The sequence below is a fragment of the Paenibacillus sp. FSL H3-0333 genome, assembly GCF_038002805.1.
Lineage (GTDB): Bacteria > Bacillota > Bacilli > Paenibacillales > Paenibacillaceae > Paenibacillus_AQ > Paenibacillus_AQ silagei.
Window position 1 is genome coordinate 4,601,698 of record NZ_JBBODG010000001.1, and the last position, 115,343, is coordinate 4,717,040.

99 protein-coding genes and 1 pseudogene (2 of these 100 only partly in view) are annotated in these 115,343 nt (G+C 52.7%); 19 read left to right on the top strand and 81 right to left on the bottom strand.

The window, feature by feature from the left end; genetic code table 11:
* The 7 genes from MHH78_RS20575 to MHH78_RS20605 all read right to left on the bottom strand — a co-directional run.
* On the bottom strand, positions 1-482 hold the 5' end (the start) of the coding sequence (locus tag MHH78_RS20575; RefSeq protein WP_341168642.1) for a peptide ABC transporter substrate-binding protein. It extends 1,108 nt beyond the left edge of the window; only the first 482 of its 1,590 coding nucleotides appear in the window; the start codon lies at positions 480-482; the stop codon falls past the left edge of the window.
* A gap of 162 nt (positions 483-644) precedes the next feature.
* Positions 645-4,571, bottom strand: coding sequence for a discoidin domain-containing protein (locus tag MHH78_RS20580; protein ID WP_341168643.1), 3,927 nt, complete (start codon positions 4,569-4,571; stop codon positions 645-647).
* Between the two features lie 386 nt (positions 4,572-4,957).
* Positions 4,958-5,386 carry an SMI1/KNR4 family protein gene (locus MHH78_RS20585; RefSeq protein WP_341168644.1) on the bottom strand — a complete coding sequence of 143 codons (429 nt, stop codon included), beginning with the start codon at positions 5,384-5,386 and terminating at the stop codon, positions 4,958-4,960.
* A gap of 2 nt (positions 5,387-5,388) precedes the next feature.
* Positions 5,389-5,664: an HNH endonuclease gene (locus MHH78_RS20590; RefSeq protein WP_341168645.1), complete on the bottom strand. Its 276-nt coding sequence runs from the start codon at positions 5,662-5,664 to the stop codon at positions 5,389-5,391.
* Positions 5,624-6,109 (bottom strand): hypothetical protein, encoded by a 486-nt coding sequence (locus MHH78_RS20595; protein ID WP_341168646.1) that lies wholly within the window; start codon positions 6,107-6,109, stop codon positions 5,624-5,626. Before MHH78_RS20595 ends, MHH78_RS20590 begins: the two co-directional genes overlap by 41 nt.
* The gene (locus MHH78_RS20600; RefSeq protein WP_341168647.1) at positions 6,110-8,227 is read right to left on the bottom strand and encodes a hypothetical protein; all 2,118 of its coding nucleotides are present in this window, start codon (positions 8,225-8,227) and stop codon (positions 6,110-6,112) included.
* 157 nt (positions 8,228-8,384) lie between these two features.
* A complete protein-coding gene (locus tag MHH78_RS20605; protein WP_341168648.1) occupies positions 8,385-8,867 on the bottom strand; it encodes a GNAT family N-acetyltransferase in 483 nt (160 codons plus the stop codon).
* A 191-nt stretch (positions 8,868-9,058) separates the two neighbouring features.
* Here MHH78_RS20605 and MHH78_RS20610 point away from each other — a divergent pair, with 191 nt between their 5' ends.
* The gene (locus MHH78_RS20610) at positions 9,059-9,646 is read left to right on the top strand and encodes a hypothetical protein (RefSeq protein ID WP_341168649.1); all 588 of its coding nucleotides are present in this window, start codon (positions 9,059-9,061) and stop codon (positions 9,644-9,646) included.
* Position 9,647: 1 nt separating this feature from the next.
* Here MHH78_RS20610 and MHH78_RS20615 read toward each other — a convergent pair whose 3' ends face one another.
* Positions 9,648-10,565 (bottom strand): class I SAM-dependent methyltransferase, encoded by a 918-nt coding sequence (locus MHH78_RS20615; protein WP_341168650.1) that lies wholly within the window; start codon positions 10,563-10,565, stop codon positions 9,648-9,650.
* Between the two features lie 190 nt (positions 10,566-10,755).
* Positions 10,756-12,141 carry a sedoheptulokinase gene (locus tag MHH78_RS20620; RefSeq protein WP_341168651.1) on the bottom strand — a complete coding sequence of 462 codons (1,386 nt, stop codon included), beginning with the start codon at positions 12,139-12,141 and terminating at the stop codon, positions 10,756-10,758.
* 135 nt (positions 12,142-12,276) lie between these two features.
* On the opposite strand from MHH78_RS20620, the gene MHH78_RS20625 reads away from it, so the two are divergent.
* Positions 12,277-13,035, top strand: coding sequence for an SDR family oxidoreductase (locus tag MHH78_RS20625; protein WP_341168652.1), 759 nt, complete (start codon positions 12,277-12,279; stop codon positions 13,033-13,035).
* 394 nt (positions 13,036-13,429) lie between these two features.
* Here the strand turns inward: MHH78_RS20625 and MHH78_RS20630 are convergent, their stop codons facing one another.
* The 5 genes from MHH78_RS20630 to nirB form a co-directional block, all read right to left on the bottom strand.
* Positions 13,430-13,750: an iron-sulfur cluster biosynthesis family protein gene (locus MHH78_RS20630; protein WP_340753733.1), complete on the bottom strand. Its 321-nt coding sequence runs from the start codon at positions 13,748-13,750 to the stop codon at positions 13,430-13,432.
* Between the two features lie 234 nt (positions 13,751-13,984).
* Positions 13,985-14,752: a uroporphyrinogen-III C-methyltransferase gene (gene cobA / locus MHH78_RS20635; RefSeq protein WP_341168653.1), complete on the bottom strand. Its 768-nt coding sequence runs from the start codon at positions 14,750-14,752 to the stop codon at positions 13,985-13,987.
* Entirely contained in the window at positions 14,749-15,636 is an 888-nt protein-coding gene (locus MHH78_RS20640) for a formate/nitrite transporter family protein (RefSeq protein WP_341168654.1), read from the bottom strand. Before MHH78_RS20640 ends, cobA begins: the two co-directional genes overlap by 4 nt.
* Positions 15,637-15,673: 37 nt before the next feature.
* A complete protein-coding gene (gene nirD, locus MHH78_RS20645; protein ID WP_036694211.1) occupies positions 15,674-15,985 on the bottom strand; it encodes a nitrite reductase small subunit NirD in 312 nt (103 codons plus the stop codon).
* Positions 15,986-16,003: 18 nt separating this feature from the next.
* Positions 16,004-18,433 carry a nitrite reductase large subunit NirB gene (gene nirB, locus MHH78_RS20650; RefSeq protein WP_341168655.1) on the bottom strand — a complete coding sequence of 810 codons (2,430 nt, stop codon included), beginning with the start codon at positions 18,431-18,433 and terminating at the stop codon, positions 16,004-16,006.
* A gap of 339 nt (positions 18,434-18,772) precedes the next feature.
* Between nirB and MHH78_RS20655 the strand changes: the two genes are divergently transcribed.
* The 3 genes from MHH78_RS20655 to MHH78_RS20665 all read left to right on the top strand — a co-directional run bounded on the left by MHH78_RS20655 (position 18,773) and on the right by MHH78_RS20665 (position 22,337).
* Positions 18,773-19,369: an ANTAR domain-containing response regulator gene (locus MHH78_RS20655; RefSeq protein ID WP_341168656.1), complete on the top strand. Its 597-nt coding sequence runs from the start codon at positions 18,773-18,775 to the stop codon at positions 19,367-19,369.
* 12 nt (positions 19,370-19,381) lie between these two features.
* Entirely contained in the window at positions 19,382-20,437 is a 1,056-nt protein-coding gene (locus MHH78_RS20660) for an anthranilate phosphoribosyltransferase (protein ID WP_341168657.1), read from the top strand.
* A gap of 208 nt (positions 20,438-20,645) precedes the next feature.
* Positions 20,646-22,337, top strand: a complete 1,692-nt coding sequence (locus tag MHH78_RS20665; RefSeq protein WP_341168658.1) for a collagen-like triple helix repeat-containing protein — start codon at positions 20,646-20,648, stop codon at positions 22,335-22,337.
* Between the two features lie 105 nt (positions 22,338-22,442).
* On the opposite strand, the gene MHH78_RS20670 is transcribed toward MHH78_RS20665, so the two are convergent.
* The 17 genes from MHH78_RS20670 to lysS form a co-directional block, all read right to left on the bottom strand.
* Positions 22,443-22,946, bottom strand: a complete 504-nt coding sequence (locus tag MHH78_RS20670) for a DMT family transporter (protein ID WP_076078136.1) — start codon at positions 22,944-22,946, stop codon at positions 22,443-22,445.
* A gap of 18 nt (positions 22,947-22,964) precedes the next feature.
* Positions 22,965-23,390 carry a DMT family transporter gene (locus tag MHH78_RS20675; RefSeq protein ID WP_341168659.1) on the bottom strand — a complete coding sequence of 142 codons (426 nt, stop codon included), beginning with the start codon at positions 23,388-23,390 and terminating at the stop codon, positions 22,965-22,967.
* Between the two features lie 185 nt (positions 23,391-23,575).
* Positions 23,576-23,977 (bottom strand): NUDIX hydrolase, encoded by a 402-nt coding sequence (locus MHH78_RS20680; RefSeq protein ID WP_341168660.1) that lies wholly within the window; start codon positions 23,975-23,977, stop codon positions 23,576-23,578.
* Entirely contained in the window at positions 23,970-26,006 is a 2,037-nt protein-coding gene (locus MHH78_RS20685; RefSeq protein WP_341168661.1) for a translation factor GTPase family protein, read from the bottom strand. Before MHH78_RS20685 ends, MHH78_RS20680 begins: the two co-directional genes overlap by 8 nt.
* 9 nt (positions 26,007-26,015) lie before the next feature.
* Positions 26,016-26,999, bottom strand: a complete 984-nt coding sequence (locus MHH78_RS20690; protein WP_341168662.1) for an aldo/keto reductase — start codon at positions 26,997-26,999, stop codon at positions 26,016-26,018.
* 102 nt (positions 27,000-27,101) lie between these two features.
* Positions 27,102-27,392, bottom strand: a complete 291-nt coding sequence (locus tag MHH78_RS20695) for a hypothetical protein (protein WP_341168663.1) — start codon at positions 27,390-27,392, stop codon at positions 27,102-27,104.
* Between the two features lie 303 nt (positions 27,393-27,695).
* Entirely contained in the window at positions 27,696-28,529 is an 834-nt protein-coding gene (locus tag MHH78_RS20700) for a GNAT family N-acetyltransferase (RefSeq protein ID WP_341168664.1), read from the bottom strand.
* Between the two features lie 29 nt (positions 28,530-28,558).
* Complete coding sequence (locus tag MHH78_RS20705; RefSeq protein ID WP_341168665.1) at positions 28,559-29,845, bottom strand: sensor histidine kinase; 1,287 nt, start codon at positions 29,843-29,845, stop codon at positions 28,559-28,561.
* The gene (locus MHH78_RS20710) at positions 29,832-30,512 is read right to left on the bottom strand and encodes a response regulator transcription factor (RefSeq protein WP_036728619.1); all 681 of its coding nucleotides are present in this window, start codon (positions 30,510-30,512) and stop codon (positions 29,832-29,834) included. Before MHH78_RS20710 ends, MHH78_RS20705 begins: the two co-directional genes overlap by 14 nt.
* Positions 30,513-30,541: 29 nt before the next feature.
* Positions 30,542-31,324, bottom strand: coding sequence for an ABC transporter ATP-binding protein (locus tag MHH78_RS20715; RefSeq protein ID WP_341168666.1), 783 nt, complete (start codon positions 31,322-31,324; stop codon positions 30,542-30,544).
* Positions 31,325-31,358: 34 nt separating this feature from the next.
* Positions 31,359-33,710, bottom strand: coding sequence for an ABC transporter permease (locus tag MHH78_RS20720; RefSeq protein ID WP_341168667.1), 2,352 nt, complete (start codon positions 33,708-33,710; stop codon positions 31,359-31,361).
* Between the two features lie 149 nt (positions 33,711-33,859).
* Positions 33,860-35,032, bottom strand: a complete 1,173-nt coding sequence (locus MHH78_RS20725; RefSeq protein WP_341168668.1) for an alanyl-tRNA editing protein — start codon at positions 35,030-35,032, stop codon at positions 33,860-33,862.
* 3 nt (positions 35,033-35,035) lie between these two features.
* Entirely contained in the window at positions 35,036-35,470 is a 435-nt protein-coding gene (locus MHH78_RS20730; RefSeq protein ID WP_340827016.1) for a GNAT family N-acetyltransferase, read from the bottom strand.
* Between the two features lie 23 nt (positions 35,471-35,493).
* Positions 35,494-36,258: a TSUP family transporter gene (locus tag MHH78_RS20735; protein WP_341168669.1), complete on the bottom strand. Its 765-nt coding sequence runs from the start codon at positions 36,256-36,258 to the stop codon at positions 35,494-35,496.
* Positions 36,259-36,287: 29 nt separating this feature from the next.
* The gene (locus MHH78_RS20740) at positions 36,288-36,581 is read right to left on the bottom strand and encodes a hypothetical protein (protein WP_341168670.1); all 294 of its coding nucleotides are present in this window, start codon (positions 36,579-36,581) and stop codon (positions 36,288-36,290) included.
* Between the two features lie 16 nt (positions 36,582-36,597).
* Complete coding sequence (locus tag MHH78_RS20745) at positions 36,598-37,317, bottom strand: YebC/PmpR family DNA-binding transcriptional regulator (protein ID WP_076078109.1); 720 nt, start codon at positions 37,315-37,317, stop codon at positions 36,598-36,600.
* A gap of 94 nt (positions 37,318-37,411) precedes the next feature.
* The gene (gene lysS, locus MHH78_RS20750; RefSeq protein ID WP_341168671.1) at positions 37,412-38,974 is read right to left on the bottom strand and encodes a lysine--tRNA ligase; all 1,563 of its coding nucleotides are present in this window, start codon (positions 38,972-38,974) and stop codon (positions 37,412-37,414) included.
* A 618-nt stretch (positions 38,975-39,592) separates the two neighbouring features.
* On the opposite strand from lysS, the gene MHH78_RS20755 reads away from it, so the two are divergent.
* Positions 39,593-40,003, top strand: a complete 411-nt coding sequence (locus MHH78_RS20755; protein ID WP_341168672.1) for a hypothetical protein — start codon at positions 39,593-39,595, stop codon at positions 40,001-40,003.
* Positions 40,004-40,111: 108 nt separating this feature from the next.
* Here MHH78_RS20755 and MHH78_RS20760 read toward each other — a convergent pair whose 3' ends face one another.
* The 4 genes from MHH78_RS20760 to MHH78_RS20775 form a co-directional block, all read right to left on the bottom strand.
* Positions 40,112-40,570, bottom strand: coding sequence for a GNAT family N-acetyltransferase (locus MHH78_RS20760; RefSeq protein WP_340827014.1), 459 nt, complete (start codon positions 40,568-40,570; stop codon positions 40,112-40,114).
* Positions 40,571-41,002: 432 nt separating this feature from the next.
* Positions 41,003-42,121 carry a 5-methyltetrahydropteroyltriglutamate--homocysteine S-methyltransferase gene (locus MHH78_RS20765; protein ID WP_076078083.1) on the bottom strand — a complete coding sequence of 373 codons (1,119 nt, stop codon included), beginning with the start codon at positions 42,119-42,121 and terminating at the stop codon, positions 41,003-41,005.
* Between the two features lie 15 nt (positions 42,122-42,136).
* A complete protein-coding gene (locus MHH78_RS20770) occupies positions 42,137-43,069 on the bottom strand; it encodes a LysR family transcriptional regulator (protein WP_076078080.1) in 933 nt (310 codons plus the stop codon).
* A gap of 125 nt (positions 43,070-43,194) precedes the next feature.
* Positions 43,195-44,334: a phosphodiester glycosidase family protein gene (locus MHH78_RS20775; RefSeq protein ID WP_076078078.1), complete on the bottom strand. Its 1,140-nt coding sequence runs from the start codon at positions 44,332-44,334 to the stop codon at positions 43,195-43,197.
* A gap of 151 nt (positions 44,335-44,485) precedes the next feature.
* Between MHH78_RS20775 and MHH78_RS20780 the strand changes: the two genes are divergently transcribed.
* Together MHH78_RS20780 and MHH78_RS20785 are read left to right on the top strand one after the other, a co-directional pair.
* Complete coding sequence (locus MHH78_RS20780; protein WP_341168673.1) at positions 44,486-45,427, top strand: hypothetical protein; 942 nt, start codon at positions 44,486-44,488, stop codon at positions 45,425-45,427.
* Between the two features lie 82 nt (positions 45,428-45,509).
* Entirely contained in the window at positions 45,510-46,049 is a 540-nt protein-coding gene (locus MHH78_RS20785; RefSeq protein WP_076078071.1) for a DUF4303 domain-containing protein, read from the top strand.
* A 69-nt stretch (positions 46,050-46,118) separates the two neighbouring features.
* On the opposite strand, the gene MHH78_RS20790 is transcribed toward MHH78_RS20785, so the two are convergent.
* The 11 genes from MHH78_RS20790 to msrA all read right to left on the bottom strand — a co-directional run bounded on the left by MHH78_RS20790 (position 46,119) and on the right by msrA (position 62,599).
* Positions 46,119-46,628, bottom strand: coding sequence for a GNAT family N-acetyltransferase (locus tag MHH78_RS20790; protein ID WP_341168674.1), 510 nt, complete (start codon positions 46,626-46,628; stop codon positions 46,119-46,121).
* A gap of 257 nt (positions 46,629-46,885) precedes the next feature.
* Positions 46,886-48,373 (bottom strand): TPM domain-containing protein, encoded by a 1,488-nt coding sequence (locus tag MHH78_RS20795; protein WP_341168675.1) that lies wholly within the window; start codon positions 48,371-48,373, stop codon positions 46,886-46,888.
* Positions 48,374-48,499: 126 nt separating this feature from the next.
* Positions 48,500-49,330, bottom strand: a complete 831-nt coding sequence (locus MHH78_RS20800) for an aldo/keto reductase (RefSeq protein ID WP_445668058.1) — start codon at positions 49,328-49,330, stop codon at positions 48,500-48,502.
* A 39-nt stretch (positions 49,331-49,369) separates the two neighbouring features.
* A complete protein-coding gene (locus MHH78_RS20805; protein WP_341168676.1) occupies positions 49,370-53,881 on the bottom strand; it encodes a hypothetical protein in 4,512 nt (1,503 codons plus the stop codon).
* Positions 53,868-54,626: a DUF6063 family protein gene (locus tag MHH78_RS20810; protein ID WP_341168677.1), complete on the bottom strand. Its 759-nt coding sequence runs from the start codon at positions 54,624-54,626 to the stop codon at positions 53,868-53,870. Before MHH78_RS20810 ends, MHH78_RS20805 begins: the two co-directional genes overlap by 14 nt.
* A gap of 12 nt (positions 54,627-54,638) precedes the next feature.
* Positions 54,639-56,144 (bottom strand): hypothetical protein, encoded by a 1,506-nt coding sequence (locus MHH78_RS20815; protein WP_341168678.1) that lies wholly within the window; start codon positions 56,142-56,144, stop codon positions 54,639-54,641.
* A gap of 247 nt (positions 56,145-56,391) precedes the next feature.
* Positions 56,392-56,988 carry a GNAT family N-acetyltransferase gene (locus tag MHH78_RS20820; RefSeq protein WP_341168679.1) on the bottom strand — a complete coding sequence of 199 codons (597 nt, stop codon included), beginning with the start codon at positions 56,986-56,988 and terminating at the stop codon, positions 56,392-56,394.
* A 73-nt stretch (positions 56,989-57,061) separates the two neighbouring features.
* Positions 57,062-58,975, bottom strand: a complete 1,914-nt coding sequence (gene thrS / locus MHH78_RS20825; RefSeq protein WP_341168680.1) for a threonine--tRNA ligase — start codon at positions 58,973-58,975, stop codon at positions 57,062-57,064.
* Positions 58,976-59,468: 493 nt separating this feature from the next.
* Positions 59,469-60,188, bottom strand: coding sequence for an HAD family hydrolase (locus MHH78_RS20830; protein ID WP_341168681.1), 720 nt, complete (start codon positions 60,186-60,188; stop codon positions 59,469-59,471).
* Positions 60,189-60,359: 171 nt separating this feature from the next.
* Positions 60,360-61,730, bottom strand: coding sequence for a glycoside hydrolase family 64 protein (locus MHH78_RS20835; RefSeq protein ID WP_341168682.1), 1,371 nt, complete (start codon positions 61,728-61,730; stop codon positions 60,360-60,362).
* Positions 61,731-62,083: 353 nt separating this feature from the next.
* Positions 62,084-62,599 (bottom strand): peptide-methionine (S)-S-oxide reductase MsrA, encoded by a 516-nt coding sequence (gene msrA / locus MHH78_RS20840; RefSeq protein WP_076078192.1) that lies wholly within the window; start codon positions 62,597-62,599, stop codon positions 62,084-62,086.
* Positions 62,600-62,957: 358 nt separating this feature from the next.
* Between msrA and MHH78_RS20845 the strand changes: the two genes are divergently transcribed.
* Positions 62,958-63,518: a TetR/AcrR family transcriptional regulator gene (locus MHH78_RS20845; protein ID WP_341168683.1), complete on the top strand. Its 561-nt coding sequence runs from the start codon at positions 62,958-62,960 to the stop codon at positions 63,516-63,518.
* An 82-nt stretch (positions 63,519-63,600) separates the two neighbouring features.
* On the opposite strand, the gene MHH78_RS20850 is transcribed toward MHH78_RS20845, so the two are convergent.
* Genes MHH78_RS20850 through MHH78_RS20865 form a run of 4 tightly spaced genes read right to left on the bottom strand, consistent with a single transcriptional unit; the run spans position 63,601 to position 67,734 of the window.
* Positions 63,601-64,617: a Gfo/Idh/MocA family protein gene (locus MHH78_RS20850; RefSeq protein ID WP_341168684.1), complete on the bottom strand. Its 1,017-nt coding sequence runs from the start codon at positions 64,615-64,617 to the stop codon at positions 63,601-63,603.
* Positions 64,618-64,655: 38 nt separating this feature from the next.
* Complete coding sequence (locus MHH78_RS20855; protein WP_341168685.1) at positions 64,656-65,744, bottom strand: Gfo/Idh/MocA family protein; 1,089 nt, start codon at positions 65,742-65,744, stop codon at positions 64,656-64,658.
* Positions 65,741-66,517, bottom strand: coding sequence for a sugar phosphate isomerase/epimerase family protein (locus tag MHH78_RS20860; RefSeq protein WP_076078010.1), 777 nt, complete (start codon positions 66,515-66,517; stop codon positions 65,741-65,743). Before MHH78_RS20860 ends, MHH78_RS20855 begins: the two co-directional genes overlap by 4 nt.
* Positions 66,518-66,570: 53 nt before the next feature.
* Positions 66,571-67,734, bottom strand: coding sequence for a Gfo/Idh/MocA family protein (locus MHH78_RS20865; protein ID WP_076078007.1), 1,164 nt, complete (start codon positions 67,732-67,734; stop codon positions 66,571-66,573).
* Positions 67,735-67,893: 159 nt separating this feature from the next.
* On the opposite strand from MHH78_RS20865, the gene MHH78_RS20870 reads away from it, so the two are divergent.
* Positions 67,894-68,733 carry an AraC family transcriptional regulator gene (locus tag MHH78_RS20870; RefSeq protein WP_339256504.1) on the top strand — a complete coding sequence of 280 codons (840 nt, stop codon included), beginning with the start codon at positions 67,894-67,896 and terminating at the stop codon, positions 68,731-68,733.
* Between the two features lie 513 nt (positions 68,734-69,246).
* Here the strand turns inward: MHH78_RS20870 and uxaC are convergent.
* Complete coding sequence (uxaC, locus tag MHH78_RS20875) at positions 69,247-70,656, bottom strand: glucuronate isomerase (RefSeq protein ID WP_341168686.1); 1,410 nt, start codon at positions 70,654-70,656, stop codon at positions 69,247-69,249.
* Between the two features lie 155 nt (positions 70,657-70,811).
* Here uxaC and MHH78_RS20880 point away from each other — a divergent pair, with 155 nt between their 5' ends.
* Positions 70,812-71,504 (top strand): GntR family transcriptional regulator, encoded by a 693-nt coding sequence (locus MHH78_RS20880; protein WP_076078002.1) that lies wholly within the window; start codon positions 70,812-70,814, stop codon positions 71,502-71,504.
* A 48-nt stretch (positions 71,505-71,552) separates the two neighbouring features.
* Positions 71,553-72,407: an SDR family oxidoreductase gene (locus MHH78_RS20885; protein WP_341168687.1), complete on the top strand. Its 855-nt coding sequence runs from the start codon at positions 71,553-71,555 to the stop codon at positions 72,405-72,407.
* A gap of 66 nt (positions 72,408-72,473) precedes the next feature.
* On the opposite strand, the gene MHH78_RS20890 is transcribed toward MHH78_RS20885, so the two are convergent.
* The 12 genes from MHH78_RS20890 to MHH78_RS20945 all read right to left on the bottom strand — a co-directional run bounded on the left by MHH78_RS20890 (position 72,474) and on the right by MHH78_RS20945 (position 84,225).
* Positions 72,474-73,163: an ABC transporter ATP-binding protein gene (locus tag MHH78_RS20890; protein WP_036728687.1), complete on the bottom strand. Its 690-nt coding sequence runs from the start codon at positions 73,161-73,163 to the stop codon at positions 72,474-72,476.
* A complete protein-coding gene (locus tag MHH78_RS20895; RefSeq protein ID WP_341168688.1) occupies positions 73,160-74,284 on the bottom strand; it encodes an ABC transporter permease in 1,125 nt (374 codons plus the stop codon). The genes MHH78_RS20890 and MHH78_RS20895 overlap by 4 nt, the downstream gene beginning before the upstream one ends.
* Positions 74,285-74,438: 154 nt before the next feature.
* Positions 74,439-75,827 (bottom strand): sensor histidine kinase, encoded by a 1,389-nt coding sequence (locus tag MHH78_RS20900; protein ID WP_341168689.1) that lies wholly within the window; start codon positions 75,825-75,827, stop codon positions 74,439-74,441.
* Positions 75,824-76,501 carry a response regulator transcription factor gene (locus MHH78_RS20905; protein ID WP_340827002.1) on the bottom strand — a complete coding sequence of 226 codons (678 nt, stop codon included), beginning with the start codon at positions 76,499-76,501 and terminating at the stop codon, positions 75,824-75,826. The genes MHH78_RS20900 and MHH78_RS20905 overlap by 4 nt, the downstream gene beginning before the upstream one ends.
* A gap of 109 nt (positions 76,502-76,610) precedes the next feature.
* Complete coding sequence (locus tag MHH78_RS20910; RefSeq protein ID WP_341168690.1) at positions 76,611-77,429, bottom strand: SDR family oxidoreductase; 819 nt, start codon at positions 77,427-77,429, stop codon at positions 76,611-76,613.
* Between the two features lie 123 nt (positions 77,430-77,552).
* Positions 77,553-77,999: a MarR family winged helix-turn-helix transcriptional regulator gene (locus tag MHH78_RS20915; protein WP_076077986.1), complete on the bottom strand. Its 447-nt coding sequence runs from the start codon at positions 77,997-77,999 to the stop codon at positions 77,553-77,555.
* Between the two features lie 172 nt (positions 78,000-78,171).
* Positions 78,172-79,359 (bottom strand): metallophosphoesterase, encoded by a 1,188-nt coding sequence (locus MHH78_RS20920; RefSeq protein ID WP_341170354.1) that lies wholly within the window; start codon positions 79,357-79,359, stop codon positions 78,172-78,174.
* 177 nt (positions 79,360-79,536) lie between these two features.
* Positions 79,537-80,202 (bottom strand): HIT domain-containing protein, encoded by a 666-nt coding sequence (locus MHH78_RS20925; protein ID WP_341168691.1) that lies wholly within the window; start codon positions 80,200-80,202, stop codon positions 79,537-79,539.
* 350 nt (positions 80,203-80,552) lie between these two features.
* Positions 80,553-80,966, bottom strand: coding sequence for a bacteriohemerythrin (locus MHH78_RS20930; RefSeq protein WP_341168692.1), 414 nt, complete (start codon positions 80,964-80,966; stop codon positions 80,553-80,555).
* Positions 80,967-81,086: 120 nt separating this feature from the next.
* Positions 81,087-81,992, bottom strand: a complete 906-nt coding sequence (locus tag MHH78_RS20935) for an NUDIX hydrolase (RefSeq protein ID WP_341168693.1) — start codon at positions 81,990-81,992, stop codon at positions 81,087-81,089.
* A 445-nt stretch (positions 81,993-82,437) separates the two neighbouring features.
* Positions 82,438-83,301: a cation diffusion facilitator family transporter gene (locus tag MHH78_RS20940; RefSeq protein WP_341168694.1), complete on the bottom strand. Its 864-nt coding sequence runs from the start codon at positions 83,299-83,301 to the stop codon at positions 82,438-82,440.
* Positions 83,302-83,721: 420 nt separating this feature from the next.
* Complete coding sequence (locus MHH78_RS20945) at positions 83,722-84,225, bottom strand: ferritin (RefSeq protein ID WP_036728710.1); 504 nt, start codon at positions 84,223-84,225, stop codon at positions 83,722-83,724.
* A 114-nt stretch (positions 84,226-84,339) separates the two neighbouring features.
* On the opposite strand from MHH78_RS20945, the gene nagZ reads away from it, so the two are divergent.
* A complete protein-coding gene (gene nagZ, locus MHH78_RS20950) occupies positions 84,340-85,686 on the top strand; it encodes a beta-N-acetylhexosaminidase (RefSeq protein ID WP_341168695.1) in 1,347 nt (448 codons plus the stop codon).
* A 351-nt stretch (positions 85,687-86,037) separates the two neighbouring features.
* On the opposite strand, the gene MHH78_RS20955 is transcribed toward nagZ, so the two are convergent.
* From MHH78_RS20955 to MHH78_RS20975, 5 genes and pseudogenes are all read right to left on the bottom strand, one after another.
* A complete protein-coding gene (locus MHH78_RS20955) occupies positions 86,038-87,138 on the bottom strand; it encodes an efflux RND transporter periplasmic adaptor subunit (protein ID WP_209870359.1) in 1,101 nt (366 codons plus the stop codon).
* A gap of 27 nt (positions 87,139-87,165) precedes the next feature.
* Positions 87,166-88,557 carry an ABC transporter permease gene (locus MHH78_RS20960; RefSeq protein ID WP_340826997.1) on the bottom strand — a complete coding sequence of 464 codons (1,392 nt, stop codon included), beginning with the start codon at positions 88,555-88,557 and terminating at the stop codon, positions 87,166-87,168.
* Positions 88,558-88,802: 245 nt separating this feature from the next.
* Positions 88,803-89,498: pseudogene (locus tag MHH78_RS20965) on the bottom strand (ABC transporter ATP-binding protein); the annotation flags it as partial.
* Positions 89,499-89,552: 54 nt separating this feature from the next.
* Positions 89,553-92,162, bottom strand: coding sequence for a hypothetical protein (locus tag MHH78_RS20970; protein ID WP_341168696.1), 2,610 nt, complete (start codon positions 92,160-92,162; stop codon positions 89,553-89,555).
* Between the two features lie 184 nt (positions 92,163-92,346).
* A complete protein-coding gene (locus tag MHH78_RS20975) occupies positions 92,347-93,180 on the bottom strand; it encodes a helix-turn-helix transcriptional regulator (protein WP_076077967.1) in 834 nt (277 codons plus the stop codon).
* 144 nt (positions 93,181-93,324) lie between these two features.
* Between MHH78_RS20975 and MHH78_RS20980 the strand changes: the two genes are divergently transcribed.
* The 3 genes from MHH78_RS20980 (at position 93,325) to MHH78_RS20990 (ending at position 97,183) form a co-directional block, all read left to right on the top strand.
* Positions 93,325-95,388, top strand: a complete 2,064-nt coding sequence (locus MHH78_RS20980; protein WP_341168697.1) for a beta-galactosidase — start codon at positions 93,325-93,327, stop codon at positions 95,386-95,388.
* 713 nt (positions 95,389-96,101) lie between these two features.
* Positions 96,102-96,866 (top strand): AzlC family ABC transporter permease, encoded by a 765-nt coding sequence (locus MHH78_RS20985; RefSeq protein WP_341168698.1) that lies wholly within the window; start codon positions 96,102-96,104, stop codon positions 96,864-96,866.
* Positions 96,857-97,183, top strand: a complete 327-nt coding sequence (locus MHH78_RS20990) for an AzlD domain-containing protein (RefSeq protein WP_341168699.1) — start codon at positions 96,857-96,859, stop codon at positions 97,181-97,183. The genes MHH78_RS20985 and MHH78_RS20990 overlap by 10 nt, the downstream gene beginning before the upstream one ends.
* A 46-nt stretch (positions 97,184-97,229) precedes the next feature.
* Here the strand turns inward: MHH78_RS20990 and MHH78_RS20995 are convergent, their stop codons facing one another.
* The 9 genes from MHH78_RS20995 to MHH78_RS21035 all read right to left on the bottom strand — a co-directional run bounded on the left by MHH78_RS20995 (position 97,230) and on the right by MHH78_RS21035 (position 106,885).
* On the bottom strand, positions 97,230-98,195 hold the full coding sequence (locus MHH78_RS20995) for an alpha/beta hydrolase (protein WP_341168700.1): 966 nt from the start codon (positions 98,193-98,195) through the stop codon (positions 97,230-97,232).
* Between the two features lie 102 nt (positions 98,196-98,297).
* A complete protein-coding gene (locus MHH78_RS21000) occupies positions 98,298-98,705 on the bottom strand; it encodes a MerR family transcriptional regulator (protein WP_076077956.1) in 408 nt (135 codons plus the stop codon).
* A gap of 43 nt (positions 98,706-98,748) precedes the next feature.
* Positions 98,749-100,080, bottom strand: a complete 1,332-nt coding sequence (locus MHH78_RS21005) for a hypothetical protein (protein WP_341168701.1) — start codon at positions 100,078-100,080, stop codon at positions 98,749-98,751.
* Positions 100,077-101,165 (bottom strand): DUF58 domain-containing protein, encoded by a 1,089-nt coding sequence (locus MHH78_RS21010; protein WP_341168702.1) that lies wholly within the window; start codon positions 101,163-101,165, stop codon positions 100,077-100,079. The genes MHH78_RS21005 and MHH78_RS21010 overlap by 4 nt, the downstream gene beginning before the upstream one ends.
* Before the next feature lie 3 nt (positions 101,166-101,168).
* The gene (locus MHH78_RS21015; RefSeq protein ID WP_076077948.1) at positions 101,169-102,146 is read right to left on the bottom strand and encodes an AAA family ATPase; all 978 of its coding nucleotides are present in this window, start codon (positions 102,144-102,146) and stop codon (positions 101,169-101,171) included.
* A gap of 94 nt (positions 102,147-102,240) precedes the next feature.
* Entirely contained in the window at positions 102,241-103,332 is a 1,092-nt protein-coding gene (locus MHH78_RS21020) for a GerAB/ArcD/ProY family transporter (protein WP_076077945.1), read from the bottom strand.
* 18 nt (positions 103,333-103,350) lie between these two features.
* A complete protein-coding gene (locus tag MHH78_RS21025) occupies positions 103,351-104,514 on the bottom strand; it encodes a Ger(x)C family spore germination protein (protein WP_341168703.1) in 1,164 nt (387 codons plus the stop codon).
* Entirely contained in the window at positions 104,511-105,959 is a 1,449-nt protein-coding gene (locus MHH78_RS21030) for a spore germination protein (protein WP_341168704.1), read from the bottom strand. The genes MHH78_RS21025 and MHH78_RS21030 overlap by 4 nt, the downstream gene beginning before the upstream one ends.
* Before the next feature lie 65 nt (positions 105,960-106,024).
* Positions 106,025-106,885: a DUF421 domain-containing protein gene (locus tag MHH78_RS21035; protein WP_341168705.1), complete on the bottom strand. Its 861-nt coding sequence runs from the start codon at positions 106,883-106,885 to the stop codon at positions 106,025-106,027.
* Between the two features lie 219 nt (positions 106,886-107,104).
* On the opposite strand from MHH78_RS21035, the gene MHH78_RS21040 reads away from it, so the two are divergent.
* Both MHH78_RS21040 and MHH78_RS21045 read left to right on the top strand, forming a co-directional pair.
* The gene (locus tag MHH78_RS21040; RefSeq protein WP_076077934.1) at positions 107,105-107,311 is read left to right on the top strand and encodes a DUF1657 domain-containing protein; all 207 of its coding nucleotides are present in this window, start codon (positions 107,105-107,107) and stop codon (positions 107,309-107,311) included.
* Between the two features lie 237 nt (positions 107,312-107,548).
* Entirely contained in the window at positions 107,549-109,486 is a 1,938-nt protein-coding gene (locus MHH78_RS21045; RefSeq protein ID WP_341168706.1) for an AraC family transcriptional regulator, read from the top strand.
* A 90-nt stretch (positions 109,487-109,576) separates the two neighbouring features.
* Here MHH78_RS21045 and MHH78_RS21050 read toward each other — a convergent pair whose 3' ends face one another.
* Together MHH78_RS21050 and MHH78_RS21055 are read right to left on the bottom strand one after the other, a co-directional pair.
* Positions 109,577-110,647, bottom strand: coding sequence for a Gfo/Idh/MocA family protein (locus tag MHH78_RS21050; RefSeq protein WP_341168707.1), 1,071 nt, complete (start codon positions 110,645-110,647; stop codon positions 109,577-109,579).
* 15 nt (positions 110,648-110,662) lie between these two features.
* Positions 110,663-111,550, bottom strand: a complete 888-nt coding sequence (locus tag MHH78_RS21055) for a sugar phosphate isomerase/epimerase family protein (protein ID WP_341168708.1) — start codon at positions 111,548-111,550, stop codon at positions 110,663-110,665.
* A 124-nt stretch (positions 111,551-111,674) separates the two neighbouring features.
* Between MHH78_RS21055 and MHH78_RS21060 the strand changes: the two genes are divergently transcribed.
* Positions 111,675-112,568, top strand: a complete 894-nt coding sequence (locus tag MHH78_RS21060; RefSeq protein ID WP_341168709.1) for a helix-turn-helix transcriptional regulator — start codon at positions 111,675-111,677, stop codon at positions 112,566-112,568.
* A gap of 368 nt (positions 112,569-112,936) precedes the next feature.
* On the opposite strand, the gene MHH78_RS21065 is transcribed toward MHH78_RS21060, so the two are convergent.
* Together MHH78_RS21065 and MHH78_RS21070 are read right to left on the bottom strand one after the other, a co-directional pair.
* Positions 112,937-114,097 (bottom strand): Gfo/Idh/MocA family protein, encoded by a 1,161-nt coding sequence (locus MHH78_RS21065; RefSeq protein WP_341168710.1) that lies wholly within the window; start codon positions 114,095-114,097, stop codon positions 112,937-112,939.
* Between the two features lie 190 nt (positions 114,098-114,287).
* Positions 114,288-115,343, bottom strand: the 3' portion of a protein-coding gene (locus tag MHH78_RS21070; RefSeq protein ID WP_341168711.1) for an L-serine ammonia-lyase, iron-sulfur-dependent, subunit alpha. Its footprint extends 153 nt past the window's final position; 1,056 of the gene's 1,209 nt are visible here — the last part of the coding sequence; the start codon falls outside the window, past its right edge; it ends in the stop codon at positions 114,288-114,290.

Sequence of the window (115,343 nt, forward strand, 5' to 3'; positions counted from 1 at the left end):
TTATTCAATGCCTTTACGCCGATTTTGGAGGTATCCTTCAGAAGTCCCTCGTTGTAGTTCTGCGCATTATTAATCATGTACATATTAAAAGCGTAGACATTCTTGGCTTCCGGAGCCAGCGCCCGCTTCCAGGCATACTCGAAGTCCGAGGCCAGCACCTGCTGCCCGTTGCTCCATTTCGCATCCCCGCGAAGCGCAAAGGTATACGTTCTGCCATCCTTCGAGAGGGTCCATGATTTTGCTATTGCCGGAACGGCCTGACCAGCCGCATTCAACCGGACCAGTCCTTCAAATAACCCTTTGAGAACTGTCACTGTGCTGTCATCCGCAGCTGCTGCCGGATCAAGCTGATCAGGAAGACTTCCCAGACCGATACGCAATACCTTATTAGCTTGTGCAGCAGATGAAGTACCTGCCCCTCCCGTGAGCGTTACACTCATCATTAAACCTACTGCCAAAATGATATAAAGCAACCTTTTCATCAACGTTTCCCCTTTGTAAAGTCATTATGTACTTAATGAATAGAATAACATGCAGAGATGCTGTAATGCTGTCGCAAAAAATCGAAAGCAAATATGAAATTACTATGAAAAGATTACACAAAAAGAGGAGCCACTTAGGCCCCTCCCCTGTCTATCTCTAGGCTACTGAATCAACAGCCCAAACCCGCTCTGAATATAATACAAGCTTGGATACGCAATATTGCTGGTCGTCAGGTTGTTGAAGGTCGCCGAGCCGTTGCCGGTATACGTGTAGATTGCCGCTCCCTTATGGGCGCCGGAGAATCGTGAAGTGGTTACTCCATCGAGACCGGTGCCGTTAATGTTAATGTTGTTAAATACGATACCTGAGAAGCCGCCGCCGTATCCGAATTGGATCGCATCGCGCTGGGTGTTGATGATGTCGATGTTGGTGAAGGTAACGTTCTTGATCGGGTCACTCGAAGCTTCGAGATCAATCGCACCGCGTTCACCGTCATACAAGTCACGGCTGGTGCCGCTGTTAATAATCGTCGTATCCGAGAAAATCATCCCCGTATTGCTGTTGAAATGCGCCCCCGGGAAGGTCGTATTCAGCCGGATACCGGAGCCGCCCACCGTGTCGATAATGTAGTTGTGATCCGCCTTGTGACCGCTGCCCCCGAAGATACCGATAGCGCCGGCCCGCCAGTTATTCTCAATCGTATTGTACGAAAAAGTGTTATTCACCCCATCCGGCGCCCCGAACGTATTGCTCGGCCAGACGGCCAGTCCGTCGTCCCCGTTATTGCGCACATTGGTATTGCGGACAGTAGAATTGCTGGTCCCTTGGGAGAAGTTGATGCCGTCCGCCAGATTGTTGCGGATGCGGCTGTTCTCTACAAGCAGATTGTTCGCAAAAATCGCCGGCGTCCGCGCATAATCCCCCACCCACATGCCACACTCAAAATGCTCAATCCATACGTCATGGATGACCGAATTGTTGCCGAAGTTATCCATCAGGCCTTTATAGATGGCATTCTGATTGTACCGGGATCTCAGATTCGAGTTCATATAGACATTGCTGAAATCCAGCTTGCCTTGAACGCGGAAGGAGATTCCTCCCCCGGCTACATTCGGATTGGTGAATTGCAGATTGGTGTGCCAATAACCTGCACCGGTGACCGTGAAGTTGTTGATCATGTTGCTGACCGAGCCAATGACCCACATGCTGCTCAGATTAAAAGTTCCAGCCGGAATATATAGAGATTTCCCGCTGGTGACGGCGGCTGTAACCGCACTGTTGAAGGCGGCCAGGTCGTCCTGTCCGTCTCCTGCCACTGCGCCGTAATCGGTGACCGACACTGAGTTGGCCGGACGGGCAATGGCTGCCGGTACAGGTTCAATCTCCAGGAAATCCACCCCGTATTCAAGGCTGTCTCCGTTGTTCTTCTGAATACGGATCGTGTCACCGGGCTGAAGTGGTGTATCCATCTTCCAATGAACTTCATCGAACCGGAATAGCGGACGTCCAGCACTTGGAGCATCACCAGGTTGGTCGCCGGAGAAGTACTGCCAGGAGTAATAGGAGGTGAGCGGAATGGTTTTGGCCTTGGTTCCATTCACGTATACGTCAAGCGCACCGGTAAGACCCATTCCGTCTGCCGAATCCGGCATCGTGAATCTCATGGTGACTCCGGCACCGCCTTGCCCCGCTCTCACTGTCCACTGTGCATAAGCTCCGTTAGACGGCAGGGCCACATAGTTCTGACCCGAAGCCTCGGAGGCAATCAGCGTCTGATCGAAATTCGGTGCGGATCTCAGCGCGGCCGAGCCTCCGCGGGTTGCGTCCTGTGTATCGTACCGGCTGTACGGAACACTTGCGCCGCGCAAAGCATATACAACCAGGTTCACAGTGTTCACATTATTGGCCTGCTTGGATGTCACCTCATTGGCATCTGCGGCAATGGTTGTAGTGACCGTATAATTGCCGTTCACTGCACTCCAGGTGCCAGGGAGAGACACCTCAACCGAAGCCCCGGCTGCGATTACGCCGGTGTAGGAGCCCATGAAGGTCTGCACGGTAGAGCCTGCGGCATTCTTCAAGGCTACAGTTATTCCATGGGCACCGCCTGCGGAAGCAAGATTGCCCTGATTTTTGAGACTGACGGTGAAGGCTACGTTACTCCCCGCAGCCGGTGTTCCCGGTGACCAGGAGGTCGTTCCGGTCAGGTCGGAGCTGGAGACAGGAGCAATGACCAGGGAAGCAGGATTAGTGTAGCTGTTGTTGCTTTCGTTCTGCTCAATAATCTGGCCCGCCTCATCTACCTTGGCACTGAGCGGATAAGTACCAGCTGTTAGCGTCCCTGCATTGTAGGAGACGGATGCCGAAGCTCCTGCTGCCAACGCCGCTACTGGAGCCGAACCCGCCAGTTCGTTGTTCAAGTAGAAATTGACAGTGGTGGCTGCCGCTGCGGCATTGCCAATGTTCTTCACTACAGCATTCAGAGTTACGTTGCCCGTCTCCACCGGAGAAGCAGGAGTCCAGCTCATACCAGTAATCGTCAGATCCGGGTTCGCTGCCGGTGTGCCGAATACCTGGAATTCAGCGATCTGTCCGGCCGGTGCACCGGAATTGGCGGCGATAGCAAGCTGAAGCCGCTTAACGGTTGCCGTCACGGGGATGGTCACCGTGTTGCCAGATGCCGGATTGAAGGTATAGTTCTGGGCGGCAACCAGATTGCTGAAGGTTGTTAAATTCTGATTGTGTCCCATTACTTGAATATTCTGCGTCCGGGTTGCCCATTCGACAGCCGGATTCAGCTTCAGCACAATGGAAGTGATATTATGATTGGCTCCAAGGTCAAGCGTAAGGGTGCTGGGATTCCCGCTGCCTTCCCAGTAAGTAGCCGTGTTGTTATCGTTGGCATTACCGGCAATGAAATTCTGTGTGTTGGAGGATGCACTGATCGCCTTACCAATGGCGATGTTACCTCCAGGGGACACCGTTGGTGTAGGCACCGGTGTTGCTGTCGGTGCTGGTGTTGGTGCGGAAGTTGGTGCCACCGTAGCTGTAGGGGCAGGGGTAGTTACCGGCGTTGGCGTTGGTGTAGGGGCAGTTGTTGGAGCTACTGTAGATGTAGGTACAGGTGTAGCAATGATTGCAGATGCTACCGTAATTAGATCCAAATTAACGTTGCCCGTATCCCCTGCATCGTATTTGTAAGCAATGCTATTACTGCCAGCATTCAGTGGGAGGGCTTCAGCCTTCGTGCTCCAAGTGTCCCAGTTCGCCAGGTTCGGCAAGGTGGTCTGGCGCTGCTTAACTCCGTTCACGTAGATACTGATCGTCTTGTCGCTTCCGCTTGCATTGGCATACTTCAGCGTAACGTTCCGTGTACCCGCCGCAGGTACATTGACCGAGAAAGTGGTAGCCGGACCTTGGGTCAGATAGTTGTCCACAAAGCCTGTGCCGGAGTATCCGGCATGGTCCGTGTTCACTTTTGCGCCCCCGGAGAGTGTAGCGTTTTCCGCTTCATAGGTACCTTCTGGAACAGGTGATGCAGTAGGTCCCGCTGTAGGGACAGAAGTTGGGATGCTTGCTCCGTAGATTTCAAGCTCGGACAATTGGCCCGCAGGCCAAGCAGTATTCGCACTGAACAATAGACGGACATAACGCGTGCTGGCAGCGGTGAAGCTCACCGTGACACTGTTGTTCCCCACCGTAGGGTTGAAGACATATGCGGCCGAAGCAACGATATCCGTGAAGGTAGAGCCGTTCGTACTTCCCTGAACAGCCAGTGTCTGCGTCCGCGCCTCCCAGATGACTGGTAACTTCAATACAAGCTGGTCAATACTGGTGAGCGCACCCAGATCGACCTGAATCCACCCTGGAAAAGCATCATTTGCGCTCTCCCAATACGTATTCTGATTACTGTCCTTAACGTTATCCGGCGTATAATTCTGGGATTGCCCGCTGGCGGTAATGGTTTTGTTAAGTGCAAGATTCGGTCCGCCCGCTGCCGACGAACGGGTAAGCGGTCCAGCCGCCATGAAGAGCGTGGAGATGAGCAGCGTAACTACAAGTGACCATGTAACGTACTTGTTGCGCATTCTATTCCTCCTTAATCTGATGTGGAACGACACACAGTGATATTCACAGCCCTCTAATGATAGCGATTACAACGATTACAAAATTGAAGAATAACTCTGCACACCCTCCCCTCTCTGCAATACACACTCATTATAGGTTTAATGCAGAGCACTCTTTAAGAGCTATTTCTACGGAAAAGATAGGTGATTCAATGAAACTGATCATTCAGCAGGATGGACAAGAAATTAAAATTTCATTAGGCACTGGGGGTGATCTATTTCATTTACCTGATATACACATAGAGGATAAAAAAAACCACAACACGGGCGGCTAGCTCGCATTGTGGCATTGTTGGTTGTATTGTGCGATCTTGTTAGTGGAGTTGAAAACAGTGAAGAGCTAATCTTTAGTATAAATTATCAAAGAAATCGTTAAAACTATTAGATAAAAAATACATGTTGTCCATTTCTTCATCTGACTCCATATCATGCATCCAGAAATATATTTTTCCAAAGTATTCCTTACTAACCCCTATACAAATCTCATTTCCTCCTGGATCGCTGCCGATTGAAATAAATCCTTCAGGTAATTCACCATCTAAAACCTCAAACACTTTTGCCAAGTTTCCTTTCATATCACCGATTCCGTAAAATTTATTTACTACACTTTCACCCTCTTCATCAGAAATCCTAAAAGTTGATGCTTCAGGATACCCTCCATTATATTTAAGTAAAAAATCAATATACTGCTCAGGAAGACTAAGAACATATTGACCTTCAAATTCACGACTTTCATTTATAGTTATTTTTTCGTTATTTCGGCCCATATTCGCCATAATTACTCTCCTTCTCTATTTTTTCCATTTACTGCAGACTGACCTCCAATATGTCTAAATTCTCTATGTATGTCTTCATCGACAAGAATCATTGTCTTTCCATCTTCATGGTGATGCCACGTGTAACCTTCGGGAGGCTTATTAATTGCTGGCACAGGTGGATCAGAATCCTTATTAAGACCTGCTTCTAGATTTGCCTTTTTGAAATCTTCTTGAGGATTTTTTGGTACAGTAACATCAATAGTCTCTAGGATTCTTATAACACCAATCCGGGTCATACGGCAGAGATTTTAGCTTCCTCATGTCCTCCAAACTATAGACCCAATGATAACCTCCCAACCAATAATATTGTTTTGGATTTAGCTTCAAGTATTCATAAACAAAGCTAAAAAGCAGTTGCTCATTATCATCAACATCCTCAATACAACCAACCTGATACAAATTCAGTGAAGGATTCAAGCCAGAAAATTGTCCGTCATTGTAAAACGCCAGACCGTCATTCTCAACTCCATCTATGTACATTAAAAATTTATTTTCTTCAGTATCTGGATGGTACATAATACTTATAGTTGTATATTTAAAATGATTATCTTCAGTAAAGTACTTTTCATTCTTATAAAAAAGCATGGCATCAGATTTAAATGAAGCTAACATTACTGACGATAATAAATCATCTAGTGAATAAGTGTCTCTTTCAACTAAAAAAAATGATGAAGTTCCCATCTACATTAAAACTCCTTTCAATTCTTCAAGTGAGTTCACTACAATTGCACCCATATCTTTAATCTTATTTAATTTTAGTATTTGTTCAGGCGCTAAGTTAACCAACGGTTCTTCAATGTAAACAATAACTTTTTTATTCTCTGGATTCAAAAAATCTTTGTGAGTTGTCTTTGTATACTTTTCAATTTGCTCCACTTTTAAAGCGCCAGCAGATGCTTTTACTTCAATAATTTCATCTTTTGTCATCACATCAAAATCCCCAGCTGGCGTTTTATCAGCCCTCTGAACTTTTTGTCCAAAACCTGTAACTTCCTTTTGTTCCGAAACAAATTTTGCAACTTTCCCCTCTGTAGCTTTTCCTATATTAGGACTATTAAGGAACGTCTCAATATCACGACTAATATTTTTCGGATGTTGATCAGACCAAATTACTTCATTTCCCGAAGGGTTCGTATATTTTGTTTTATTCCCGTCTTTAATTACACTCCCAATACTATGCGGTTCTCCCTTCCCCTCCACCCCATCCATATACCGCTGCTGCACCGGCGTCTTCGGCAAGGCTGGAGTATCGGGGATCTCCCCTATCTTGAAAACAAACCCTTCCGGCGTCTGCACCACCAGACCCAGATTCGGAAGCTTCTGCCTAATCCCTTGCAGGGCATCCTTCGCCGCTTGGCTGACGGCGTCTTCTACCTCGCCTAGGACTTTCCCCACTTTGCCTGCTTTGGTGACCTGGAATCCGGGGACCAGAATCGACGCAACCGAGCCCAGCATTTTCGCTTTCTCTTCCGGGGTGCCCTCATCAAATTGATGATACGCCATCTTCGCCGCTTCCACCAGCACTTCGGGATGGTCAATCAGATATTGCGCTTGCTGCTTCATTTTTGTGGTGGTTTTGACCGGGTCCACAACTAGCTTGAAGGCAAAGGTTGCCGTATCCGCCACGCCCATGACGACCTCTTTCACCAATCCTTCGGTAAAAGCCAGCACCACCGTATCCGCCTGACGGACCTTGCTCTCCCATTTCGTTAGCCCGTAAGTCTCCTCTAGCCACCCCAGATAACTGGTGTACATCGGGGTGAGATATTCATTCGGCACATAGACTTTCGCTTGATAAAAGTCCCACGTAGTCTCATTTTCCTTGTTGTCTGCGGTAATTGGCGTGCCGTCCGGCAATGTGAGCGGCGGCCCGTTCAACCGCCGCTGCGCTTCGATCTGCTCTTGAACCTGCTTAAGAGCCGCTGCGATCTGAATTTCCTGCCGCTTCGCCGCAAGCTGACTCCGCGCATATGCTCCGGCGGCGGTTTTCTCCATCGCCAGCCGCAAAAGCAGTAAATATTCTTCGTTATGTAGTAAGGGGACCTTGTCCACCGTAATCGACGGATCATACTCACAGGCGGTAACTGCTGGTTGCTTGTAATGGGCGCTTAGATCCTTGCCGGATTCATAATAGATCTCGGCTACGCCTAGAGAAGCCAGCTTCTGCCGGGCTTCTTCGGCCTTCGCATGAACAGCCTCCATCTGCGCCTGATTGCCGAACGCCTGATACACCTTGAAGGCCGTCTGTGCCTTTGCGATCTGATTACGCGCTGCGAAGATATCGTTCAGTTTACTTTGTGCAGCTATACTCTCTACGGTCAAGAGGCCCGAGGTTTGAATAACATTCCTGAGCTGCTGCACCACCGGGTCCCTGCTGAGTTCATCTTTTCCCGATAAAGCGGCAATCGAAGTGATGAGATTCGTCGCACTTCGCTGCACAAATTCAGGGATGGAGATCCGTCCGGCTGCTGGTTGCAGCCCCAAGCTTCCAAAAGCCGCGAGCAGCAGATTAAATTGGCCTGTCAGCTTGTCTGCCTGCCGCTTATTCTCTTCCTGTAGCTCCGATACGCCTCTTAGGGCGACCCGGATAATATCCTCTAACTTCTCCGCTTCTACGGTTAATTCATTAATCAGGACCTGAGCACTGACAAGATGGTCGCCCATGGGAATGCCGCCCCAGCTACTGGACTGGCCCTTCAATTGAAGATATAACCGGTTGGTGTCCTGACTCACCTGGCCAATCTTCGACTGTAGGCGCCTGACTTCATCTTCGTTAAATACAAGCTTCGTGGAAGACACTATGATCCCTGCTTCCTTCTCCAGAATGGATTCCAATGTACAATATTAGGATTCAATATATATCCATTATTGATATACATATCCCTTTATTATCGGATTTATTTTCCATTAAGTTTATAGAAGTGAATTCTTCATAGTGCCCGTATTTCCACAGCAATCAGATATGTAAGTCTCGAATATACCATGCATCGCAGGCATAATGCTCTGAACCGTCCATCGGGCCGTCCATCCGGCTGAACCCGTGCTTGACATAGAAGCGGCCAGCGGCCTGCATCGTCAGCAGCGTCTCCAGGTAACACTTGCGGTAATGCTGCTTAGCGAAGGCAAGCGCCGTATCCAGCAGCTTTGCTGCAACGCCTTGGCCGCGGATGGCTGCGGACAGGTACATTTTCTGCAATTCACAGATCTGCCGTGCTTCGTCAAAAGCCGCAATTCCGCAGCCGCCCAGCACCTGCCCATCCACTTCAACAATCCAATAAGCCCGGTTTGCCGCGCTATTATAATAGGTATATAAGTCTTGCAGGCTGTCATCTGCCCAAGCCAAGCCTTCGCGGTTGCCGCCGAATTCAATCAGGCATTCCCGGATAATCCCCTCAATGGCTGCATTATCCCTGCGCTCAATGGGACGGATGGTGATCATATGGTAGTCCTCCTTTTACCCTCTATCTTCTTCGTTTCCTGCTTCAATATATAGATAATCTATCATATCATTACCTCGTGATCGCTGTCACACACTAGCAATGGCCAGGCTCCCCCTCCAGTCGGCTCCTTCCCGCTGAACGATTAGCCTGCTATACTGGGATTTGCAAGTAGGATAAGGAGTGAGAACAGATGAACAAGCTGGTATTTTTCCTCGGACCCGGAGGGGCGGGCAAAACCACACTAGCCAAGGCTGTTGCAGCCCGGCGTCCGGCGGCGGTGTTCGATATGGACATTCTGCTGCGTCCGGCAGCAACCGCGATCATGACTATGCATGGGCTTGACCCTGACGACAGGGATTCCGATGAGTATAAAAGACTATGCCGCGACCTAGGCTACCGCATTACCATGGATGCAGCGCTGGATAATATCGGTCTGTCCAGCGATATCTACGTGGTGGGTCCTTTTACCAAAGAAGCGGCCGATGCGGAGTGGATCGGCCGCGAGCTGGCGCGCATCGGGCGCACACTGGAGGAAGTCGAGGTCAAGGTAGTCCTGGTAGGACTTGCGGATGCAGCCATGTTCCGTGAACGGCTTGAAGGCAGACATTCCGCGCTCGATGCCTGGAAGTTCGCCCATTGGGAGAATTTCAGCGCTTCTCTAGGTCTCCGCACCGTAGCCTGGCCGCTCCCATCTGCACAGGTGGCGCAGATCGACAATTCCCATCCTGACCGGAATGTCGCTATAGCGGCGGTGGAGGCTTTTATTTATGGAGAGTAAGCTACCGCTTAACCGCATGAACATAATGAATCGTCTCAAAAGCGCTTAGAGCATCACTCCGGCCGCTGAAAAACCTCTCGTTGATCTCAACCGGAGACAGGTGCTCGTAGACTAGCAGCCCGGCCTCGGCCAGCAGCTCCTCTATCTCCGAATAGCTGAACCAGGATTGCATGGGCTCGCCGCTGGCAGCAGCCATTTGCACCATTTTAGCCACCCGGCCGGACACGCCCTGCTCTTCCATTAGATACTCATCTGCATAATCCAGAACGATAGAGCTTCCTGAGGGAACTTTTGCGAGCAGCTCCTTAATCAGGCGGGCATTCTCCTCCTTGGTAAGGTAGTAGGATACCCCCAGCAGGCTGAACAAGGTCTTAGCTTCGGGATCGAATCCCCGATTAAGCAGACTGGAATAAGAGAATTCGCCCGTGAAGTCCATGGGGACGAGATGAAGATTGCTGGGAACCTCAAGCTGTGCGTCCTTAAGCCTCTGCTGCTTGGATGCCTGGGTAGCAGGAGCATCTACTTCAAAAATCGTGAGCTGCTCCATAAGCGTAGGATAACGGTAGGCAAAGCTGTCCAGCCCCGCGCCAAGAATTACATACTGCTTCAGCCCGAGACTCACCTCATGCAGCACAATAGCCTCACAGTAGGCAGCACGTGCCAGCGGTGTGGGCGATAACTGGACCTGGACAATCCATCTCAAGATGGCTTCAGGATCATCCGGGTACCTCTCCGCGATCTCAGGATTGAAGAACGCAATCCCTTGCACCATATTCCTGCGGATATCCGCGAACTCCTGCGGTGATATCAGCTTCGGCGCCACATCATCATTGAAGATCTTTGGACTGTCAAATTGACTGTGATACGCACGGCCAAAAGCGGCCACTAAGGCAGTCATGCTGGACTTGTTCTGCTTCATTCGTGATTCCTCCATGCAAAAATAAGATTCCCCTGGCCAGGAGAACCTTATTATATACACAAACTATTAATATGTAAATTATAGCATAAAAAATATTTTTTGTCAATGATAGATGTTACAATATTCCTTGTTCATCCTTGGTTTAACAAGCCCATTGGTCACTTTTTGAGACAGCCCCCTTCCCGTTAACTCAGCTAGGCTCTGCTCTAAGATAAGCACCAGCTTCACTGAAGCTGGTGATCTCCCCGCTGCCGACAGCGGCACAGAGCGCCGCCCCTACCGCCGCTTCTTCAGCATGTTCACCAAGCTCAAGCGTTAGTCCGAAGGCCGCTTCGCCCTTGGCGCACAGGACCGGATTACTCCGCAGCGCATTGCCTGATCCTATAAGGCGGCTGAATGTGCCCGCGCCCTGCTGTTCCAGCTCTGCCAGGAAACCGCGCAGTTCATCTACCATCCCTTGCAGAAAAGCATGGGCCAGCCCGCCGGGAGTAAAATTCTCCAGCGTGATTCCCTCCACACTACCGCGCTTCTCCGGGTCTGTCCTTGTCCCCAGGAACTGTGTGTTCACCGTAAGCCCTGTGATGCCGCTTCCCGGCACCTCTTCATTGAGCAGCCTGGACATCAGGGAATAGACATCTGTCGGCGCTTCTCCCGTGTATGCGGTGATCAGCTGCCGGAAGAATCCCTCCAGCAGGGCATAAGACTTGCCTCCGCTCAGGGCTGCGCCAACCATCAGCACCCCGCCGCCAGGGAACGGTCGTACCTCCATCGCGGAAGGAGCTTTGGCGCAGTCAGGCAACCAGGCCGAGAGCTGGCTCCCTGTGCCAATGTTCAGCAGTAGAGATTCTCCGGGCTGCGGCACACTGCCCAGGAAGCTGGCTTGATTATCCCCAAGCGAAGTGTATACGGGAATGCCTTGTGCCGTGCTGCCGATTGCCGTCCCGGAGGGGACGACCTGCGGCAATAACGAACAATCGATGCCGGCCATACCAATCGCGTTTCTATCGAAATCCCCTGTCCCCAGACTGAAGCCCCCGATCCCCGCTGCCTGCGTTGCATCAATCAGCGGCACTTCACTGTTCACCAGCCTCATCGCAATATAGTCCGCAATTGTGCAGAAGCTGACTGCGCGTTCAGGGACAAGCTGCCCGGACACATTATAGTAATGGGTGGCGAGTCCATAGCCGGGAGCTACAATGTACCCGGTAAGATCACTGAACTGCTGCGCATAGGTAGGACTGTCCATCCCTCCGGTGAGCTGTCCCGCCCGTCCATCCTGCCAGGTATACAGCGGACCTGTTGCCCTCCCGCTTTTATCCAAATAGACAATGCCATGCATCTGCCCGGTCAGGCCAATTCCTGATACATCCGGCTGCTTCGCCAGCAGACGTTCAAGTATATGTTCCACCTGCTTCACAATCAATTCCGGGTCCTGCAGCCGCTCCCATTCCTGATTCAGGCTGAACGGCAGGCTCGCTTGTGCTTCCGTTATACTATACAGAATCGTACGTTTCTCCAGATCATAGAGCAGCCCGGAGATGGATGTAGTTCCGATATCTAGTCCAGCCGTAATCATAGGCTCCATCCTCTTCCCTGTTGTATAGCCCATATGTTAAGCCTTCGCGATGGATAGCGTCAATCGGGCGCATAAAACACTATGAAGCAAAAGATACTAGACCAGAGAAAAATAACTATACACGGAGGTACATATATGAGACTTCACAACAAAGTAGCAGTAGTGACCGGGGCGGCATCCGGGATGGGGAAGGCGATTGCCGTCCTGTATGCGAAGGAAGGGGCCAAGGTCGTAGTGGCGGATATTCATTTGGAGGCTGCGGAGACGGTGGCCGGTGACATTAAAGCTGGCGGCGGGGAAGCCCTGGCGGTACAAGCAAATGTTGCAGAGGAGTCTGATATCCAGAATCTGATCGACAGTACAGTCAACACCTACGGCACGGTAGATATTCTGGTGAATAATGCGGGGATCATGGATAACTTTGAACCGGCGGGTGATATTGAGGATGAGAGCTGGGAGCGGGTTCTCGCTGTCAATACAACTTCGGTGATGCGTGCTACGCGCAAGGTACTGCCTATTTTCCTGGAAAAACAACAGGGTGTTATCATTAACGTTGCCTCGGTAGGCGGTCTGTTCGGTGCCCGTGCCGGGGCGGCTTATACAGCCTCGAAGCATGCAGTTATCGGCTTTACCAAGAACACCGGATTCATGTATGCTGCCAAGGGAATCCGCTGCAATGCGATTGCGCCGGGCGGTGTGGAGACCAACATTGGTTCAACCATGACCCATATCAATCCTTTTGGCATGGAACGTACACAGCCGGGCATGGCGCTTAATCCACGGATGGGCCAGCCCGCAGAAATCGCACAGCTAGCCTTGTTCCTGGCTTCAGAGGAAGCAGGCTTTGTGAATGGGGCAGTCATTACCGCAGACGGCGGATGGACTGCTTATTAAGCTGAGGACCTAAAGCGAAATGAGGGGCACTATTGCGAAATAGCACCCTCATTTGCAACCTTTGGGCCGCATCAGGACTGGATGCTGCGGCGTCCCCATTTCAATTGTAATCGGTTTTTCGATTACATTTGGCCTACACGGCGTCCCCAGTCCAATTGTAATCGGTTTTTCGATTACATTTGGCCTACGCAGCGCGCCTAGTCAAATTGTAATCGGTTTTTCGATTACATTCGGCCTACACGGCGTTCCCAGTCCAATTGTAATCGGTTTTTCGATTACAATCAGCTCACGAGTCTCCGCCATGCCCGATATGCTCGGTTTTCCCTTAAATAAAGGCCATCCCCCGTCACTCTGCGGGCAGATGGCCTCCTTGCTTATGCTACCTTTATCTCCTTCAGCCCCGTGCATCCTGCACCCTGATATTGCTCCCGAACAAGGTGGAATCACTCGTCAGCTTGTAGGCCGGATACCCGGCCTCTGCTTCGAGGCGCATAACGTCATCGAACAGCAATTCCTGCTGACGGTCACAGAGGAAGGTGAACGGCTCGGTCTGAAACACAATATCGGTCGGCGAAGGCTCGCTGACTACCCGGATGACCAGCATGCCATTACAGCCGCAGTCCTCCGTATCGTAGAACATTTTGAATTGCCCGGGCTTCCCGGCCAGGCTCTGCTCCAGCCGTTCGCGGGTCATTGCATTAAGCTCAATCTGCATCTGTAATTTCTCCCTTCAGGACAACCTGTCCGGTATGCTGTATCTGTAGGCGACAAGTATAGTCCCTAATCTGCGCAGACCCGTGTGACAGCAGTCACTGTGAATGTGAAAATATAACTTTCTGCGCACATGACACATCAGCGATGAATTCTTCCCCCTGAATATAACACAGAAACAGGCGCTGCCATAACCTGGCCTACCGCCCGGAGATGTCAACGCCTGCCCTATTCTGCTTCACCCGATCTGCGAGCGTACGGCTTCTTCCAGATTCAGCAGCTCCGTTCTGACCTGGACTACCTCGCCGATTATGATCATGGCCGGATTGCTGATCTTCATCGCGGCGGCGACCTTGTCGATATTGCCAAGCGTGCCGGTCACGATCCGTTCGCGCACCGTTGTTCCGTTCTCAATTAAGGCAACCGGGGTCTGCGGATCTTTGCCGTGTACCAGCAGTTCCTTGCAGATCTCCCCCAGCTTGCTTACGCCCATATAAATCACAAGCGTATCCACACCATGGGCCAGCGCATCCCAACGCAGCGGCGAATCTTGGGTCTGGCAGCGGCTGCCAGTCACGATGGCGAAGGAGGCCGCCACACAGCGGTGAGTCAGTGGGATGCCGGCAGAAGCGGCTGCGCCCACCGCCGAGGTGATTCCCGGAATCACCTCATAGGGAATACCGGCTGCAGCTGCGGACAACGCTTCCTCCCCGCCCCTGCCGAACACGAACGGGTCGCCGCCCTTCAGCCGGACTACATGGCTTCCAGCTGCGGCATGGCGGATCATCAGCCGCTCTGTCGTCTCCTGCGGCATCGAATGCAGACCCGGCGCTTTGCCGCAGTAGATGCGCACGGCATCGCCTCGGGCATAGTCCAGCAGCTCCTCGTTCACCAGCCGGTCGTACAGAATCACATCGGCACATTGAATGCGCCGCAGCGCCTTCAATGTAATCAGCTCGGGATCACCCGGACCTGCGCCTACAATAGATATGCTGCCCTGCTTCATACGCTTTTCTCCAGGGCAGGTGTGCCCGCGAGCCCCGCCTCTCCGCGTCCCGGAAGCTCTGCTGCCGCAGTTGCTCCGGGTTTGCTGCCTTTTTGCGACCTGCTGCCTTTTTGCGATAAATAGAATAGCAGGCCCGTGAACAACAGCCCGCCCGCGAAGTTGCCGAGCAGCACCGGAATGCCGTTCCAGATCCACCAGTCCGCCATAGTCACATTCGCTCCAAGCATCATCCCCGCCGGAATGACGAAGAAATTGACAACCGTGTGCTCGAAGCCTTGTCCGAAGAAGGTCAGGATGGGGAGCCACATGGCGAGGATTTTGCCGGAGGTGGATTTCGAGGTCATCGCCATCACCGCACCCAGTGTAACCATCCAGTTGCAGAGCATCGCCTTGATGAAGGCCAGCACGAGTCCCTCTGCCCCCAGGCTCTGATAAGCCGTTGTCTTCCCTTCACTTGCTGTAATCAGTGTCTGCACCATGGGGTTCGACAGATCGGTACCCATCCTCGTAATCGTCAGCCCGTATAATGCGGCATAGACGGCACATCCGATCAAATGTCCGAGTATGACCCAGAAATAGTTCCCCAGCATGCGCCCGATGGTGGTCTTCTTCTCCAGTACGGCCAGCGGAATCAAGGCGAAGCTGCCGGTAACCAGCTCCAGCCCGAGAAGAATAATCATCACGAAGCCTACCGGAAAAAGAATCGCGCCCGCCATAGGGATCTTGGTCTGTGCCGCTGCGGTGAAGGCCAGTGTGGTAGCGCATGCCAGAATGGCACCTCCGAGACTGCCGCGTACAATGAGCTGCATGATGCCCAGTTCTGCTTTGGTTTTTCCCGCTTCAATCATGGAGCCCAGCACTTCGCCTGGTTTGACATAGTCCATTATGAATCCCCCTTATACGTGTACATGTATGAAAGAATTAGATCGTTAAGTACAAGCTGCCTGTGGCGTGATCGACTTCCACCTCATAGGTGGTCACATGGCCCGTATCGGGGGCCTGCACCTCGCCAGTATGCAGCTCGATCCGCCAGTCATGGAGCGGGCAGTGCACTTTGGAGCCGCAGACCATGCCCTCCGAGAGCTGCCCGCCCTTGTGCGGACAACGGTTCTCCACCGCCAGAACCTCTCCGCTGCTAAGCCGGAACAAGGCAATCTCGGTATCGCCTACCCGTAATTTACGTGATCCTTTGATATCTACCTCATTCAGGTTGCCGATTAGCAGTTTGGTCATTGTCATTTCGGTTCCTCCTTAGACCGTCTCGGGTAACGAGATCGCTTCAAAATTCTTGCGCAGCTCCGGGGTATTCACAATCTGCTTCCATGGATCGGTAGTCAGGCTAAGCGTCTTCTGAATTCTCTCCACCAGCGCCGCCCGTTCCTCCGGGGATTCCAGCGCCTGCTTGATGCTGTCCAGGCCCACTCGCTCAATCCACTGTGCGGTCCGCTCATTCCATCCGGCTTGCTCGCGGTAGTATTGCAGGAACGCACTTGCCCATTCCAGCACCTCATCATCGGTCTTCACTACGCAGAGCAGATCGGTCGCCCGGACATGAACGCCGCCGTTGCCGCCGACATGCAGCTCCCAGCCGCCGTCAATCGCCACCACCCCGAAGTCCTTGATTGTCGCTTCCGCACAGTTGCGCGGACACCCGGATACAGCCAGCTTCACCTTCCCCGGAGCATTCAGCCGTTCAAAAGCCTTCTCCAGCCGAATTCCCATCCCCAGCGCATCCTGGGTCCCAAAGCGGCAGAAGGTGGAGCCTACGCAGGTCTTCACAGTGCGCAGCGTCTTGCCGTAGGCATGGCCGGAAGGCATATCCAGCTCCTCCCACATCTTCGGCAGATCCTCCTTCTTCACGCCCAGCAGATCCAGACGCTGCCCGCCGGTGAATTTGACCAGCGGCACATCGTATTTCACCGCGACCTCCGCTATCTTGATCAGCTCCGCCGGAGAAGTGACCCCGCCGTAGATTCTTGGCACCACAGAATAAGTTCCGTCCTTCTGGATATTGGCATGGTAGCGCTCATTCGTATATCTGGATTCATTCTCATCCACGTATTCCTCCGGCCAGAGCATGCCCAGGTAATAGTTCAGTGAAGGGCGGCATTTCGGGCAGCCTTCCTCGTTGCTCCAGGACAATACATGCATGACTTCCTTCACCGTGGTCAGCTTCATCCGCTTGATCTCGGCGACAATCTCATCCCGGCCCAGCGTCGTGCAGCCGCAGATGCCCTCTTTGACCGTAACGGCAGCCTCTCCGGCGTAGAGCTGGAGCAGTCCCTCTACCAATGGCTTGCAGCCGCCGCAGGAGGCGGAGGCTTTGGTGCAGGCTTTGATCTGTCCGGCACTGGTACAGCCGCCGGCGGTAATCGCTTCGGCAATGGTTCCCTTCGTTACTCCGTTGCAGCCGCAGATGATCTCGTCATCAGGCATCCCTTCCAGCCGGTTGCCCTTGGGCGAAGCCAGCGCATCAGCCGGAATGCCGAGCAACAGTTCTTTCTCGCGTCCCTTAATATTCTCGCCCTTCTTGATCATCGAGAAGAGCTGCGCGCCGTCATTCGTATCGCCGAACAGGACAGCGCCGATCAGCCTATCCTCCTGGATGACCAGCTTCTTGTAGATCCCCTCCGTCTCATCCTGGAATCGGAGCGCCTTCGTTCCGGGCTGCTCGTTGTATTGTCCCGCCGAGAAGACATCTACACCAGATACCTTCAGCTTGGTCGAGGTGACTGAACCGGCGTAGCCCTCTGTGGGAGCGCCTGCCAGTCTTTTGGCCAGCACAGCGCCTTGCTCATACAGCGGGGCTACCAGGCCGTAGGCAATGCCGCGATGCTCTGCACATTCCCCGACGGCGTAAATGCCGGGCAGGCTGGTCTCCATATAATCGTTCACCACGATGCCCCGGTTCACCTCAATCCCGCTGCTGCGGGCAAGCATAACATTCGGTTTGATCCCGACCGCCATCACGATCAGATCGGCCTCCGCCATCTCGCCGTCTGCGAACAGCAGGCCTTTGACTCTCTTTTTGCCGAGAATGGCTTCCGACTGCTTCTTCAGCAGGAACTTCATCCCCTGAGCCTCCAGCTCTCCCCGCAGCATCCGGGATGCCGCCTCGTCCAGCTGACGCTCCATAATATACTCGTGAATATGAACTACCGAGACATCCATCCCCAGATGCAGCAGCCCTCTGGCCGCCTCCAGTCCGAGCAGACCGCCGCCGATGACGAGCGCCTTGCTGTATTTTTGCGAGACGTCCTGCATGATTTGAGTATCCTTGATGTCACGGAAGGCAATGACGCCCTCCTTCTCTGTTCCGGGGATCGGCAGCATGAAGGGATTGGAGCCGGTCGCCAGAATCAGCTCGTCATACACGGCGGTAACTCCTTTATCCGTATAAACTGTACGCGCAGCAGTATCAATAGAAGTCACTGTGTGTCCCGTGTATAAGGTAATATTGAAGCTGCGGTACCATTCGAGATCATTAATTACGATTTCATCCAGGCTTGCCCCGCCTGCCAGTACGGAAGACAGCATGATGCGGTTATAATTGGGATAAGGCTCTGCGCCAATAATTGTAATCTCGTACGCCTCCGGCGCCAATTTGAGCAGATGCTCTATGGCTCTGACCCCTGCCATCCCATTGCCGACTACTATCAGTTTTTTACGCTTCACTGTCATCTGTATCTCTCTCCTCTCCAGGTGCACAACAGAAATAGCCCGCTTCACTCCGCCCGGAAAAGATACATTTCCCGTAAGCGATATAAGTGAGAGCAGGCGCCATTGCCGCTTCAGCCGAATACATCGTTGTATTCGTGAATTGTTGAATTTGTTAAAACGACTATACTACAGCCGTCTACAATACGTCAATATTTATGACATATAAAATTTAATTAATTTAATTTATCGACAATAACGCTGAATTCGTGTTATATAATATAACATAGTCTATCCTGTAATTGGATTATCTGCAATCATACAAGATGTCTCTATTCTTAGGTAAAAGGAGCGTCGTCCCCCATGCATTCCCTGTTGGTTATAGAGCCTGCCGGAACAGAGAATCCCGCAGAAGCGCGCTCCTCTGATGGGCCTGATCACATCTTAAGCTCTTGCGGCTATGTAGTTGGAACCGCAGCGTCACCGGAGCAGGCCGCTCCGTTCATCGGCGATACCGACGCCTTCATCCTCCATCTTCCGGTGACGGATATCAGCCACTGGAGATCCCTGCTGGTGCGGCAAAGGATCGCGCCGGTCATCTGGTGGTGTACCCCGCATACCGCTAACCTCTCCGTCTCTGCCTGCGGCGACGAAATTATCGTGGACGGCATTCTGTCCCCTGCCATGGAGCCGCCGGAGATTCACTGGACGCTTCATTTCAGTGCCAGGCAATGCTTCGAGCGCAAGCAATGGCTGAAGGAACGGGAGCAGCTGCTCTCCCGGATCGAGGAACGCAAATGGATTGATATGGCTAAGGGCATTCTGTCCAAGGCCAAGAATATCAGCGAATCGGAAGCCTACGACCTGCTGCGCAAGCAGGCGATGAATGAACGCAAACGGATCGTCGATGTAGCAACCTCCATCGTCAAGGTCTACCAGATGCTGCAGGATCAAACTTAAGGAGAACGCCATATGATTAATATTCTCAAGGAAGTTGCCCGCGGCAAACGCGGTGCGAAGGATTTAAGCTACGGGGAAGCCGAATATGCGGCGGAAGCCATACTCACCCGGACCGCTTCACCGGTCCAGATCGGCGCATTCCTGATCGCAGAGCGCATGAAGCTGGAGAGCCTGGAGGAGCTGGAGGCTTTTGTGGCAGTCTGCCGTAAATACGCCTTCCGCGAGCCTGTTCACCAGGGAATCGACTGCGCCGGTCCGTATGACGGCAGGGTTCATTCGTTCATTGCCACCTTCCCTACGGCTTTTCTGCTGTCAGCCGCAGGTCTGCCGGTTACCCTGCATGGTTCAGCGGGCTTGCCGCCCAAATGGGGCATTACGCTACAGGATATGATCCAGGCCAGCGGAGTGGATGTAACCGGACTGAGCCGCAGCGACGCGGTTCATGCCGCCGAAGCCAGCGGGGTTCTGTTCGTGAAGTCGGAGCAGTGGTGCCCGCCGCTGGGGGAGCTTCGCGGACTCCGTGAGGACATTGGCATGCGGACGATTCTCAATACGGCGGAGAAGCTGATTGACTATTCCTGCTCACCGTTTATTGTATTCGGGATATTCCATAATACGGTATTCGACCGGATCTCCCGGCTCATTGTGAAGCTCGGCTATCAGCGGGGGCTGGTGGTGCAGGGTGTGGAAGGCTCGGAGGATCTGTACATTGACCGGCCGAACCGCGTATACCGGATTCAGGATGGAGCGGCGGAGCTGGATATCATTGACCCCGAGGCGCTTGGCCTGGAGGTGACACTGCCTGAGGAGCAGGAGTGGACATCTCTGCGGCAGCTCCGTATAGCAGAGGAGGTCCTGCAAGGCGGCGGGCACATGGCCTACTACAACCAGACGCTGCTGAACGCCGCTGCGAGACTGCATGCCGCCGGGCGTGTGAATTCTATTGAGGAAGGCGTCTATACCTGTAAGCCTCTGCTGGATAACGGGCGGGCTTGGATCGCGTATTCAGAATGGAAAAGTGCAATACTCTGCAGCACAGCGGCTTCTCTGGGGCAGGCGCAGGCTTGACGGACACTAACTCTAGCAATGAAAGCAGACTGATCATCAGTCTGCTTTTTTAGTGCGACATTCAGCTACTTTTGAAAATTCTAATCTCCTAATCTCATCTATTTGTCTATTTTATGGCATCTATGAACCTTTCACCTTTCCTTGAATATATTAAACAACCGGGATTCGAGTGCTTTACACAATTATCAGATTATTAGGAGGAATGACAATGGCTGTTCTATCCACTGGTCCCATTGAAAACAATCCAGTAAATGGGACAAGACCCACCCTATCATTAACCGTTAAGCTCGAAAATAGAGACCCTTCCAATTTTGCCTCAGTAACGATTCAAGGATATATGCTGAATGGAAGCCGAACATTGTATGTCAGTGAATCTATTTCGCTTGCACCAAATGCGGTAGCCACTAATAATTATTATGCGAATTTCAGCTTTGACTTTGTGATCACCTTCACAGGTGTAAGCTCCGCGAACTTCGCAGCTTCATCATGGGGCAAAAGCAGTACCGGGGCGCTTGTTACAGCTCATCGTTTAGTAGCTTCAGAAATGCTAGGAAGTGGAACTGGCATACCTGGGGCGACTGGAGCGACTGGATCCACAGGGGTGACCGGGGTGACTGGGGCTACGGGGGTGACTGGGGCTACCGGATTGACTGGGGCTACAGGCGTTACGGGAGCTACAGGGGTGACCGGGGTGACTGGGGTTACGGGGGTTACGGGGGTTACGGGGGTGACCGGGGCTACGGGGGTGACTGGAGCTACAGGTGCTACGGGAGCTACAGGGGTTACCGGGCTGACTGGGGCTACAGGCGTTACGGGAGTGACCGGGGCTACGGGGGTGACTGGAGCTACAGGGGTGACCGGGCTGACCGGGGTTACAGGCGTTACGGGAGCTACAGGGGTGACCGGGGCTACGGGGGTGACTGGAGCTACAGGTGCTACAGGTGCTACAGGAGTGACAGGGTTGACTGGGGCTACAGGAGAAACTGGTCCCTCTGGCAGTGCGACTGGAGCGACGGGTGCCACTGGACCGACTGGAGCGACTGGAGCTACGGGGACTGGAGTTACTGGGGCTACGGGTGTTACAGGGGCTACGGGGGCGACTGGATCTACGGGGGCTACAGGTGTTACGGGGGCTACAGGGGCTACTGGGGCTACTGGTGTTACTGGAACCACAGGGGCTACGGGAACAGTACTGCCAGATCCTTTTCAGGTATACGTCCAGGCAGGAGCCGTTGGGGGAAACGGGACACAAGCGAGCCCCTTTGGTACCATTCAACAGGGAGTAACTGCCGTATCCCCCAATGGAACGGTATATATTCTGGGCGGGACGTATCCAATAACGGCTAATATCGGAATTAGTAAAGCAGGTGTAACCATAAAAGGATTTCCAAATAGCCTGATTATTCTTCAGGCGGCGGTCATCGTCTTCACCGTTACCGGCAGCGGCGTGACGATCGATGGACTGACCATAACGAGTGATAACCCGTATGCTGTTGAGTTCATTCAAGTGGCGGGAACCAATCACACCATCATCAATAATGTGATCTATGGTCCGCCGCAGGCCGGACCTTCCTCCGGCTGGGTAGTAAACCGGGGGTTAGTGTCAGCTGCCAACAACATGACCAATTTGATCGTGCGGAACAATGTTTTTTATTCTTTGCGCCAGCCTGCCTATTTCAATCAGAATGCAACGGGTGAGATCATTAATAACATTGTTTACAATACACGCGGCTTCGTAAATGACCGGGCGGTTCTAGTCTATTCAGGCAACGCCTGGGGCAGTCCGGTGAATGCTGTGGATATCGCACTGCTCGTTGGAACGATTACAGGTCCTCCGTTTGATCCGTTGACAGATCTTAGCGCGAATAACAGCACCGCTACAATTCAGGATTCCCGTTAACCAAAGCTGCCGTTATCTGTATACAATAGAAGCGCATGTCCGTGTTAGTCACGAACAGCGCTTCTTCTCTGTTTCAGGAATCATTCATTATTGATCGCAAGTATACTATTTCAATTCCACTGCCTGCTTCGTATGATCCGCTCCAGAGTGGTCGTCTTGAGCTTGGGGCTCACGCGCTCCACCCAGCTTGAACACCAATATCCCGCCTACGATAATAAGCACGCCGATCAGCTGGTTGAACGAGAACGGAACCTTTGCCAGGCCCAGCCAGCCCAGTGAATCCCAGAGCAAGGCGAAGCCAAGCTGGGCAGTTAGTACAATCGAGATGGCATAGGTGGCGCCAAGGATTCTGGTGGCCTGGACCAGGCAGATTACGACCCCCACGCCGATCATCCCGCTTAACCAGTACCAGGGCTGCATGTGCTGCAGCGTGAACATATTCTTCCCTTCCATAATCAGCCCCATGACAAGGGAAGCGGCGAAGCCCATGCCCAGTACTAGTGTAGTGGTCGACCAAGAGCCTGTATGCTCATTGACTTTGGCGTTGAAAATATTCTGTAAACTGACCAGCGCGCCCGCGATCAGTGCAAGTACTAATCCTGTTAACATATCTCTTGCCCCCTTCGTTTAGAACTTCAGTACGACTACCCCGAGAATCATCATCCCGATGCCGATAAACTGCGGCAGCTTCATTTTCTGCCGGACGACTCCGAACCAGCCCCTGATATCAATGATAAAGGTCAGACAGAGCTGGGCAATCAGCAGCGCCGAGATCGTAAGCGTAACCCCAATGTTCTGAATGGCCGTCACCTCACTGAAAATCACGAAGGCAGCCAGACCGCCGCCGCTGATGTATAACGGATGTACCTTGCGTAAGCCGTGCTTTTTGCCGTCCCGTACCACCAGCGCTATCGCTAACGCCATAATGAATCCGGTAAGCTGGGTAATGGTGGCCGCCTGCCACGTGCCGATATCCTGGCTGATTCTGGCATTGGCTACCCCCTGAAGTGTAATGCAGGCCCCGGCCAAAAATGCGAATAGTATCCCTCTCATCTGTCTCTCTCCTCTTTTTGCTTCTCTGTACTTATTAAAAGCCAGTTCGCCGGATTCGGGAAGGACATATGTCCTATTCGGTAAAAGTGTGCTTGCTGCGCCGCCTGCATCGCCCTGCTAAAGAGACAACAAGCCCGTTTCAGGCCGGGTTTCGGCTCAAAACGGGCTTACTCTCTCTTCTATATTCAGGAGATGAGACTCATCTCCCGCAGCTTGTCCATGATGATGACGCTGACCGCCGATACCCGGTCTATGTCCTTATAGGTTAACCAGGCCAGCTCTTCAATCTCCGAAGCCGGGGCAAGCTCGCCTATGAAATCTGCGGTCAGGCAGGTCATCCGTACGAGGATACCTTCCGCTTTGCCATGTGCCGGGGCTTCGAAGCTTCCAAACTCTGCAATCGTCTCCGGCAGGATCTGCACCGACAGCTCCTCCTCAATCTCGCGGACCAGGGTCTGTGCATCCGTCTCACCGGGCTCCCGCTTGCCACCGGGGAAATAATAGGTGTCCTTGCCTTTGGAACGCGCGCCCAGTACCTTGCCATCCACAACATAGATCCAGGCTACCTTATCTATTACATTAGTCATTGTCAATCTGCACCTTTCCTTCTACTTCACGCTGAAACGGTACTGCTCTCTTAAGAACCGTGTACCCGTTCCTGCTTGCTGCTTGAATATGCATATGCTGTCCGGCCTCTTCCCAGGGTACAGCATACCCCTCACCCTTGGCGCAAAAAATAGACGCCGAGGAGTAGGCCGGATCTGCATTTTTATTATAATTCCGCTGCTCCACCACCGTCTTGGTCTGGTGGCAGCGCTCATATCCGGCCACTCTGAGCGACATCGATCCCTTGCCCTGCGTCATCGCCGCCAGTCTCACCCCGTAATTCATGAAGCTTGCCGCCGGAACTGTGCCCGTAATTACCGCTTTGGACGGTGTAATATCCGGGGGATTGAAGCGGCCGCCGGCCTGCTGGATATCACTCATAACCTTTCCCACATCGTCCGGATCTATCCGGATCTTCAGGTCGTAGACCGGCTCCAGCAGCAGATTCTCTGCCTGCTCCAGCCCTTGGCGCAAGGCGCGGTAAGCCGCTTCCCGGAAATCGCCGCCGCTCGTATGCTTATTATGCGCCCTTCCCGTAAGCAGGGTGATCTTCAGATCCGTCAGCGGGGAACCGGTCAATAGGCCGTGATGGCCGCTCTCCAGCAGATGCTGCTCAATCTGATGCTGATAGCCTGCCGCCAGATCATCCGGGTGGCAGCAGTTCATGAAGGTGATCCCGCTCCCGCGTTCCCCGCCCTCAAGCATCAGATGAACCTCGGCGTAGTGGCCCAGCGGCTCGAAATGCCCGCAGCCATAGACCGTACCGGCAATAGTCTCCTTATAGAGAATCTCCGGCGCGCCAAAAGAGATCTTAAGCTGAAACCGCTCCGCCACAATCTGCTCAAGAATTTCAAGCTGTATCCCGCCCATCACTTGAATATGCAGCTCCTGAAGATCTTCATCCCAGCTTACATTCAGTGACGGATCTTCCGCGCCGAGCTGTCCGAAGGCATGCATCAGCTCCTTCAGGTGCACGGGCGGCTTGAAGAGCACCTTGGATTTCAAGGTGGGAATAAGTCCGCTGCCCTGAGCATCCTGAAGTGCGCCCACACCCGCACCCGGAAGTGCGGAGCTTAGGCCGACAACGGCGAACAGCTCCCCGGCGGCAGCCCAGTCAGCAGCGCTATAAGCAGTACCGTTGTACTTGCGGATTCCGGTAATCCGTTCGGATATTTGTTCTGCTTCGGGTCCATACGTCAAGAACTCCCGGTTCTTCAGCACGCCTTGTAGAGCTTTGATGTAGGTGATACGTGTACCTCTGGCATCGTGGCGGATCTTGTAGACCCTCCCGGCAAAAGGCAGCCGATGATCGTACTCCGTGAAGGAGAGCGCATCCAGAACCTCCAGAAATTCACCCACGCCTTGGTCCAGCAGCGCAGAGCCGTGCATACACGGAAAAATCTCTCCGCGCTTCACCATAGATCTTAGCGCACTGCGGCAATCGCTGTCCGTCAGCATGCCTTCAAGATAAGGTTCCAGCAGCGCATCCTCGCGTTCGGCAAGGAACGATTTCATCTCCTCGGTCCACGCCGCTTCCGGCTGCTCCGGCAACAGCAAGGCATCACCGCTAAGCAGCTGCCGGATCTCTTCCAGGACTCGCTCAGGATCACTGCCTGCACGGTCGGTTTTGTTAATGAAGAACAGGGTGGGAATCCGGTGCTGGCGCAGCAGCTGCCAGAGCGTTTCGGTGTGGCTCTCTACACCCTCCACCGCGCTGAGAATTACCACTGCATAGTCCAGCACTTGCAGACAGCGCTCCATCTCCGGGGAGAAATCGACATGGCCCGGCGTATCCAGCAGGAAATAGCGGGCATCCTTATAGGTGAACTCCGCCTGATCGGCGAAGACGGTAATCCCGCGTGCTTTTTCAATCTCATGGGTATCCAGGAACGTATCCTGATGGTCCACACGCCCCCTGCTGCGGATGGCTTCGGTATGGTAGAGCAGCTGCTCGGCGAAGGTCGTCTTCCCGGCATCTACATGGGCGAGCAGTCCGACAGTTATATTCATACGGTACTGCTACACCTCTCCACGGATATATGGAACCACTTCTGACTGGTAAAAGGCAGCCAGGCGCTCCATATCCCCTGGGCTGAAGGAGGGTACATCCAGTGTGGCCAGATTATCGTTCACCTGAGCCTCATTCTTGAAGCCCGGAATCACACAGCTGACAGCCGGATGGTCCAGAATCCAGCGCATGGAGGCCCGTGCCATATTGCCGCGTCCTTCAGCGATCCACTCCAGCTTCTGCGCCAGCTCCACTCCCTTACCAAAAGGCAGCCCGGCAAAGGTCTCGCCCACATTGAACTGCTCCCCGTTCGCGTTGAACCTGCGGTGGTCGTTCTCCTGGAAGGTACTGGACGCTGTGAACTTGCCCGTCAAGAGACCGCTGGCCAGCGGCAGGCGCACCAGAATTCCCGCACCCTTGGCCGCAGCCTGCGGCAACAGCTCCTGTGCCGGCTGCTGGCGGAACAGATTGAAGATCACCTGGAGTGCCGCAACGCCAGGATGCTCCAGGCAGAGCAAACCCTCTTCGATGGTCTCTACGCTGACGCCGTAGTGGCGGATTTTACCCTCAGCCTTCAACTGGTCCAGCGCCGCGAACACACTGCCATCACGCAGAATCTCCATCGGCGGACAGTGGATCTGATACAGATCAATCGCTTCCCGCTCCAGACGCCGTAGGCTCTGCTCACAGTATTGGCTAATCCGGCGTGCGGAGTAATTCTCCGGGTCATGGATATCACCGGCGCGGCAGAACTTCGTGGCAATATGTATCTCATCCTGCTTGCCCCGGGTCGCCTTGGCGAGCAGCTCCTCCGCATGGCCTCCGCCATAGACATCTGCGGTATCGAAGAAATTCACGCCCTGCTCCATCGCCGCCTGCAAGCCTCTCAGCCCGTCCTCATCCTTGCTATTCCCCCAGTCCCCGCCAATCGCCCAAGTGCCAAAGCTGACCTCACTGACAGACAGACCCGTATTTCCCAGCTCGCGGTATTTCATCCTATGAACCTCCGTTTATGAGTTTGTGTGGAACCGTTCACAACTCTTCTTATTATGAAGGGTTTGGGCGGTCAGGTCCAGTTGGTAGGCCTGAATGAACATTCATATGGACTTCCCGCCTGCGATCTGGACGATCTTCTGAATCGCGCCGGGTACTTCATCGCTGTCGTTGATTACAAACAGATACTCCGACTCCCTCTCCGTTGGCGGCTCAGCCTGCCCCTTCTGTACATCCGCGATTTGCCGGGTCAGCACTACATCGAAGCTCTTTGATTTTCTAAGGATAGCTGTGCTCCGTTCACTACTCGCTATACGCGAATACAGCAGCTCATCGGGCAGATTGAAATATACCAGCACACTAACCAATCCCTTCTGGTGAAACCAATCCAGCATTCGCAGTCGGCCTTCCCTATTGGAGTAATTGTTACACATGATGATGTGCTGCTCCGTCTCATGAACGGCAATCCACTAACGTCCGGGTCAGAGCATCCTTGAGCGTATTCGTCCCCTGCTTGGGCAGCAGACTTTCGTACTGAGAGTTAATGAATTCAGCAACATCATCCCGGTCAATAACAACCGATTCAGGTAAGCACCGCTCTAATTCTCTGGCAAATGTGGTCTTCCCGCTATGTCGTTTTACCGACTGTAAGGATTGCTAACCTCTTCATCAATATCGCTCCTCTACGTTAATAGGTATTATCCTTCCATGACAAAAGCAAATACCGGATAACTCTCCACCGGCTCGAAGCCAAGCCTCAGCGCCAGCTTATGTGAAGCTACATTCTCATGCGTTGTTTCCCATAAGGGAAGCATTCCCTGATCGAGATAGTGGCTGATTAACGATGCAGCGGCGAGCGTAGCATAGCCCTTCCCGCGCTCCGATTCTGCATAAGTATCTACATCAATGAAGTACCTGTTATTCACGCTGAAGCCGTTATTTTTGCAAATAGAGACCACTTCATCCCTGATCTTCACTACAGCACCAGTGGCTGTCAGCCCAATGAACCTGTCCTCTCTTGCAGACCTATTATGCTCCGGTAGGGTAAGAACAGGAAATTCTTCGTAGGCGACAGATAGATCTCCCTCCAAGGGGATAGCAGCACGCCTGTTTTTTAGCTGAATGAATCGTTCGCTATTGAACTCATAGACCGACTCCATATGTCTGTCTACGCTCAGCCCGGCAATCTCAAGCGTAAGTAGTTCCGTCCATGAATCACTATCATCCGTATAGATCTCGAACCATTTCTCTTGCCTCTGCTGGCAATCAGGTACGACTACCGTCTGCAAAAAGGTCACCAGCTTCAGCCGGTTGATCTCAGTACTGATATCTCCGGCAGCATACATCCATCTCCCCGTAGCCCATACCACAGCCAGTGTCGGCGCTTCCGTATGATCAGCAAATACCCGCCCGGGATAATTCTCCAGCAGGACAGATAAGGCGGGAAGGTGATGCTTTTTACCGGCATAAAAATCATAAACTGCAGCAAAATTCTCAGGTTGCAGCTCCAAAAGCCTATTCAGCTCATTCATTACGCTTTCCTCCATGTATGTATCTCACTTCAATACCGCAGCACCAGTACAAACCGCATACCCCGCTCAAGCGGCTCCGCGAAGATATCGCCGCCCATCTTCTGCAGCAGCTGCTTGCAGATGAAGAGGCCGAGGCCGTTGCCCGGCTTGCCGTCCGCATTGGACCCGCGCCAGAAGCTGGTGAAGATATGGGGCAGCTCGCTCAGGAGCAGCGGCTCTCCCGAATTCTCGATCACAATCAGCTGGCGGTAATCCTCCTCGCGGAAGGTAATAGAGATCGACCTGCCGTCTCCATACTTAATGGCATTCTCAATGAGATTATTCAGCACCTCATGCAGCCGTTCTTCGTCCCCAAGCAGCAGCTTGTCCTGATAAGCACCTGCCGTGAGCTCCACCTTCAGCAGCTCCAGCCGTTCCTTATGGTTACGGATGACCTTGCCGACCAGCCCGCTAAGATAGAACTCTCCCGGGGCCACCTCTATATTCTGCAAAGAAGAGACGGAAGCGGTGATGATCCCGCCGATCAGCTGCTCCATATGTTCTGCTTGCTGACCAATCAGCCGGGTGGCCGATTGCCGCTTGACTTCGCTGTCATAGAGGCCGTCCGCCAGGGCGCTGGCGTAGAGCCTGATCGTGGCGACTGGGGTTTTAAGCTCATGCGAGAGGGACGCGATCAGCGTCTGGCGGTCCTTTTCCAGGCGGAGATTCGTCTCTTTCTGGGCATCCAGTGTCTGCCGCAGCAGGTCCAGCCCCCACACGAACCGGCCGAAGTACCGGCTACGGTGCTCCTTCATACCTATGCTCAGCTGCCCCCTGGATAACTCATAAGGCAACTCCTGCAGAGTATGGAACGGCCGCAGAATCTGCTTACGGATGTAGAACAGCAGCACCATCACGGCTCCAAGCGCCGCCAGCAGAAACAGATTCAGAACCAGAAGCGCATGAACATCCGGCCCGGGCATCCGGTAAGAGAACCTTAAGTATCCTGCGATTTGCTGATCCGCATACAAGGGCTTGACCGTGAATTCATTGGCATCCCCCACCCCGATACCGGCAAAAAAGCGCTGAACCTCTTCCGGCCCCGCTTCCTTCCCGATCCAGCTTAAGTCCTTCACGTAGGTATACCGGTTCTGATCCGGCAGCAGTTCCTCCAGAGGTATTCCTCGCTCCGCCTGGTCATAGATCCGGTTGATCTCTATCCGGTAAGCCTTCCCGGCCGTCCCTGTCTCCCTGTAGGATACATACCCATTAAGAGCCGCTATGAACGTCAGCCCGAGAAGTAACGCCCAGAGCATCAGCCTGTTAAATGCCTTCATATTTATATCCCACTCCCCAGATGGTAACGATGCGCCTTGGATCTTTGGGGTTATGTTCGATTTTGTCCCGCAGCTTGTTCATATGTACGGTCAACGTGGACGGCTCACTGAAGCTGTCTGCCCCCCATACCTGCTGGAACAGCCACTCCTTGCGAAGCGCTTTGCCCTTGTTGCTCATCAGCAAGACCAACAGCTCGTACTCTTTGGCTGTCATCCCGAGCGGCTGGCCGCTTCTATATACTACTCTTGCGGTCTGATTCACTGTAAGTTCGCCATCCGTCAGCAGCAGCTTGTTCTCGTTCATCTCATAACTCCGCCGCAGGTGCGCCTTGACCTTCGCCGTCAGCAGAGGAGCCGAGAAGGGCTTCTCCAGGTAATCGTCCGCACCCAGCTCAAGCCCGATAATCTTGCTCTCATCCCCGTGGCGTGCGCTCATGATCAGAATCGGCAGATTGAACTTCTCCCTGGCGATTCTGCATACGGCGAAGCCGTCCAGCCCCGGCAGCATAATATCGAGCAGCAGCAGCTTGACGGCATTCGTCTCCAAATAAGCCAAGCCCTCTTCCGCGGAGGCCATACTGCATACAGAATATCCTTCCACCTGCAAAAAATCCTTCATCACCTCCGCCAGCTCCGCATTATCCTCAATGATCAGAATGTCCGCCACGGCTCTCTCCTCCTGCTGCTTGCAGCTTCTTACCAGCCCATCTCCATCAGCCAGCCGGTCAGGCTGCGTTCACGTTCCCTCGGACCTTGCTCCGGTATATATTTGCCCAGCACATGCTCGCCCTGAATATTGCCATCCACCATATACAGCACCTTATCACTCTGCGCGGCTACCTTCACATCGTGTGTAACCACCATCAGCGTTGTTCCTTCCCGGTTGATCCGGCAGAGCTCGGACATGACCTCCTGTGCGGCTTTGGAATTGAGCGCACCTGTCGGCTCATCTGCGAACAGCATAGCCGGCTTGTTGATGAGCGCCCGGCAGATGCAGGCCCGCTGCAGCTGTCCGCCGGATACCTCTGTAATGTCATGGCCCGCTGTCTCCATAATGTTCAGCTTCCGCATCAGCTCATCAGCATATTGGTTCACCTCGCTGCGGCTGCGTCCCTGTCCGCCTCTCTTGCCGCTCAGCGACTCATAGCCTGATAGAATAATATTATCATAAACCGAGAGATTGCTCAGCATATGCATCTGCTGGAAGATGAAGCCCATTTTGTGCAGCCGCAGTTCAGCCATTCCCTTCTCAGAGAGCTGCGAGAGACTCTCCCCGTCAAAGACCACCTCGCCCGCCGTAAGCCGGTCCATCCCGCTGACGGTATAGAGCAGCGTAGACTTGCCCGAACCGGACGGCCCCATGACAGACACGAACTCCCCGGCATGAAGCGTGAAATTGATATTCCGCAGAACATTATTCTGACCTTTATTGACGATATAGGTCTTGCATAGGTTAGTTACTTCAAGTAATGCTGCCATTTCGCCACTCCTTCTTTTCTTTTAAAATATAAGCCTATTCCTTATTCATATTCCATAGCTGCACACGCTTGATCTGGCCGCAGCTGGTGTACACCGCCAGCATGACGACCGCCAGGATCAGCAGCGGATACAGCAGATAGACCTGAAACGGAAGAATATTCAGCTGGAGGCTGGTCAGTCCGAAGATCCGGAAAATGAGACCCAGCAGGCGGCTGCCAAGGGTATTCGCAGCGATTACGCCCAACACCAGCGAGACGGAGATAATAATCAGAATGCGCAGCGCCTGCCACCGCCGGATCGCGGCATTCGTGAAGCCGATGCTTTTCATGACAGCAATGCCGTGAACCTCCTTCGCAATCATCAATCGGACGAACAGGCTGGTGATGAAGAACGTAATGAGGCAGATGATAGCCGTAAGCAGCCCATTGATGCTGTGAAGCTGGCCCATGAAGCCGCCCGTGATCTCTCCCAGCAGTTCAAGCGAGGTTTTGAAGCCTTGTTCCGGGAACTGCTGCTGAATTTCTTTCATCATCCCTGCCTTCGCTTGCTCCGGGGCATGGAGTTCGCCGGAGAACAGGTAAGCGGATATTGTCTTCAGCTCATAGTCCCGTGCAATCCAGACCGCGTACCCCTCGTTGGAGATACTTTGGAACAGTCCGCTGATCATGAAGGTCCCCTGAACCCCGCCGATTTCAAAAGTAATATTATCGCCCACCCGCTTCCCGTATTTCTCGGACATGATGGTTGTAATCGCAATTTCATTCTTCAGCAGCGGGACCGTCCCCTCCAGAATCTCAACAGATCCGTTCTGATCATTCTTCTGGCCGTTGATCCGCCGGTTGGCCTGCCCGTTATCGGAGATATATTTGGTACTTACCGTATAATTCGCTGTAAGCGTAACCTCGAAGCCCCGATCCTTCAGCCGCTTGGACAGGAGCGCCTTCTCCTGTTGGATCTTCTCAACGGGTTTCTCTGCCACGACGGTTGGGCTATAAAAATCCGCACCAATCGTACCGAAATATTCCAGGAACTTAGGAGTTACAATGGTATTGGTCAGATTGACCGGGATCAGAATGATCGCTGAGCTTAAGATCAGCGTCAGAATAAGTGAAGTGTAGCTCTTGGGCCGGTTCAGCACATCGCTCAGCGCGAGGAAGAACGGAGGCGGGATGAAACGGATTTTATGTAAATGAATGCGCCGGGACGCCTTGAAGCGTTCACCGGTCTGGCCTTGCCGGATGGCATCGATGGCCGATGCCTTGTTAATCTTGCGCATGCAGAGTAAGCAGAACAGCAGAATGAATGCGATCATAACCACCGTGCTAAGCGCTGAGATCATTATATTGGTGCTGCCTCCGGGCAGAATCATATACTGCGAGCTTTTGCGGGACATCAGCGCAGTCAATGGGAGACTGATGCCGAGTCCGAGAACGCCGCCGAGACAGGCCAGCCCTGTATATTTTGTCAGGTACAGCTGCTTAATCGCCCGGTTCCTGAACCCAATGGCCTTCATAACGCCAATCTCCTTGTATTCATCCTGCAGGGTGGAGACAATGGTGAAGCGCAGGGTCAGAAAAGCAATGAAGATCAGGAACACACTAATCGCAAACATCATGGCTGAGATCATCCGGTCCGTCATATAAGTCATCTTGACCAGCGCCTTATCCACCTCGAAGCTGATGGGCAGATCACTGTTCGCAAAAGAAGATGATATCTCAGTAGACGCTACACCCGGTGCCGCCACGAAGCTCCATAGATTCATCCGTTTATCTTCGGGCACCAGCTTCTCTATTTCCTTGAAATCCTCTGCTGACAGCATGAGGCGCTTCAGTCCCAGCAGATCTGCCCCCATGAACGCATCCTTGAAGTAACCGTTCACCGTGAACGTTCTCGTAATCTCACCGAACTTAAGCTTCAGCTGCTCTCCCGGTACGATACCGCTGCTTAGCATCAGGCTGGCCGGAAGACCGATCTCCCCTGGGCGAAGTGAATATCGCTCATTGTCTTCACCGAAGACCAGGTTCACCTGCTCAGGAATAGCGGACAGCACGAAGCTTACATTTCCCGAGAAGCTCTTGCGGCCTTCTGGCATCGTAACCTGATTCAGTAAGAGGTTGAGCTGCCGTTCTGTATAAGCTGTCTCCACCTTCTTTTCCTGCTTGACCCAGTCTTCTACTGCCGAGTTATAGCCAGGGTCATTGGCCAGCGTGATATTAAGATCCGCCACCTTGCTGCCTTCGATGAAACTGCCCAAGGCGCTGGAGGTGGAATACATCAGGCTGGAGCTGCTTGCAGCTAGTGTGGAGGCCAGGATGATGAGGATCAGCAGAACGGTATTCATCACCTTTTTACGCCGCAAATCCTTTTTTAGAATAGTCAGGAACACGTTAATTTTCTCCCTTCGTCAAGCTCTGTCCTGATTATAAGACTTCAAATGTTAAATAATCCTTAAGTCGCTCCAATCCTTGCTCACCCTATGAAAACAGCAAAAAGAGCTACGGAATAAACGCTCCATAGCTCCTTAATTGCCCCACATCAGAATTGTTCTTTGGCAAAATTGTAAAATGCCAGTGCGTCTTCCCATGACGGGAATCCGGCCTGAGCCAGCTTGTCGCTGCCCCCGCCCTTGCCCTGGTATCCGCCCAGATGAGCCTTGAAGAATGCTCCGCACGAGAATTCCGCAGAGCCGCTATGCGCGAGTACAGCCTTATTCTCCGCCGCACTCAGCAGCAGCAGCGGAAGGTCGGTCAGCGCCGTCAGCTTTGCAGCCAGACTCTGCAAGTCCTTAAGCGTTCTCGTATCCGAGATAAGCCGGATCACCCGGCTGTCGGCTTCCGCAGCGGCTAACAGCTCCCGGGCAAGATAGCTGTCATTCTGCTCTCTCACCGCAGCCAGCTCCATCTGCATGAGCTTCTGCTCCTGCTCCCATTTGCCGATCCGGTCCATAATCTCTTCCTTGCCGGTATTGAACTTGACGGACAACTGGCTGATGATCTGGACATGATCGTTGAAGGCGGCAAGTGCCCGCCCCCCGCACAGGAAGGTAACCCGCACATGGCCCTTCTGCTTCTCGGAGCGCAGCAGCTTAATCAAGCCAATCGCCCCGGTCGCCGCGACATGTGTTCCCCCGCAGGCATTGTGCTCCACGCCTTCAATCTCGACAATCCGGATGTCCTCGGTTACCTTGGGCAGCTTAAGGAGCGGCAGCTTCGCCATCTCCTCTGCAGTCACGAAGTAGCTGACTATGCTCCGGTTCAGGTAAATCTGGCGGTTAACCTCCTGCTCAGCCTCCGCCAGCTCCGCCGCTGACAGCTCAGAGCGGTCCAGGTCAATCGTGGCATAATCACTCCCCAGGTGGAAGCTGACGGTCGCCGCCTGATATAACTTTAGGAATACGGCGGATAACAGGTGCTGGCCGCTATGCTGCTGCATATGGTCGAATCTCCGGGCCCAGTCAATGGCGCAGTCTACTTCAGTCTGCCCGGGAAGCTGCGCCACCTTATGCAGCACCTCCTGAGCCTCCAGCACCACATCCAGCACAGCAATCCCGCCGATGGTTCCTGTATCACAAGGCTGTCCGCCGCCGTGCGGGTAGAAGGCCGTCTTTGCAAGCGTCACATAGATCCCGTCTTCATGCTCTATCGCGGAAGTGATCACGGTACTCCATTCTTGAATAAAAGCTGAATCATAATATAGCTTCTTGGTCATCCCTTAAGCTCCCCCATTCGCATCCATTGCAGGTCCGAAAAACTTCTCCATGACCACGTAGTCCTTGCCGCCTTTGCTGAACACTTCATCCGTTCTCTGCATGCCGAATTTTTTGTAAAAGCCTGCCTTGTACGTTCTGGCATTACAGAAAATCCGTCGCACCCCCGCCTTCTCCGCTTCCGCAAGAACCGTCTTCAACAGCTTGCTGCCATAGCCCTGGCCCTGCTCCAGCTCCAGGGTAGCGAACTTGCGGAACTGCGCATCTGTGCCGTTGACGAACAGGGATAACACAGAAACCAGACGATCCCCCACATACAGCCCGTAATGCTTGCCTTGATCGTCATCTGCCAGCTTGATATAGTCCGGCTCCCGCTCGGGCCACATCACTTCATGTCTAAGCTTCCAGACTTCTTCCTTATGTATAAGCTTGATCTCCATCTCATCCACTCCATTAGTTGTGCTTAATGCATCGTATCCCATATTTGCTTGCCGATCAATATGACAGTGACTGTAATGAATAGAGGTCGAATATACGCCGCTCCTTTGCGGATCGCCATCCGGGAGCCGACAATGGCTCCGATCACCATCGGAATCCCCAGAATCAGCCCGTGGGTGTAGCTGACAGAGCCCAGGGCAATGAATGTAAGCAGGCTTGTGATGTTGCTGGCGAAATTCAGGATTTTGGCGTTGCCTGCGGCGGTGACAAATTCAAACCCCATCATCAGAAAAGCGAAAATCAGAAACGACCCCGTTCCCGGGCCGAAGAACCCGTCATAGAAGCCGATTATGAGCGCTGCCATGCTTCCCGCCAGACGTAATTTACCGTTGCTGGCAGAGAAGGTGGAGACGTCTCCCCAGGCTTTTTTGAACAAGGTGTAGATTGTAATGACCACCAGCATCACGATCACCAGCGGCTTCAGGAACTCGGAAGGCACCTGACGGACAGTCAGCGTTCCGGCCATCGCGCCAATGATCGACAGCGGGATCAGCGTCCGCACCAGCTTGAAATTGATTTTGCCGGAACGCACGAACGAGGCGGTGCTGGTCAGCGAGCACATCGATCCCGCCAATTTGCTGCTGCCCAGCAGCAGCGGAAGCGGAATCCCTACCGCCAGCAGCGCCGGAATCGCGATCAGTCCTCCGCCGCCCACTACAGAATCAATTAATCCAGCCAGAAATCCACATATCACCAATATAAGAACCATACTGAGCGTCCAGTCTTCCATTACTGTGCCATTCCCCCTGCTACTCTAATCTAATTCCACCCGTGAGCGGCATACCAGACGCCGTCCCTGAATGTATTCCAGGCCTCTTGTACGAACGGGATAATATTCTCCGGCAGCACATCCACCGGGAACCAGCATATCTCATCGCATTTGTCCGGCTCCATGTTGCAGATCTCTCCAGTCCACTGCTCCGCCCTGAAAAAGAAATCCACCCGCTCATCCCCGGAGGTCCGCAGGTGCATCGTTCCGATCAGGGTAAGATCTTCCACTCCCGCACACGAAAGAATAAGCGGACAAGCCTGGAAATCGGCTTGCCCGCTCATTCAAGTTACTGCTATTCTATTCTTCCGAATCCACGTTGTGGTAGACCTGCTGCACATCGTCCAATTCTTCAAGCGCATCGATCAGCTTCTCGAACTGTGCCTGCGCATCTTCAGGAATAGCTACATAGTTCTGCGGGAGCAGCGTCAGCTCCGCTACGGTGAATTCCGTGATTCCCGCGCTGCGGAAGGCTTCCTGTACTGCATGGAACTGGTCCGGCTCAGCATACACGATGACCGCCTCGTCCTCTTCTAGCACGTCGCGGACATCCAGGTCTGCTTCGATCAGCAGCTCCATAACCTCATCTGCCGATTTGCCTTCCACCCCGATTACCGCTGTCGGATCGAACATATACGTCACCGATCCGCTGACGCCCATGTTGCCGCCGTTCTTGCTGAACGTGGAACGGACCAGCGGAGCCGTGCGGTTGACGTTATTCGTCAGCGCATCGACTACAATCATCGAGCCGCTTGGACCGAAGCCTTCATAGCGCAGCTCAACGTAGGTCTCATCGCCGCTGCCCTTGGCTTTCTCCAGGGCACGGTCAATAATCGCCTTCGGTACATTGTAGGTCTTGGCCCGCTCCAGAACGACCTTCAGCGCCCGGTTGGATTCCGGATCAGGCTCGCCCTTCTTCGCTGCCACATAGATTTCTACCCCGAACTTGGCGTAGACCTTACTTGTATTAGCATCCTTGGATGCTTTCTTTTCCTTAATATTATTCCATTTACGACCCATATCGTTACCGCTCGCTTTCCAACATTTAATTAAAAACAGTCTTGTATATTATACCTCTCTTCAATCGATCCCGTAAAGGGCCGTCCACGCTCCTTCACAAATCCAGCAAATTCAGCATCTGCTCCGGCCCGGCTGCCTGCATTAGCCAAGGCAGACGCGGGCCTTCCTCCGCACCAAGCACTAACTGATAGACGATGGTGAACAGTCTTTTTTGCTGGCTACGCATCGTCTTTTTGTCTTCATGATGGCAAATGGCGTAGATTTCGGTCATCTGCTGCGTTTCGTCCAGCTCCCTGCTCCGCAGCAGACTGCACAAGCTCCGCAGCCATCTCAGTTCCACTCCGGTAAGGGAGTGATAATAAGTATAGTTGGGCTTGCTCTGAATCGTTACCAGCTTATGCGGCATCCAGTTCCTGATCCAGTATTCCGCCCGCTCTGCCATCCTGTGCAGCTGGAATTGATCGATCTCCTCGCTATTCCTGTTGAACATCTCCCGAAGCTTGTCCCTGTCGAAGTTGATTAAGGTTAGCAGACTTGCTACCTGGCCGAAGCTAATGTTGCTTCCAGTGCTCACCGGAGAGTCGATTCGCAGAGACAGCTCCAGCGCACCCGCAAGATCACCCGTTAATGTGCCTGCACGTGCTCCTGCAGCATACCGTTCGAACTCCGCATAATTGCGCAGCACATCCTCATCCAGCCCGATATGGAAGGCGGCATTTGGCTGGTATTTGGCGAACAGGAACAGAATGTTCTCCGGGGCGTAGACTCGGAGCAGATCATCTGGAGTGTAATTGTGCCCGGAGGAGCTGGACATTTTAGCGAAGCTGCCTTTGATGCTGATGAATTCATAAGGCTCATACATGGGCGGCGAATACCCGTAGATCTGCTCTGCGATTACCGCAGCCACATTATAGCTTCCCGTCTCTGACGAATGGTCCCGGCCGCCCGGCTCGAACACGACCTGTTCCTGCTGCCAGCGCATCGGCCAGTCGATTTTCCAGTGCAGCTTGATATTATCCGCCTGCGGAATATGTACGGTATCGCAATGACCACAGCCGCAGCGGTAAGCCACGGTCTCCGCCGTGTCGTTGTAATCAAGAATGGTAGTCGAGTCTTTGCCGCATTGCCCGCAATAGAGATGGATGGGATAGAATGCCGCCCGCTCCTCCGCCGAACTCTCACCTGTCTTGAACGACATCAGGATATCGTATATCTCTCCCCGGCGGCGCAGGGCGTGCAGGATTTGCGGATAATAACGGCCTGACTGGTATTCCCGACTCTGATAAATGAACTCCGGCTCAATCTCAAATACCTGGAGCGCCTGCTCGAATTCCGACTCGTAATGGGCCGCATACGAAGTATGACAGCCATACGGACACGGCACCTGCGAATAAGGTAGACCAATATACTGAGCGAAGCCCGGGTCCACGTGGGCCGGCACTTTGCGGAACCGGTCAAAGTCATCCCATGAGAAAATAAACCGCACCTCCTTCCCCGCCCGCCGCAGCGCCTTCGCCACAAATGCAGTCGTCACCGCCTCGCGGAAATTCCCGATATGAACTGATCCGGACGGACTGATCCCGGATGCACATACATACGTCTGCCGCTGCGGATGCTCCGCGATTAACCGGTTTGCAATTTTTTCTGCCCAATGCATCTCAATCACCTCTAAGTTTATTGTGAATTGCCTGAAAAGCAAAAAAGCTCCCGCCCTCAAGATTAATATCTTGAGGACGGGAGCTTGGATAAGCTTCGTGGTACCACCTCTGTTCACGGACAAGTTGCCTCATCCGCCTCTTCGGGTACGGCCATGACGCTTATACCCTATCTCTGTAACGGGAGAACCCGGCATACCATCCTTGGACACTTGTGACCAATTCCCTATGCAGCTCGGAGACTTTTTTCAGATCAGGCGCTTCGCTGCTCCCTTTCACCACTCTGGAGCTCTCTGTGAACGCTGCCGCCTGCTTACTCTTCTCTTCATCGCTTGTGTTGTTGTACGTTATTATTTGCAATAATACTGCGGGAGGGAGAATGTGTCAATTATTAAGTTTAAAATAACCTTTAATAGCTGTCAGGTATTTCGCTTGAGCATCTGGAACCAAAGACAGAACTCCAGAAAATTCATCACCCTAAGCCCATGCCATACTTTTCTTCGCTATTTTTGATAAAATCATAAGGAATACATGGCAAGCTCAATTTTGTTAGTAACTTCTGCATTAGGTGGGTCTCGTCTCTTCTTATCTGTGTCCTGAACAAAAAAGGAGGGTTATTCATGAAAAAAAATCTATTCTTCACCTTCATTAGCTTTTTATTTCTTATTGCTTGTTCTTCTCAACAAGAATATTCTAACGTGAATGAAGCCATAATGTCCCTTGAAAAAAACATTACAAAAATTGAATCACCTGACGACTATATTCTTGAGGGTATTCAACCTGTTAGCTATAAACTGAGTAATGAGGAAATTATAAAAGTTTACGCTTTCGGATCGGAGGAGAAACAAGAAAGTGGAATAAAGCACTTTGAAAAAAGTATTCAGCTTCTTAGTTCCCACGCACCAATTGTCTACCAATCTGGAAAATATTTAGTTCTGTATTACGCCCTCGTCGATTCAAAAACTAGAACACCCAAGCTGAACGAAACAAAGTTTGGAGTAAAAATAGAAAAAGCTCTCAACAGTATGTAACAGGAATAGCAAAAAAAATGGGATTTAGGTCTATGCGACTAATAGAATCGAATGTCCCGGCTCCTATGGCCAAACGATCAGCCCTCTTTGCAGGAGGGCTATTTGTGGTCAAATGCATTGATTAAGCTCCAGACAACGTACAACCTCACCGTCGTATAACTCTTCACTGACCTTTTGGAATCCAAGCGATTCATACAACATTCCGGCAATCCGGTTGTCGGGTCTATGCCCGATCATTAATCGGCTACACCCTTCATTTCGCATATGCTGTATTAATTTCACCATGGCTTGTCTGGCATACCCCTGTCCTTGATGATGTTCATCAATCATAAGGGCAGGTATCCAGCAGTTACCTTCCTCATCGGGAGTTGTACAAAAAACAATAAATCCTACCACCACAGCTCCTGAATAAATAGCCAGAAGTTCAAACTCCTGCACAAATTTTGCCTCAGCAATCCAATTAACCACCGGAGCAGGAAAAACGCTTTGTTGTTCTGGCTTCACCTTCAGCAATGTGCAATCATACCAGTTCTCGGCCGTTACAGGCCTTAGTTCAATAACCATCATATTCCCTCCAAAGATCTAGTTTCAGCATTCAAACTTCTCCCAACATTATACTGTGGAGGGAATCTCTACGGTTGGTATAGAATGGTTAAAGAAAAAGGCTATCACAGCAAGCACAAGAACACTTGAGCCTTCGCAGCTCCGAAACAAGTGGAATAATGTATCCTAATTTCGTGATTTCTAATCCTTTAAGGTGAACAAGTGGAAAAACAACAACTACTGCATCGGGATATGCCGCTACTGCGGAATGTGGAAGAAATTAAGTGTCCTTTATCCAACTGTTGTCCCGGCAAAGTCCATTCCTTCATCAGCAAGTGGAGGAAATCCACCTATGATCCGCCACAGCCCGCTGCCTAGCGCCCCCCGCAAAAAGGAGGATCGCCACACCGGGCAATCCTCCCCAATTCACACCAATTAATCCCGATCCATCCAACGTTACACCCAAACCTCATTCGCCGTCTCAATCACCAGCCGCAGCTTATCCCACTGCTCTTCTTCCGTTAAAATGTTGCCTTCCTCCGAGGAGGCGAAGCCGCATTGTGTGCTTAGGCACAGCTTGTTGATGTCTACGTACTGGGCAGCTTCTTCGATACGCGCAATAAGCTGCTCCTTGCTCTCCAGCCCGCCATGCTTGGTGGTCACCAGACCCAGCACGACGAACTGATCCTTGATGAAGCGCAGCGGCTCGAAGTCGCCGGAGCGTTCATTGTCGTATTCGAGGAAGAACGCGTCCACGTTCGTATTCGAGAAAAGCTCCTCGGCGACCGGCCCATACCCTCCGGCGGCGAACCAGGTGGAGCGGAGATTGCCCCTGCATACATGCAGGGCAATGGTCATGTCCGCCGGGCGGCCGGCAATGCTCTCGTTGATCAGCCGGACATAGTCTTGAGCAAGCTGATCCGGGTCAACGCCCCTGCTGCGCAGATGAGCACGATGTCTGCCGCTGCACAGCGTCCCCCAGGTGGTATCATCCAGCTGCAGATAACGGCAACCGGCATCATAGAAGGCTTGAATCGCCGTCCGGTACACCTGAATGATATCGCCGTACAGCGTTTCGGTATTGGAATAAATGTCGTTGCCGTTATACTCCTGCACGAAATGGAACAAAGAGGGTGAAGGAATCGTCATTTTGGCCAGCGTCTCTCCGGCCATCTGCTGCAAGGTACGGAATTCCTCGACCATAGAATGGTCACCGAAGGCGATTTTACCGGTAATCCTGAAGCTCTCGGCGCGGTTCGTCTGCTCCTTGGAAACGCCGGGAGTACCGCCAAGAGTGATTTTTCCAGTACCCTCAATCCCAAGGAAGAAGTCCAGATGCCACCAGGAGCGGCGGAATTCGCCATCGGTCACAGCCTTCAGCCCAAGCGACTTCTCCTGCTGAAGCAGCTTGCCAATCTCTATATTCTCAATCTCCCGCAGCTGTCCCGCGGTTAGTTCACCTTCCGCATGCAGGCTGCGTGCATTCCTGATCTCCTCTGTACGCAGGAAGCTCCCGACAATGTCGTAACGGAAGGGCGGTGCGTTTCTTGTCGATCCGATCACTGGACTGCTCATACGTCCCTCCTGCTCTTATAATAAGAAAGATTCAAGCTCGAAAGCATTACCCGACACCAGATCATTCAGAATATCGATATATGTAGACATAATCTCACTCGGTTTGCGGTCCTTGTGGGCGATCCAGCCGACAGAGAACACTTCCTTGCTGTCAAAAGGAATCGTAATCAGCCCCGCATCATCCAGCTCAGAGGCCATAATCCCAGTCCCTACGGTATACGAATCACTTCCGAGCAGCAAATGAGTCAGCGTGGCCCGGTCGGTCACCTTAATATTCTTCTCAATCTGTGTGAAGCTAAGCATCTCCTCCGAGAAATGCAGTGAATTGTTATCCCCCTGCTCAAAAGTAATGTAAGGATACGGATGAATGTCCTCCGCCGTGATCCACTCTTTTGCAGCCAATACATGCCCTGCCCGCACATAGACATGCGGATTCGTATTGAACAGCGGAGTGAACTTCAGGTTCCCGTCACTGAACAGCTTGTTCATGATCTTGTAGTTGCTCTCGTTGATATACAGAATCCCGATGTCGCTGCGCAGGGTGCGCACATCCTCGATGATCTCATAGGTCTGCGTCTCTCTCAGGCTGAAATTGTATTCCTGCACCTTGCTCTCCTTCATCAGCTTCACAAAAGCATCCGTAACAAACGCGTAATGCTGTGTAGATACCGAGAAATAGATCGGGCTGCGCTTCTTACCGGTATAGCGGTTCTCCATGAATTCAGTCTGCTCAATAATCTGCCGGGCATAGCCCAGGAATTCCATGCCTTCCGCCGAGATACTGATCCCCCGGTTATTCCGTTCGAAAATCGTGATGCCCAGCTCGTTCTCCAGCTCCTTGATAGCATTCGAGAGGCTGGGCTGCGACACAAATAGCCGTTTGGCCGCTTCATTCATAGAGCCGCTGTTCGCAATCTCAATTGCGTAGCGGAGCTGCTGCAAAGTCAAACCTTTTCCCCCTCCGATCAAGGACTTCACCTGGCAGGTTCAGCAAAATAAGAATTTACTTGTTATCCTAGCACACCTGCCACGTCTGATCTACTATAGATTATGAAGCAGGGAACCTGTGGATGCTACTGGGTGCGCTTCTTGCCTGCGTCGATCTTGGCCGGGTCCAGCCCTTCCCAGATATTCTTGATCTTCGCGTTCTCGGGGTCATCGAACACCAGGAATGCCGTAGGCAAGTAACGCTCACCATACTGCGAAGAAGGCTTGTTGACAATCTCGTTGTCCTTCACCAGCACCGTCGAAGATCCCCCGTCCAGATTGGCCGCAATGACCGCCCCATGCTTCAGCATAATCTGCTGCACATCATACAGGTTCGCCCCGATGCTGTAGCCCGGCTGCCGTCCGTCAATCACAACGAAGAGGAGCGCACCGTCCGCCCGTTGGCCCATTGCAGTTCTTGGCGCGATGCCCCAGCCTTCGGCGGCATTCTTAATCTGGCCTTTACCGTTCACAATAATCCGTGGCTGAAAAGAAACCGCCTCCTGCACCCCCATCTTGCTGAGCTGATCCAGAGTGTAGTTACCGGCAACCATTTTTCCTTCCTTATCGATGCCGACAATCTGAGTGGATTTCTTGCCGCCCAGTCCATTGTAGAACAGCTTCCCTTGCGAGATCACCAGCCCGATCGGCTTGAAGCCATTGCCCTTCCAGTTCGGATCGGCGAAGCCGCCGCCGTTCACCCCGGCGATAGCCCCCGTCCGTGCCACCATGCTGGATACCTTTTCCCCGGAGCCGATTTTGCTAGGCACACCCAGGCGAACCTTCTTGGGATCGTTCACAATCATGACATAGCCGCTATACCCGCTGCCCGTGACTTCTTCAATCTGGACGAGCGGTGTATGCTCCGCTTCCTTTACAGGCTCAGGCTTGATCTCATGGGTATCTACCTCGTCGCCCATCTCCTCGAAGCGCTTGGTATAATCGCTGACGCGGTGCTTCAGTTCCTCTTCGCCGATAATATATTTGGCCCAGTGCCGGTGTTGAGTCGTAATCAGCGTATCTGCGATCAGGAAGCGCGTATTCTGGGCCGACGGTGCAAAATAGAGCCAGCCTCCGGCCGCTATAACCAGAATGAAACAGACCATGAACACCCTGAAGAGTGTGCGGAAGAAACCTCTTTTCTTGCGCTTGCGCGCCGGTGTCTTCTTCTTGCGGACAGTAGAACGTTGTGGTAAAGAGCTCACTTCTGAAATCCTCCCTAACATACTGATAATGGTTAAGTCTATAAACTCACAACTTCCATGATAGACGAAATCTCTGATTTAAAAGTTTCAGTTTGTTTAACTCTGTCCAGAAACTGTAAACTAGTTCATATAAGCACAGGCCGGCCCGATTAAAACATAGGAGGACAGCGGCATGAAACAGCAATTCATCACAGCCTTGGAGCAGAACAATCTGGACAGCATCCAGCAAATACCTAAAGGCGATCTGCACAACCATATCACCCGGGGAGGCAACAAACGGTATATAAGTGCCTGGTGCGGTACGACTATACCGGAATGTCCAACATTTAAGGATCTTGGGGAGATGAACCGGTGGAATACCCGCTATATCAAGCCTTTGCTGCCCGGACGAATCGGGTATGAGAAGCGGATTGAGGCCGCTTTTGTCCAAGCGAAGACCGACGGTGTTCAATTGCTGCATATGAGTGTGACGATGGGAGAAGAAGAGTGGTTTGACGGCTCTATAGCAACACTGATTCAGACCATCCATGGCATTCACCAGCGGTTTGCACCAGAGATTCATTTTGTCCCGGAGCTTGCTTTTCTCACCCATACGCCGATTCAAGAAACCATTGAGATGCTCGAACAATATCTGGAACATAACTACTTTAAATCCCTCGATATCTTTGGCGATGAGTCTGCTGTTCCGGGGTTTAAGCAGGCGTTCCGCATAGCGAAGGCGAAAGGGCTGATTCTCAAAGCGCATGTAGGGGAATTTGGTACATCTGATCTGGTAAAAAAAGCGGTGGAGGAACTGGAGCTGGATCAGGTTCAGCATGGCATCGCAGCCGCGCAATCGCCAGAGACGATGAAGTGGCTTGCCGACCATCATATCCAGCTTAACATCTGCCCCACCAGCAATATTCTGCTCTCCCGGGTGGCTGATTATGGGTCACATCCCATCCGCAAGCTCTATGATTATGGCGTCACAGTCACGGTGAATACGGATGATATGATTATTTTTGACCAGAGTGTGTCGGACGAGTTCGTTAATCTGTACCGGGCCGGATTGTTCAGTGTGGAGGAGTTGAATACAATCAGGGAGAATGCGCTGACAGAGGCAAACCGGAGATAAAGGCAGCTGCTTGCATTCCTATACGTAACGCCACTATTCTATAAGTGAAGTTATACTAAATCATAATATAAGGAGGGTTATAATGAACGCTTTTCTAACTGAATTTGAACAACGGATTCGCGAGGGCTTTGTGGCTGACCTTGAAGCTATATTGGCGGAAGTAGCACAAGAGAAGGTATATGTCTGCGCAGTCGGGACGGATAGCGACTTTGTCACTCTGTTCCTTGCTGTCAATACAGAGCAATCCCTTGCCAGACATATTGCCGATATGACAAGTGAAGGCTTATGTGATGATGCTGAAACAGAGCTTTATTACAAATGGGCAATTTCCGAATTTCAATATGGTGAGCATTCGCATTTCAATCATATCAGCCGTTTTTTATATGCAGAGGATAATGTATACCAATATAAAGATGAAATGGTCAAAATCATTGCCAAGGTTGTTAATGAAACCAAGGACGATTTATTCACAAAATATAATCAAACCAAAGAGGACATTACCTTCTTTGTATCCATGACCGACGATGAGCTGGCTGAGGAATTAGAAAATGAATCGGTGTCGCTTATGACAAATCCTGAATTAGTTCCTGAATTCATGGCACGCTATGATGCTGAAATCTAAAGAAACCTAATAGCGGCAGCCCGGACATTAATATCCCTGACTGCCGCTATAGTAATGGTAATTCGTGCTCTACCTTGATTTTGTCAAGTATAGAGTAAGCTCATCATCCACCCGCACCTGACTTCCAGGAACCACAGGCTTGTTGTCATACATGAGTCCCCGGCCATCCGGAATGTAGCCGCGTTTGGTGTACAGCCTTTGGGCCGTACCGTAGCTGGCATACAGTCCAAACCCAATGCCAATCGTATCGAATGTAGCGAACACTTCTGCTTCGAGAGCTTCCATCAGCACATTCCCTATGCCGCGTTTTCGTAAGGTAGAGATCACATCGAGATTCTGAATCTCTGGAATATGATTCTCTGCAAAATAAGGATAGTGTGAGGTATACACGATATGTCCCCAGCCTGCAAACAGATTCTCATGGAAGGCTAATAGCGTAAGCCGTTTATTCTCTACGTTCTCCTGCCAACAATGTTCAATATACTCTACGGGTTTGCTGACATCATGCGGAGCCAGCCCCTCATGTATTAATGTAATGTCCTCGGACTTCATCCGGCGGACAAGTGTAGATTTACTCATAAGATCAATCATTCCTTTCCATTTGGACTGAGTCTAGACTAATATGACTCCATGATGGGGGATTACATTGCTATCCTCCGCTATTTCTACCCTCGGCTGCAGCATAAGATCAAGCTCTATGAAGAGTCTTTCGTAAAGTCGAGATGCTTACGGGGTAGGAAAAGGATATCATTATAATTACATGGGGGATAGGCAAAGAATATTTTAGAGAAACTTTACATAGTTCCGCAAAAACCTGCCCCTACTTATAGTACGGCTCACCCATGTCTCCCCACGCCGCCGCCGCTGCTTGCACTGCCGCCACCGCCGGAATTGCTATCATCGTCGTCATCGTTGGAGGAATAACGGCCGGCTCCGCCGCCGCCCGAGTATCCGCCACCGCCACGATTCCGGTCATCATCATCATCGTCACGCGAGGAATACCGCCCCGCTCCCCCTCCGCTCGAAGAACCGCCGCCCCCGGAGTTACTGCCCCAGAAGCTGCTGGAGCTGGATGAGCTGCTTCCTGAGGAGGAGTGATGGTGCGGCCGCCGGTATCTTCTTCTCTGGCTGTAGCCATAACCGGGCTGGCCGGTCCAAGCGCCATAACGCCGGATATTGCGCGGGTTATGCGGATTTATCCGTATCCCGTAACGGGCAACATAACGGTTGCGCGCGGCAGCTGCGAGACTGATTAGCGCGACAAGAACCAGGAAAATCCCGAGAATCATCATCCCCTTCGATCTGGAGACAGGCACCAGCTTCACAGGTTCTTTCGCTGTCACAGGTGCTTTGCTGACGGTGGAGGCTGTTGCGGATGCGGAGCTGCCTGCGGCTTTTCCCGAAGCAGCATCTGCCCGCGCTAGGAAGAAGCCGTAGAAGGCATTCGCTGTCCCCGTTGCTCCGCCTGCGTAATCTTTTGCCGCGAATTTAGGCTCCAGCACCGTATTCAGAATCCCGCTGATCCGCTCATTCGTCAGCACTCTGTCGATCGACTTGCCCTGTAGCACATGATAGTTATCCCCGCCGATATCCAGCACCAGCATCACATCTCTGGGACCGGCAGCAACCCCGGCGAACTTCGCATAGGTGTAATCCTGCAGGCTCTTGCCGCCAGTATTCTTAACAGTTACCACATAGATTCCGCTCCCGGTGGTAGCCGCGTAACGGTTGCTGGACTGGTTCAGATAATCCTTGGTGACTTGCGGGAGGACTCCGGCATTGTCCGAGACATAGCTTCGGGTGCCTAGTGTTTCCGAGTAGCTTCCGCCGAGCTTCTGAATGAAGGCGCCATAGGTTTTATTAGCACCTGCGCTATACTTCTTGGCTGCGAAGTCCGGCTCCAGCGATGCCGAGAGAATCTTCGAGATTACACCACTGTTCAGTTCATTCTCCAGTCCCTTGCCGGGAACCGCCCAGTAATCATCGTCCTTAATGGAGAGCAGCAGCAGCAGTCCATTATTCTTGTCCGCTGAGCCGACTCCCCATGAATTGAACAGCGAGGTCGCATATTTCTCCATAGAGACGCCGTTCGTCGAATTCACCGTAACCAGCACTACCTGCGCCCCGGTCTCCTGATAGAGCTTCACCCCATAGTTGACCATGTAATTCTCAGTCTTCTCATCAATTACGCCTGCAAAGTCATTCACATAGAATGATTCTGAATGTTTCGGAACAGCAGCCTCCGCCCGCCCGGGTGCCAGCGGCAGCAGAAGCACAATCATCAGGATGGCGGTAAGTGCTGCTTGTATACTTTTACGATTCATAGTTACCCCTCCGGCTTCTCAAATCTCTTCTATTACTATATCGGTTACGCACGGGATGGACGTATAGTTCCATCTCTCTTATGTGTATGTCCGAATCTAGTAATTATTCAAAAGAGTCTGCCGGGCTTACTCGTTATTGAACCGGTCCGGATGGGAGCCGAAGCGCTGATCGCGGTTCAGGCCGTTGATCCGGCTGATCTCCTCTTCTGACAGCTCAAAGTCAAAAATATCGGCATTCGCAATAATCCGCTCCTCCTTGACCGACTTCGGAATCGTCACGATTCCGTTCTGCAGATCCCAGCGCAGGATGACCTGCGGCAGCGTTTTGTTATGATGGGCTGCAATATCGGCCAGGACCTCATTGTCCAGCAGATGCCCTTGGGCCAGCGGGGCCCAGGCTTCAATCTGAATGCCCTGCGCCTTGCAATATTCGCGGAGCTCTTGCTGGTTAAGCAGCGGATGCAGCTCCACCTGGTTGACCATCGGCTTCACGGTGGCGTCAGCCAGCAGATCCTCCAGATGATCGATCTGGAAGTTGGATACTCCGATGGCACGGACTTTACCGTCCGCATACAGCTTCTCAAGGGCGCGCCAAGTGTCTTTGTATTTGGCCCGGATCGGCCAGTGTACCAGATACAGGTCGGCATAATCCAGTCCCAGCTTGCTTAAGCTCTGGTCAAATGCAGCCAGCGTAGAATCATAGCCTTGCTCTGTATTCCATACCTTGGTGGTGATGAACAGCTCCTCACGCGCAACTCCCGATTCACGGATAGCCTGCCCGACTCCTTCTTCATTTCCATATACGGATGCGGTATCAATACTTCTATAACCGGCCTTGATGGCTGCTTTGACCGAATCAATAACCTCCTGGCCCTCTTGTACCTTGAAGACACCCAGCCCGAACCATGGCATTTCTACACTGTTAGCTAATTTCGTTGCCGATTTTAAGTTCATCATAATCACACTACCACCTGTCTATTGGATTGGTTAGATTAACTAGAATAATGAAGCAGGGATCAGCTTGCGCCCGCCTTTGATCAGGGTCGAATCCAGGGCATCCCCTTTATCTCCGCCAAAATACAGCTGCCAGTACACGCCGAAGCGGATGCTGACATCATTCTTGACCAGCTCCGGCGGCGTGACGATCAGCCACTGGAACTTCAGCGCCTTCGAGATCTCGAAGACCGGATCGAGCACGTTATTCGAGACCATCTCACCGAACGGGTTATCGTACAGGAAGACCGTCCAGCCTTTGTTTTCCCGGTTAACGCGCTTGTGAGTCATAATCATCATCGCCACTAGCAATTGAACAGACTGGCGCTGCCCGCCGCTGCCCACTGCCTCATCTAGCGCGCCGCGGTTGATAACCTCCCAATCGGAATAATGATAGTCCTCGGGAGCGGCATACAGGAAGTAATTCTCCGTCACCGGCTTATACACCTGCAACACCGGGAAACGGTTCTGCAGCGCCGCGTATACCATGCGTCCATCGTTAATCAGCTCTCTGACAGCTGAAGCCGGAACCTGCTCCATCTTCGGATACTTCTCCAGCAGGCTGCTGATACAACGGTTGAAATAGTCGCTGACCAGCGGCTCGATGTCATCTGTCGTACGTGGAACGTTAATATTCTTGTAATTCAGCTTAACCAGCGGGAAGGCATGGCCGCTCTCATTGTGAATGATCATCCGGCGTTCCATCCGCTTCAGAATATCAACGATCTGCACCACACGCTTGGCTGCCCGGCCTACCCACAGCTTGCGGGACAGCTCCATATCCTCTTTATCGCTGCGGATGCTCTCCATCTGATCACGTGAGCTCTGAAGCATGGAATCCAGTACCTGCAAGGCGATAGCGAAATCATCCCAGTGAACATTGTTCAGGCGTTCCTGAATCTTGGTCTCAAGCTCTGCATTCCAGCCGGACTTGGCCACCTTGCCGCTTAGGTCAGTCTTCTCTTCCTTCACCTTGCGGGAGATATCTGCCCGCTGGCTGCGGCTCTCCTTGCTGCGCTGCAGCCAATCCTCCACCAGCGTCTCGCAGCTCTCCCGCACCTTCAGCTGCAATTCTTCCGGCACCTCCCGGAGGGATACACGGTGCTCGACATGGGAATCCATGATCCGGCTCTGATTGCCCAGAACGAGCAGCCATTGATCCATGGAAGCCAGCGCCTGCTTACTGGTATTCAGCAGATGCTCATTCTCCCGGCCCCGCAGACTGATCTCTTCTTCCTTCTGTTCCAGCGGCTCATTCCATAGCTCTACCGTCCGCTCATGCTTCTCCTTGATCGCCTTCTCGGACTTGCCCAGCTCTTTGCGCAGGCTGTCAAGCTCGGTCTGGCAGCGGATGAAGGAGTCACGGAGCTGCTGATAGTCCTCGTCCAGAATCATCGTGTCGCTCTTCTGTCGGACTCTGGCGGACTGAATCATATCGGGTGACTCCTGCGGCTCAGGGGCAGACGGCCATCCGGCATCTACCTGCTGCACAGCAGCTTCCAGCTCAGCCAGCTGTTCTCTGGCCGCCTTGATCTGGGCTGTTCTTGTGCGGATCTCAAGCTCGTTCTGACTTAGCGACTGCTGAAGACTCTCAACCGTACTGAGCAGCTGCAGCAGCTTGTCCTGTACCGCCTCATTCAGCAGTTCATCGGCAGCTGCTTGATCCGCCTCAGCATTTGCATCCTGAACCTTCGCACCCGCAGCTTCACCGGGGAACTCTATGTCCGGGAACCAGTTCTGCAGCCGCGGGAATACAGAATAACGGGCATCCCCGATCCATTTCTCGCGCTGCAAGGCGAAACTGTCCATCTCTGCCTTCAGCCGGGTGAGCTGCTGGTCCTTAACTGCAATCTCTTTGCTGAGGTTATTCTTCTGCTCCATAGACTTTTGCTTGTCTGTATAGTTCTGCTCGTGCTTCCGGCTCCGCTCACTCCACTCCCGCAGCGCCGCCGCCCGGGTCTCCTGCTCGGACTTATCCGCTTCGCAGGCTGACAGGTCTCTGGAAATTCCAGCCAGAACCTCCTCATAACGTGCCTGTTCTGCGTTCATTTCTTTCAGCTGGCTGCGAAGCTCCTGCAGCAGGGTCTCCGCGCTCTTCTGTCTGCTCCGCAGACTTACGGTATGCTCGCCCTGGTGCAGACGTTCATATTCCTGCCGGGCGGATCTAAGCTTGGCAAGATACGCTTCCTCCGCCTGAAGCTCCTCCTCCTGCTCACGGAGCCTGGAGGCCATTCCCCGCTTCCACTCCTGGAAATGATCCGGGTGCAAGACCATCTGCGGTCCTTGATGCGCCAGCAGCAGGAAGGCGTCTCTACCGCCCTCCGCCATCTCCTCGCGCACGAAGATCGGGACCGGAGCCTTAAGCAGAAGCTCCTTAAGCAGCTCCGGCTGCAGCTTAGCCGCTTCACGCTTCGTGACAATCAGGCCGTAAGGAAGCAGCGGATGGCGTTCCAGCTCCTCCTCGCGGACCAGATAAGGCTGATCGTTCAGATACATGGTGCCAGTCATAGAACTAATCTTGAGCGCATCCAGCGTATCCTTCACCGTTACAATATCATGGTTAGGCAGCCAGTAGGCTTCCTGTTGCAGCTCAACATCCAGCAGCTGCTGATAATAATCCCGCCGCAGCCGCTTCGTCTGCTGCTCGGTATCCTCCAGCCTGCGAATGAACCGCTCCTGGATTAGAGGCTTCGCTTCGAATAGAGCTGTCGCGCCTAAGCGCTGATGCTCCTCATACATCTCCAGCAGCACTACGAGCTGTGACCAGAGCTGTGATTCCTTGTTCATCTGGGCTTCGATGCGTCCGGTCAGCTCCTCCGCCTGAGCCTCGGCCCCCAGCAGCTTCTCAGCCAGCCGGGTATGCTGCGTATGCAGGAGCAGCTTCTGGTCTTCAGCGGTCTTGCGCTGTTCGTTCAAGGCCTCAATCTGCTCAGTCAGCCCTCTGGCCGCAATCAGCGTCCTCTGTAGGGCGGCTGCCGGTGAGTGGGCGGCTTCCTGCCCGTGGCGGGAAGCGAACACACCCAGCTCCTCCGTATATTGACGGATCATGGCTGTTAATTCCTGGAGCTTCCCATCCAGCCTGCCAAGCTCCAGCAGCAATTCCTCCCTGCCCTTGCGCAGAATCTGTTCTTCCGCTGCATGGGAATGCTGCTGTCCGCTGTAGAACAGGCTCTTCGCCTGCCATAGCCGGTAGACCTGCTCCCACTGTACCCGCAGCTCCTGCTTGGCCCCTTGAATCACCTCTTGGCGCTCCTTCATCGCAAGCGACCCTTCGATGGCTTCAATCTCCTTCTGCCATTGCTCCATCTGACGGAGCTGCAGCTTGCGCCGGGCCAGATAATGGGCAACCTCCAGCGACTTCTCTCTCTGCTTCGATTCTTCCAGACGCTGCTTAGCCCGTATCTGGTTGTCAGAGACCACTCTGAAGTGCTCCTGCTTGCCGTCATGCTCTTCCTTCAGCCGCAGGTACTTCAGATTATCGCTCTCGAATCTGAGCGTCTTCGCTTCTAGATAATGTCCGGCCAGCTCATCCGCCGTTCTGCGGCGCTTGTCTTCCGCCTGCTTCAGTTCATCATGAATAACGGTATAGAGCTGCGCTCCTAGCCGTTCGGTCTCCCGGAAGCTGAGGTCCGCCTCCGTTCCGAGCTTCACCGCTTCATACAGAGGAGCCGCAAGAGAGGTGAACTCGGCAAAAGCCCGCTCCCGCTGCTCCAGCATCGGCAACCGCTGTGCAACCGTAGCGGTATCCACGAACATCCGCTGAAGCGAGCCTTCATCCTCGCGCAGGCTCCCTCCCAGACTGGAACCAATCTCTGGAATAATCAGCCGCTCAAAGAGATTATGATTGGTGAATGCGTCATTTTTCTGAAAATAGCCCTTGATGCCGCCCTCTTCCCCGTTGATTCTGCGCATATTGCGCCATTCATCAATATGGATATCATGGTCAGCCAGGTAGGCATAGTATTTCTTCAGATCGGAGCTGCTGCTGCCGTAGACATTAATCTCACCCCGCCGTTCCCGCACAAACTGCTGAATCGCTTCGAAGCTCGCAGGCGTATTCAGCTCATGATCATATAAGGGCAGGGTGGATAGTGTAAGCTCAGCCGTCTCCTCATATTTCAGCAGCGCGTATAGCAGATAATCCACTTTGATCTCAAGCTGGTCCATGGAATGTTGAGCAGTCATCGCGATCCCGGTGGTGACATACTCCGTCCGCTCCTTATCGTCGAGCCGCCATTCGATGGCTACATGGAAGGTGTAGGGCTTCAGCTGTTTTTTGTGATTATGAAAAAAAGCCTCGACCTGGTTCTCATTATTCTTGCCCCAGGCGGCTCTAGGCATCAGCAATTGGAAAATCGATTGCAGCAGAACACCCTTCCCCCCGCCGTTCATCAGCGTAATCAGGGTATTGGCCGGGCCTTCTTCATTACACAGATCGAGGATCATATCCTCATATTTCTTCAGCATCTTCTCGTACTTGAGTCCGGCGATGCGGATTCGCTCAATGCGCGGCATGGGCTTCACCCTCCTGTCCGCTGAGTGTGCGGCCAACCAGAGCCTTCAGCTCTTTGTACCGGTCCACATCGTGGTAGAGATAACGCATCCGCTCGTACAACTCTTCCCGGGGGAATATCCGCTTCTCATGCTCGGAGATGAACACCAGATGCTCTTCCTCCAGCAGCTTCATGCCTTCATGGATCAGACCGATCCGTGAACCGGCTCCCCGGCTGAGCGAATCGCCTTCCTCCTGGCTCTTGGTCTGCATGTAGAGGCTGGTCCACACCTTGTGCATCGCCTGGATATCCAGCCGCCACTGCTTGCTGAAGCTGCCGTCTTCATCCATACTAATCCAGCCTTGGAACAACTCGGATACCTGATCCGACAGTTGTATGTAAGACATGCTGTCCTGTCCCGGCTTGAAGTGCTGCTCATCCTGGTCCATCTCCGCCAGAAAAACGAGGATAATAACGTTAATGATATGCAGATGTGTCTTACGCTCAATCCGTGAATATTTATTGCGCAGCTGAGTGAAGTTACTGGCGAATCCGGAGCCGATCGGACTCACGAGCAGGTGCAGGCGGTGACCCGAATTCATAATCCGGCAGCCGGCTTCTTTGGCTACATATTGCAGGGCATCATAAGCAGCTGTATCCTGCAGACATTCGGCGGCAGCGGGATCATCCAGCGGAATCACCTTGCGGCGAAGCAGGTCGAAGAACAGCCGCGATGCCTGCTGAACTTGCTCTAAGGAATAACTCATATCCGTATCATCTCACTTCTCTACTATATTAATGGTATAAGGGCTAATCTCAAGGCCGGGGATACGGATGCTGCCCTGCTGCTGTGCAGAGATGGTGGTCCGCAGCCTTGCGCCGCGTAGCACCGCAAGCTCCGGGTGGTCCAGCATCAGCCGCTGAAGCAGCTTCTGGCATTCGTCCGCCACGCCGTGGCCCTCTGCTTCCTGCGCCTCAACAGTAATTACGGTATGGAAAAATTGCACCCACAAATCCACGGCATCCGGGCAATCCGCCCAACGCCGCTGCTCCTCCTCCGTGAACGCCTCCGCAGTGAAGGTAAAGCTGCCGTGCGCAGCCACTCCTTCTATGACGGGCAGCCACAGCTCGCAGACCTCAGTCCAGGGAATGCCTTTGGGCACATAATGGATGTCCTCATCTTCCCCGGGTTCATCCGGCGCATCCGGCGTATCCTCCGGCAGGAAACCGACCTCCTGCTCTTCCCAGGCCCAAGCCAGCGGATAGATGAAATCCTGGCTGGGCGAGAATAGCCCGCAGATTAAGGTCTCCAGGCCATCCCCGTCCGACAGTCCTTCCGGCTTCACCCATTCCTCCCACACATGGGTGCGGAAGTTGAAGCCTGCTGCTCCCCAGAATAATTCCGGGAAGTTCAGCCGCAGATTCGTCTCCGCTTCGAAGATGCTCAGCACAACCTCGGCCAGCTCGTCATGCACCCGCCGGGACAGCTCCACCCGCTCGGAGAGCTGACGCAGCTCATTGAAATCAATGACATCCTTCTCATCATTGGCCAGCCGGGCCAGCGAGCGGTGGATATTATCGAAATGCTTGCGTTCCTCGTCAAACTGCTGGTGGATCTCCTCCAGCCGCTCGTGCCGCTGAGTGCCGTATTCGCTGAAGATATGCTTCGGATTACGGCGCAGGGCATTACGATATTCCTGCTGCTGCTGTGTCATTTTGCGTACGCGGGAGATCAGCTCATTCACATCCTGCATCGCCCGGGTAACCCGTCCATGCTTGATATGCATCTGAATCTCCAGCAGCTTGATGCTGACCTGGAACTCGTCGATAATCTCGTGGCTCATGAAGATCAGCTCCATCGCATACTCGGACAGCCGGTACACCGTGGTCCCGTTCTCCTCCCAGCTGGTACGTGTAGCGTCCTCATCTACGGTGAAATACTTGTATTTCTGTACTGCGATCTCCCGCGAATGGTCCTCATAATAATACGCCTCGAAATCCCCGCCGCTGCCGCTCCACAGCAATCCGTCTACCAGCCGTTCGACCGATTCCGGGCTGCCCAGCTTCGCTATGCCGAAGCGCTCCAGAGAGCTCCAGGCCAGATCCACCAGATCCTCCCTGGCCCTCTGTTCATTCGATTCCAGCTCCAGATAATAGACCTGCAGCAGCACACTAAGCGCAATCATTTCCTTATACGGCTGCAGCTCACCGAGATTCATGCCTGCGCCCAGACTCCATAAGGGGTTCAGCCGCTTATTCCGTTCTCCGAAATCATTCCAGTTCATGCTCTTGCCAACCTCGCCATCACTTCATAATTTCCCCACAACATAACATAAACCCAAATCCGCACCGCAAGGTGAAGGTTGGGCCGGAACATAAAAATATAGACGGTTTGTTCATGCTCAGAACCCCGAGATAATGGGAATGTATGTTTCTATTCTCATGTCATTCTATTATATCAATGTTTCATAGATATGGCTATTTGCAAAATAAATAGAGGAGCCCGCGCAGGGACCCCTCTATGTTAAAGCGCTACTTGTACTTCTCATTCACCAGATATTGCAGATTCTTCTTCACCACAGGCCATTCTTCATCGATAATACTGTACAGTACATTATCCATAACAGCCCCGTGAGCGGTAATACGATGCTTGCGCAGGACGCCTTCCCGGACCGCTCCAATCCGCTCAATGGCCCGCTGGGAGCGCAAATTGTGACTGACAATGGAGAAGTCCACCCGGATTAGCCCAAGCACCTCGAAGGCATACTGCAGCAAAAGCAGCTTCGATTCTGTATTCACCGCAGTTCTCCAATATTCCGGTGTGATCCAGGTGCAGCCAATCTCTGCATTACGATGCGTACGGTCCAGATGCATCAACCGCGTAGTCCCTACGATCCGGCCGGATGCCTGCTCCACCATCACATAAGGGATTTCCTTGCCCACCGCCCCATTCGCCAGAGCCGTATCCACCAGTTGTCCTGCCTCTTCCTCTGAGCTGATCTGCCTCCAGGTGTACTCCCAGATCTGCGGATTGTGCAGCAGCTTCTTAAGCTCAAGCTTATGCTCCTCTGCCAAAGGCACAAGCCGGATTACGTTGCCTGCAAGCTGGCCTGCTTCTATTACTGTCAACTGACTTCCCCCTATATCTTTTTACCTGTTATACTTTTCACCTATTATATTCACCTATTATATATGAAGCGATTTATTCCCAACCGTCAATCTTAGCTGTCAATTGCTGAATGAACTCCTGGGCGCTCAGTGTGAATAATGTGTTTTCCGCACGGCTTCGTACCGAGATTGTTCCGTCATTCTGCTCCTGATCTCCCAGCACCAGCATATAAGGGATTTTCTCCAGCTGCGCTTCACGGATTCTGTAGCCCAGCTTCTCATTCCGGGAATCTACCTCCACCCGCAGTCCGGCTGTTGCCAGCTGTCTTCTGACCTGCTCGGCATACTCGTCATGAACCACAGAGACTGGCAGCAGCTTGACCTGCACCGGAGACAGCCACAGCGGGAACGCTCCGCTATAGTGCTCTGTAAGAATACCCATGAACCGGTCAATGGAGCCGAACACCGCACGATGGATGACAACCGGACGATGCTTGTTGTTATCTTCGCCAATGTAAGTCAGGTCGAACTTCTCAGGCATCTGGAAATCCAGTTGAATCGTACCGCATTGCCAGCTCCGCTTCAGGGCATCGAGGACATGAAAATCAATCTTCGGTCCGTAAAAAGCGCCATCCCCCGCATTCACGCGGTACTCTATTCCATTCTTCTTCAGTACACGCTCCAGCGACTCTTCCGCCTGATCCCAGAGCTCTTCGGAACCCATATAGTCTTCCGGGCGTGTAGACAGCTCGACCTTGTACTCGAATCCGAAGATGGAATAGAACTGGTCAATCAGCTCCAGCACCCGAGTAATCTCGGATTCAATCTGCTCCGGGAGCACGAACAAATGGGCGTCATCCTGGCAAAAGGTACGGACCCGCATCATTCCGTTCAGCGCACCGGAGGACTCATGGCGGTGAACCTGCCCGTATTCCGCAATGCGGATCGGCAGATCCCGGTAGGAACGGCGGCTGTTCTTGTAGATCAGCATGTGTCCGGGACAGTTCATCGGCTTCAGCGCAAAGTCTGTCTCATCCACCTTCGTGAAATACATCTCATCCTTGTAATGATCCCAATGTCCGGATTGCTCCCACAGACGACGGTTCATCATCAGCGGCGAGCGGACCTCTTCGTACCCGTCGGCACGCTGCAGCTTGCGGGAGAAATCCTCCAGCGCTGTACGGATCAGCATCCCTTTGGCCAGGTAGAACGGCATGCCCGGCGCTTCCTCGGAGAACATGAACAATTCCAGCTCCTTGCCCAGCTTGCGGTGATCCCGTTTCTTCGCTTCCTCCAGCAGATGCAGATGCTCCTCAAGTAGGGCTGTGCTCAGGAAGGATGTGCCGTATATCCGCTGAAGCACCTGATTATCAGCATCCCCGCGCCAGTAGGCCCCCGCTACACTAAGCAGCTTGAACGCCTTAATCCGGCCAGTGGAGGGCAGATGCGGCCCCCGGCACAGGTCCGTGAATTCGCCTTGCTCATACAGGCTGATGACCGCGTCCTCCGGCAGATCCCGGATCAGTTCCAGCTTCAGCGGCTCTTCCAGCTGTTCAAAGTACTGCACCGCTTCCGCCCGGCTGACCACCCGGCGCCGGATCGGCAGGTTCTCCTTGATGATCTTCCCCATCTCCCGCTCAATCGCAGCAAGATCCTCGCTGGACAGGGGTTGTTCAATATCTATATCGTAATAGAAGCCGTCCTCGATCACTGGACCAATGCCCAGCTTCACGTTCCGTTCTCCATAGATCCGTTTGATCGCCTGGGCCATCACATGGGCTGTGCTGTGTCTGTGAATCATCAGCCCGTCGCTGCTGTCCGCTGACACGATCTCCACGAGGCTGTCCCCTTCAACCGGACAATCAAGGTCAACGAGTCTGCCATCGATTTTGCCGGCTACTGCATTCTTCCTTAGACTTAAGCTAATCGACTCCGCAATCTGCGCAATTGTGGTGTTACGCGAATACCTCCTATTTGCTCCATCCGGCAGCTGCACTTGAATCTCCATGATTATGGCCTCCATTTCTTCAGTGTATATTCGTATATGTGAACACAAAAAAACGCATCTCATCCCGGAAAGGGACGAGTGCGTCTTAAGCTCGTGGTTCCACCCTAATTCGACTATACGTCACTTCACCCCCGGCTGTTCGGCGGAAACGTGATCAGTACAATCCTCATGGCATCCGTTAACGGGGATGGGGCGGTGACATTTACAGCCTCGCTAACAGCAGGAGGGTTCAGTGTCACGGCTATAGAGGGGTAACATCCGGCTGGTCTCTGTAAGAAGCTCTCACCTTGCACTTCTCTCTCTGGTCAGTCCTCACGGGATATCCTGTCTCTGGTCATTGCCTTGGTTATAGTGTTGCTGGTTACATAATACGCACGGCCTTTGTAAAAAGTCAATACCGTGCAGAAAAAAACTTGAAAGCCGCTTCCTAATTGACCGCTTAATTCTTTAATTCTTTAATCCTTTACTCCCTTAATCCCTTAACTCGTAGTTCTTACCCGTTCAGTTCATTCCTCTGTATCCGCAGGATAATATCCTCCACATCTTCCACCGCTGCTGCAATGTAATCCGCTCCGGCCGCCGATAACTCCTCCTCTGAACCATAGCCGAATAACACGCCCACAGAGGCCACACCGCAGGCTTTGGCCCCGATAATGTCATGCTCCCGGTCCCCGATCATCAGCGAATGCGAAGCAAGAAGATTATTCTCGTCCAGCACGTGTTGAATGACCTCGCGCTTCTTCGAGCGTGTCCCATCCAGGTTGCTGCCTGCCGCATACTTGAAGAACCCGTCCAGCTCATAATGCCGGAGAATCTGCTCAGCGAATACGATGGGCTTCGAGGTCGCCACATACAGCTCGAATCCCTTACTCCTCAAGCTCTCCAGCAGCTCTGGAATGCCTGGAATGACATGATTCTCGAACATCCCCAGCGTCCGGAAACGCTCCCGGTAGAACTCCACCGCCTGTGCCGCCGCCTCCGCCGTGAAGCCCTGAATTTCGATAAAAGAATCATATAGCGGCGGGCCTATGTACGGAATCAACAGGTCAGGATGCTCCACCTCGATGCTGAATTGGTTAAGCGCATACTCCACGCTTTTGGTGATGCCTTCCTTGGGGTCAGTCAATGTGCCGTCCAGATCAAATAAGATGTGCTTCAAGCTGTCCTTCATCTCTCCCGGATGCTCCCTTCGTGTGCAATTGCTATCTATCATACCTTTCTTCCTGTTTATTTTCTATAGATTAGCCTTTTTAGTCTTTTTGGATTGAATAGACATGTGAAAGAGCCGGTTGCCTGCTTATATTCAGGACCGGCTCTATATGCGATAGCTCTCATTTGCTGATGATTGAGGAAGCTGCGCTGCAGGAAGCCATCGGCTCCATACTTACCAGCCCACGCGGATAATCAGGCCCTTAGGGTCACCGACTTCCAGATAGGCTGCCTGGCCGTTAACATCGTCATACGGGAAGCCATAAGCCAAGCCGCTGATGCTGTGATCATGCCAGAATTTCGCATAAAAGTTCGCAGGAGCCGCATTGTAATAATTCGCTACGTTGTTCCAGTTGCTAGTGGTGTAGACATGGCGGTTGATCGCAGCGGAAGTGGCGGCATCGATTAGCGAACCGTCATTGCGCAGAATATCCTGGGTGCTATAGCTGGAATACCCTGCGAAGTAATTCGCATTGGCTCCACCGGCTTTGAACGATCCATGGACTGGAGCAATAATCCGGTAAGGCGCCTGATCGGTTGCCAGCGATTTGAAGGCGGACGGAACTTCATTCTGGTATTTGGTGAAAATGCCGGCCCGTGTCTCCGATTCCAGCTCGCCAACCGTCTTGTCATAACCGCCGGACAAGCCTACCAGCCGGTGCTGGACCGGGAAGCCGAAGGCATCTACACGGGTCGTATTTCCATGGTAGCCTGTAGCATCCACCGTGAATTCAACGAAGTCGAAATAGAGATTACGGTTAGGATCGGTTGGATTATCGATATCCGGTCCGGCAAAGCCATCGTCATAGGTCTTAATATACAACGGCGTGCCAACACTTAGGAACATGCGGCCGGAGGTGATTTTGGGCAGCGTTACCCAGTTGGTCTGGCTAACCGTATGATAAATATTGGCATAGTTGACCCCGTTCTTGGTCAGATGGCCGGAAGCATTATTCAGCGCATTCGAGATCGGAATGAGATTGCCGCTAAGATCCAGATAACTCCATTTGCCGTTAGCCGGATTGATGCCGATGACGCCCCAATAGATCTGGTTATCGGAGTAAGCGCCTCCCGTTCCGTTCATGACTTTGACAGACACGGAGCCTCCCGGCGGTGTCGGAATAGAAGAGGCAGCGATAGAATAGATGGAACCGGAAGACCCTGAAGGCGGAGTAGTCGGCGCTGCAGTGGGCGCGGTTCCCGAAGTGTAGTTGAACCAGCCGGTATCATAAGCCGGAGTCCCATTGTTGTAGGTGAAGAAGTACGAGAGTGCTGTGCCGCTGGCGACGCCTGTAACCACCTGCTCATAACGCGATTTACCGTTGTTATAAGTCATTCGGTAGTTTAGCTGGGTTCCCGAGTTCACCTTGTAATGCACATCGGTCCAGCTGGTACTGACCGTAGATTTGAACCAGATGGTAGCTGAGGTTCCCGACAGATCTACCCCTTGGGTATAATCAGCTGCGGCTGCTTTGGAATTGAACAAAGGCAGGCAAGAGAGCAAAAGCACGAACGCAAGCATCGTCATTAGCCATTTTTTGGACATTCTTAGATTCCTCCTGAATAATATTGGCATTGCAGTACTTCCCTTCAACTACAGGAGCTATAGAGCATTCTGTATTTCGCTAAGCTGCTTATTCTATCCCCTGTTCCCTCCTCTCTCTTCCCGCCTGCATCAGAGCCAGAATTACCAATGCTTGTATCCGTTTACAAATATGATTATAGTTGCACAAGTGGCAATTGAGTAGGCGCGGAATTTCGGATTTAGGTTCCCATATTTTGGTTTTTGGTATAATGATCTATAGCTTAACCCGCAGGGTGCTGCAAAAATAGCAAAAAGCCCTTAATTCCCAGATGCCTGGTCATTAAAGGCTTTTGTAGGCTTCCCTCTCGTATTCACTATTCCCAGTGCTGCGAAATAAAGGTATCCCGCCCGGACTGCTCGCGGTCCTCTTTATAGTGCTTCGGATTCTTCTTGTGATAGTCCTGATGATAGTCTTCTGCCGGATAGAATACCGGCGCAGGCAGAATCTCCGTCACCACCGGAAGCTCGAATCTGCCGCTGACTGCCACCTGCTCCCGGGAAGCAAGTGCCGCCAGCCGCTGCTCTTCCGTATAATAGAATACCGCCGTGCGGTACTGCGTTCCCCGGTCCTGAAACTGTCCGCCGTCGTCCGTCGGGTCAATCTGCGGCCAGAACAGCTCCAGCAGCCGCTCGTAAGGGAATAATTCAGGGTCATAAGTGATCTGCACCACCTCATAGTGACCAGTTGTCCCTGTCTTCACCTGCTCATAAGTTGGGTTCTCTACCGTTCCTCCGGCGTAACCTGATACAATTCCGTGAATGCCGGGCAGCTCTTCGAACGGCGTAACCATGCACCAGAAGCAGCCTCCGGCAAACATTGCCTGTTCCATAGCCATACTCCCACTCCCTGTCTCTCATCTGCTGACTCTTGTTAAACCCTGTACTGAAGATAAAGCCTAATGACCTGAAAGTCAATTTGATCGCTAGACCTGATTGCCCTAAGATAACTTAATGAATAGAATGTTTATTCTATTTATAGTTCAGAAAGAGAATAATTAAACTTTAAGTATGTTCGGAATGGAAATTCCTTTTTGCAGAATAATGACTAATAAATAGCTTTCTTATTGTCTGTTTCACCACAAAATCTATCTTTTTGATACTTGAGAGTAGAATACATATTCTTTTAATTGACAATTCCTTGCAGGAGTTGTACTATTTTATAGAATGATTTTTCCGTAACGAGGTGTAATGATGGGTAAACGCGATGATATTCTTCAGGCAACCCTTGATTTGATTACTGAAGAAGGCTTACAATCTGTTACTTTCGCCAAAATATTCAAGAGGGCCAATGTAGGCTCCAGCACATTCTACCATTATTTCGAGAACAAGGAGCAGCTGGTCAATGAGTTGTACTATAAAGTCCGCATACATAAAAATGAGTTCGTCATGAATGGCTATGACCCCGGCTTAACCATCTATGAGCGTGTGAAGAGCCTTCTGAAGAATACGGCTAACTATTCGCTTCAATACCCCAAAGAGGTTGATTTCACAGAGAACTATTGCTCCTCGCCCTATATTTCCGAGGACTTGCGGAACACGCCGGCTCCCTCAACCTTAGAGATATTCGCCATCATTGAAGAAGGACAGCGGCAGGGAATCATCCGGGAAATGAATGTTTGTCTGTGCTATCAGCTGATCTACGGGATATTAATTGCTGTCATCAAAGGCTACTTGGACGGAAAATATCCGCTTAACGAGCAGCAGATTCAGCAGACCATTGAAGCCTGTTGGCTTGCGATTAAGCTGTAGCGGCTAACACGAATAAGGCCATCCCTTAAGCAGAGCTCTGCATAAGAGACAGCCTATTCCGGCATCAGCCGGATGATGTACGCTAGACCTGAGGGACCAGATTCCGGCTCCCCGAGGACTTGTAGATCTCTGCAATCAGCGTGAGCGCTTTGATGCCCTCAGCACCGTCAATCCAGAACCTGCGGCCTTCACGGATGTGGGCATAGAAGTCATGAATTAACCGTGAATGCCCGGTGCCCCAGTACGATTTCCCGCCGCTGCTGATGCTCTGCGGCTCACAGAGCAGCGTCTCCTGACCATCCTTCCACAGATACAGGCTGTCCCGGCGCTGCTGCAGGGTCCCTTGCTCGAAGACCAGCTCCAGCTCCACCGGCGAATTGGCCTGATATGCATTGGTTCCGTAGAAGAGCCCCCGCGCCTTGTTTTTGAAGTCGATACACGCATGTGCACTGTCCTCGACCTCAATAACATTGTTCAGCACATCGGTGCTTACACTGCCTTTCACGGAAGCGATGTCACCGCCGAACCATTGCAGCAGATCCAGGGTATGGATAGCCTGATTGATCAATACCCCTCCGCCTTCCGTAGCCCAGCGGCCTCTCCATGGACTGTTCGTGTAGTACTCCTCAGTCCGGGTCCATGTTACTAATCCCTTCATGCAGAGGAGGTTACCCAGGCTGCCGGAATCGATTACTTGTCTGATCCTCACTGAAGGTTCATTATAGCGGTTCTGGAATACTACACCCAGCTGTCCCGGAGCCTGCTCCGCCGCCTCCTGCATCAAGCGGGCCGAAGGCACATCCAGCGCCATGGGCTTCTCGGTTAACACATGCTTGCCCGCCTTCAGCAGTTCCACCGCCATTCCGGCATGCAGATGATGCGGCGTGCAGAGATGGACGATGCCGATATCTGCACGCTCCAGCAGCTCCCTGTAATCCGTCAGGCCTTCACATTCGTAATCCTGAGCGGACTGCGCCGCCTGAACAGGATCACTGTCCACCACGGCTACCAGCCGCGCATTCTGGATGGAAGCAATGGCTCTGGCATGCAGCGGGGCAATCGCCCCACAGCCGATAATCGCTGCTCCATTGGTATTCATCTTAACCACCTTCCGATCTTCTGATAGCTGTAGTGCAACTATTTGAGCGTATCCGGGGTCAGATTCACCGCTTGCCGCTGCGCCTCCAGACACAGCTCAGCCGCCTTGAACGCATGCTCCTGGGTCATCGCCTTCTCCGTCCGTTCCAGGCAGTCCAGAATCAGCTCACCGAAGAACGGGAAGCCGATCTTCCCGGCCACATGCTCATAATGCTCTCCCTCACCGTCCACCCAGTAGACATGGTCCGGTGTGCTGGAGCGGCCGATATCGCTGTATTTGCGCAGTTCGATATAGCCTTCCGTGCCGAGAATGATCGTCCGTCCGTCGCCCCAGGTCCCGAGCCCAGCCGGAGTGAACCAGTCCACGCGAAAATACTGCGTAGCCCCGTTGTCCCCAACCAGCGTAGCATCCCCGTAATCCTCCAGCTCCGGGTAAGCCGGATTGTTGTAGTTGGCGACCTTGCTGTGAAGTACCTTGGCATCACGGCAGCCCGCGTAGAAGAGGAACTGTTCAATCTGATGGCTGCCGATGTCACAGAGAATGCCGCCGTATTTGTCACGCTGGAAGAACCATTCCGGCCGGCTGGGTGCATTTAACCGGTGCGGCCCCAGTCCCATCACCTGAAGCACACGGCCAATCGCCCCCTGCTGCACCAGCTGACCGGCATAGACAGCACTCTCTACATGCAGTCTCTCACTGTAGTATGTCATGTATTTCCGCCCCGTCTGCTCCACCTGAAGGCGTGCTGCCGCAAGCTGGTCCAGAGAAGTGAACGGAGATTTGTCTGTGAAATAATCCTTCCCGTGTGCCATCACCCGCAGACCGAGCGGACCGCGCTCCGAAGGAACGGCCGCTGCTGCTACGAGCCGGACCTCAGGATCTTCAAGAATCTCTTCAGCAGAACGTGCGGCTCTGACGCCGGGATACTTGTTCAGGAATGCTTTTACCTTCTCGGGATCTGGATCGTATACCCACTTCAGCTCGGCTCCCGCCTCTACTAGTCCGTTGCACATCCCGTAAATATGCCCATGATCCAGCGCCAGCGCGGCAATCACGAATTCACCCGGTCCCACCACAGGCTTCGCCTCATGTACCGGAGCATACATCATTCCATCCTTGCGGCTCATGCTTGCACCTCCAATCTGGAGTGCAGATGCCGGAGGCTGATCTCCAGGCTCTCGAACGGATCACGCTGGCACACATCCTGCTCCACGATATGCCATTCCACCCCCGTCTTGCGGCAGGCATCAATAATCGCTCCATAGTTCATATTGCCTTCGCCGATCTCGGCAAACACAGCCTTACGGTTCAGAATAGTCATATCCTTGAAATGCACGGCCTGCATTCTGCCTTCCACCTTGTGAATCCACTCTACAGGATCTCCGCCCCCCGCCTGAACCCAGTACAGATCCAGCTCGAACCCGAAGACCTCCGGATCACTGTCCTGCAGCAGCACATCCATACCGGTCAGACCGTCAAAACGTTCAAATTCAAAATCATGATTATGATAAACGAATTGCAGGCCATACTCTTCCTTAAGTGTCCGTGCAATGCCGGAAGCCAGCTTGGCGAAGGTGCGGTAGCCCTCCTGGCTGGTCTGATATTCCGCAGGCAGCGAGCCAAGACCGATGTATTTGCAGTCCCACAGCTTATGCTCTGCTGCGAGCGCATCCAGATCATTCACCAGCCGGTCCCAGGGAACATGTGTCGCACATATTTTCAGATTAAATTCATCCGCATATTCCTTCACCAACTTAGGGTCCATGGGACCGATCCCGGAGATCTGCACAGCCTGGTACCCGATGCTGCTCACCTTCCGCAAGCTCTCCCGCAAGGCTTCCGGCGTCTGGGTATATTCACGCAGGGTATACATTTGGGCGGCAATCGTTGAACGGTTCATTGTATTCATCCACTCCTAGATAAGTTTAATTGGCGTAAGAGAGTAAAGTTAATCTAGTGGGTACCCGATACATCAAGGGCTTTCTGGCTGACCGGAGCTTTCTGAAAAGTCGAATTCTCCACCTGCTCCATCAGCTTCTCATAGAACAGCTCGCTGTCGATCGGCAGGTCCACCCAGTTGTCGGTCCACGCAGACAGATACATGGCATTGGACAGGGTCAGCCCGTGAATGCCCTCTTCCCCCGGAGCCAATAGCGGCTCATCATGCAGAATCGCATTGGTGAAGTTACGCAGAATCCCCTTATGCTGCTCTCCATTCCCGGAGTCCACCGGAATCTCGCATTTCCAGCATTCCGGCGCTCCGAAGCCCCCGGTATATTCCGCATTGAACTTCGGCTCAGGGGTGCGAAGGCGGAAGAAGGTCAGCGTGCCGTCTTCGATGACGATTTTACCGTTGTCGCCTGTAATCTCGAACCGGTTCGTCCCCGGCGCTTCCCCTGTAGTCGTGATGAACAGCCCGGTTGCGCCATTCTCATACTCCACATAAGCGGTCACATCATCCTCAACTTCAATATTCCGGTACTTCCCGAACTGGCAAAAAGCGCGTACCCGCTTAGGCATCATTCCGGTAGTCCACTGCCAGAGATCAAGCTGGTGCGGGTCCTGGTTCAGCAGCACTCCGCCGCCTTCCCCGCCCCAGGTCGCCCGCCAGCCGCCGGAATCATAGTAGCTCTGAGAGCGGTACCAATTGGTGATAATCCAATTCGTGCGCCGGATCTCTCCCAGCTCCCCGGACTGAATCAATTCTCTCAGCTTCTGATAGAGCGGATTCGTCCGCTGGTTATACATAATGCCGAATTTGCGGTCAGACTTCGCTGCGGCGTCATTCATCTGCTGTACTGCCTTCGTATAGACACCGGCAGGCTTCTCGATCAGAACATGCAGCCCGTAGCCCAGCGCTTCAATCGCCAGCGGCGGATGATCATAATGCGGGGTGGCAATCATCACCGCATCAATGATCCCGGACTTGAACAGCTCCTCCGGCGACAGAAAGCGCTGCACATGATCCGGCAAATGCTCCTCTGCCCATTCCAGCCGCTCAGGGCTGATGTCGCAGACGGCCGTTAGCTCGGCCCCCTTAATATCACTCAGCAGACTCTGTGCATGGGTCCGCCCCATACCCCCTACGCCAATAATTCCATAACGTACCTTATCCATCTCCCATTCCCTTCCTGAAACAGTTTATGTTATGAGGATAACCCTATTTGCCGGTGGAGGCCATGACTGTAATTAAGGTATATTTGTATAATAATAAGATGTATTGGATAAATGGAAGCGTTATAATAGCTTTATAGCCTTATTTGAAGGAGCCCTGATATGAATATGACTGCGAAAGGCAATGGTAATTTGACCGGACGCCTGCTGCACAACCTGACGGTTACCGTTACCCATGCCCAATTAACCAGCAGATATCCGGGATGGAACCGGACGAATGAGACCCCTGCCTTCAACCGGCTCTACTACATTGATTCCGGCGAAGGCAAGGTGATTATCAACGGAGTGGCGTACTATCCGAGACCCGGACAGCTGATGATTATGCCCGCAGGCTCTACCCAGACCACGGATACTTCACGTGATGATCCTTATACACGCTACTATTGTCACTTCGATGCGCAGATTGGGGAATGGCCGCTGTTTCATTCGGCGAATAAGCTGTATATCTGTGATGTGCCTGATCCGGAGGCCACCCGGACGATGTTCGCGGAGATGATTGAATGGTTCCAGGATACCGGCTTCCTCGCTACCCTTCGGACGCAGGCCGCGCTGCTTACACTGCTGTCCCTCTGTCTGGAATCGGGAGGCTACAGCAATTTCCTTGACGATCTGACGCATACGAGCGACCAGGGCAAGCTGGCGAATGTGCTGGGCTACATCGATCAACGGTTAATGCGGCCGCTGACGGTCGAGGAGCTGGCAGAGCGGGTCCATCTGCACCCGAACTATTTCATTCCCTACTTCAAGAAATTCATCGGCGTTCCGCCGATGCAGTACGTCCAGCTGAAACGGATGGAGCTCGCGAAGAGGCAGCTCTCCTACACCGATTTCAGCATCTCCAGTATCGCCGAGCAGGTCGGCATGGAGCTGGCCCACTTCTCCAAGGTGTTCAAGAAGTCAACCGGCGTATCCCCGTCTGCTTACCGGAGCAGTACGCGGTAGAATGCACCGGAATTATCAGAACATAATCATCCTAACGGATGGATAAGCTTACCTTCGCGCGAACACAATGTATGCTGCATTGGTCCATATTCCGCTGTAACGGCCAATTGTAATCGGTTTTTCGATTACATTCGGCTTACGCGGAGCCCACAGTCCAATCGTAATCGGTTTTTCGATTACATTCGGCCTACGCGGAGCCCAGAGTCCAATTGTAATCGGTTTTTCGATTACATTCGGCCTACGCGGAGCCCACAGTCCAATTGTAATCGGTTTTTCGATTACATTCGGCTTACGTAGCCAACCCGGTCCAATTGCGTTTTTCTCTGTTAAAATATGTAATTCAGATAAACAGACGACGTTGTGTTTTTAGGCACGCTGCTCATTTTCATGCTGCTGTTGTGCCTTGAAAGACATAATTCCTGAACAATTAAAAAATCAGCACGCCTCTCTAAGAGACCTGCTGATTTTTTAACGCTGTGTCAATCGATGAATGGTATGCTGCGCTCCTGCTCTCTACTTGATCCCGAAATACGCATCCGCATTGTTGTAGCATATATTCTCAATGGTCCGGCCGATTAAGGCATAGTCTCGCGGCAGGTCCCCCTCTTCCATCCACGTGCCGAACAGGTTGCAGAGAATGCGCCGGAAGTATTCATGACGCGTGAAGGATAGGAAGCTTCTGGAGTCAGTCAGCATGCCGACAAAAGGGCTGATCAGGCCAATGCTGGATAGCGCCTTCAACTGCTGCAGCATGCCCTCCTTCTGATCATGGAACCACCAGCCGGAACCCATCTGCACCTTGCCCTTGATGCCATCACCCTGGAAGTTACCGATTGCGGTGGCTATCATCTCGTATTGCGAAGGGTTCAGCGTATAGACGATGGTCTTCGGCAGCTGTCCGCTGGCATCCAGCTCATTCAGCAGTGCGTTGAGACTGCGGGCCATATTGAAATCCAGAATCGAATCGAAGCCGCTGTCCTTGCCGATGGCACTGAACATCCGTGCGTTGTTGTTGCGCAGCGCTCCGATATGCAGCTGCATGCTCCAGCCCCGCTCATGATAGAGCCGGCCTAATTTGATCAGCGTATGGCTCTGGAACTTCTGTTCCTCCTGCGGGCTGATCTCTTCCCCTTTGAAGGCCCGGGCGAATATGTAGGCCGCTTCATGCTCTGTAGACTGGGCATGCGGCAGCTCACCGAAGGCCTGATCCGACAGCCGGCAGCCATGCTGATGGAAATAATCGATCCGCGCGGTCACAGCCTGGAGGAATCCGGAGTAATCGTGGATCTCAATACCGCTCGCCTCACCAAGCAGGCCCACGTATCCGGTGAATCCTTCATCACGGATGTTCAGCACCCGGTCCGGTCTGAAGGTCGGGGCAACCACCGTCTCAAGTACATGATCCTTCTTAATCTGAATATGATGCTCCAGTGAATCAATGGGATCATCCGTTGTGCAGACCACATCGACATTGAGTTTTTTGAGAATCCCCTGCGTAGTCAGTTCATCTCCCTGAAGCTGCTCATTGCAGCGTTCCCACACACTGTCCGCAGTCTCCCCGGAGAGCAGCTCGTCGATCCCGAAGTAGCGCTTCAACTCCAGGTGGGTCCAGTGGTAGAGCGGATTGCCCACCATCTCAGGCAGGGAACGCGCCCAGACCATGAATTTGTCTTTGTCCGGCGCATTCCCGGTAATTAGCTGTTCGTCAACGCCCAGCCAGCGGAGCGCCCGCCACTTGTAATGATCCCCGGATAACGCGAGATCAGCGATATTGCGGAACCTGCGGTTACTGCTGATCTCCTGCGGATTCAGATGACTATGGAAATCGTAAATCGGCATTGCGGCGGCATAATCGTGATACAATCTCTGTGCACTTGGACTTAACAGCAGCCAGTCGTCATGAATAAAAGATGAGGTACTCATATTGTTCTCCAGCCTCTCGTCTATGATATTGGTGGGCCACGGATACCGTCCTTAAGCGGACAGCAGGCGCTTCTGCCCATTCGCACTACCATACTACCATACAAGTATGGTAGTATGGTAGTGCTTACATTAATCATTAACAGGAGGGTTACACGATGGAATACACTATCGGTACACAAGCACTCTCCACAAGGGACATCGTGTATCGTTCACTGAAGAATCAGATTCTGCTGCTGGAGCTGCCGCCCGGAACCGGGATTTCGGAGAAGGAGATTTCGCTGAAGTTCAGTGTCAGCCGCACTCCGGTCCGTGAGGCCTTTGTCCGTCTGGCCCAGGAGGGCCTGCTTGCTGTATACCCCCAGCGGGGAACGGTGGTCTCCTTGATTGATTCCGAGCTCGTGGAAGAAGCCCGCTTCATGCGCGAGCATCTGGAGCGGGCAGTCATCCGGGAAGCGTGCAGCGCCTTCCAGGCCAGGAATCTTATCGATCTGAAGGCTAATCTGGACAAGCAGAAGCTCTGCATCGAGGATCAGGACTATAAAGAAATGTTCATGCTGGACGAAGAGTTCCATCATGTGATTTTTATGGGCTGCAATAAAAAGAATACCTGGGAGGTCATCCAGCAGATCAAGGTTCACCTGAACCGCAGCCGGATGCTCAAGCTCACGGCAGATCACAACTGGGAGCATCTGTACCGGCAGCATTATGGTCTATATGAAGCCATTGAGCAGCATAATATTCAGCAAGGGGATCAGCTTATGCAGGAGCATATGGCCCTGACGATCGCCGATCAGGAGATGCTGATGGAGAAATATCCGCAATATTATAAGCAAAGATCCGCAGACTGATATAACCTGACGCAAGATCATACTTTCACCAAGAAGGGTTGGATCACTATGTCCGAGTTGGCATTACAGCCTGCACTGGCAGGCAAGACCGCTGTAATTACCGGAGGAGCCGGAGCCCTCTGCAGCGCTATGGCGCTGGAATTGGCCCGGCAAGGCGTGAAGGTCGCCATCCTGAACCGTACGGAGGCCAAAGGGGCAGCTCTGGCTGCACAGATCACTTCCGGCGGCGGCCAGTCCCTGGCCTTGGCCTGCGATGTTATGGATGCCGGGAGTGTCCGGCAGGCAGCGGATGAGATCTGCAAGCAGTGGGGTCCCTGCGACTTGTTAATCAACGGGGCCGGAGGCAATCAGCCTTCGGCGATTACCACCAAGGAGACCTTAGAACCGGGAGACCTGGAGAATCCCGATGTCGTCTCCTTCTTCGATCTGTCCGTGAGCGGCTTCCGCACGGTCCTCGACCTCAATCTGACCGGAACATTAATTCCAACTCAAATCTTCGCCAAGCAGATGCTCGGACGCCCCGGAGCAGCGGTGATCAACATCTCCTCCATGAGCGCCGCATCGCCACTCACCAAAGTTCCGGCTTACAGCGCGGCCAAGGCAGGTATCAACAACTTCACGCAGTGGCTTGCGGTGCATCTGGCTGAGTCCGGCATACGGGTAAATGCCATCGCCCCCGGCTTCTTCGTCACCGCACAGAATGAACAGCTGCTGAAGGACCCGAACGGTGAACTGACCGAACGTTCGCTCAAAATCATCTCCCAGACCCCGATGCGCCGCTTCGGCACACCGGAGGATCTGCTCGGCACCTTGCTCTGGCTGGCTGATGAACGCATGTCCGGGTTCGTAACCGGGGTAAGCATCCCCGTAGACGGCGGGTTTATGGCCTACTCGGGCGTGTGAAGGCATTCTGCAGCGGGAAACCGGCATTCCAAAAAACTGAACCCCGTCCCCAGGGTTCAGTTCCAATTAATTAAGGCTATGCGCTTCAACCAGCACGCCATCCTCCAGATGCAGCACCCGGTCGCACCAGTCCAGCATTCGTTCGTCATGAGTAACCATTACAGCAGCCTTGCCTTCGCTCCGCACCTCGTCGGCTATCATCCGTACCACTTCCCGGCCACGGCTGTAATCCAGACTAGCCGTCGGCTCGTCTGCGAACAGAATGGCCGGCTTGTTCATCCATGCCCGGGCAATCGCCACCCGCTGCTTCTCGCCCCCGGACAGCTGTTCGGGATAATGATTGCGGCGTTCCCAGATCTCCAGACGCTTCAGCAGATAGGCGGCACGCACCTTCGCTTCCTTCGGGCTGAGCTTAGCCAGCTTCGCTACATAGAGCAGTTGCTCCTCTACCTTCAAGAACGGCAGCAGCTGCGCACTTTGGAACATGAAGCCGATTTTTTTCAGCCGCAGCTCCGTCAATTCCCCCTTGTCCTTGTCACGCAGCGACTCGCCGTCGAGGAGGATTTCTCCGCTGGTGGGCGTAAGCAACGCACCTGCTGCGGAGAGAAACGTGCTTTTCCCGGAGCCGGATGGCCCCAGTACTGCTATGAATTCGCCTTCGTTCACCGTAAGGTCCAGATGGTTCAGAACGGTCATCGCCCCGTCCCCATCCCCGTAAGTCTTGGTTACCTGCTTCATCACTAATTTCGCACTCATGCTCCAGTCCTCCCTATCGCTTCCAAGGCATCCACCTTTGCTACTCTTGCTACCGAAATTAACGAGCCCAGCAGGGACATCCCTATGAACAGCAGACTGGTCATCGCCATCGTCTGTCCGTCCAGCTCAAACGGCATCGAATCGGGCAAGCCCATATTCATCCCCAGCGTAAGCAGAATGCCCAGCACCAGACTGGCGACAGACAGCAGCATTACTTGACCGACTACACTCCAGGCCAGATAGGACATCTTGGTCCCCATCGCCTTCAGGATACCGAATTGGCTGGTCTTCTGGATCGTAATGACATAGAAGAATACAGCAAGAACTACCGCAGCAATCACGAACAGGAACACAATCATCATCAGCAGCGAATTCTGCTCGGCGGAGTAACCGGGAACACTGGCGATCGCCTGCTTTTGCGTAATTACCTCTACGGACTGTAGCTGATCTGCAATCTGCCCAGCTTGAGCCGCCGTTACATCCAGCGCGATCACATTGTACGGGGCATTGGCATTGCCTGAACCTCCGCTTCCCTGAACCGTTCCTTGCTTCATCGCCTGCCAGTCCAGCTGATTGATATAGACCACCGGAGTATGGCTGTAGGAGCTGTCCTTCACGAAGCCGGTAACCGTCCAGCTCATGCCGGAAGCCTGATCACGGATCGTACTGCCAATGGTAACGCCGGACTGTTCCAGCTTGGAGTCTGCAACCGCGCTGCCTTGAACCTCATTGGTGAATCCGGCGCCTTCCGTTACTTCAGGAGCCAGCATGCCCGTCATATCTACGGCAAAAAAAGTAATATCCGCCTTAACATCCGCACCGGCAGCTGTAATTGTACTGGTCTGTACCCCCAGCGGAGTCGCGTTCGCCTCTCCGGCTACTGACCGGGCAGCCGCAAGCTCCGTATCCGTTAACTGTGAACGCCTGAAGGTATGATCCGCATCGCTCTGCACGGCGAAGTAATTGGCGGGCATATTTTTCAGCGCCGAAATATTGGCATAAGCAAGACCTCTAGCCAGGCCGGTGACGAACAGCACCAGGAACGAGACCAGCAGCATGATCACCATAATGAGACTGTAGCGTGCTTTGGAGTGCCTCATCTCCCGAATTGCCAAGAACATATAACCACTCCTTCTAATCTGTATATCCACAGTTTAGAGAGTGAAGATGAACGGAGTATGAATAAAGAATTACACTATATAGATTGAAATTGCTCCTCCAGTTCCAAAATTCCCCTCCGCCACTTTTCCCTTAACTATAAATTATTAGTTCAACCTATATAGTGTCAGGGTGGCAGGGCAGAGTGACAGTGAACGTAGTTCCTTCCCCTACTGTGCTCGTAACCTCGATGTTTCCGCCATGCGCCTGGACGATCTTTTGGGCAATAGCCAGCCCCAGCCCGCTGCTGCCTGGCTCACGGGATCGCGACTGATCCACCTTGTAGAACCGGTCGAAGATCATCGGTAGCTGCTCCGCCGGAATGCCCGCACCGTTGTCGGTCACCGTTACAATACATTGCTGGCCCTCCACATGTGCTGCGATACTGAGGGTCCCGCCCGCCGGGGTGTATTTGACCGCATTTGTCACCAGATTCATCCACACTTGATAGAGCAGATTGGAATCGCCCGTAAGCGTGATATCTCCGGCATGCATCCGTACTGCCAGCTCCTTCTCCGTAAGATGCCACTCCATAATCTGAATCACCTGCCGCAGCTGGGCGCGCAGATCGAAGCTTCTTTTCTGCAGGGCATGCTCGTCATAATCCAGCGAGGACAAGGTGAGCAGCTGCGTGCTGAGCATAGATAACCGCCGGCTCTCGTCCCCGATTATGGACAGATACTCTTGGCGCTGTGCTTCCGGTAGAGTACTGTCCTGGAGCGCATGCGCAAAGCCCTGAATAGAGGTTAATGGCGACTCAATCTCATGCGACACATTGGCGACAAACTCCTGTCTTGCCCGGTTCGTACGTTCCAGCTCGCGGCTCATCGTCATGAAGTGGGAAGCCAGTTGGCCGATCTCGTCGCGGCGGGCGGTGTAGAGCTTGATGTCATAGCGCCCCTTTGAGATTAGGAGCGTGGCCTCGGTCAGCCGGGTAATCGGCCGCACCACATGAAATACAGTAATCAGCATGAACCACAGGCTTAGCAGAATGATAACCGCAATAATCACGACAAAAAAGATCCGCAGCTCCCCGAACTGCACCTGAGCATCCGGACGCATGAACAAGGCATAGGTCTCTCCGTTAATATGGACCGGCACCCCAATGGAATTGCTGAGCTGGTTATCGAAGAACCCTGTCACGAACAGCTGGCCGGGGAAATTCCCCACCCCATGGTAGATCTCCCCGTCCAGCACTTTGCGGAGCGCCTCGTCCTTGAGGTCATTTTTGCGGAAAGGCAGGCCGTAGAAGCGTTCCTCTCCATCGGCATTGACCAGATACATTTTGTACCCCAAGGAAGCCGTACTCAGGAGATATTCTTCCACCGCATCCGGGTGATCCTCAATGAACTGCTGCAAACCTATGGCCATCCGGGTCAGCTTAGCATCATTCTTCGGCTTGACCTGGGATTGGTAATACAGGTTGGAGACCAGAAATCCCAGCACGCTGCTGATCATAATCACCGAGCAGAAGATAATACTCATCCGTACATAGAGCGATCTCATGCGTTCACCATGTCCACTTTGTAGCCAATTCCCCGGACCGTGCGGATGACAAAATCATTCTGGTATTCGCTGAACCGCTGACGCAGGCGCTTGATATGCACATCCACCGTCCGCTCATCCCCTTCGTAGTCCGCTCCCCAGACCAGCTCAATCAGCTCACCACGCGTGAACAGGCGCCCCGGATATTGGGCCAGCTGGGCCAGCAGCTCGAACTCCTTCACCGGCAGCAGCAGCACCTCTGTCCCGTCACTGATCTCGTAATTCTTACGGTCGATCACCAGCGAATTCAGGCGAATCCGGTCATCTGAGGCGATGGAATAACGGCGGAACAATGCCTTGATGCGAAAGATCAGCTCCTCCGGTTCAAAAGGCTTGGTCACATAATCATCCGTCCCGTGCAGATACCCCTGCTCCTTATCACTGAGCTGCTGACGGGCCGTCAGCAGAATGACGGGAATATCATAGTTCTCCCTTATGTATGCACACAGCTCCAACCCGTCCATATGCGGCATCATCACATCCACCACCGCCAGATCGACCGTCTGCTCCTTCATGCGTGCCGCCGCTTCCAGCCCGTCTCCGGCTTCTATCGCTTGATATCCTTCTCTAGTAAGAACATGCCGCAGCAGCGTGCGGATATGAACATCGTCGTCAGCTACCAGTATCTTTTTCAACTTACATACGCTCCCTCCGGCTTGCCTGATCAATGTCATCATACTAGCAACAAACCCTGCTCAAAACAATAGGACTCCAAACCAACAAGCTCACTTAGGTCAGTACGTTCTACACTATAAAAGGCAGAATGCTGTCCCGCAAGGGGGTGACCGGTCTGCCCATAAGCCGCTCCAGGTCGCCGGAGGTGGAGGCCGTATCCAGCTTGCTCATAAAAGCATAGATCCAGTGCTGAACTCCGTCATCCTGACGGTGCACCACCGGCTTGCCGGCAACCTCTGTCAGAACTTCGGCCAGATCGCCAAAATCCCAGGTCTGCGGAGCGGTCAATTCATAGATACGGTTGCCTGCTCCCCCTTCGCCAAATACAGCAGCAGCAGCCAATGCAAGGTCACGGCGGCTAGCCGAGTTAAACTTCCACTCTCCCGGTGGCGTCACCAGCTCTCCGCTGGAGAGTGCCTCCTTCAGTCCCAGCACCCCTACGAAATCAACATAAAGGGCATTGCGCAAAAAGGTATATTCCAGCCCGGACTCTATAATCGCCTGTTCCGTGAGTGTGTGCACATTATCCGGCTTGCTCATATCTAATCTATGCTGTGAGAATGCAAAACCCGTATAGAGGATATGCCCCACCCCGCTTCGTCTGGCTGCATCAATTACCCGCTTATGCTGGGTCAGACGGACATTATCATCCGTGTGCGAGCTGGAGATCAGCAGGAGCCGTGAAATCCCGCGAAAAGCTTCATTCAGTGATTCCGGCAGATCATAATCCACCTTGCGGATTTCAATTCCCTGCTCCCGGATAAAAGAAGCTTGCTCAACACGTCTTACTCCGGCAATGATTTGCCCTACAGGGATGCGGCTACGCAGATTCTCCAGAATCAGACTTCCCAGTTGCCCGTTTGCTCCCGTAATCAATATTGTCGTCATAGGCGATAACACCCTTTCCTTATTGGAATCAGATTTCTTCACATATCCACCGGCATATTCCAGCTGCTTTATATAATCTCTGTCTGCGGGCAGCCTCCCGGCATGCGGAACATTCCACACCTTCTATCCTCTACTCAGCTTATTCAGCAGCTCCAGCAGCAGCTGCAGCTCCGGCTCATCCAGCCGGTTCATTACCGCCGCAACTGCTTCCCGGTTCCCCGGCAGCTGTTCCATCAGGAGTCGCTTACCTGCTCCGGTCAGCGAAATGACTGTCTTACGGCCATCCTGTGCGTGAGCCGCCCGCGTAATATAGCCGTCCTTCTCCAGCGGAGTCAGCAGCAGGCTGATATTGGCTTTGGTTACCGCGATTCGCTCAGCAAGCAGCGAGGGCAGGATCGATCCCCCGTGCTTTGCAATCTCAACCAGTACGCGGATTCTTGCCCCGTTCAGACCCTGCGCCTGCCAGTATTTCTCGGAGACGGCCACAGTGCCCGCTGTCGCTCCCACCAAGGCGAAGAAAACCTCATTTTCAAGCGGCAGCTCAAGCACAACCTTTTGTAAATCATCCATTAGCAGTCGTCAACTCCATTTAGTTAATAGCTAAACCATTTCTACAGATAGATTAGCGGATCCCGGCAGGAATGTCAAAAGAAAATGAATAACTCCTCTATAACCCGACAAAAAACCCCCTATTCTCCTTAAGGAAGGTAGAGGGTTCAATCCTGCCACATGCAGGTTTCCGTTAGATCAAAACAGGCTTAGCCGCAGGTGACACCTTGTCTGCACCAAAGCTCATGCTGCCATCCAGCACAAGTTCCAGCCTAATCAGCTCTGAGCGGCTGGCCAGCCGGATCGGCGGTCCCCAGGTTCCGTAGCCGGACGAGACGATGACATGCAGCTTGTTTTTGAGCAGATAGCCCCAATCCAGTTCGAACAGGCGCCGGGTAATCCAGTGATTCGGTGCAATCTGCCCCCGGTGGGTATGTCCTGACAGCAGCACATCCACTCCAGCCTCTGAAGCGATCCCGAAGCCAGTCGGCTGATGATCCATCATCAGGATCGGCTTGCTGCGGTCCACTCCATGTAGAAGAGTCTCCACGCTGAGCCGTCCACCCTCCATGTGCTCGGCAGTCTTGTCTTTGCGCCCGACCACGTAGACTCCCGACGTCTCCACCACTTCATCCTGTAACACCTGAATGCCGACACTCCGCATAACCTCCGTATACTGCGCAATCGAGCCGCCGTAGTATTCGTGATTCCCCAGCACGGCGTAGACTCCATAACGTGCCTTGAGCTGCTTCAGCTGCTGCTCCATCCCATTACGGAGAAAAGGCTCAATGCTGTCATCCAGCACATCCCCGGCCAGCAGAATGATATCCGGGTTCATCGCGTTCATCTCCCTGACCATTCTGCGCAGATGGCGGTTGCCGACAATGTTGCCCAGATGGAGGTCGGAGGCTACTGCTACCGTCAGCGGAACGCTGGTTCCGATGGATTTTGCCACCTTAAGCCGGTGGGTCCGCACCACAGTACTCCAGGCATTCCGCGATCCCCAGATCAGGAAGATTGCGAGCAATACCAGCACTGTAGTCCCGGATTCCGTTACGAATGCGGAGAGTCCTACGCCTGCAAGCGCCAGCACACCATAGAGCAGATCGGTCAGCGGCAGCATGATCACGGCGAACTCCATACAAGCCAGATAATAAGAGCCAATCACCTTGAACAACCTGCCTACCGGTCTCAGCGCCTGCGGCAGCGGCACCCGGCCAATCATATAAGAGAAGGAAATGACAAGAAAGATAGTCCAGTACGCAGTAGTATTCATCCCCGGCAGCCATGCCTGGAGCAATACGGACAGATGCCATCCAATGTAGACATTCACCAGTCCAAGCACCAGCACCATGACCGCAGCCCCGGCCAGCATCCGCATGTTTTTCACTTCATTCCACTCCCTTAAAGTAAGTTTCTATACGATCTACTTCAAATCATAACACAAAGTATTCACCAGGTATAAACTGTGCCGTCAACCTGTGATATACCTGAGTTCCCCTTGGACAAAAAAGAAAGACAGCCCTGCGGCTGCCGTTGATGGAATGCGTGTTTTCACTTATTGTCTTAGTCCCTTGATTTCTTCTACCGGTAAGCTGGTGGCTTCGGAAATGGTTTGCAGGTCTATACCCCGGTCTATAAGTTTAATAGCGATTTCTTTACTTGTCTCCGTTCTACCCTTTGCTTCGGCACTTTCAATACGGGAATGCTCATCGCTCAGCGCCTTCATCCGGGCATCATAAGCCATTCGCGCTGCGGCGTCCTGGCTCAGAAACTCTAGCGTATCCATCGCTTTTTTTTGCATCGGTTCTTTCTCAGCCAACCCTTCCACCATTCTCCGTCTCGTCTCGCCCAGCCGTTCCCCGGCTCCATCCGGGTGGAGCGGTTCTCCCCACAGTAGCCCGTCCCCCTCATACCGGGGAAGCACATGCATGTGGTAGTGGGTCAGATCGTTGAATTTACCGCCATCAGCAATAATTCTGATCCCGTCCGGCTGGTACAGATATTTGAGCAGCGCGGCGAGCTTCTGTGAAGCCTCCATAACAGTATGTGCAGTCTTCGCATCCATCTCATCGACGTCCCAATAGTGCTTTTTCGGCAGAATCAGGGTATGGCCTTCATTGAAGGGATCGATATCGAGTACACAGGTGATATATTCATTCTCATAGACGATATTCAGGCCGGGTTCCACCCCGTTCGCAATTCTGCACCCCAGGCAATCCATGATGATCCTCCCCCCTTAACAAACTGGATACTATGATAATATCAACAGGCAATAGGATTCATAGAAGTATTTTGGTACCTCTTATAGAAATGTGATCGGTTTTTCGATTACATTTGGCCTACGTAGAGCTTACAGTCCAATTGTAATCGGTTTTCCGACTACATTTGGCCCACGCGGAGCGCCCAGTTCAATTGTGATCGGTTTTTCGATTACATTTGGCCCACGCAGAGCGCCCAGTCCAATTGTGATCGGTTTTTCGATTACATTTGGCCTACGCGGCGCATCCGGTCCAAGCAGCTAATATAAAAAAAGAAATGCCTTACAGCATCTCCTTGTTCCCGATCATTCAGTTAGACCGCCTGGTTGCCCTTGGCCGCGATGCATTCACCGATTAGCTTGTCGCATTTGTGAATGTGATTGATCAGCCAGTCTGTCAGCGTCCGGTTCAGCTTGATCGTGGATAATACGGATACCCCTTTGGACTTGATCGTCTCCTCCAGTTCCAACACCGTTTGCACGAATTCAGCGTGTGTCTTCTGATGCTCCGTCAGCTCCGGGAAGTCGATATTCTTCATCAGCTGCTCTTCACTGCCGAAATGCTCCACGGTGTAATCCTTGAGGAACCTCAGCGTCTCTTCGATCTTTTCTTTGCCCTGCTGGTTGCTGCAAGCGTCAAAAAAGTCGTTCAGCTTTACCAGCAGCTGCCTGTGCTGACAATCAATCTTTTCTACTCCGATATCATACGAATCCTTCCAGCTAATCATAGGCTCACCCTGTCCTTTGCCATAAACACAATAGTCAAAATATAACTAATTGTCTGCTTTTCCATATGAAAGTTCTATTAAGAACATCACAAGGCAGCGTTGCCGGACAGAAGGGCATTCTCAAAATAAATTCCATTCCCGGTTATACCGGTACAGCTTCGAGGGACGGTGTCCTGCATCCCGGGTGCTCTGATCCGTCTCGATGACCCGCTCTGCGATTTTGCGGCGGAAGGCGGCGGCGAGCAGCTCTTTGCCGAGGATAATCTCATACACGCGCTGCAGCTCGGACAAGGTGAACAACGGCGGCATCAGATTGAAGATAATATCGGTATATTCCGCCTTGCCGCGCAGACGTTCGATGGCATACTGCACCATTAGCAGATGGTCAAAAGAAAACCCCGCGCTGCGCACGATCTCACGGCTGACCTGTCGGACATGCCCTTGAATAGTCTCGGTAAGCTTGACCACCCCGCTTAGCTTCTCCTGCTCACTCTCCAGTATAATCTCCACCAGTGTCTCCTGACGGACGTCCTGCTCCAGCACCTCGCGGCGGGTCTCCAGAATGTGGTACGAGACGTCGAACCAGGCAGCTGCGGCTGCATCATCCCCTGCCTGTACGTCCAATGCCTTGCGGTCCACGAGCGCCATGTAGGAGCAGCTGATCACCCTCATCCGCGGATCACGGTCTACATCGCCCCAGGTATACAGCTGCTCCATATAGATATTATCGATATTAGTCTCGCTGTACAGCTCCCGGCGGGCTGCTTCCTCTACGCTCTCACTGATCCCTACGAACCCTCCCGGCAAGGCCCACTGTCCCAGAAAAGGATGCTCCCCGCGCTGAATCAGCAAGAGCTGTAAGGACTTATCCGCCAGCTTGCGGTAGTTATTCTGCTCCTGCTCCATCACGGTGAAAATCAGCATATCGACGGTGACAGACGGACGTTCGTAATTGCCCGCATTATAATTCTGCAGGAATTGCTCCTCGTTCAAGCCGTTAGAGTCGGTTACGGGTTGATTTGGCATGGATATTCTCCTTGTCTTGAATCGATTAATAGGATTCGTTTGTTAATAACATATTGATATTATATACATGGTAATGGAATGCGGGCAAGTCCGGGCCAGGGCGAAGAACGTTTTTTCCCAATCTATATAAGACGTACTCAAGGTTTGAACTCGAAGCTTGGTCGTCGCTGCGGTGAACATTTGGACTTCCGGCCGCTGTTGTCCCCAGATTTCTTGATTTAAACCACTATTCGTGGTAGAAATCCGGTGACTGCTGATGCTTACGATGCGAGCTTTCCTGCAGAAAGCTTTCAGGCGGTCGCTATCGCTCCTACAGTTCCAAATTTCCCCTCCGCTTCTTTTTGCTTTTCGTTAATTTCTTTTGTGCGCCTTATCTAACACAAAAAATCGCCCCACCCGAAAGCAAGGCAATTCATGTAGCCTATTCTTGTTGTGCACCTGTTGATCACATCGGTTCGATATGGACAAGTACGGTAGAGACCTGATGACGGTCCTTAAGCTGATCTTCGATCTCCTCCGTAATATCGTGACTCTGCACCACATTCAGACTGGAATCCACCAGTACTGTAGTATCGACCAGCACATTATTACCGTGAATACGTGCCTTGATATCCTTAATCGACTCCACACCTTCAATCTCAGCCACCGTCTGCTTCATCAGCTCAAGCTTACCGGCATCGAAGCCGTCGGTGAGGTCATGTGTAGCTTTGCGGAAAATATCCCAGGCCGTCTTGCAGATCAGCAATCCGACAATCGTAGCTGTGAGCGGATCTAACCAGGGAATGCCGAACTGTGAGCCGATAATACCAACGAAGGCTCCCATGCTGACCAGCGCATCCGAACGGTTATCCTGTGCCACTGCATGCATTGCATTGCTGTTGAGGTTGCGGGCAAGCCTGATGTTGTACCGGTAGACTGCGATCATAACCACAGCACAGGCAGCTGCCGTCCACGCTGCAATCAGATCAGGGGTCTCCAGCACAGGCTGAATGAATTTGTTCACACCCTGATAGAGCACTTGGAAGCCTACAGCAATCATGATAAAAGAGGCGACCAGTGCGGCAACTGTCTCTGCTCTGAAATGACCATAGCCATGGTTCGAATCCGGGGGTCTGCGGGAAATCCTGAGTCCGGTCAGAATGGCCAGGGAAGCAATAATGTCGGTGCTGTTATTCAGCCCGTCAGCCAGGAGGGCCTGAGAGCCTGACACCGTTCCTATGAATAATTTGACGGCAGATAAGAGTATGTATGCTAAAAGACTTAGCCATGCTCCTTTTTCACTTTGTTTGATATCGCTGTAATTTTCCAAGAAAAAGGACCTCCAAAGATTAGTATTGTTCCATACTACACGCTGACTTACGGGTGGGTCTAGAGAAACAGTGTTGCCGGACAGCGCAAGAGTTAACCCCGCTAAATAGAGTTGGCAACCCGGAAGTAAGTTGCGGCTCCCTACATTCTTTGCCCTTGTTCAACTTTGCAGCTTATCAGCTGCTGACAGGCCGTGTAACTTTTCTCGCAAAACGTAGTCTAAGTATATGGAGACCCTTGGGTCGGCCAAGCAGAAACGGCGTTGCCGTCCTCTCAAGGACGGTACCGTTTCAGCGAGAAATAGAAGGATAAGTTATCGTGTGAAACATATAATTTCTTATATTTGCACACAAACAAGCGGCTTCCCCTCTTCAGGAGAATGCCGCTAAGCTTGCGTATGATTGGTTACCCTAGCTGTCCTCTACTCCGCTGGCGGTGTAAATGAACGTCCTGCAAATTCTGCATCCAGCATATAGAAGGCATTGCTGTCGGTTTCGATCCGTTTGAGCTTGGCGATAATGTTGCTGAAGAGTGCCTCTTCTTCCACCTGCTCATCAATGAACCATTTCAGGAAATAGATGGTCGCGTGCTCCCGTTCATCCAGGGCTAAATCCGCCAGATGATAGAATTTCTTCGTATTCTGCTGCTCATGGGCGAAGGCATGCTCGAACGCATCCAGCATGGAGCTATACTCATTGTTCGGTTCAGGCATCGCCGCAAGGGTGGCCCGGTAGTCACGGTCATTCAGGAATTTGTAAATCTTCATGGCATGGAACCGTTCTTCTTCAGCCTGCACCAGAAAGAAATTGGCGAATCCGTCCAGGCTCTCACCGGAACAATACGCAGCCATTGCAAGATAGACATGAGCAGAATAGAATTCGAAATTCATTTGTTCATTAAGCGTGTTCATTAATTGCTCTTTCATTGACAGGTCACCTCATCCTATAGTATTGATTATGCTTGAAGCAGATCATATGTAATGTCTTATTCATTCTATCATCCTTATCCGCCAAACCGCAAACGAAAGGAAGATCCCCCTATGAAATGGTACAGCCGTCAAAAAATAAACAATACTCCACCCCGCCGTGCTCTCCTCCTGCTCGCCGCCTCCGCCTGCCTGCTGCTGGCAAGCGGCTGTGAGGGGAATGGAAATGCCGCTGCACAGGTTAACCCCGGCTCCGCCCCGGCAGCGGTGTCAGCCTCTCCGGCTGCCGCACAGACGCCTGTGCCTGTGGCAACCGAAGCCCCAGTGACCCCGTCACCAGAGGCTTCAGCCACTCCTGACCCGGTCTCCCGGAAGCTCGCCGGAATGACTCTGGAGGAGAAGATCGGGCAGATGCTGCTGGTCGGCATCCAAGGCAAGGCGGCAGGAGCTGAAGCACGCAAGATGATTGCCGAAGATAAGGTCGGCGGAATCATTCTGTATTCTAATAATGTCGGCAGCCTCAAGGAGCTGGTGCAGCTGACCAACGCCCTGAAGCAGAGCAATGCGGGGAATCCCGCACCGCTGTTCATGAGTGTCGATCAGGAAGGCGGCAAGGTCAGCCGTCTCCCCGATGACTATGCCACCTTCCCATCGAACGCTGCTGTCGGCAGCGGAGATGATGCCGCTGCTGCCGGAACGATGGGCGAATTGCTTGCCAGGGCGGTGAAATCCTCCGGCTTCAATATGGACTTTGCGCCGGTGCTAGACATCAACAGCAACCCGGATAATCCGGTGATTGGTGACCGTTCCTTCGGCAGCAGCGCAGAGCTGGTCACCCGGCTCGGCATTGCCGAGATGCAGGGGTTCGAGCGTGAAGGCGTGATTCCCGTGGTCAAGCATTATCCGGGCCATGGCGATACCTCTGTAGACTCACATCTGGAGCTGCCGGTCATCAACAAGACAGAGGCCCAGCTGGCAGAACTGGAATGGCTCCCATTCCAGGCAGCGATCCGGGAGAAAGCCGATGCAGTAATGGTGGCCCATATTCTATATCCGAAGCTCGACCCGGACAAGCCCGCCTCCCTGTCCCAAGTGATTATCGGCCAACAGCTCCGCGGGCTGATGGGATACGAAGGGGTAGTCATTACGGATGACATGACCATGGGCGCAATCGTCAAGAATTACAGTCTCCCTGCTGCGGCAGTAGATACCGTGCTGGCCGGAAGCGATATCCTGCTTGTCGCGCATGAATACAAGAACGAGCAAGCCGTACGCGCCGCACTGCTGGACAGCGTCAAGAACGGCCGCATCTCCGAAGCCCGGATTGACGAGAGTGTCTACCGGATTCTGGCGCTGAAAGCCAAGTATCAATTAACGGATGAAGCGGTGCCCTTGCCAGATCTCGCCGGACTGAACAGTGACATCCAGACTTGGCGGAAGCCGTATCAGCAGAACAAGTAGCTAACAAGCGGAGTCGGTACACTCTCAACCATTTATATACTTAGGGGAAGTTTACTCCACTAACCCTTGGGATGAACCGTCAGAGTTGGAAAAAAGACACTTAATTAAGCCGAAACCATGCGCTGTGGGGAAGCAGTTGGAAAAAGTACATCTAATCCACCAAGCCCCATAATCTCAGCAGAATTCGGTCTGATTAAGTGTTATTTATCCAACTGCTATAAGTAATTGTTCCTGCGACCATAAATTAGATGTACTATTTCCACTTAGATGATCCGCCGCGCGCCACTCACGCCTATAATTTCTATTCAAAAAGCCCCAAACCCGGCAATCAACCAGGTTTGGGGCTGTCAACTATTGCAGAACCACGGTGTCTCCTGCCTTCAGTCCCGACAGCACCTCTGTTTTATCGGTTGTTTCCATTCCAGTCTTGATCTCTTTGCGTTCGTATTGGCCGTTTCCTTTGTCCACCATAACGAAGGCCAGATCCCCTTCACGGATGACGGCGATATTGGATACAACTACCGCCTTCTCTTTGCGTGAGGTCTCGACGTCTCCGCTCAGACTAAGGCCGCCCATCAAATGCTCGTCCGGCTGCATGGAGATGACCACCTCGAATTGCGGAAGCTGGCCGGCTGTGTTCTGTCCGGTGGTCGTCGTGGCGAACTTGGCCACTCCGGTTACCTCTCCGTCCAGGACCAGATCTTTTACGGCGGTCATCTTCACCTTTACCTTCATGCCCTTTTTGATACGGAAGATATCCTGCTCCCCGACCTGTGCTATGAACTCTACTTTGTTCGTGTCCACAATCTTACCGATGTACTGATTGTCGGTGACGGTCTGCGGCCGTTCCGTACTGCTGTCGAAGAGGAAGATGCCGTTCTCCGGAGCATGGTATACCGCAGTGCTCAGCTTCGCCTTCTTCTCTGTAAGCTCTTTGGCTTGAATCTCGGCGTTCACCTGGTTCAGCTCATCGCTCAGACGGGCGGTTTCCTGGGCAGCCAGGGCCTTCAGCCGTTCCGCTTCTGTACCGGCCGGGGCCGAGGAATCATCCTCCTGCTGCGCGACAAAAGCATTCAGCTCCCCTTCCAGCTTCGCCTTGCGGGCGGCTGCCTCCGCCGTGGCAATCTCATTACGGAGTGTGCTCTGATCCAGGGTGAAGAGCACCTGGCCCTTCTTCACCTGGGCCCCGTTCTCCACCTTCCAAGCCGTAACCTTGGAGGCAAAGGGGGCATAGACCAGCGTCTCCTTCTGGTATTGCGATCTGCCTTTGATCTGTACGGAGCTGGTTAACGTCTCTTCCGTTACCGGGAAGCTGATCACCTGCATCGGTTCAGGCGGGAGATCAGCGGTCTCATCTGCCTTGAAGAATTTGGTATATCCGAAATAACCGGCAGTTCCGATGATACCTAAGATTATGATCCATTTCAGGCTCTTCTTTAGAGTCCTCTTCATCGTTTCGGCTTCCTTTCTAGCTTAGGGTTAGTCTCGTTTAATAGCGGTTAATGCATCGGTTCTGGAGGCACTGATCGCCGGATAGATCCCCGACAGTACACCCGTCATAATAGCAAAGGAGATTCCGACCGGCAGATTCATCGCCGGAATGAAGAAATTCATCCCGTCCCCTGCACTGCCTACCAGCTTGTTGAGCCCCATCACAATGAGATAGGAGAATGCAACACCCAGCATGCCCCCGAGCAGCCCCAGAAGCGCAGCTTCGGTAATGAACATGTTACGGATCTGCCCCATGTTAGCCCCCAGGACCTTCATAATCCCGATCTGGCGACGCCGCTGATGGGTGGACATGGTCATGGCCACTATGATGGAGATGGAAGCGATGATCAGGATGAATACCCCGATGCCGAGAGCCGCCATTTTGATCATATCAAATTGCTCCTTCAGCATCTCCTGCTGGAACAGATTGTCTTGAGCGTTCAGGGACAGCTTCTGAATCATCTGCTCCACCGGCTTGATGTTCGCCACATCGTCCACCTTGACTGTAATCGAGTTGTAGCTGCCCTCCGGCGGGAGAGTTAGCACACTGGTGGTCGAATTATCGAACGCAAGCTCCTTGGAGAGCTGCTGTGCGGTCTCGGGAGACACATACATAATCTTCTCATAGGATGACCGCATTTCATCCATCCCCTTGGGAAGCGCCAGAATTCCGGAGATCTGCAGGGGTGAGCTAAGCTTGAACACCGGGGATGTAGAGCTGTAGTCCTGCGCCTGAATCTGAACCTGCTTGCGGTACAATTCAGTAGGCACAGTGGCCATTTTTTCATATTGCTGGTACAGCTCCTGGTTGAACGGATCCGCACTCATCTGATCGAACAGCTTCTGCCGGGTCTCCAGGTCAATCAGGCCCAGTGTAGCCCCGTGATTGAGCACAATGGATCCGAGCTGGCCATTCGCCCCTCCCTGCTTGAACTTGTGGTCGTACGCCGTCAGCTTCTGCAGATCGGCGACAACGACCTGAACATCGGAGATCTTGTTGTCTATGGTCACCATCTGCAGATATCCTGCTTGATGAAAAGGCGAAGCCGCCTTCACATGATTCAGCCCCTGGATGATCTTCAGCTTCTGATCGGTCAGCTTGCCGGGGTCGAGGTTCTCATTCACCTCACCCGATCCGCCGCCCCCGCCTCCGTTCTTCCCGTTCGTTGGAAGTCCTCCGCCGGGCGAGACTGTAATCTCATCCATTTTGAAGTTGGCATTAACTTGTTCCGTTACATAGACCTGTGCAGATTGGCCTACGCTCAAAGCCACGATAATTGCTGCGCAGCCGATGGATATCCCGGTCATACATAGACCTGTAACCACCTTACGCCGTTTGACCTGTTCCCAGGCCATCCGTGAAATGTCTCTGATCTTCACGGCTTCCCTCCCTCTGCAGGATCAGCTTCCTCAGCGGTCTGGTGTTCAGGTTCCTCAGCCGGCGGATCTTCATCCGCTCCTGCTGTCTGCGGTACTGGCTCTACAGCTTCCTGTTCAGCTCCTGCAGCTAATTGTTCTTCAACCTCTACCATGGTCTGCGGTTCAGCTTCCTCAGCGATTTGCTCTTCAACCTGTGCTTCTGTCTGCAGCTCAAGCTGCGGTTCTATCTGCGGTTCTATCTGCGGTTCTATCTCTGCTTGCGGTTCTGTCTGCGATTCAGTGACCAGGAAGCCGTCCTTCAGCGTGAAAATCCGCTGCATTTGTTCAGCCACCTTATATTCATGAGTTACGACAATAAATGTCGTCTTCATCGTCCGGTTCAGGTTCAGCAGAATGCCGATAATCTCCTCCTCGGTCTTGGAATCCAGATTCCCCGTCGGTTCATCGGCGAAGATGACCGACGGCTCTGTGATCAGCGACCGGGCGATACTGACCCGCTGCTGCTGTCCTCCGGAGAGCTGCGAGGGGAAGAGATCCGCCTTGTCGGGAATTCCCACCTGCTCCAGCAGCGCCAGCGCCTTGGCCTTGCGTGCCCTGGGAGAGACTGACTGGAAGACCAGCGGCAGCTCCACGTTCTCGCGGACCGTCAGGCTGGTAATTAGCTCATAGGCCTGAAAGATAAATCCGATATTCTTGCGGCGGAACTCGGCCAGCTTATTCTCGCCCATTTTCACAATGTCCTGATCAGCAATGTAGATATGACCTTCCGTGGGCTTCATCAAGCCGGCCATGAGGTTGAGAAGCGTGGACTTCCCGGAACCTGAACTGCCCAGCAGGGCAACCATTTCTCCTTTTTTGACGGAAAAATTGATTTTATGAAGAACGGAGGTCCATTCATTACCGCTTTTGTACGAATGCGTAATATCTTCAACACGCAACATGGAAGCTGCTCCTTTTTTAAAAATACAAGAATGTTTTAGTTAAGCGAATGACGATTATTCCTGTGTCTTGTTCGGAACCACGTTGGTGACTCCAAAGGCCTGGCTGCCCAGAATCAGACGTTCACCCTGGAATTCATCATAGAAGGTTAACTTATAAGCGCCGCCGTCCATCGTCTTATACACAGGTCTGCTGAGGGAGAAGGAATACTGGTTGTTCGTCCCTTCAATCAGGTCTGTGCCCAGTGTAAGAACCTTCTCGGTCGCGATGCCGAACGGATCGGTAATCTGCAGAATCAGCTTATGCTCCAGCACGCCTGCATCGTAGATGTTATCCTTCCTCAGGCTGTAATTCATAGTAATATCCAGGGTATCCGATGACTTCACCCGCTTGCCTTCAGAGGTCAGAACAGAAATCGTATAAGGATATAATGCCGTTGATTCCAGCGTATTCTTCGGTACGTTAGCCTGCGGATTCAGCTGAAGTGCTGCCACATTGACGAATCCGGTCGCTTCCTCCTTGGCCTCGATCAGCTTACCCTCTTTGATACCGGAACCGAGGTAGAGTGAGACATCCGCGAGGTCCGTAGCCTTAGGCACCTTGGCCCACAGGACCACGAGCTGCTTGGCACCCGGAGACGCGCTGTTCTCCGACTGGCTGGTGCCCGCTTCGAAATACTGGCCGTCCTTGGTCTTATAGTAAGCCTGGAGACGGGCCATTTTGCTCTGTCTTTTCTCCTCACTACTCAGATAGAGCTCTGTGTACACCAGATTGTGGCTCTCCCCTTGATAGATCGTTGTCCGGTTCTCCTGTACACTGGCCGTTTTGCCTTTGCCGCTAATGGTGTAGCTCTTGCCCTTCTCGATGGTCGGAATACTGTTAATCGAGTTGTTGACGCTGACATCCAGGAACGGAACGGTCTCTGAATTCTGTGTGCCGTTCAGGGCAATCCGCATATTCTGAAACTCTGAGGTATAGGCGATTTTGCCGAGTACATACAGATCCGCCGACTTCCCTGGCGCAAGGACAGAAGCATCCTTATTGTCCATATACAGCTCTGTAGTCACGGGCAGATTCTCTTTATCCAGCTTAATGGTTCCCTTCAGCTCAGGCAGCGTAAGAGACACGTTCTGGGTATTGGTGATTCTCAGTCTGGCAGCTACGATATCATCATCTCTCCAAGGATAACGCTGCAGAGACTCTATACTGTACGAGAAGGATCCGTATGAATTCGTGGTCATATACTCCTGGCCGGTCGTTACCTCCGTACGCAGGGCATAAGGAATGACGAAATAGGCTACCGGGAAAACCATTTTGGCAGTCGGTGTTGCAGGAGGCGAAGTGGACGGCGTTCCGGTATTCCCGGTATTTCCGGTTGTCTCGCCGGTTCCGCTCGGTTCAGGCATACTTGAGCTCTCTGCGCCTACTGATTCGATCATCATAAGCTGCAATCCGGATTGATCGACTTCAAGCGGTACGCGAACCGTAAGCGGTACAATTTTGGTCTCTAGCGGCTTGAGGGTGACTCCGCTTACGCCTTTGGAGTTCACCGGAAAAACCTTGCCCTTCACCGATTTGACTGCCAGGTCGTAGCTTGGCAGGGTTACCGCCTTGTTGCCGGTATTCTTAAGCTGCATCTGGAACGTCCATACCGCATCTGCATCCTGTGCGTACACATTGGCATTGCTGAGCAGCGTGTCTACCGTGTTGTTATTTACTACAATCTTTTTGACTACCCCGCTGCCCACTACCAGATTAGGCGAGCTTGCTGCGGGCAGCTTATAAGAGGATTTAGCCAGCTCCAGCTTCGTGGTCTCGTCTCTCTGCGTGAATTGCAGCTTCATATTATCTGTTTTGAGATAGGCCGGGATTTCCGTAATATAATAAATGCTCCGTTTCTCCTGCGGCTGAATCTTGTAATCCGCCTGTGTACCGCTCAGCGCCAGCTCGAAGGAGGTGCCGCTCGCAGATACCAGATACGCCGAATAGCCCGGATCACTGAGGACTTTATTGCCCTTGTTGGTCAGACTGACCCCTACTTTGGCATAGACCTTGCCGCTGTATTTGTAGAGCTGGAGGGAGTCAGCACTGGCCGCGACGGGAATGTCGTTCATGACTGTACTTAGGCTTGTTCCAACTGCAGCCGTAGTTGAATAATTAGCGGGCACTCCAAAAGATCCCGTCTGCTTCAGATACCCCTTCGTCTTGGCATCCCAGACCAGCATCGAGATTTTGATCCCCTGCAAAGAGGAGGTTTGTCCCACATTTACATAATAGGTCACGCTAAGGGTTTCTTTGGCGCCAACTTTCTTCTTCAGGGCATCCGCACCTAAGGGATTACCTGGAAGTACTGATCCTCCCGGAGTGACAACGCGTGAGAAATAATGCATCAGGCTTGCGCTTGAATTGCCGGAATTCGTATATTTAAGTGTGTACGACAAGATGTTTCCGCTGGACTGGCTCCATATGTTGATATTCTCTAGTACTGCGGTCACTCCGGCACCCATGGGAACGGAATTGAACTTGAATGCCGCCGGAGCGGATACTGCGGGGGCCTTCGCCGCCGGGGCTGCATGTGCAGCAGGCGCAGTGATGCTGCCAGCCGCCTGGCCGGCAACGAGTGAACTCACCAGCAATGCAGCATATGTAACTCTATACTTTCTCATTTATTTCCCTCCAGATGTATTTACTAGCAATAGTATAGTTGCTTGGCGCGTGGAATTTGTATCCACTTTGTAACCCTTTGTATCCATTTGTAACTTTCTGTCACCTAACCAAGGCTATCGCGGCGTGAACTCTGCCATAAATGTAACAAACTTTCTTAATACTTGGTCCTAAAATGGCTTGATTCTACGAGTTGAAGGAACGTCTGTATTGGTTCGGCGGCATCCCTTCGAGCTGTCTGAACACCTTGATGAAATAACTGGATTGTTGAAAACCGCTTTGCAGGGCAATTTGTGCAACGGACAGCTTGGTGGAGGCCAGCAGCAGCTTGGCCCGGGCCATCCGGCAATCGCTCAAATACCGGTTCGGCGTCTTACCCATAATGCTGCGGAACAGGCGGAGAAAATGATAGCTGCTATAACCGGCAAGTCTGGCCATAGACTCCAGCGTCCAGGGCCGCTCACACTCACTATAGATCCTGTCGGCGGTAAGCCGGATGGAATGCCGGATCTCCAGCGGAACGGAGCCGTGGAGCGGCTCGGTGTTCTGCATCAGCGTAACCAGAATCTCATAGAGCAGTGTGGAGAGGCGCGGTTCACTCCGGGTCTCATAGCCTGCACTGAGCTGGTACATTTCCTCGAAGAGCGCTTCATAACCGGTGCCGGGATCGAAGGTGAAGAAGTAGCCGCGTGACTGATCCGCCTCCTCCAGCATAGGCAGAGGCATCGCCGTGGCGAAGTGCATCCAGCGCACATCCCAGGCGGCGCCGGGATCAGAACCGTACTGCTGATAAGCCCCTCTGGGAAAAAGAAAGCCGCTGCCCCGCCTCATGGATATCCGCTCCCCTCCCTGAAATACATACCCTTCTCCCCCGAAAACCATGTGGAGATTATAGCTGTTCAGGAACCCCTCGCTTCTGCGCTCTGCATGCTCAGGGAAGTCGCTGTAATGCCCCAGCATCTCCGGATAACATACATAGTAGGCATAAGCAGGCTGCGGCAGAACCCAGTGTTTTCTCATGTGAATCTCCTCCTGCCCTGCGCTGAATCAAGCACGCAATATAATGATATAATAGCAATATTCTGTTATATAAGTGGATACACTGCTGATAATACAATAGATTGGTAGCTTAATGAAAGCATATTTTTACACTTGGAGGTTAAGATGAAGAAACCTGTTGCAGCAGAACGATTTGAACTGGGCGTCTGCTATTATCCCGAGCACTGGCCTGAATCCATGTGGGCTGACGATTACCGGCGTATGGTTGAAACCGGATTCACCATTGTACGTCTGGCTGAGTTCGCCTGGTCCATTTTTGAACCGGAGGAAGGCGTGTTTCAATACGATCTGTTTGACCGTGCGGTCGACATGGCACACAGCTACGGGCTGAAGGTCATTCTGGGAACGCCTACGGCCACTCCGCCTGCCTGGCTTACAGAGAAGTACCCTGAGGCCTTGAATGTTACTTATGAAGGTGTGACGCTACAGCACGGCATGCGCCGCCATTACAACTACAGCAGTCCCAAATACCGTGAGCTATGTGCCCGGATTGTAACGAAGCTCGCCGAACATTACGGCAATCATCCCGGCGTCGTGGGCTGGCAGATTGACAACGAGCTGAACTGTGAGATCAATGTATTCTACTCGGAGAGTGATCATCAGGCCTTCCGCCTCTGGCTGCAGGAGAAGTATGTCACCTTGGACAAGCTTAATCAGGCTTGGGGCACGGTGTTCTGGAATCAGACCTATACAAGCTGGTCACAGGTCTGCCTCACCCGGCCTACTCCTTCACCGAATCAGCCGAATCCGCACCAGGCTCTGGATGAGAAGCGCTTCATCTCGGATAACACCATCCATTTCGCCAAAATCCAGGCAGATATCCTCCGGGAATTGGCCCCTAATCAGTGGGTTACCACAAACGGGCTGTTCGGACATCTGGACAGCCATGAGCTGAATGACGAGCTGCTGGATTTCTTCAGCTATGACTCATATCCGCAGTTCTCCACCATCGGCTTCGATCCGTCTGAGGTGAACCCGATGCTTGACCGCGGCTGGGGACTGTCCCTGTCAGCAGTACGTTCGGTCAGCAGCAACTTCTGTGTCATGGAGCAGCAATCCGGTCCGGGGGGCTGGGTCAACCGGCTGGACATGCCTTCACCGAAGCCGGGACAGATGCGGCTATGGACCTACCAGTCCGTCGCCCACGGCGCTGACATGCTGCTCTATTTCCGCTGGCGGACCGCCACCATGGGCAATGAGATCTATTGGCACGGCTTGAACGACTACCATAACCAGCCTAACCGGCGGGTAAGAGAAGCGGAGCAGATCGGCCGCGAGCTGGCAAGCATCGGGCAGCAGTTCATCGGCAGCCGGACTCAGGCGAGCGTTGCTATCGTGCGTGATTATGACAATGAGTGGGACGGGGAATATGATGTCTGGCACGGCCCGTTCATGTGGCAGAGCAACAAGGAATGGTTCAAGGCTCTGCAGCGGAAGCATATTCCGAATGACGTTCTGTACCTGCGCAGCCATACAACCCTTGCAGAGCTTGCCCGTTATGAAGTGCTGGTCTACCCGCATCCGGCGATTATGACCGATGATACGGCGGCCCTGCTGGACCAGTATGTACAGCAAGGCGGGAAGCTGGTCTTCGGCTGCCGCACTGGCTACAAGGATATTACCGGACAATGCTACATGCGGCCTTTTCCCGGAGCGGCGCAGGAGATGTGCGGGGTAACCGTGGAAGAATTCACGCTGGTAAAAGGAACGCGCAAGCCTACCTCCATCCGCTGGAACCATGCTCCTGAGGCGCTGACCGGTGCAGATGCCTTCAATGACATCCTGCATGTAGAAGAAGACAGTGTCCAGGTCATGGCAACCTATGCGTCCGACTACTATGCCGGCAAACCGGCGGTAACCCGCAATACCAGGGGCAAAGGCGAAGTGTGGTATTACGGCGCCGTGTTCAATGAGCCTGCTGTGCTGCAGATGCTTGGCGGTCTGGGTCTGGTCTCGCCAGCCGCCGATTGGGCGGAGCTGCCGCCAGAGGTTGAATTGCAGATTCGGGCCACCGGGGAAAACGCCTCTTCCGGTGTCGCCTTCCTGCTCAACTACAGCGAAGAACCGGCACAGATTGTGCTTAAGTCAGCCAAGACGGACCTCTTAAGCGGCCAGACCCTGTCGGGCAGCTATACGATGGAAGGGTTCGGCGTACTGGTCCTGAAATAACCGTGAACTCCAAAAGGGTTCCGCTGCCGCAGATCGCTCTGTGGACGGCGGAACCCTTTTTACAGTTTCAGCTAATATTCCCTTGCAATTCGCTATGAATTATTAGATATTAATACAATGTATTTCTGTTCGTAGCGTACCATTTAGAGATAAGTGTATTCTGTGCAACTAAAAACAGTGACACGGAAGGCTTTCCTCTTCTTACTGTATTCTGTACAACTAAATCTGCCACGATGGGCGAAAATCAAGGTATAGGGGGCATTTAATTGCTCGAAATACACCTAAATAGAGATTCAGCAACATATAGGGCAATTTAGTTGTACAGATTGCAATTAAGCCTACCTTATGCACTCTAATCGGGGCGCGAACTTAGGCTGATCCTGCACCCGTTGCCGACTTCTACTCTTACATTCAAGTAATTGATTGTATTTCCTGCAATAGAAAACGCATTGCTGACCGTAAAATAAGAGTCTATTGTATTTCATACATTAGAATGTTGTGTTTTGGGTGAAAAACGGCCTTTGTTCAACATTCCATTGTACAGAATACAATAGATTCTATTTCGAAGCCTTTTTTACAGCATTCTATTGTACAAAATGCAGTTGCTAGCGTTCCAGCGCCTACAGTATCCGAAGGACTGCTGCGGGAATGGGGCGCTGGCTCGTTAAGGTCTGATACTAGTTGTTATTCCATTACCCAGAAGGAGCATGCCCATGAAGCCAGAATCCATTCATCAGGAGCCGCTATCCGGCGGCAGCCTGGTTACAGATAGCCCAAGTGTGCCGGAGAGCAGCGATACGTTCTGGCAAGGGGTCAAGGACTGCCTCCCCACTCTGCTCGGTTATCTCAGCATCGGGTTCGCCGCAGGCGTTGTGGAGAAAACAGCGGGGCTGACCCTTGCCGAAATCGCCATGATCTCCATCATCCTGTACGCCGGTTCGGCCCAGTTTATTGCCGCTGGCATGATTGCCGCCGGGAGCAGCGCCTCCGGTATTGTCATTACGATTCTGCTGGTTAACCTGCGGCATCTGCTGTTAAGCGCAGCATTGTCGCCTTACTTCCGCCACCTGACCCCGCTGCGCAACCTGCTGATCGGCTCGCTGCTCACAGATGAGACCTTCGGCGTAGCCATTCAGAAGAGCGCCGCAAGGAAGCAGATCAGCGAGAGATGGATGCACGGCCTGAATATTACCGCTTATCTGAACTGGTTCCTGGCCAATATCGCCGGCGCTATTCTCGGTCAATGGATATCCAGTCCCGAGAAGTGGGGACTGGATTTCGCCCTGCCGGCTATGTTCATCGGGCTGCTGGTCCTGACCATTATGGGACGACGCAAGTATAGACTGGATATCACTGTCGGCCTAGCAGCCGCTGTGGTCGCCGTTCTCGTCTCTGTGCTGTGGTCACCCAGCATGGGCGTTATAGCTGCTGCGCTGGTAGCCTCAACGATTGGAGTAGTGATGGAACAATGGAAATAAGACTGGATATTGCTATAATCATTCTCGGAGCCGCGCTCGTCACCTTCATTCCGCGTGTCCTTCCGCTGATGCTGCTGAGCCGGATCACGATCCCGGAATGGGGCATGCGCTGGCTAAGCTACGTGCCGATTGCTGTCATGGCTGCACTGGTTGCCCAAGAGCTGCTCGTAACCGGCGGCAGGTTCGCAGTCCTGACCACCAATATGGAGCTAATCGCCGCCCTCCCCACCTTCTGGGTAGCCGTCAAGACCCGCAGCCTGCTGGCTACCGTATTGACCGGTATTGTGACACTGATGCTACTGCGTCTGCTGTTCTGACCCTGTCCACTGGATACGCTGTACGATCACTTTCAGGCTACCGGTGCTAATCTTGCCTGCCCTCCAGCTGCAATACTCTCTTAATGAAGCTGCCTATGTTCCCGATGGCCTGCTGCGCTTCAGGAAGCATGGCAGCCATCAGCTGAAAGGCGCACCACATGTTCTTCCAGATTTGAAGTTCTACAGTGATGCCCGCCGCCTTTGCCTGTTCAGCCAAGCGTTCTGCATCACTCAGCAGCACCTCATGATCTCCCGCCTGTATGAGCAGGGGCGGCAAGCCCCGGAGATCCATTCTTAAGGGTGATAATATTGCAGGCCACGCACCGCCATAGTCCCCCATAAATTCCTCAATCATTCTCTGATTCGCTTCCCGGCTTCCTGTCGGGTCCGTTCCCGCACGGCTGTCATAAGACTCCCCGTCCAAATGAATAAGGTCGGCATGGGGAGATAGCAGGCATGCACCGGCAGGGAGCTTATCCCCCTGGTCCCGCAGCGTAATCAAGGTCATCAGCGCAAGCGTGGCTCCGATGGACTCTCCGCAGACTATAATATTCCCGGCATGAACGCCCCGTTCCTGCAGCCAGTGGTACGCTGCAAGGCAATCCTCATTGGCTGCAGGGAAACAGAACTCCGGTGCAAGCCGGTACTCCACAGTGAAGACGGCAATTCCCCCAGCTGCTTCAGATATACGGGCTGCCAGATCCCTATAGATCTCGCAGCTGCCAGACACAAACCCTCCGCCGTGATAATAAAGAATTACCTTGTTCTCCAAGGGTTGCGATTGTCCTTCACCTTGTAGACTTTTCTCCTCCGCTCTGACCCACTCTCCGCTGAAGGTCTCCACCTCAACCGGTTCAACCTTCACGCCTTCAAGAAAGGGTAATTGCCTGGACGCTTCGAGAGCCGCCGCACGGATCTCCTGAACCGGTCTTCTGGAGTAATTATTATTGCTTTTCAGATAAGCTGTAATGGCCTGCAACTGTTCAATCGGGGTACTGCTCGGATACAACATACGTGTAATTCCTCCTGTTATCCTGGGATGCCCATACTATAGACCCTGTAGCAATGTACAGAGTCAAGCGGCAATCCCGGCAGAATTACAGGTGGCAACAGATTAATCATTCATGTTCAACATATTAAGAGTATCCTGCACGCCCGGGTGCCTGTCCTGAACCAGAAGGCCGGACTTCAGTGCTTCAAGCTGTCTGCGTGTCTCGTTCCGCCGGGCAATCTCCAGATCGACAGCGGCGATCTTCCGCTCAATGACTTCGATGAAATCACTGATTCCTATGCTGCGGTCTGCAGATTTAACGAGTGCCTTCTTGATCTCCTGGAGTGTGAACCCGCAGCTCTTGGCATTACGGATAAAAGCGATCCGGAGGAGCGTCTCCTCCGGATACAGCCGATACCCGCCTGCTGAACGCTGCGGCAGCGGGATCAGACCCTTCTTCTCATAAAACCTGAGCGTCTCCATATTAATCTGAGCCTCTTTAGCCAGCTCACCGCGCAGATAAGTGGTCACAGCTGCTGCTCCTTCCCAATATTCGCTGAACGTAATGATTCGCCTACAGCTTCAACTGCTCCTTAAGTGCTGCCGCCTCAGCGGCAGTAAGTTCAGGCAGCTCCTCCTCCGTATAGCGGGCCTTGTTATATAGGCCGAGCAGCCGGTCATTAACAGAGGCCTCTCCGCCAGAGTGCTTGCTCGAGCGCTTCTGGCCTTGCGACCAGGCGGCTACATCAGCTGCTGTCTCCTGCGGGGTCAGGTAGGGCTTCACCTCATACCCTTCCGCATGTCTGGCCCGCAGCCAGTGCCGGTACAGCCAGCGGATGCGCTCACGGCTTCCGTCCATCCCCTCCCAGCGGTCCCGGCGGCTGGCAGGTGTCAGCTTGGAACGCACGTATTGGCGGAAGTCCTGAACGGTCTGCTCCCAGTTGAACAGGCTGGTCTCCTCATCCTGATACCCGGCAGCCGCAGGAGTCTCTCTGCGCAGCAGGGACAGCAGCCTGTCCATCACTCTGCGCAGGATACCTCCTGTATTTCTGTACAACCAACGCAGAATAAAATAAATCAGGGCAAGAATGGCTGCCGCACCCAGAATATAGAAGCCTATATTTAAAATCATCGACAGCAATCCCGGTTCACCCGGCTCCGCAGCCGGCATGGCAGGGATAGCTTCAGGCGGTGCTTCAGCTGGCGGTGCCTCCTCGGAACCGGAGGATAACCGGCTGAGCCAGGCGAAGAATGCCCGCGTCATATTCCACAGCAGCATCCCAACCGCCCTACCGCCCCCCGCTGCAAGCAGTGCTGCCAGGATAATGAAGCCGACCACGAACATCCGGTTATGCCGCCGCAGTCCTTGAGGCAGATTTCCTGCACCTCCGTTCAAGGAGCTATAACGCAGGTGGGTGCTGTTCGTAGCCAGCAGTGCCAGGATCAGGCACAAGCTGCCGCTCCAGGTGAGCACCGGTGCACTCGGCTGGAGACCGGGAATGCGCGAGAAGGCAATCGAAGCGACAAAATACAGCATGATCCCGCTGATATACAGCCACAGCCGGTTCACCCGTGCGGCTGCTGTCATGCCAAGGAAGGCAGACACTGCCGCTCCCGCTGCCAGCGGAAGACCTATAAGTGTCAGCGTACCGGTTAACGCCGCTGATATAGCTCCGAGAACCAGCGCCGCGAGCAGCTGCTTCCAGCGGCGGTTGCATATCTCTCGCAGCAGCACACCGGCTGCGGCCAGTACCGGCAGCAGATAGATCCAGCGCAGCGCCTCGGCCTCCGGCTGGAAATAAGTCTGGAGCACCAGCCATACCGGGAGCAGCAGCAGCCATTCGATGAAGGCTGCCATCCATATGGCGTAATTTTCTTTGAAGGCATCCGGGATTCGGGAAGTCATAGCTCACCGCCTCCTTCAGAAGGAATATCCAGCCACTCTACACCGTTTCCGAGGAAGCTTAAGCCTGAGACTGCCAGCTGCAGCTCTGCCCCCCGGTGACAGGTAATGATCAGATAATCCTTATCTCCCTCACCCTTATCCGCTTCAATCTCCATCAGCCTGCTCATCGGCACGGTCCGGTCCAGATTCAGTCTGGCCAGCAGGCCAAGGAACTCCTCGGTATGGGCAATGGACCAGGTGTCCACCGAATCTCTCGCCCCGCTGCCGTCCAGTCTTCCATTACTGAGCAGCCGGACCTCAATACCGTGGCTGATCGCATACTCGGCTACAGTCGCTGCATAGCGGATTCCCAGCTCTATACGCTGCACATCAGTAACTGTTCTCCACATGGACTCACTCGTCTCCACGTTCAGGCAGATGACCAGCCGGGAATCGGCGGTGTAATCCTTTTGATGCACCTGCATACTTCCCGTACGGGCTGTCGCTTTCCAGTTAATGCTCGCCAGAGAATCCCCGGCGCTGTATTCTCTTGTACCGGCGGTCAGGAACGGATCTTCGACAATCCAGCGCTTGACCGGCAGCTCTCCAAGCCAGCTGTGAACCGGCAACGGAAGGTCATGGAAACGCAGCAAACCGGGGTAGACCAGCAGCTCCAGATGAAGCGGGAAGGTCTTGGCGCTGCGGCTCAGTCCGAACAGATCGCCGGTAGTCATGGTTGCCGTCTCCAGGACGAACAGCCCCCGCTCCCTGCAAGTGATATGATGCCGCCGTTTGATATGGCGGAAAGACCTCAGGAAGAACAGGCTGACATGATTCTGGGAAATCTCTCCGCTGCTGATGCCCAGATTCTCCTGGTTACCGAATTCAAGCCCCTTAGCTATGCTGGATTCCAGCCGCAGCCACGGCAGCGGCAGCAGCTTCTTGTTCATGATCTCCTCAACCATCTCTACCTGTTCACCGGCATACACCGCTTTGGCAGAGAAGTAACGGGTATAGCTGACCTTCTTCAGCGCATGCCGGTCATAGACCAGCGAGATCAGGACCAGCAGGATGAACGTGCTTGCAATGAACCACGGCAGCGACATGGATCACTCCACCCTTCCGCCTCGTGACAGAACAGCAGGCTCAGCAGGCACCTCAATTTCACGCAGCACCTGAAGCACTACCTCTGCCGACTGGCCTTCACGGACTCCGGGGCCGCGCTGCAGAATCAGCCGGTGCGCCAGCACAGGGACCGCAACTTCTTTGATATCATCCGGGATACAGTAGCTTCTGCCCTGGATCAGTGCGTATCCCTGCGAAGCGCGCAGCAGGGCAAATGCAGCCCGGGGGCTTGCTCCCAGCCGGACCGCCGGGGAGGTGCGGGTAGCCTCAACCACGCGCATCATATAAGCGAGCAGCTCGTCACTGACAGTAACCTCCGCAGCCAGACGTTGAATGTCCTGAATCTGCCGGGCTGTGGCCACCGCAGCGGTATCCTCCAGCGGGTTATTCTGGCGGAATCTCTGGAGGATATGTACCCCTTCCTCAAATGTCGGATACCCGCTGGTAATCCGCATGAGGAACCGGTCCAGCTGCGCTTCCGGCAGCGGAAAGGTCCCCTGGCTGTCCACCGGATTCTGGGTAGCAATGACCAGGAACGGCCGCTCCAGCTCATGCGTCACGCCGTCAATCGTAATCTGCCGCTCCTCCATACACTCCAGCAGGCTGGACTGGGTACGTGGCGTAGCCCGGTTGATCTCATCCGCAAGCAGAATGCTGGCAAATACCGGACCGGGGCGGAATTGAAATTCGCCCGTCTTCTGATTATAGTAATTGATACCGCTTAAGTCGGACGGCAGCAGGTCGGGCGTGAACTGAATCCGCTTGAACGTGCAGTCCAGGGAGCGGGCCAGTGTTTTGGCGAGCAGTGTCTTTCCGGTGCCGGGAACATCCTCCAGCAGCACATGACCATTCGCCAGCAAGGCGGTCAGCAGCAGATTCACGCCGCCCTCTTTGCCCACAATAACTTTTGCCAGATTACTTCGGATCGATTCAATTAAAGCTGTTGCTTCTTGAAGATTCATGAATAATAACACCATCCTATTCCAAAAAAAGGTATGTACACTCTCTTCATCATACCAGAAAGCGTGTTCATTGTAGAATTGGGAGATCTGACAGTCATTCCCCCCTTCTTCGCACCTTCATTCGAATGACGGCTATAAAATAGTAATACATCGGTATGAATTCAATAATCAGCCAAATAATCTGTGTTTTAGACGAATAATAGTCATGTGTATATTTAGCCACATTTTTAGAGTACAGATATGCAATGATAATGGAACAGGACATCATAACCGGAATAAAGTATGTTTTGGCTTTTGGTTTCCAGAGATATAAGGCGCATTTGTATGCTACATAAATTAGAAAGGCGCTGTGAATAAACATTGAAGACGACCATATTCCGATCAGGAGCGGATCCGCATTGCCCAAAAGCTCAGCGCTTGAGGAAGAACGGACCAGCTGCAGGTAGGGGTATTGCAGTTCTTTTCCCAGATACGGGCCGAAATTCAGCATTGTCATAGTCCAGCCCAGCAGCATAATGACAATCAGAATCACTGTAGTTACACCGAACCGCTTGAGCATTCTGTTACTGAGCTTAAGCTCAGGAGCAATGAACAGGAACACCACCCATTCTCCCAGCCAGGACAATACAGAAATAGAATCTTTAAAGATGCTGTAAGGATTGTAATAGTGGATAAACGCGGGGAGCATGGAAAAATTAGCATTTTGGATAAACAGGTAAACACTAAACAGAGTCGAAAAACAGAAGATCAGTGCAATTCCATCAGACATATACACGATAGAAGCGAATCCCAAATGAGCCGTGTACATAATTACAAGACCAATTACAATTTGAATAAAAAGCGGCGGAGTGCCGCGCAAATAATTGGCTCCGAAGAACAAAACAAAATTCTGGATATCAAAGGAGACATAATAGATACACCAGCCCAGCAACAGAAATACTATGACCTTATGCAGCCAAAGTCCTACAATTTCGCCACCGAAATCAACCCAGCCAACACCAGGCTTCAGCTTTCCCGTCTGAATGGTAAAAAACAGTGGGATTAATCCAAGAAGTCCGCCCAAAAATAATCCGATCCAACCCTGATAAGAGGAAGACTCGATCAGACTCGGAATCAGAAACATCGTACTTTGGGAACCCATATACACTAACGAGAAACGAGTCATTTGCCACTCTGATGTCCGCATTTCTGTCCCTTCCTTCCCTTATTTCTCTGAACCGAAATCTGCAATCTGAAACTTGGCTGATACCATGATCCGAGCCTTTTTGCTGTAATACTCCAGCCAATGCTCCTTCAGCTTCTTCCATTCCGTAGGATAGTTCCATTCCATCAGCATCCCCAGCTGGAGCACATCAGCTTCGGACCGCTGAACTTGATGAAGCGCTTCAGTAATCTCCTTCACCACTTTATCCTGGAGCTTCGTCAACAGAAGGGGGCTCAGCTGTTCCGCCTTCCGTCCCTTGGTATCTTTCAAAAAGGTTAATCCGGCGCGTCCTTTCACCTTCACATGAAAGACAGGGCCGTCAGTAGTCATTCTTACCGAGGTAGAGGCTGAATTGCTGAGAAATACAGTACTCATACTTCCTGTACCGTTATCCTCCCAAGTAATTGTATATACAGGAAATTTGGCATGACCGGCTATCCGGCCGGCGGCCCATGCCAGAGATCGGCCATCCCGAATGTTCAGAATATGCTTCATCCGGTTATCCTGAAACAGCATCACGCCTCCTGAACCGACCCAATATTCCGGCTTGGCTTGCCCCTGAGCTTCGTTCTTCTTACCAAATGTTAAATAATTCATTGCATAGCCCATCCCTGCGGATTCCGCCAGCATACAATCTCTGAGTGTGGTGCTGTACATAATATTTCCCTTAATTATATTCTCCAGTACCTGATCCGGAAATTGTTCGAAGACCGTTGACAGCCGGGGGATCTCTTTCGCTCTGCCTGGAGCCGATATTATGAAGGTCCCAAGCGGAATCTCCGGCTGACGTTTCAACCACTCCAGCAGGTCCCCTATCCCTTGCTTGGCATATTCCCTGCCTACTACTACAACTTTAAGATGGGATACTTCCAGCCTGCGGGACAGATCTTGCTGAATAAGTATGGCAGCCTCTGGTATCGTCGCAGAGGTCTTGGAGACTGTTGAATAGGATTTCCCGTCGCCTGCGCCGCTGCCTCCCTGGGTACCTGACATCAGACGGTTGGGAAGCGGTGAACTGATCGTCAATTCAACCGTGCCGGGCTGCTCGCCTGCGTCAACATACAAACCGTAGATGAAGGTTAGCTCGTCAAGCTCAATCTTGGACCAACAGCCGGTCAGATTCAGCAGCAATGCTGCCACAAGAATTACCTTGAGGAGCTTCATGGCTTTTGTCTCCTTTTATTCATAGTGTTCGTGTAAGAGGTGCTTCGCTGCTTCATATATTGGATGGGTACACGAATGAGAGTGTCCTTCCAGTCCTTCATTACTAACGGAGCTATAGGCTGTAGAAAAGGTGAACCGAATGACTTCAGGTTAGCCAGATGACCGTATATAACAAAAACAGCACAAAACACACCAAGCAGTCCCATCGTCCCTCCCAGCACCAGCAGCAGAAACCGCAATAGCCTGAAGGCTAAGCCCAGCTCAAGATGCGGAATGATATAGGAAGCTATCCCTGTTATAGAGACAACGATAACCATTGGTGCAGAGACGATCCCCGCCTGTACAGCAGCCTGTCCAATGACAATACCTCCGATGATTGAGACAGTCTGACCCACCGGCTTCGGGATCCGGGTTCCTGCTTCACGCAGAGCTTCAAAGGTCAGCTCCATAATTAGCGCCTCTGTGAGTGCGGAGAAGGGAATATTCTCGCGGGCGGAAGCAATCGTAATCAAGAGATCAGAGGGTAATATCTGGGAGTGAAAAGTGGTTATCGCTACGTACAACGCTGGAAGCAGCATGGATATTAGTGAGAACACCAGACGGACCATTCTGATCCAGCTGCCAGCATAGAAGCTCTGGTAATAATCCTCGGAGGATTGCAGCAGCGCAAAGAACGTTACGGGTGCCAGCAACGCTGAAGGTGTACCATCCTGCAGAATACTAACCCTGCCTTCCATTAAGGATGCTGCTACTGAATCTGGGCGCTCTGTATACTGGTAAATGGGAAAAGGAGAAAAATGCTTCTGCCGCATATATTCTGCCAAATAGCTGATGCCCAATATACCGTCAACGGAAAAATGGGTCAGCTTCTCTTCCAGTTCAGACAGAATTTCCGGCTTGCACAAACCTTCTATATAGACCAGATAGATATCTGTCTTTGTATATTTGCCAACCGTGAAGTGTTTGGTTTTCAGACCGGGGTGTTTAATTTTGTGCCGCAGCAGAGAGAGATTCGTATGAATATCCTCAATGAAAGCTTCCTGGGGGCCGATGACTACTAATTCGTTCTGCGATTCGGATACCGATCTTTTCTGGTAATGAACGATTTCGAAATAATATACGTACGGCAGCCCTTCAATACATAACACTGGGTTCCCGCTGACAATCCGTTCAGCAGCACGTTCAGGATGATAAGACTTCATATACGGAATAGCGAACGCTGATCCCTGGTCCAGCCGTTCAATAAAATCCGGCCAGTCGCGCTTGGAGTCCGTTTCAGACTTGAGGGGACTGGTAATGAATTCCTGAAGTTTATACATATCTACTATGGAGGGGATATAGATCAGCATACAGAGATGACCGTATACACGAATCGACTGATAGACCGCATCGTTGCAATCTGCAAGCTGTTGCCTGACAAGCTCAAGAATGTCTGGTTCAGTCATTCTGCTGGCCTCCTTCCGGATTCATAGTTCCAATCTTTCTTGTCCTCGTACCCGGGGAATACCCTTCAGTTCTGGATAAAAGGCTTCAGCTTCTGCAGCAGCTCCTGCAATTGCTCTGAACAATTTCCGTACATTTGCTTCGCCGCTTTGTTCTTGGTGGACAGGCTGAACAGCTCCAGATCGGCTTCACATTTCTTCAGCAGCGCATACAGCTGAGGTTTATCCTGCGGCTGCGGCACCTTGACATTGTCAGCATAGAGATCCACGGTAAGCTCACCATAAGAGTCTACCTGCCCGAGGAAGACATCCTTTACGGTCAGGTTCATTTTGTCAAGCTCATCCTTTAGCCATGCCCTGGAGAGATTCATGCTGTCCAGAGGCTCGTCCAGAATCTCACCATCCATAATCACAGCGAGCGTCTCCTTCTCCGGTGCAACCTTGATTCCCAGATCCTTGGGGGTAAAGGGCTGATTCTCCTTGGTTAAAAGCACGTTAATCGCACCATCCGATTCCATAATCGCAAATTCCACATCGGCCACCTTGAAGACATCCTTTTTGCGCAATTCCTCCAGCAGCTCGTCGACGCTCAGACGCTCTTTTTTCATATTATTCTCGAGAATCTTACCGTCCTTAATCAGCACCGTCGATTTGAAGTCAATGAAATCCCGGGCCTTCTTACTCTTAATCTGCAGATATTCGATTCCCAGCGAACAGGCAACCCAGACGCCTAAGGCAATTAGGCCCAGATGCCAGGTCTTATCCGTGTCCAGCGAGATATAAGCAGCCAAGCTCCCCACCGTAATTCCCGTAATATATTCAAAAAAAGACAGCTGCGAAACCTGCCGTTTGCCGAGTATCTTGGTAAGAAAAAACATTACGACCACAGCGAATAAGGTCCGCAGGACAACTTCCAGCGCTTCAGGCATTCGAATAACCCCCTGTAATGTGATATTTCATGCTCTGTGTCGTCAGACATTCTGCTTCAGTATTTGTCAAACCAGGGGTGAATTAACCAAAAAAAATCGTGTCAGCTGATTATGCTCTCGTGAGGCTGGAGTGATTTTCCAGAATATGAGCTGCGGGAATGCAGATACTAGAATCCGTGGATGATGATCCATTTCTATGATATGGAGGAGGGTATACCGATGACTGTAGCCACACAAGTCAAGACGTGCGTAGCTTCGCTAAAAAGCGCCCAGGCCAGCCTGGAGCAATTCGCCATGGAGACTCAAAACGAGGAAGCCAAGACCCTGTTCACCCAAGCGGCCGAGCAGACCCAGCAGATTGTCACGCAGGTGGAAGGACGCGTAACCGAGCTGGAAAAGGAAGAACCGCAGTACCGGGGCTTCTAGCCCGGGCTGGCCGATTGGAGTACAGGCTGATCTCGATGCAGCGCATTGTGCTGGGGAGATCAGCCTTTTTGCTGGCGGCGGATGTTATTTTCACACCTTAACGGCATCCACTATCAGCGAGACAAAGCCTAACCTTCCCTCTGTATTGCGGTGTAGCAAGTATTATTCAGACTGTCATTGATAATGGTTATCATTTAAAATGAGAAGCAGACAGATAACGGAGGGGAATAACGCATCATGCACAACAGCAATCAATTATTACTTTGGGATCAGGCTGCAATTAGGCTGGTGGATATCAGGCAGATGGAGTTAGCGCAAGGCGAAGTTCTTCCTGCATTCATAATACCCGCTAATATATTCTTACTTTCGGTACAAGGAAACGCACAAGTTCAGGCAGACCAGGCTAAATTTACTTGCACAGGCTTTCAACTTTTACATAGCGGCAAAGGGGCGGCCCTAAGCATCGTTTCGGTTAACGATAAATTTATTTACTACATCATTTACTACAAAGCCTTGCTCCATGAAGCGAATCCTTTTCAATCGCAGTATTGCTTTAGCCCTGAGGCACCGCTTTTACTGTATAACAGAATTCAGCAGATGCATCAGAAATGGGACAAGCCGGAAGAGCGACTTCAGGTAAAAGCACTTTTTTACCAGTTCGTTCATCTGACGTTAAAGGAATTGCGCCTGCAAGAGCATAAGACCGAGGTCAGAACAACTTCTGTTGCAGTCCAGGTAATCACTTATATCCAGGAGTATTATGCGGAACCTATTACCTTAGATTCACTTGCCGAAGTATTCAATTTCAGTGCTTATCACTTGTCATCCTTATTTAAGGAGCATACAGGCATCAGTCCGATTGATTACTTAATCCGCTACCGGCTTGACCTTGCATCAGAGCTTCTAATGACAACTAATGCTTCTGTCGGGGAGATTGCGGCCAGCATCGGGTATCAAGACGTGTATTATTTCAGCAGGATTTATAAAAAACGAAAAGGTGTAGCCCCTGCTCATCATAGAAATAGAGAGCTGGAGCAGCACAAAGTTGCTGAAAGTCCATTAAACTTCCCCACATCCTCTATTTCTGAATATAGTGCGGATCTGTATATTAATAATGATAATCATTATCATAATACGGACAAAGGGGAAATACATATGTTTAAACCAACGAGATCTGTGGCCATGGCTGCTATCCTGCTGTGCGGCTCCCTGCTGCTCAGTGCTTGCTCCAACGGGACGAACACAGCAGCAAAGGATTCAAGCAGCGGGAACACTAACGTAAATCAAGCAACTCCGGCTGCCTCTGAAGAAAGTCCGAAGACACGGATCGTATCCACGCCAAGAGGAGATATTGAAGTACCCGCAGAGCCGGTAAAAGTGGCGGCAGACCAATATATGGGCCATTTATTGAAACTGGGCATTGTCCCCGTCGGTGCAAGAACGTTCATGCTCGACGAAGGCTGGATGGACAAGGCGGAGATTCCACAAGAAACACTCGATAAGATCGAAGATCTGGGAGAATTCCCGATGAATCTGGAGAAATTGACCATGCTAGAGCCAGACCTCATTATCGGTTCCATCGAAGATTATGTTGACCAATATGAGAAGATCGGCACCACTGTTTTTCTGCCTTATTGGGAAGAGCTGTCAACGGCCGGACCGCTTGATAAATTCAGACGAGTAGCCTCGATATTCGGAAAAGAACAGCAGGCAAAGGAATGGATTGCGGAATACGAACAGAAGGTTGTTGAAGCAAGGTTAAAGGTCTCTAATGTCATTAAAGAAGGCGAGACGGTATCCATCGTACAGTTTGCCGAAAAAACGGTTTATGTGTTAGCGGCAACGGGCGGAAATTATGGTTCCTCCACTATCTACGAAATGCTGCAGCTGCCTCCAACAGAAAGTGCCTTACATATGAAAGAGGGGTTCGAATCAATCTCGCTTGAGGTGCTTCCTGAATACTTAGGTGATTATATCTTTGTCTATAATGGCGATGCTGAGATTACAAACCAGGCAATGGAAAGTGATATATGGAAAAGTGTACCTGCCGTGAAGAATGGAAAAGTCTTCTTATACGGGGATAATTATCATGATGAATTTGTCATGGAGGACCCTTATTCTTTGGAGCAGCAGCTGGATACGGTTGTGAACTTGTTACTGGGGACAGATAAATAACCAGAATTGAGAAGACGGCGGTAAAAGAAAAGGCATGGGGCTTTCCCCATGCCTTTTTGCATTCCATTTTGCTTCCCCTGCTAAATTCCCCTACGCCTTACTCCCCGCCAGCTTAGCGCCCTCTATGAATTCGGCAATACTAAGCTTGCGGCCAGTCCGCGCACTCTCCAGAGCGCCCAGCACCATGGCCATGCTGTAGCGGTTATCGCGGCAATCCGTCTCGGCCGGACGGCCTTCGGCCAGCGAACGGAACATTTCATCGAGGCAGCCCTGATGGAAGGTCTCCTCTATCTGTACCTCCGGCGCTTCCACCCGCCCATATTCATGGAGGAACTGGCCGGAGTGTTCACTCCCGGCACTAATCACCTCGGCATAAGGCAGAACCTGGCCATCCCAGATAGCAGCGCCCCGTTCACCTTGAACCCGCCAAGAAGCTTCCCAGGACGTAGGCGCGCCTTCCGCACACCAGGAGCCTTGATAGCAGAACACGGAGCCGTCCGACATTTCAAAAATACAGATCGCCGCCGCATTCCCCGCATACCAAGATCCCGGCGGATTGAACTCCTGGCAATACACACTTACCGGATTAGCGCCGCTGATATAGCGGGCCTGATCGAAGGTATGGATTGCCATATCCAGCAGCAGCGGGCTGTCCATCGCATCCCGGAAGCCGCCGAAATGCGGAGCCAGGAAGAAGTTCGCGCTGATAGAGCCTGTCCGCCCTATTACCCCTGAAGTGATCAGCTCCCGCAAAGAGCGGATGCGCGGATCATACCGGCGGTTCTGCATCACCGCATGGCTCCTGCCGGTACGTTCAGCGATGCTGACGATCGAATTGCACTGCTCCATCGTCTCCGCCAGCGGCTTTTCCGAGAACACATGGCAACCAGCCTCAAGCGCACTGCTGGCAATATTGTAATGGCTGGCCGGCACCGTCACATCAAATACCAGATTAGCCGCTGTATCGGCAATCGCTTGTTCCACATCAGTAAATACCGGACAAGTAAGCCCGTGCTTCTCTGCCATGGCCTGAGCGGACTCACGCCGGATATCCACGAGCGCTACAATCTCTATTTCATCAGTATGCTTCAGTGCATAGGTAATCCACTCATTAGCCATTGCCCCGCAGCCCGCCACAACCACACGATGTCCTGCTGTCATCACTCTTTCCTCCAGTTACACCGGGTTCGGGATGAAGCTGCCGCCCCGGCAGGTTTTGAGATAATTCAGTGCATGAACCTGACCGGTCATCTCCAGATCGTCACGATAGACAGGGTCATGCCAGCCTTCAATATCAATCGTGCCCTTGTATCCAGCTTGACGGAGAATCGAGATCACATCTGTCCAGTTCGTATCCCCGAAGCCCGGCGTCCGGTGCCATACATACGGCTTAGGCCCGTGGATTCCGTATTCCTTAATAATATCCCAGGCGATGGTTGCGTCCTTACCGTGGACATGGAAGATCTTGTCCGTCCATTTGCGCAGCTGCGGGATCGGGTCAATCAGCTGCACCATCTGGTGGCAGGGCTCCCATTCCAGGCCGAGATTATCGGCATTGACCGCGTTGAACATTTTCTCCCAGGCTGATGGGTTATGCGCAATATTCCAGTCCCCTGCCCGCCAATTCCCATCCATCGAGCAATTCTCAAAAGCGATCTTGACTCCGCGCTCCGCCGCCCGCTTCGACAGCTCACCGAACACCTCAGCGAACTTCGGAATCGACTCATCTATAGATACGCCGGGCAGACGTCCGGTGAAGCCGGAGACCAGATCGGTACCGAACAAATGGGCATGGTCGATCAACCGTTCCCAGCTGGCTAACGTATCTGAATTATCGCCTGTCCCTGTAAGCGGATTCCCGAATATGCCGACTGAAGAAATTGTGAAATCATGCTCTGCAGCCAGTTCACGCACCCGTGCCGCTGTTTCTGCCAAATCAGTAGTCCCTGTAGTCTGCCAGAAGGTTAAGCTGAAGGATTCGAATCCATGCCCTATAATCTGCGGAATGACTCTGAGCGCATCCCCGCCTCCAACCAGTGTTCCGATTCTTAATGTATCCTGCATCTTGTATGCCACTCCAATATTGGTTTATAGTTAATGCAACATTCCTAGTATATCGCTCATTTTGGGCAAAATCTCTACTTATCTTGTGCTAAACTAGTTGAATCTTGCGGGAGTTGAACCAAGCATGACCTATCCGAAGGAACTTAAGGAATATCCAAGGTTGGAAGAGAAAACGTATCCGTTCCGTCTATTCTTCAACACCTGCCGGGAGGTATCGCCTGAACAGAACATCCTGTTTCTGCACTGGCATGAGCATTTCGAGATCATTATTATGCGCGAAGGTCAGGCCATTTTTCATGTGGACAGCAAGCCATATGAGGCCGGTCCGGGGGATGTCCTTATGGTGCCGTCCGGCGGGCTTCATGTCGGCTATAGCCAGTGCAGCGGTGACCTGTCGTATGTCTCGATTGTATTCCATGCCTCGCTGTTCAAGGACCGGAACCAGGATTCCCAGCATGAGCAATTTGTAGCTCCGTACCTCAATAATCTGAATCAGTTCCCGGTTATGCCTGCCGCCCAGCAGCCTGAATGCGCCGCGTATTATCATTTGCTGGAGCGGGTGATTGCCGAAGTGGAGGCGAAGCAGCCGGCTTTTCAGCTCGTGGTGAAGAATCAGCTGCACCTGTTCTTCACCCTGATGTCCCGGGCCTTCCCGGCCCGGCAGCGCAGCGAGCGGGAGCACAGCGAACGCCATTCAATCCACCGGGAGCGCTTCAAGCCTCTGCTGGAACACCTGGAGAACCACACAGATCAGAAGATGTCGATTGAGGCTGCCGCCAGGTTCGTGAATCTGAACCCTTTTCATTTCTGCAAAACCTTCAAAAAGCTGACCGGGCGGACGTTCATCGATTATGTGAATTTCTGCAGAATGGATGAGGCGCAGCGGCTCTTGCTGGAAACAGACCTTAGCATTACCGAGATCTCAGGCCGGGTCGGCTGTGACAATCCGAATTACTTCACCAAGCTGTACAAGCAATACAAGGGTCTAACCCCTTCCCAGGCACGGAAACAAGGGTGAAAGAATGGAGCGACTGCTGACCATCCGGCCTATGTGGCGTGTACGGTCCAAATGTGGTCGGTTTTTCGACTACATTTGGCTCGCGCTCCACTCCTGGTCCAATTGTGGTCGGTTTTTCGACTACATTTCGTCCGCATGCCGCTCACAGTCCAAATATGGTCGGTTTTTCGACTACATTTGGTCCACGCGCCGCTCACAGTCCAAATGTGGTCGGTTTTTCGACTACATTTGGTCCACGCGCCTCCACCGCAGCAAATGTATTCGGTTTCCGCATACATTTGGCTCATACGCCTTCCCGGCCTGTCCGGGCCACAGCCCAAAAAACACCGCAGGCCATCAAGCGGCCGGCGGTGTTTCCCTGTCTTCCCTTACATCTCCGATATCGGAACCCAGCGCCGCTGCTCAATCGAACGCTCGACCGCTTCAAGCACCGCCTGGCATTTCACGCCGTCGTTGAAGTTCGGCTCCGGCTGACGACCTTCCTCAATGGCATTCGACAGCTCCAGCATCTCATGGATGAAGGTATGCTCGAATCCGATGGTGTGGCCCGGCGGCCACCAGGCTTCCGCATAGTCATGGGACGGATCGGTGGCTAACACGCGGCGGAAGCCCTGCACATCCTCGTCGTCCGAGGTCAGGTAGACTTCCAGTTCGTTCATCCGTTCAAAGTCGAACTTCACACTGCCCAGACTGCCATTAATCTCAAAAGAATTGGTCGAGCGGTGTCCGGCTGCGAAGCGTGTCGCCTCGAAGCTGCCCAGCGCACCACTGCTGAAGCGGGCCAGGAACAGCGTGGCATCATCCACGGTGACCGGACCGCGCGGCGCATCCTTGCCTGCCTTCGCACTCAGACCAGTCATCTCCGTAGCCAGCGGCCGCTCTTTGACGAAGGTCTCGCTCATCCCGATAACCTCCTCCACATCCCCTACGAGGAAGTGGGCCAGGTCAATCAGATGCGCCCCGAGATCACCATGCGATCCTGAACCGGCAACCTCCTTCTGGAGCCGCCAGACCAGCGGGAATTCCGGATCGAGAATCCAGTCCTGCAGGAACCATGCGCGGAAGTGATAAATCTTGCCCAGCCGGCCGCTCTCAATCAGCCGCTTCGCCAGCCGCACCGCCGGGGAGAAACGGTAGTTGAAGCCAATCATATGCGCAATTCCGGCCTTTTCAGCAGCCTCCAGCATCTCGCGGGAATCCTCCAGATTCAGCGCCAGCGGCTTCTCGCAGAAGATATGCTTGCCTGCGGCAGCTGCCGCCAGGGCAATCTCTTTGTGGGCATTACTTGGTGCGTTAATATCGACCAGATCAATATCGCTGCGAGCGATAAGCTCCTTCCAGTCGGTCACACTCTCTAACCAGCCAAGCTGTGCTGCCGCTTCTGTAACCGCTTCCTCATTGCGTCCGCAGATGACCGACATTTGCGGCTTAACTGCCTTGGGGAAGAACATCGGCAGACTGCGGTAAGCGTTGCTGTGGGCCTTGCCCATGAATTTATAACCTATCATTCCAATGCGTAGCTGTTTCATTTGGTGCCTCCTCACTGAATAGACTACTAGATGTACACGCATACATTTTCTCATCCCGGCCGCCCTCCGTCAAATCACTTCTTTTCTTACAGCCGGCTCTGCCTCACAGATCTCCCGCACAACGAAAGAACGCCCCCTCTGCCAACCGGCAGCAAGGGACGTTCCTCGTCTATAGCGATATCATTTTCATTTAACTGCCCATGTTGTAGAACTTAGCAAGCCCGCCCTCAGAAGTTTCGCGGTACCTGCTGTTCATGTCCAGGCCTGTCTCATACATGGTCTGTACAACCAGATCAAAGGATATTTTACGGGAACCGGACAAGAACTTCGCCAGACTCAGCGCATTGATCGCCCGCATCGCACCCACAGCATTCCGCTCAATACAAGGGATCTGAACCAGTCCGTTAATCGGATCACAGGTTAACCCCAAGTGGTGCTCCATGGCCACCTCCGCCGCATACTCAATCTGGTCGATCTCCATACCCGACAGTTCGGCGAGTGCAGCCGCAGCCATAGAGCAAGCCGTGCCCACCTCCGCCTGGCAGCCGCACTGAGCGCCGCTGATCGAAGCGTTCTGCTTGACCAGATTACCGATGAGCCCGCCGACGGCCAGCGCCCGGAGAATCCGTTCGTCCGGGACCTGAAGCTTCTCCTGCATATAACGGAGCGAGGCGGGTACAACACCGCAGGCTCCGCAGGTTGGAGCCGTTACGACTGTACCGGCGGCCGCATTCTGTTCGTTGACGGCAAAGGCGTACGCGCTGACGATCCGGTTCTCACGCGTCTCCGGGCTCTCATCCGCATGCCCCTGATGATAGAGAAATTTCGCCTTGCGCTCAACATTAAGCCCGCCTTCCAGAATACCTGTGACGGATAATCCCTCGTCGATCGACCGCTTCATCGCTTCCCAGATTCCCTGGAGGAAATCCCAGATCTGTATGCCTTCACGCTGCTCGACGTAATCGCTTAGACGGATATGATTCGCTTTACAATAGGCGCTGATCTCGGCAAAGCTGTTCTCCGTGTAGACATCAGGTCCCCGCGTCTCCTCCCGCCCATCAATCACGATCTCCCCGCCGCCGATACTGGCAACACGCATGGAATTGGTTTGCTGACCGTCCTTGTAAGCGAACAAGTCCATAGTATTGGGATGGGGCAGATCAAAGTCAGGCTGCGGAACAAATTGAACCTCCGTCCGAATGGGTGACAGTGCCCGGATAATAGCCTTGTCCGTCATATGGCCTTT

Bases quoted from the DNA above. Each gene is read 5' to 3' on its own strand.
- MHH78_RS20870 (WP_339256504.1), top strand. From the start codon at position 67,894: ATGAATATGACTGCGAAAGGCAATGGTAATTTGACCGGACGCCTGCTG.
- MHH78_RS20980 (WP_341168697.1), top strand. From the start codon at position 93,325: ATGAAGAAACCTGTTGCAGCAGAACGATTTGAACTGGGCGTCTGCTAT.
- MHH78_RS20880 (WP_076078002.1), top strand. From the start codon at position 70,812: ATGGAATACACTATCGGTACACAAGCACTCTCCACAAGGGACATCGTG.
- MHH78_RS20590 (WP_341168645.1), bottom strand. From the start codon at position 5,664: ATGACCCGGATTGGTGTTATAAGAATCCTAGAGACTATTGATGTTACT.
- MHH78_RS20675 (WP_341168659.1), bottom strand. From the start codon at position 23,390: ATGAGAGGGATACTATTCGCATTTTTGGCCGGGGCCTGCATTACACTT.
- MHH78_RS20790 (WP_341168674.1), bottom strand. From the start codon at position 46,628: ATGAGTAAATCTACACTTGTCCGCCGGATGAAGTCCGAGGACATTACA.
- MHH78_RS20655 (WP_341168656.1), top strand. From the start codon at position 18,773: ATGCATTCCCTGTTGGTTATAGAGCCTGCCGGAACAGAGAATCCCGCA.
- MHH78_RS20995 (WP_341168700.1), bottom strand. From the start codon at position 98,195: ATGTTGTATCCGAGCAGTACCCCGATTGAACAGTTGCAGGCCATTACA.
- MHH78_RS20780 (WP_341168673.1), top strand. From the start codon at position 44,486: ATGAAACAGCAATTCATCACAGCCTTGGAGCAGAACAATCTGGACAGC.
- MHH78_RS20890 (WP_036728687.1), bottom strand. From the start codon at position 73,163: ATGAGTGCGAAATTAGTGATGAAGCAGGTAACCAAGACTTACGGGGAT.
- MHH78_RS20765 (WP_076078083.1), bottom strand. From the start codon at position 42,121: ATGAGCAGTCCAGTGATCGGATCGACAAGAAACGCACCGCCCTTCCGT.
- MHH78_RS20915 (WP_076077986.1), bottom strand. From the start codon at position 77,999: ATGGATGATTTACAAAAGGTTGTGCTTGAGCTGCCGCTTGAAAATGAG.
- MHH78_RS20855 (WP_341168685.1), bottom strand. From the start codon at position 65,744: ATGAGCCGCAAGGATGGAATGATGTATGCTCCGGTACATGAGGCGAAG.
- MHH78_RS20585 (WP_341168644.1), bottom strand. From the start codon at position 5,386: ATGGCGAATATGGGCCGAAATAACGAAAAAATAACTATAAATGAAAGT.
- nagZ (WP_341168695.1), top strand. From the start codon at position 84,340: ATGAAATGGTACAGCCGTCAAAAAATAAACAATACTCCACCCCGCCGT.
- MHH78_RS20835 (WP_341168682.1), bottom strand. From the start codon at position 61,730: ATGTCCAAAAAATGGCTAATGACGATGCTTGCGTTCGTGCTTTTGCTC.
- MHH78_RS21050 (WP_341168707.1), bottom strand. From the start codon at position 110,647: ATGACAGCAGGACATCGTGTGGTTGTGGCGGGCTGCGGGGCAATGGCT.
- MHH78_RS20595 (WP_341168646.1), bottom strand. From the start codon at position 6,109: ATGGGAACTTCATCATTTTTTTTAGTTGAAAGAGACACTTATTCACTA.
- MHH78_RS20775 (WP_076078078.1), bottom strand. From the start codon at position 44,334: ATGTTAGGGAGGATTTCAGAAGTGAGCTCTTTACCACAACGTTCTACT.
- MHH78_RS20735 (WP_341168669.1), bottom strand. From the start codon at position 36,258: ATGGAAGACTGGACGCTCAGTATGGTTCTTATATTGGTGATATGTGGA.
- cobA (WP_341168653.1), bottom strand. From the start codon at position 14,752: ATGAAGCAGGGCAGCATATCTATTGTAGGCGCAGGTCCGGGTGATCCC.
- MHH78_RS21010 (WP_341168702.1), bottom strand. From the start codon at position 101,165: ATGTCGCTGCCGTGGTTCATTGCAAGCACGTTCATCCTGCTGGTCCTG.
- msrA (WP_076078192.1), bottom strand. From the start codon at position 62,599: ATGGAACAGGCAATGTTTGCCGGAGGCTGCTTCTGGTGCATGGTTACG.
- MHH78_RS20930 (WP_341168692.1), bottom strand. From the start codon at position 80,966: ATGATTAGCTGGAAGGATTCGTATGATATCGGAGTAGAAAAGATTGAT.
- MHH78_RS20885 (WP_341168687.1), top strand. From the start codon at position 71,553: ATGTCCGAGTTGGCATTACAGCCTGCACTGGCAGGCAAGACCGCTGTA.
- MHH78_RS20805 (WP_341168676.1), bottom strand. From the start codon at position 53,881: ATGCCGCGCATTGAGCGAATCCGCATCGCCGGACTCAAGTACGAGAAG.
- MHH78_RS20740 (WP_341168670.1), bottom strand. From the start codon at position 36,581: ATGAGCGGGCAAGCCGATTTCCAGGCTTGTCCGCTTATTCTTTCGTGT.
- MHH78_RS20615 (WP_341168650.1), bottom strand. From the start codon at position 10,565: ATGAAGCAGAACAAGTCCAGCATGACTGCCTTAGTGGCCGCTTTTGGC.
- MHH78_RS20705 (WP_341168665.1), bottom strand. From the start codon at position 29,845: ATGAAGGCATTTAACAGGCTGATGCTCTGGGCGTTACTTCTCGGGCTG.
- MHH78_RS20725 (WP_341168668.1), bottom strand. From the start codon at position 35,032: ATGACCAAGAAGCTATATTATGATTCAGCTTTTATTCAAGAATGGAGT.
- MHH78_RS20990 (WP_341168699.1), top strand. From the start codon at position 96,857: ATGGAAATAAGACTGGATATTGCTATAATCATTCTCGGAGCCGCGCTC.
- MHH78_RS20925 (WP_341168691.1), bottom strand. From the start codon at position 80,202: ATGGATTGCCTGGGGTGCAGAATTGCGAACGGGGTGGAACCCGGCCTG.
- MHH78_RS20860 (WP_076078010.1), bottom strand. From the start codon at position 66,517: ATGAACCGTTCAACGATTGCCGCCCAAATGTATACCCTGCGTGAATAT.
- MHH78_RS20610 (WP_341168649.1), top strand. From the start codon at position 9,059: ATGAACAAGCTGGTATTTTTCCTCGGACCCGGAGGGGCGGGCAAAACC.
- MHH78_RS20865 (WP_076078007.1), bottom strand. From the start codon at position 67,734: ATGGATAAGGTACGTTATGGAATTATTGGCGTAGGGGGTATGGGGCGG.
- MHH78_RS21045 (WP_341168706.1), top strand. From the start codon at position 107,549: ATGCACAACAGCAATCAATTATTACTTTGGGATCAGGCTGCAATTAGG.
- MHH78_RS20830 (WP_341168681.1), bottom strand. From the start codon at position 60,188: ATGATAGATAGCAATTGCACACGAAGGGAGCATCCGGGAGAGATGAAG.
- MHH78_RS21055 (WP_341168708.1), bottom strand. From the start codon at position 111,550: ATGCAGGATACATTAAGAATCGGAACACTGGTTGGAGGCGGGGATGCG.
- MHH78_RS20755 (WP_341168672.1), top strand. From the start codon at position 39,593: ATGAAAAAAAATCTATTCTTCACCTTCATTAGCTTTTTATTTCTTATT.
- MHH78_RS21015 (WP_076077948.1), bottom strand. From the start codon at position 102,146: ATGAATCTTCAAGAAGCAACAGCTTTAATTGAATCGATCCGAAGTAAT.
- MHH78_RS21030 (WP_341168704.1), bottom strand. From the start codon at position 105,959: ATGACTGAACCAGACATTCTTGAGCTTGTCAGGCAACAGCTTGCAGAT.
- MHH78_RS20970 (WP_341168696.1), bottom strand. From the start codon at position 92,162: ATGAGAAAGTATAGAGTTACATATGCTGCATTGCTGGTGAGTTCACTC.
- MHH78_RS20660 (WP_341168657.1), top strand. From the start codon at position 19,382: ATGATTAATATTCTCAAGGAAGTTGCCCGCGGCAAACGCGGTGCGAAG.
- MHH78_RS20800 (WP_445668058.1), bottom strand. From the start codon at position 49,330: ATGATGAACTTAAAATCGGCAACGAAATTAGCTAACAGTGTAGAAATG.
- MHH78_RS20985 (WP_341168698.1), top strand. From the start codon at position 96,102: ATGAAGCCAGAATCCATTCATCAGGAGCCGCTATCCGGCGGCAGCCTG.
- MHH78_RS21020 (WP_076077945.1), bottom strand. From the start codon at position 103,332: ATGCGGACATCAGAGTGGCAAATGACTCGTTTCTCGTTAGTGTATATG.
- thrS (WP_341168680.1), bottom strand. From the start codon at position 58,975: ATGGAGATTCAAGTGCAGCTGCCGGATGGAGCAAATAGGAGGTATTCG.
- MHH78_RS20620 (WP_341168651.1), bottom strand. From the start codon at position 12,141: ATGATTACGGCTGGACTAGATATCGGAACTACATCCATCTCCGGGCTG.
- MHH78_RS21025 (WP_341168703.1), bottom strand. From the start codon at position 104,514: ATGAAGCTCCTCAAGGTAATTCTTGTGGCAGCATTGCTGCTGAATCTG.
- MHH78_RS21060 (WP_341168709.1), top strand. From the start codon at position 111,675: ATGACCTATCCGAAGGAACTTAAGGAATATCCAAGGTTGGAAGAGAAA.
- MHH78_RS20845 (WP_341168683.1), top strand. From the start codon at position 62,958: ATGATGGGTAAACGCGATGATATTCTTCAGGCAACCCTTGATTTGATT.
- MHH78_RS20700 (WP_341168664.1), bottom strand. From the start codon at position 28,529: ATGAATGAGCTGAATAGGCTTTTGGAGCTGCAACCTGAGAATTTTGCT.
- MHH78_RS20685 (WP_341168661.1), bottom strand. From the start codon at position 26,006: ATGAATATAACTGTCGGACTGCTCGCCCATGTAGATGCCGGGAAGACG.
- MHH78_RS20945 (WP_036728710.1), bottom strand. From the start codon at position 84,225: ATGAAAGAGCAATTAATGAACACGCTTAATGAACAAATGAATTTCGAA.
- MHH78_RS21035 (WP_341168705.1), bottom strand. From the start codon at position 106,885: ATGCCTGAAGCGCTGGAAGTTGTCCTGCGGACCTTATTCGCTGTGGTC.
- MHH78_RS20690 (WP_341168662.1), bottom strand. From the start codon at position 26,999: ATGAAATACCGCGAGCTGGGAAATACGGGTCTGTCTGTCAGTGAGGTC.
- MHH78_RS20630 (WP_340753733.1), bottom strand. From the start codon at position 13,750: ATGCAGATTGAGCTTAATGCAATGACCCGCGAACGGCTGGAGCAGAGC.
- MHH78_RS20955 (WP_209870359.1), bottom strand. From the start codon at position 87,138: ATGAAGAGGACTCTAAAGAAGAGCCTGAAATGGATCATAATCTTAGGT.
- MHH78_RS20810 (WP_341168677.1), bottom strand. From the start codon at position 54,626: ATGAGTTATTCCTTAGAGCAAGTTCAGCAGGCATCGCGGCTGTTCTTC.
- nirD (WP_036694211.1), bottom strand. From the start codon at position 15,985: ATGACCAAACTGCTAATCGGCAACCTGAATGAGGTAGATATCAAAGGA.
- MHH78_RS20605 (WP_341168648.1), bottom strand. From the start codon at position 8,867: ATGATCACCATCCGTCCCATTGAGCGCAGGGATAATGCAGCCATTGAG.
- uxaC (WP_341168686.1), bottom strand. From the start codon at position 70,656: ATGAGTACCTCATCTTTTATTCATGACGACTGGCTGCTGTTAAGTCCA.
- MHH78_RS20910 (WP_341168690.1), bottom strand. From the start codon at position 77,429: ATGACGACAATATTGATTACGGGAGCAAACGGGCAACTGGGAAGTCTG.
- MHH78_RS20795 (WP_341168675.1), bottom strand. From the start codon at position 48,373: ATGAATCGTAAAAGTATACAAGCAGCACTTACCGCCATCCTGATGATT.
- MHH78_RS20730 (WP_340827016.1), bottom strand. From the start codon at position 35,470: ATGGAGATCAAGCTTATACATAAGGAAGAAGTCTGGAAGCTTAGACAT.
- MHH78_RS20625 (WP_341168652.1), top strand. From the start codon at position 12,277: ATGAGACTTCACAACAAAGTAGCAGTAGTGACCGGGGCGGCATCCGGG.
- MHH78_RS20745 (WP_076078109.1), bottom strand. From the start codon at position 37,317: ATGGGTCGTAAATGGAATAATATTAAGGAAAAGAAAGCATCCAAGGAT.
- MHH78_RS20715 (WP_341168666.1), bottom strand. From the start codon at position 31,324: ATGGCAGCATTACTTGAAGTAACTAACCTATGCAAGACCTATATCGTC.
- MHH78_RS20920 (WP_341170354.1), bottom strand. From the start codon at position 79,359: ATGCGGATGCTGGCCGGGGCTGCGGTCATGGTGCTGGTGCTTGGACTG.
- MHH78_RS20975 (WP_076077967.1), bottom strand. From the start codon at position 93,180: ATGAGAAAACACTGGGTTCTGCCGCAGCCTGCTTATGCCTACTATGTA.
- lysS (WP_341168671.1), bottom strand. From the start codon at position 38,974: ATGCATTGGGCAGAAAAAATTGCAAACCGGTTAATCGCGGAGCATCCG.
- MHH78_RS21065 (WP_341168710.1), bottom strand. From the start codon at position 114,097: ATGAAACAGCTACGCATTGGAATGATAGGTTATAAATTCATGGGCAAG.
- MHH78_RS20680 (WP_341168660.1), bottom strand. From the start codon at position 23,977: ATGACTAATGTAATAGATAAGGTAGCCTGGATCTATGTTGTGGATGGC.
- MHH78_RS20670 (WP_076078136.1), bottom strand. From the start codon at position 22,946: ATGTTAACAGGATTAGTACTTGCACTGATCGCGGGCGCGCTGGTCAGT.
- MHH78_RS20785 (WP_076078071.1), top strand. From the start codon at position 45,510: ATGAACGCTTTTCTAACTGAATTTGAACAACGGATTCGCGAGGGCTTT.
- nirB (WP_341168655.1), bottom strand. From the start codon at position 18,433: ATGACAGTGAAGCGTAAAAAACTGATAGTAGTCGGCAATGGGATGGCA.
- MHH78_RS20935 (WP_341168693.1), bottom strand. From the start codon at position 81,992: ATGCCAAATCAACCCGTAACCGACTCTAACGGCTTGAACGAGGAGCAA.
- MHH78_RS21005 (WP_341168701.1), bottom strand. From the start codon at position 100,080: ATGACTTCCCGAATCCCGGATGCCTTCAAAGAAAATTACGCCATATGG.
- MHH78_RS20695 (WP_341168663.1), bottom strand. From the start codon at position 27,392: ATGCTGGATTGGTTTCACCAGAAGGGATTGGTTAGTGTGCTGGTATAT.
- MHH78_RS20760 (WP_340827014.1), bottom strand. From the start codon at position 40,570: ATGATGGTTATTGAACTAAGGCCTGTAACGGCCGAGAACTGGTATGAT.
- MHH78_RS20900 (WP_341168689.1), bottom strand. From the start codon at position 75,827: ATGAGATCGCTCTATGTACGGATGAGTATTATCTTCTGCTCGGTGATT.
- MHH78_RS20850 (WP_341168684.1), bottom strand. From the start codon at position 64,617: ATGAATACCAATGGAGCAGCGATTATCGGCTGTGGGGCGATTGCCCCG.
- MHH78_RS20640 (WP_341168654.1), bottom strand. From the start codon at position 15,636: ATGGACTATGTCAAACCAGGCGAAGTGCTGGGCTCCATGATTGAAGCG.
- MHH78_RS20580 (WP_341168643.1), bottom strand. From the start codon at position 4,571: ATGCGCAACAAGTACGTTACATGGTCACTTGTAGTTACGCTGCTCATC.
- MHH78_RS21040 (WP_076077934.1), top strand. From the start codon at position 107,105: ATGACTGTAGCCACACAAGTCAAGACGTGCGTAGCTTCGCTAAAAAGC.
- MHH78_RS20815 (WP_341168678.1), bottom strand. From the start codon at position 56,144: ATGAACTGGAATGATTTCGGAGAACGGAATAAGCGGCTGAACCCCTTA.
- MHH78_RS20895 (WP_341168688.1), bottom strand. From the start codon at position 74,284: ATGTTCTTGGCAATTCGGGAGATGAGGCACTCCAAAGCACGCTACAGT.
- MHH78_RS20665 (WP_341168658.1), top strand. From the start codon at position 20,646: ATGGCTGTTCTATCCACTGGTCCCATTGAAAACAATCCAGTAAATGGG.